The organism is Enterobacter sp. 241F3, from assembly GCF_034106785.1.
GTDB classification, from domain to species: domain Bacteria; phylum Pseudomonadota; class Gammaproteobacteria; order Enterobacterales; family Enterobacteriaceae; genus Enterobacter; species Enterobacter vonholyi.
Map to the genome: position 1 here is coordinate 1 of NZ_JAWNDD010000010.1, position 92,806 is coordinate 92,806.

Annotated in this window: 83 protein-coding genes and 1 riboswitch; of the genes, 44 read left to right on the plus strand and 39 right to left on the minus strand. The window is 54.9% G+C overall.

Annotated features, from left to right (window positions below; genetic code table 11):
- Nucleotides 1-315: 315 nt before the first annotated feature.
- Both murI and btuB read right to left on the minus strand, forming a co-directional pair.
- Nucleotides 316-1,167: a glutamate racemase gene (gene murI / locus UR504_RS19455; protein ID WP_302238137.1), complete on the minus strand. Its 852-nt coding sequence runs from the start codon at nucleotides 1,165-1,167 to the stop codon at nucleotides 316-318.
- Entirely contained in the window at nucleotides 1,112-2,965 is a 1,854-nt protein-coding gene (gene btuB, locus UR504_RS19460) for a TonB-dependent vitamin B12 receptor BtuB (RefSeq protein WP_111963979.1), read from the minus strand. The genes murI and btuB overlap by 56 nt, the downstream gene beginning before the upstream one ends.
- 65 nt (nucleotides 2,966-3,030) lie before the next feature.
- Nucleotides 3,031-3,207: riboswitch (cobalamin riboswitch) on the minus strand.
- 104 nt (nucleotides 3,208-3,311) lie between these two features.
- On the opposite strand from btuB, the gene trmA reads away from it, so the two are divergent.
- On the plus strand, nucleotides 3,312-4,412 hold the full coding sequence (gene trmA, locus UR504_RS19465) for a tRNA (uridine(54)-C5)-methyltransferase TrmA (RefSeq protein ID WP_111963978.1): 1,101 nt from the start codon (nucleotides 3,312-3,314) through the stop codon (nucleotides 4,410-4,412).
- A 52-nt stretch (nucleotides 4,413-4,464) separates the two neighbouring features.
- Here trmA and UR504_RS19470 read toward each other — a convergent pair whose 3' ends face one another.
- Both UR504_RS19470 and fabR read right to left on the minus strand, forming a co-directional pair.
- On the minus strand, nucleotides 4,465-4,824 hold the full coding sequence (locus UR504_RS19470) for a YijD family membrane protein (protein WP_008501783.1): 360 nt from the start codon (nucleotides 4,822-4,824) through the stop codon (nucleotides 4,465-4,467).
- Between the two features lie 9 nt (nucleotides 4,825-4,833).
- Nucleotides 4,834-5,472 (minus strand): HTH-type transcriptional repressor FabR, encoded by a 639-nt coding sequence (gene fabR / locus UR504_RS19475; protein ID WP_008501784.1) that lies wholly within the window; start codon nucleotides 5,470-5,472, stop codon nucleotides 4,834-4,836.
- Nucleotides 5,473-5,668: 196 nt separating this feature from the next.
- On the opposite strand from fabR, the gene sthA reads away from it, so the two are divergent.
- Nucleotides 5,669-7,069: a Si-specific NAD(P)(+) transhydrogenase gene (sthA, locus tag UR504_RS19480; RefSeq protein WP_008501785.1), complete on the plus strand. Its 1,401-nt coding sequence runs from the start codon at nucleotides 5,669-5,671 to the stop codon at nucleotides 7,067-7,069.
- On the opposite strand, the gene oxyR is transcribed toward sthA, so the two are convergent.
- Nucleotides 7,052-7,969, minus strand: coding sequence for a DNA-binding transcriptional regulator OxyR (gene oxyR / locus UR504_RS19485; protein ID WP_023309664.1), 918 nt, complete (start codon nucleotides 7,967-7,969; stop codon nucleotides 7,052-7,054). The two genes, sthA and oxyR, sit on opposite strands and share 18 nt — an antisense overlap.
- Before the next feature lie 487 nt (nucleotides 7,970-8,456).
- Here oxyR and ppc point away from each other — a divergent pair, with 487 nt between their 5' ends.
- From ppc to gldA, 4 genes are all read left to right on the plus strand, one after another.
- Nucleotides 8,457-11,108, plus strand: coding sequence for a phosphoenolpyruvate carboxylase (gene ppc / locus UR504_RS19490; RefSeq protein ID WP_047653049.1), 2,652 nt, complete (start codon nucleotides 8,457-8,459; stop codon nucleotides 11,106-11,108).
- A 94-nt stretch (nucleotides 11,109-11,202) separates the two neighbouring features.
- Nucleotides 11,203-11,958 (plus strand): helix-turn-helix transcriptional regulator, encoded by a 756-nt coding sequence (locus tag UR504_RS19495; RefSeq protein ID WP_115876993.1) that lies wholly within the window; start codon nucleotides 11,203-11,205, stop codon nucleotides 11,956-11,958.
- A gap of 128 nt (nucleotides 11,959-12,086) precedes the next feature.
- Nucleotides 12,087-12,749, plus strand: a complete 663-nt coding sequence (gene fsa / locus UR504_RS19500) for a fructose-6-phosphate aldolase (RefSeq protein WP_320740045.1) — start codon at nucleotides 12,087-12,089, stop codon at nucleotides 12,747-12,749.
- A gap of 12 nt (nucleotides 12,750-12,761) precedes the next feature.
- Nucleotides 12,762-13,865 carry a bifunctional L-1,2-propanediol dehydrogenase/glycerol dehydrogenase gene (gene gldA / locus UR504_RS19505; protein ID WP_320740047.1) on the plus strand — a complete coding sequence of 368 codons (1,104 nt, stop codon included), beginning with the start codon at nucleotides 12,762-12,764 and terminating at the stop codon, nucleotides 13,863-13,865.
- 84 nt (nucleotides 13,866-13,949) lie between these two features.
- Here the strand turns inward: gldA and katG are convergent, their stop codons facing one another.
- From katG to argE, 3 genes are all read right to left on the minus strand, one after another.
- Entirely contained in the window at nucleotides 13,950-16,130 is a 2,181-nt protein-coding gene (gene katG, locus UR504_RS19510; RefSeq protein WP_223580761.1) for a catalase/peroxidase HPI, read from the minus strand.
- A gap of 147 nt (nucleotides 16,131-16,277) precedes the next feature.
- Entirely contained in the window at nucleotides 16,278-17,165 is an 888-nt protein-coding gene (gene metF, locus UR504_RS19515) for a methylenetetrahydrofolate reductase (RefSeq protein ID WP_023309676.1), read from the minus strand.
- Between the two features lie 262 nt (nucleotides 17,166-17,427).
- Entirely contained in the window at nucleotides 17,428-18,579 is a 1,152-nt protein-coding gene (gene argE, locus UR504_RS19520) for an acetylornithine deacetylase (RefSeq protein ID WP_302238122.1), read from the minus strand.
- Nucleotides 18,580-18,667: 88 nt separating this feature from the next.
- On the opposite strand from argE, the gene argC reads away from it, so the two are divergent.
- From argC to argH, 3 genes are all read left to right on the plus strand, one after another.
- The gene (gene argC, locus UR504_RS19525) at nucleotides 18,668-19,672 is read left to right on the plus strand and encodes an N-acetyl-gamma-glutamyl-phosphate reductase (protein WP_111963965.1); all 1,005 of its coding nucleotides are present in this window, start codon (nucleotides 18,668-18,670) and stop codon (nucleotides 19,670-19,672) included.
- A 6-nt stretch (nucleotides 19,673-19,678) separates the two neighbouring features.
- Nucleotides 19,679-20,455: an acetylglutamate kinase gene (gene argB, locus UR504_RS19530; RefSeq protein ID WP_090420882.1), complete on the plus strand. Its 777-nt coding sequence runs from the start codon at nucleotides 19,679-19,681 to the stop codon at nucleotides 20,453-20,455.
- Between the two features lie 77 nt (nucleotides 20,456-20,532).
- A complete protein-coding gene (gene argH / locus UR504_RS19535; RefSeq protein ID WP_039264229.1) occupies nucleotides 20,533-21,906 on the plus strand; it encodes an argininosuccinate lyase in 1,374 nt (457 codons plus the stop codon).
- A 55-nt stretch (nucleotides 21,907-21,961) separates the two neighbouring features.
- On the opposite strand, the gene UR504_RS19540 is transcribed toward argH, so the two are convergent.
- Nucleotides 21,962-24,394, minus strand: coding sequence for a bifunctional aspartate kinase/homoserine dehydrogenase II (locus UR504_RS19540; RefSeq protein WP_115876989.1), 2,433 nt, complete (start codon nucleotides 24,392-24,394; stop codon nucleotides 21,962-21,964).
- A gap of 2 nt (nucleotides 24,395-24,396) precedes the next feature.
- Entirely contained in the window at nucleotides 24,397-25,557 is a 1,161-nt protein-coding gene (gene metB / locus UR504_RS19545; protein WP_045909121.1) for a cystathionine gamma-synthase, read from the minus strand.
- A gap of 276 nt (nucleotides 25,558-25,833) precedes the next feature.
- Between metB and metJ the strand changes: the two genes are divergently transcribed.
- Nucleotides 25,834-26,151, plus strand: a complete 318-nt coding sequence (gene metJ, locus UR504_RS19550; protein WP_015966498.1) for a met regulon transcriptional regulator MetJ — start codon at nucleotides 25,834-25,836, stop codon at nucleotides 26,149-26,151.
- Between the two features lie 48 nt (nucleotides 26,152-26,199).
- Here metJ and rpmE read toward each other — a convergent pair whose 3' ends face one another.
- The gene (gene rpmE, locus UR504_RS19555) at nucleotides 26,200-26,412 is read right to left on the minus strand and encodes a 50S ribosomal protein L31 (RefSeq protein WP_003862040.1); all 213 of its coding nucleotides are present in this window, start codon (nucleotides 26,410-26,412) and stop codon (nucleotides 26,200-26,202) included.
- Nucleotides 26,413-26,612: 200 nt separating this feature from the next.
- Here rpmE and priA point away from each other — a divergent pair, with 200 nt between their 5' ends.
- The 7 genes from priA to rraA all read left to right on the plus strand — a co-directional run bounded on the left by priA (nucleotide 26,613) and on the right by rraA (nucleotide 34,581).
- Nucleotides 26,613-28,808: a primosomal protein N' gene (gene priA, locus UR504_RS19560; RefSeq protein ID WP_302238113.1), complete on the plus strand. Its 2,196-nt coding sequence runs from the start codon at nucleotides 26,613-26,615 to the stop codon at nucleotides 28,806-28,808.
- 119 nt (nucleotides 28,809-28,927) lie between these two features.
- Nucleotides 28,928-29,953, plus strand: coding sequence for a DNA-binding transcriptional regulator CytR (gene cytR, locus UR504_RS19565; protein ID WP_023309683.1), 1,026 nt, complete (start codon nucleotides 28,928-28,930; stop codon nucleotides 29,951-29,953).
- 93 nt (nucleotides 29,954-30,046) lie between these two features.
- Entirely contained in the window at nucleotides 30,047-31,045 is a 999-nt protein-coding gene (gene ftsN / locus UR504_RS19570; protein WP_302238110.1) for a cell division protein FtsN, read from the plus strand.
- Between the two features lie 94 nt (nucleotides 31,046-31,139).
- Nucleotides 31,140-31,670: an ATP-dependent protease subunit HslV gene (gene hslV, locus UR504_RS19575; RefSeq protein ID WP_008501802.1), complete on the plus strand. Its 531-nt coding sequence runs from the start codon at nucleotides 31,140-31,142 to the stop codon at nucleotides 31,668-31,670.
- A 9-nt stretch (nucleotides 31,671-31,679) separates the two neighbouring features.
- The gene (gene hslU, locus UR504_RS19580) at nucleotides 31,680-33,014 is read left to right on the plus strand and encodes an HslU--HslV peptidase ATPase subunit (protein WP_023309685.1); all 1,335 of its coding nucleotides are present in this window, start codon (nucleotides 31,680-31,682) and stop codon (nucleotides 33,012-33,014) included.
- 68 nt (nucleotides 33,015-33,082) lie between these two features.
- Nucleotides 33,083-34,003: a 1,4-dihydroxy-2-naphthoate polyprenyltransferase gene (gene menA / locus UR504_RS19585; protein WP_302238106.1), complete on the plus strand. Its 921-nt coding sequence runs from the start codon at nucleotides 33,083-33,085 to the stop codon at nucleotides 34,001-34,003.
- A gap of 92 nt (nucleotides 34,004-34,095) precedes the next feature.
- Nucleotides 34,096-34,581 carry a ribonuclease E activity regulator RraA gene (gene rraA / locus UR504_RS19590; protein WP_023309687.1) on the plus strand — a complete coding sequence of 162 codons (486 nt, stop codon included), beginning with the start codon at nucleotides 34,096-34,098 and terminating at the stop codon, nucleotides 34,579-34,581.
- A gap of 583 nt (nucleotides 34,582-35,164) precedes the next feature.
- Here rraA and zapB read toward each other — a convergent pair.
- Nucleotides 35,165-35,404 carry a septal ring assembly protein ZapB gene (zapB, locus tag UR504_RS19595; protein ID WP_010436935.1) on the minus strand — a complete coding sequence of 80 codons (240 nt, stop codon included), beginning with the start codon at nucleotides 35,402-35,404 and terminating at the stop codon, nucleotides 35,165-35,167.
- Between the two features lie 410 nt (nucleotides 35,405-35,814).
- On the opposite strand from zapB, the gene UR504_RS19600 reads away from it, so the two are divergent.
- The 4 genes from UR504_RS19600 to fpr all read left to right on the plus strand — a co-directional run bounded on the left by UR504_RS19600 (nucleotide 35,815) and on the right by fpr (nucleotide 40,158).
- The gene (locus UR504_RS19600) at nucleotides 35,815-36,660 is read left to right on the plus strand and encodes an MIP/aquaporin family protein (protein WP_014885705.1); all 846 of its coding nucleotides are present in this window, start codon (nucleotides 35,815-35,817) and stop codon (nucleotides 36,658-36,660) included.
- A gap of 21 nt (nucleotides 36,661-36,681) precedes the next feature.
- Entirely contained in the window at nucleotides 36,682-38,190 is a 1,509-nt protein-coding gene (gene glpK / locus UR504_RS19605; protein ID WP_023309688.1) for a glycerol kinase GlpK, read from the plus strand.
- A gap of 114 nt (nucleotides 38,191-38,304) precedes the next feature.
- The gene (gene glpX / locus UR504_RS19610; RefSeq protein ID WP_032662725.1) at nucleotides 38,305-39,315 is read left to right on the plus strand and encodes a class II fructose-bisphosphatase; all 1,011 of its coding nucleotides are present in this window, start codon (nucleotides 38,305-38,307) and stop codon (nucleotides 39,313-39,315) included.
- A gap of 96 nt (nucleotides 39,316-39,411) precedes the next feature.
- Nucleotides 39,412-40,158 (plus strand): ferredoxin--NADP(+) reductase, encoded by a 747-nt coding sequence (gene fpr / locus UR504_RS19615; protein ID WP_148244647.1) that lies wholly within the window; start codon nucleotides 39,412-39,414, stop codon nucleotides 40,156-40,158.
- Here the strand turns inward: fpr and UR504_RS19620 are convergent, their stop codons facing one another.
- Nucleotides 40,159-40,578, minus strand: a complete 420-nt coding sequence (locus UR504_RS19620) for a DUF805 domain-containing protein (RefSeq protein ID WP_023293600.1) — start codon at nucleotides 40,576-40,578, stop codon at nucleotides 40,159-40,161. It abuts the gene before it with no gap.
- 112 nt (nucleotides 40,579-40,690) lie between these two features.
- Between UR504_RS19620 and UR504_RS19625 the strand changes: the two genes are divergently transcribed.
- Both UR504_RS19625 and tpiA read left to right on the plus strand, forming a co-directional pair.
- A complete protein-coding gene (locus UR504_RS19625; RefSeq protein WP_115876982.1) occupies nucleotides 40,691-41,287 on the plus strand; it encodes a DUF1454 family protein in 597 nt (198 codons plus the stop codon).
- A gap of 111 nt (nucleotides 41,288-41,398) precedes the next feature.
- Entirely contained in the window at nucleotides 41,399-42,166 is a 768-nt protein-coding gene (gene tpiA, locus UR504_RS19630; RefSeq protein ID WP_014172206.1) for a triose-phosphate isomerase, read from the plus strand.
- Nucleotides 42,167-42,247: 81 nt separating this feature from the next.
- Here tpiA and UR504_RS19635 read toward each other — a convergent pair whose 3' ends face one another.
- The 7 genes from UR504_RS19635 to cpxP all read right to left on the minus strand — a co-directional run bounded on the left by UR504_RS19635 (nucleotide 42,248) and on the right by cpxP (nucleotide 48,961).
- Nucleotides 42,248-43,552, minus strand: a complete 1,305-nt coding sequence (locus UR504_RS19635) for an SLC13 family permease (protein ID WP_320740051.1) — start codon at nucleotides 43,550-43,552, stop codon at nucleotides 42,248-42,250.
- A 73-nt stretch (nucleotides 43,553-43,625) separates the two neighbouring features.
- Nucleotides 43,626-44,369 (minus strand): CDP-diacylglycerol diphosphatase, encoded by a 744-nt coding sequence (locus tag UR504_RS19640; protein WP_320740052.1) that lies wholly within the window; start codon nucleotides 44,367-44,369, stop codon nucleotides 43,626-43,628.
- A 107-nt stretch (nucleotides 44,370-44,476) separates the two neighbouring features.
- On the minus strand, nucleotides 44,477-45,466 hold the full coding sequence (locus UR504_RS19645; RefSeq protein ID WP_029741703.1) for a sulfate ABC transporter substrate-binding protein: 990 nt from the start codon (nucleotides 45,464-45,466) through the stop codon (nucleotides 44,477-44,479).
- A 210-nt stretch (nucleotides 45,467-45,676) separates the two neighbouring features.
- The gene (pfkA, locus tag UR504_RS19650; protein ID WP_023309696.1) at nucleotides 45,677-46,639 is read right to left on the minus strand and encodes a 6-phosphofructokinase; all 963 of its coding nucleotides are present in this window, start codon (nucleotides 46,637-46,639) and stop codon (nucleotides 45,677-45,679) included.
- A 174-nt stretch (nucleotides 46,640-46,813) separates the two neighbouring features.
- Entirely contained in the window at nucleotides 46,814-47,707 is an 894-nt protein-coding gene (fieF, locus tag UR504_RS19655; RefSeq protein WP_023309697.1) for a CDF family cation-efflux transporter FieF, read from the minus strand.
- Between the two features lie 255 nt (nucleotides 47,708-47,962).
- Complete coding sequence (locus UR504_RS19660; protein ID WP_115876978.1) at nucleotides 47,963-48,259, minus strand: TM2 domain-containing protein; 297 nt, start codon at nucleotides 48,257-48,259, stop codon at nucleotides 47,963-47,965.
- Nucleotides 48,260-48,454: 195 nt separating this feature from the next.
- Nucleotides 48,455-48,961: a cell-envelope stress modulator CpxP gene (cpxP, locus tag UR504_RS19665; RefSeq protein WP_024909200.1), complete on the minus strand. Its 507-nt coding sequence runs from the start codon at nucleotides 48,959-48,961 to the stop codon at nucleotides 48,455-48,457.
- A gap of 151 nt (nucleotides 48,962-49,112) precedes the next feature.
- Between cpxP and cpxR the strand changes: the two genes are divergently transcribed.
- Nucleotides 49,113-49,811: an envelope stress response regulator transcription factor CpxR gene (gene cpxR / locus UR504_RS19670; protein WP_006179159.1), complete on the plus strand. Its 699-nt coding sequence runs from the start codon at nucleotides 49,113-49,115 to the stop codon at nucleotides 49,809-49,811.
- Nucleotides 49,808-51,181, plus strand: coding sequence for an envelope stress sensor histidine kinase CpxA (cpxA, locus tag UR504_RS19675; RefSeq protein WP_045329509.1), 1,374 nt, complete (start codon nucleotides 49,808-49,810; stop codon nucleotides 51,179-51,181). The genes cpxR and cpxA overlap by 4 nt, the downstream gene beginning before the upstream one ends.
- 52 nt (nucleotides 51,182-51,233) lie before the next feature.
- Here cpxA and yiiM read toward each other — a convergent pair whose 3' ends face one another.
- From yiiM to UR504_RS19705, 6 genes are all read right to left on the minus strand, one after another.
- Entirely contained in the window at nucleotides 51,234-51,908 is a 675-nt protein-coding gene (gene yiiM / locus UR504_RS19680) for a 6-hydroxyaminopurine reductase (RefSeq protein WP_407719103.1), read from the minus strand.
- Between the two features lie 70 nt (nucleotides 51,909-51,978).
- Nucleotides 51,979-52,599, minus strand: a complete 621-nt coding sequence (gene sodA / locus UR504_RS19685; RefSeq protein WP_003861999.1) for a superoxide dismutase [Mn] — start codon at nucleotides 52,597-52,599, stop codon at nucleotides 51,979-51,981.
- Between the two features lie 162 nt (nucleotides 52,600-52,761).
- Nucleotides 52,762-54,027, minus strand: a complete 1,266-nt coding sequence (locus tag UR504_RS19690; protein WP_127732645.1) for an MFS transporter — start codon at nucleotides 54,025-54,027, stop codon at nucleotides 52,762-52,764.
- A 44-nt stretch (nucleotides 54,028-54,071) separates the two neighbouring features.
- Nucleotides 54,072-56,195: an alpha-galactosidase gene (locus tag UR504_RS19695; RefSeq protein WP_271369682.1), complete on the minus strand. Its 2,124-nt coding sequence runs from the start codon at nucleotides 56,193-56,195 to the stop codon at nucleotides 54,072-54,074.
- 104 nt (nucleotides 56,196-56,299) lie between these two features.
- Nucleotides 56,300-57,295: a LacI family DNA-binding transcriptional regulator gene (locus tag UR504_RS19700; RefSeq protein ID WP_127732649.1), complete on the minus strand. Its 996-nt coding sequence runs from the start codon at nucleotides 57,293-57,295 to the stop codon at nucleotides 56,300-56,302.
- A 17-nt stretch (nucleotides 57,296-57,312) separates the two neighbouring features.
- Entirely contained in the window at nucleotides 57,313-57,861 is a 549-nt protein-coding gene (locus tag UR504_RS19705; RefSeq protein WP_023309744.1) for a helix-turn-helix domain-containing protein, read from the minus strand.
- Nucleotides 57,862-57,963: 102 nt separating this feature from the next.
- Between UR504_RS19705 and UR504_RS19710 the strand changes: the two genes are divergently transcribed.
- Both UR504_RS19710 and UR504_RS19715 read left to right on the plus strand, forming a co-directional pair.
- The gene (locus UR504_RS19710) at nucleotides 57,964-58,623 is read left to right on the plus strand and encodes an AzlC family ABC transporter permease (RefSeq protein WP_008501825.1); all 660 of its coding nucleotides are present in this window, start codon (nucleotides 57,964-57,966) and stop codon (nucleotides 58,621-58,623) included.
- The gene (locus UR504_RS19715) at nucleotides 58,623-58,946 is read left to right on the plus strand and encodes an AzlD domain-containing protein (protein WP_111963949.1); all 324 of its coding nucleotides are present in this window, start codon (nucleotides 58,623-58,625) and stop codon (nucleotides 58,944-58,946) included. Before UR504_RS19710 ends, UR504_RS19715 begins: the two co-directional genes overlap by 1 nt.
- 39 nt (nucleotides 58,947-58,985) lie before the next feature.
- Here the strand turns inward: UR504_RS19715 and UR504_RS19720 are convergent, their stop codons facing one another.
- Complete coding sequence (locus tag UR504_RS19720) at nucleotides 58,986-59,198, minus strand: DUF1471 domain-containing protein (protein WP_023309747.1); 213 nt, start codon at nucleotides 59,196-59,198, stop codon at nucleotides 58,986-58,988.
- 114 nt (nucleotides 59,199-59,312) lie between these two features.
- Nucleotides 59,313-60,149, minus strand: coding sequence for a formate dehydrogenase accessory sulfurtransferase FdhD (gene fdhD, locus UR504_RS19725; RefSeq protein ID WP_115876973.1), 837 nt, complete (start codon nucleotides 60,147-60,149; stop codon nucleotides 59,313-59,315).
- Between the two features lie 372 nt (nucleotides 60,150-60,521).
- Between fdhD and fdnG the strand changes: the two genes are divergently transcribed.
- From fdnG to UR504_RS19750, 5 genes are all read left to right on the plus strand, one after another.
- Nucleotides 60,522-63,572 (plus strand): formate dehydrogenase-N subunit alpha, encoded by a 3,051-nt coding sequence (gene fdnG, locus UR504_RS19730; protein WP_164850642.1) that lies wholly within the window; start codon nucleotides 60,522-60,524, stop codon nucleotides 63,570-63,572.
- A gap of 12 nt (nucleotides 63,573-63,584) precedes the next feature.
- Nucleotides 63,585-64,487 (plus strand): formate dehydrogenase subunit beta, encoded by a 903-nt coding sequence (gene fdxH, locus UR504_RS19735; RefSeq protein ID WP_008501831.1) that lies wholly within the window; start codon nucleotides 63,585-63,587, stop codon nucleotides 64,485-64,487.
- Nucleotides 64,484-65,119, plus strand: coding sequence for a formate dehydrogenase cytochrome b556 subunit (gene fdoI, locus UR504_RS19740; protein ID WP_008501832.1), 636 nt, complete (start codon nucleotides 64,484-64,486; stop codon nucleotides 65,117-65,119). Before fdxH ends, fdoI begins: the two co-directional genes overlap by 4 nt.
- Nucleotides 65,116-66,045: a formate dehydrogenase accessory protein FdhE gene (gene fdhE, locus UR504_RS19745; protein ID WP_023309751.1), complete on the plus strand. Its 930-nt coding sequence runs from the start codon at nucleotides 65,116-65,118 to the stop codon at nucleotides 66,043-66,045. The genes fdoI and fdhE overlap by 4 nt, the downstream gene beginning before the upstream one ends.
- A 219-nt stretch (nucleotides 66,046-66,264) precedes the next feature.
- A complete protein-coding gene (locus UR504_RS19750) occupies nucleotides 66,265-67,185 on the plus strand; it encodes an alpha/beta hydrolase (protein ID WP_136196046.1) in 921 nt (306 codons plus the stop codon).
- An 8-nt stretch (nucleotides 67,186-67,193) separates the two neighbouring features.
- Here UR504_RS19750 and fabY read toward each other — a convergent pair whose 3' ends face one another.
- Genes fabY through yihX form a run of 4 tightly spaced genes read right to left on the minus strand, consistent with a single transcriptional unit; the run spans nucleotide 67,194 to nucleotide 70,088 of the window.
- The gene (gene fabY, locus UR504_RS19755; RefSeq protein ID WP_025759561.1) at nucleotides 67,194-68,135 is read right to left on the minus strand and encodes a fatty acid biosynthesis protein FabY; all 942 of its coding nucleotides are present in this window, start codon (nucleotides 68,133-68,135) and stop codon (nucleotides 67,194-67,196) included.
- 44 nt (nucleotides 68,136-68,179) lie between these two features.
- On the minus strand, nucleotides 68,180-68,617 hold the full coding sequence (gene dtd / locus UR504_RS19760; protein WP_008501836.1) for a D-aminoacyl-tRNA deacylase: 438 nt from the start codon (nucleotides 68,615-68,617) through the stop codon (nucleotides 68,180-68,182).
- A complete protein-coding gene (locus UR504_RS19765) occupies nucleotides 68,614-69,495 on the minus strand; it encodes a virulence factor BrkB family protein (RefSeq protein ID WP_115876970.1) in 882 nt (293 codons plus the stop codon). The genes dtd and UR504_RS19765 overlap by 4 nt, the downstream gene beginning before the upstream one ends.
- Complete coding sequence (gene yihX, locus UR504_RS19770; protein ID WP_127732662.1) at nucleotides 69,489-70,088, minus strand: glucose-1-phosphatase; 600 nt, start codon at nucleotides 70,086-70,088, stop codon at nucleotides 69,489-69,491. The genes UR504_RS19765 and yihX overlap by 7 nt, the downstream gene beginning before the upstream one ends.
- A gap of 405 nt (nucleotides 70,089-70,493) precedes the next feature.
- Here yihX and UR504_RS19775 point away from each other — a divergent pair, with 405 nt between their 5' ends.
- From UR504_RS19775 to UR504_RS19790, 4 genes are all read left to right on the plus strand, one after another.
- Nucleotides 70,494-71,270 carry a hypothetical protein gene (locus UR504_RS19775; protein ID WP_058841944.1) on the plus strand — a complete coding sequence of 259 codons (777 nt, stop codon included), beginning with the start codon at nucleotides 70,494-70,496 and terminating at the stop codon, nucleotides 71,268-71,270.
- A 2-nt stretch (nucleotides 71,271-71,272) separates the two neighbouring features.
- Nucleotides 71,273-71,557 (plus strand): hypothetical protein, encoded by a 285-nt coding sequence (locus UR504_RS19780; protein WP_023309759.1) that lies wholly within the window; start codon nucleotides 71,273-71,275, stop codon nucleotides 71,555-71,557.
- Between the two features lie 68 nt (nucleotides 71,558-71,625).
- Nucleotides 71,626-72,900: an HlyD family secretion protein gene (locus UR504_RS19785; RefSeq protein WP_181899777.1), complete on the plus strand. Its 1,275-nt coding sequence runs from the start codon at nucleotides 71,626-71,628 to the stop codon at nucleotides 72,898-72,900.
- A complete protein-coding gene (locus tag UR504_RS19790; RefSeq protein WP_249576777.1) occupies nucleotides 72,893-75,010 on the plus strand; it encodes a peptidase domain-containing ABC transporter in 2,118 nt (705 codons plus the stop codon). The genes UR504_RS19785 and UR504_RS19790 overlap by 8 nt, the downstream gene beginning before the upstream one ends.
- A 156-nt stretch (nucleotides 75,011-75,166) precedes the next feature.
- Here UR504_RS19790 and typA read toward each other — a convergent pair whose 3' ends face one another.
- A complete protein-coding gene (typA, locus tag UR504_RS19795) occupies nucleotides 75,167-76,990 on the minus strand; it encodes a ribosome-dependent GTPase TypA (protein ID WP_008501854.1) in 1,824 nt (607 codons plus the stop codon).
- 376 nt (nucleotides 76,991-77,366) lie between these two features.
- Between typA and glnA the strand changes: the two genes are divergently transcribed.
- From glnA to UR504_RS19815, 4 genes are all read left to right on the plus strand, one after another.
- Nucleotides 77,367-78,776, plus strand: a complete 1,410-nt coding sequence (gene glnA / locus UR504_RS19800) for a glutamate--ammonia ligase (protein WP_008501856.1) — start codon at nucleotides 77,367-77,369, stop codon at nucleotides 78,774-78,776.
- Nucleotides 78,777-78,946: 170 nt separating this feature from the next.
- Nucleotides 78,947-79,996, plus strand: a complete 1,050-nt coding sequence (glnL, locus tag UR504_RS19805) for a nitrogen regulation protein NR(II) (RefSeq protein ID WP_008501857.1) — start codon at nucleotides 78,947-78,949, stop codon at nucleotides 79,994-79,996.
- Nucleotides 79,997-80,007: 11 nt separating this feature from the next.
- A complete protein-coding gene (glnG, locus tag UR504_RS19810) occupies nucleotides 80,008-81,420 on the plus strand; it encodes a nitrogen regulation protein NR(I) (protein ID WP_008501858.1) in 1,413 nt (470 codons plus the stop codon).
- Nucleotides 81,421-81,531: 111 nt separating this feature from the next.
- A complete protein-coding gene (locus UR504_RS19815) occupies nucleotides 81,532-81,642 on the plus strand; it encodes a YshB family small membrane protein (RefSeq protein ID WP_136196048.1) in 111 nt (36 codons plus the stop codon).
- A gap of 100 nt (nucleotides 81,643-81,742) precedes the next feature.
- Here UR504_RS19815 and hemN read toward each other — a convergent pair whose 3' ends face one another.
- Together hemN and yihI are read right to left on the minus strand one after the other, a co-directional pair.
- On the minus strand, nucleotides 81,743-83,116 hold the full coding sequence (gene hemN / locus UR504_RS19820) for an oxygen-independent coproporphyrinogen III oxidase (RefSeq protein ID WP_252093684.1): 1,374 nt from the start codon (nucleotides 83,114-83,116) through the stop codon (nucleotides 81,743-81,745).
- A 188-nt stretch (nucleotides 83,117-83,304) separates the two neighbouring features.
- Complete coding sequence (yihI, locus tag UR504_RS19825) at nucleotides 83,305-83,820, minus strand: Der GTPase-activating protein YihI (protein ID WP_032644299.1); 516 nt, start codon at nucleotides 83,818-83,820, stop codon at nucleotides 83,305-83,307.
- A 577-nt stretch (nucleotides 83,821-84,397) separates the two neighbouring features.
- On the opposite strand from yihI, the gene yihA reads away from it, so the two are divergent.
- Nucleotides 84,398-85,027, plus strand: coding sequence for a ribosome biogenesis GTP-binding protein YihA/YsxC (gene yihA, locus UR504_RS19830; RefSeq protein WP_302238060.1), 630 nt, complete (start codon nucleotides 84,398-84,400; stop codon nucleotides 85,025-85,027).
- 311 nt (nucleotides 85,028-85,338) lie between these two features.
- On the opposite strand, the gene polA is transcribed toward yihA, so the two are convergent.
- Nucleotides 85,339-88,131: a DNA polymerase I gene (gene polA, locus UR504_RS19835; RefSeq protein WP_320740058.1), complete on the minus strand. Its 2,793-nt coding sequence runs from the start codon at nucleotides 88,129-88,131 to the stop codon at nucleotides 85,339-85,341.
- A 440-nt stretch (nucleotides 88,132-88,571) separates the two neighbouring features.
- Here polA and UR504_RS19840 point away from each other — a divergent pair, with 440 nt between their 5' ends.
- Complete coding sequence (locus UR504_RS19840; protein ID WP_133295371.1) at nucleotides 88,572-89,480, plus strand: acyltransferase; 909 nt, start codon at nucleotides 88,572-88,574, stop codon at nucleotides 89,478-89,480.
- Between the two features lie 23 nt (nucleotides 89,481-89,503).
- Here the strand turns inward: UR504_RS19840 and dsbA are convergent, their stop codons facing one another.
- The 3 genes from dsbA to UR504_RS19855 form a co-directional block, all read right to left on the minus strand.
- On the minus strand, nucleotides 89,504-90,127 hold the full coding sequence (gene dsbA / locus UR504_RS19845) for a thiol:disulfide interchange protein DsbA (RefSeq protein WP_045285687.1): 624 nt from the start codon (nucleotides 90,125-90,127) through the stop codon (nucleotides 89,504-89,506).
- A gap of 26 nt (nucleotides 90,128-90,153) precedes the next feature.
- On the minus strand, nucleotides 90,154-91,140 hold the full coding sequence (locus UR504_RS19850) for a serine/threonine protein kinase (protein ID WP_302238050.1): 987 nt from the start codon (nucleotides 91,138-91,140) through the stop codon (nucleotides 90,154-90,156).
- Nucleotides 91,141-91,215: 75 nt separating this feature from the next.
- Entirely contained in the window at nucleotides 91,216-91,485 is a 270-nt protein-coding gene (locus UR504_RS19855; RefSeq protein WP_008501866.1) for a YihD family protein, read from the minus strand.
- Between the two features lie 68 nt (nucleotides 91,486-91,553).
- On the opposite strand from UR504_RS19855, the gene mobA reads away from it, so the two are divergent.
- Complete coding sequence (mobA, locus tag UR504_RS19860) at nucleotides 91,554-92,138, plus strand: molybdenum cofactor guanylyltransferase MobA (RefSeq protein WP_115876963.1); 585 nt, start codon at nucleotides 91,554-91,556, stop codon at nucleotides 92,136-92,138.
- Nucleotides 92,135-92,638, plus strand: a complete 504-nt coding sequence (mobB, locus tag UR504_RS19865; RefSeq protein WP_302238045.1) for a molybdopterin-guanine dinucleotide biosynthesis protein MobB — start codon at nucleotides 92,135-92,137, stop codon at nucleotides 92,636-92,638. The genes mobA and mobB overlap by 4 nt, the downstream gene beginning before the upstream one ends.
- Nucleotides 92,639-92,806: the final 168 nt, after the last annotated feature.

A 92,806-nucleotide genomic window follows, 5' to 3' on the forward strand; every position in this document is an offset into this window, starting at 1 on the left:
ATTTATTGTCCGAAGACATTAAGAATCCATGTCACTTTGAGTGCCCACACAGATTGTCTGATAAATTGTTAAAGAGCAGTGCAACGCGGCTTTCGCTCACCGTTGCGAGGTCCCGTATATTACGTTTTCCTCGTTCAGAGTCAAGTGATTATTTTCGCTTTTCTCTGCTGGCGCTCATCTCTGAACCCCGCTAACCCGGCGGCCTGTGAGCCGTTGTTCCGTGTCAGTGGAGGCGCATTATAGGGAGTTCTCAGACGTTGACAACCCCTCTTTTAAAAAAAACTTTCAACCGTCTCTTTTTTGCTCAAAACCGTGCTATAGCGCCAGTTTTTCGAGCGTTTCAAAGCCATAACGGCGTAAAACGGGTAAAAGTTGCTCAGTCTCTTTCGTGATAGCCATACAAAACGCGATATTCGCATCGGTAGATTTCGCATCCGGCGCTTCGTGTTCCAGCAGCCAGGCAGTACGACGAGCGATAGCCGCACCCGAATCCACCAGGCGCGTCCCCTCCGGTAACACCTCCAATAACTCTTCCTGTAATAGCGGGAAGTGGGTACAGCCCAGCACAACGGTATCCGGAGGTTCGGGCATCCGCAGCCACGGACGAAGAATACGACGCAGCTCGTCGAGTGATACCGCCTTTCCATGCAGCTTCGCTTCGGCCATCTCCACCAGCTCGGCCGAGCCCAGCATCGCAATCTGACATTCGTTAGCAAAACGGTCGATCAACTCGCGGGTATAAGGACGCTTTACCGTGCCTCGCGTTGCCAGCAAACCCACTATGCCGTTCGCCGTCAGACGCGCGGCAGGCTTTATTGCAGGGACAACGCCCACAACCGGGAACTGGAATTTTTCACGCAGGGCGGGAAGAGAAACGGTGCTCGCCGTATTACAGGCGATGACGGCCAGCGCAAGGGGATAGCGTTTTTGTACCGCAGTGACGATTTCAACCACACGCTCAACAATAAAATCTTCGCTCTTTTCCCCATACGGGAAAGCGACGTTATCGAAGGCGTAGATGTAATGGAGTTCCGGCAGGAGATGCCGAATCTCATCATAGACCGAAAGCCCACCGACGCCGGAATCAAACACCAGCACGGTGGGACGCGGATTAGAAGGTGTAGCTGCCAGACAAGGTGTATTCCCGTCCTGCAGTTTGGTAGCCATAAACTGTCTCGTAATCTTTATCGAACAGGTTGGCTATTTTACCACGAACTGTGAGATGTGAGGTGACAGGATACGAAACTGCGACATCCCAAAGGCTGACACCGCCCATTTTCACGCGTTCTGACGAATAGGTGTCAGGATCAATCGCGACATCATAGCGGGTGCCCAGATAACGGTAGGCAAGGTTCCAGTCGAGATCCCATACCTGCCAGTCAAGCTGGTACTTAACCTGCTGCTTAGAACGGCGGGCCAGTACTTCGTTGGTTTTGGCATTACGCGGGTCGACGTAATCATATGAAATCTGATGTCCGACCGGGCCAGTATCGAACTGTGCCGTCGCTTCCACACCTTTAATACGTGCTTCGTCAACGTTGTAGTAACGATACGTATGCGGATCGCTGTTAATAAGATTATCAATGTCATTTCGATAGCCGGTGATACGCCAGTTGACCGGTCCCGTCAGACCTTCAAAGCCCCCTTCCCACTGCTTACTCTCTTCCGGTTTGAGGTCCGGGTTACCATAAGAGGCGCTGTGGATCTGGCTCATGGTTGGTGCTTTAAATGCGGTACCGTAGGAAGCAATCACGCGATAGCCATCCACAAACTCCCACGCCGCACTGGTTTGCCATGTGCCATGGTTACCAAAGTTGGAGTTGTCGTCATTACGCGCCGCCGCTTCCAGCGTCACGCTGCTGAACTGCTGCATTGCCGAAACAAACACGCCGGTATTGCGTTGCTCGTACCCTTTATCCAGGTAGCCCGTTCCGGCCTGCGTCTTCTGCTTTTGCCAGTCCAGACCTGCGCCAATGTTGCCGTGACCGACTTCCACGGTGTTGAGCCATTGGGTGGTATACTGCTTCACGTCATCCATGGTGGCGGAATCAGCGTAACGCCCTTTCTTCGGATCATAGTTCTGATCTTTACTGCGACCGTAACCCGCGACCAGCTGTGACTGGAAAATCCCCTGGTTGTAACGCAGACCGGTATCCCAGTTCTGGCTATAGAGCTGGCGAGTATCAGGTCGTCCATCCACCATAAAGTTGTCGTCGTAGTGATCGTAACCGTCGTACGCGGTGCGGTTGTCATAACCAAAGCCACGGAAGAAGCCGCTCACGCTGTCGGTAATCTGCTGTTCCACGGAGCCGTACAGCGATTTACTCATAAAGCCATCGCGGTCCGGCTGGCGCGGAGCATCTTTGGCATCAATATCAAAACCACGGGTATAGGTGTAGTTACCCGCCATGGTGATTTTGGTTTTATCCAGCACCTGCTGGAAAGCGCCGTCATAGGTCTGATAACCCTTAGAGCCGACGCCCGCTGAGATTTCCGCACCCGGCTTGTCACGTCCGGTGATGATGTTGATCACGCCGCCAATCGCATCGGAGCCATACAGGGCCGAACGCGGACCACGGATGTACTCAATACGCTGAATCAGCGAGGTCGGGATTTGGCTCAGATCGGGAACGTTGCTGATCCCGGCGTTATTCAAAGGAATACCGTCAATCAGCACCAGCACATGGCGAGATTCCGTTCCGCGAATAAAAGTCGAAGAGTTCGAGCCCATTCCACCGCTTTGCGCGATATCCACGCCAGGCAGACGTGACATGATTTCCACCACGCTTCTGGCCTGCCAGCGTTCAATATCTTCGCGCGTCACCACGGACGTCGGTGCCAGAACAGTTTTTGCCGGTTGTTCAAAACGATTTGCCGTCACCACCAACGAGTCTGCGCTATCCTGCGCCCAGCCCGAAAATGCCGTGACGGACAACGCCGTCAACAGCGATACTTTTTTAATCATTGTTAAAGCATCCACAATATAAGAAGGATGCCGCAGGCCTCATCGATAGCACGCGATGATGAAACCAAATGCGACGTGATCCCGGCAGGTCTTCGGGCTAGGTGGCTATATAAGGATGAAGACTTCCCATTTTCACAGTGTCTACAACGCTCATCCCGCCAGTCTTTACCGCTGCGCGTCAGCTCCAGATTTACACTGGATTCCCTTTTCACTCTCAGGAGACCGGAAACAGAATGCTACAATTAGACACGTATGGATGTCCAGACAGCTATTGGCCATTAAATCTGGACATCCCCTGAACAATGCCTACAATCGCCGCGTAATTCTTTATCACTCAGGACGCATCATGACCCCAGAACACCTCCCGACAGAACAGTACGACGCGCAGCTGGCAGAAAAAGTTGTCCGCCTGCAAAGTATGATGACGCCTTTCAACGCGCCCGTTCCCGAGGTGTTCCGCTCTCCTGTCAGCCACTACCGCATGCGTGCCGAATTCCGCATCTGGCACGACGGTGACGACCTGTACCACATCATTTTCGATCAGCAGACGAAGTCCCGTATCCGCGTGGACAGCTTCCCGGCAGCGAGTGAGCTTATCAACCAGCTGATGACGCTGATAATGGACGGCGTGCGCAACAATCCGATGCTGCGTAACAAGCTGTTCCAGATTGACTACCTGACCACGCAAAGCAATCAGGCGATTGTCTCTCTGCTATATCACAAAGCGCTGAACGACGAGTGGCGCGAGCAGGCAGAAGCGCTGCGCGATGCGCTACGGGCGCAGAACATCAACGTTCACCTGATTGGCCGGGCGACAAAAACCAAAATCATGCTGGATCAGGACTACGTCGACGAGCGCCTGCCTGTGGCGGGTAAAGAGATGGTCTATCGTCAGGTGGAAAACAGCTTCACCCAGCCGAATGCCGCGATGAACGTGCAGATGCTGGAGTGGGCGCTGAAGGCGACGGAAGGGTCAACGGGCGATCTGCTTGAGCTCTACTGCGGTAACGGCAATTTCTCGCTGGCGCTGGCGCGTAATTTCGACCGCGTCCTCGCAACGGAAATCGCCAAGCCGTCGGTAGCCGCCGCGCAGTACAATATTGCCGCTAACCATATCGACAACGTGCAGATCATTCGTATGGCCGCGGAAGAATTCACGCAGGCGATGAACGGCGTACGCCAGTTTAACCGCCTGGAAGGGATCGATCTGAAGAGCTACCAGTGTGAGACGATTTTTGTAGACCCGCCGCGCAGTGGCCTGGACAGCGAAACCGAGAAGATGGTGCAGGCGTACCCGCGTATTTTGTACATCTCCTGTAATCCGGAGACCTTGTGCAAGAACCTGGAAACGTTAGGCCAGACGCACAAGGTTGAACGTCTGGCACTGTTCGATCAGTTCCCGTATACGCACCATATGGAGTGCGGCGTACTTCTGACGGCTAAGTAAATATCCGGCATTTTGGCAGGTGGCGCTTCGCTTACCTGCCCTACAAAATTCTCTACTCCGGTAACTGGCTCTTGCGGCTACGCATGCGCGAGCCAATCCAGAACACCAGCGCCACAGACAGTACCGCAGGAAAGAAGTTAGAGCCGATATCCGGATACTCCGCGCGCACCACGGTGCTATACAGCAATACGCCCAGAATAAAGCAGGCAGCGGCCAGCCCCGGTAACCCCACCGGCATGGTGCGGTTCAGGTAACGTTGATGCAGGCAGTAAACCGTCAGCACCAGCGCTATAAGCGGGAAAATCGAAAATGGAACGATTGAGCTAAAAATAGCGGCAAACGTACCATTAATGGATAAGCCAGCGATCAATGCCAGCAACAGCGTCCCTTTATCCTGACCTGACTGTTTCATTACTCACCTTCACTCTTCGGTTTGATGTGCCAGTTTCTCTTGTTCACGGCGATACCAGTAGTACGCGCCTTTGGAGATCATCCTGAGCTGCAATACCAGTCGCTCTTCGAGCTGCTTGCGTTGTTCAATGCTGACGTCCAGCGCTTCGGCACCCGCGCTGAAAACAATCGTCACCATCGCCTCAGCCTGTGCTTCAGTAAAGGCACGCGGCATATGGTTTTCGAGTTCAAGATAGTCGGCAAGTTCCGCGATGAAATGCTGAATTTCACGCGCGACGGCGGCACGAAACGCCGCCGATGTGCCCGAACGCTCGCGCAGAAGCAGACGAAACGCGTTGGGGTTATTGCCGATAAATTCCATAAAGGTCGATACGGAGGTGCGGATCACGCTGCCCCCTTTGGCGATACGCTGACGCGCCTGGCGCATCAGCTGGCGCAGCATCAGACCGCTCTCGTCGACCATAGTCAGGCCCAGTTCATCCACATCACGGAAATGACGATAGAAGGACGTTGGCGCAATCCCGGCCTCGCGTGCGACTTCGCGCAGGCTCAAACTGGCAAAACTCCGCTCAGCACTCAGTTGACTGAATGCGGCTTCCACCAGCGAACGCCGGGTTTTCTCTTTTTGTTGTGCTCTTACGCCCATCACGATAGTTGAATCCTTCCAAAGGCCTGATGGCACTATACCAGAGAATAAAATTAATCTGTTTGTCTGGCTTTGTGAATGATTGTTTACGTGCGGTTTGTGCTCCACTGCCGGAAAAAAGCACAACGATAATTGGGTTACTCCGGCAATGATGTTATGATTCTGTTGCTTTTATGTATAAGAACAGGTAAGCCTTACCATGCCACATTCCTACGATTACGACGCAATAGTTATTGGTTCCGGCCCCGGCGGCGAAGGTGCTGCTATGGGTCTGGTGAAACAGGGAGCCAGAGTAGCGGTCATCGAGCGCTACCATAATGTCGGCGGCGGTTGCACCCACTGGGGCACCATCCCTTCGAAAGCCCTCCGCCACGCCGTTAGCCGCATTATCGAATTTAACCAGAACCCTCTTTACAGCGACCACTCCCGACTTCTTCGTTCCTCTTTTGCTGACATCCTGAATCACGCGGATACCGTTATTAACCAGCAGACACGCATGCGTCAGGGATTTTATGAGCGTAACCACTGTGAAATTTTGCAGGGCAACGCGCATTTTGTGGATGAACACACCCTGGCACTCGAATGCCACGACGGTTCGGTTGAAACCATCACGGCTGAAAAATTTGTGATTGCCTGCGGTTCACGCCCGTACCATCCCGCCGACGTCGATTTCTCGCACCCACGCGTCTACGACAGCGATTCGATTCTGAGCCTGCACCATGAACCCCGCCACGTCATTATTTATGGCGCAGGGGTCATTGGTTGCGAATATGCGTCGATCTTCCGCGGGATGGACGTCAAAGTTGACCTGATCAACACCCGCGACCGCCTGCTGGCTTTCCTCGATCAGGAGATGTCTGACTCCCTCTCCTACCACTTCTGGAACAGCGGCGTGGTGATTCGTCACAACGAAGAGTACGAGAAAATTGAAGGCTGTGACGACGGGGTGATCATGCACCTGAAGTCCGGCAAGAAGCTGAAAGCAGACTGCCTGCTGTACGCCAACGGCCGTACCGGCAACACCGATTCCCTGCAGCTGGAAAATATCGGGCTTGAGACCGACAGCCGTGGTCAGCTCAAGGTCAACAGCATGTATCAGACCGCCCTGCCGCACGTCTACGCGGTTGGTGACGTGATTGGCTACCCGAGCCTGGCCTCTGCTGCCTACGATCAGGGCCGAATTGCCGCTCAGGCGCTGGTGAAGGGTGAAGCAACGGCGCACCTGATTGAAGATATTCCGACGGGCATCTATACCATCCCGGAAATCAGTTCAGTCGGGAAAACCGAGCAGCAGCTAACGTCAATGAAGGTGCCTTACGAGGTGGGTCGTGCGCAGTTTAAACATCTGGCGCGGGCGCAAATCGTGGGGATGAGCGTGGGAACGCTGAAAATTCTGTTCCATCGCGAGACGAAAGAGATCCTCGGGATTCACTGCTTCGGTGAACGCGCCGCGGAAATCATTCATATCGGCCAGGCAATCATGGAGCAGAAAGGCGGTGGTAACACCATTGAGTACTTCGTCAACACCACCTTTAACTACCCGACCATGGCGGAAGCCTATCGGGTAGCCGCGCTGAACGGTTTAAACCGCCTGTTTTAACGCGCTGTCGAAATGGCCATCCATCGAACCACGGATGGCCTCTGCCAGCTGCTCATAGCGGCTGCGCAGCGGTGAACCCGGACGATAAACCAGGCCAATCGTACGACGCGGTTCCGGCTTAATGCACGGCAGATAGACCACGCCATCACGTTTACGCTCGCGCGGCACCGCCAGCGCAGGCAGAAGCGTAATACCGCTTCCCGCCGCCACCATATTACGCAGCGTTTCCAGACTGGTTGCCCGGAAATGGGTATCTTCATCGGCACCCGCTTCGAAGCAGAAGCCCATAGCCTGGTCACGCAGGCAGTGGCCATCTTCCAGCATCAGCAGCTTTTCTCCGGCCAGATCGGCCATCGGCACGCGATCGCGGTTCGCCCACGGGTGATCTTCATAGATCGCCAGCATCATCGGCTCATCGAACAGCGGCACTTCAATAAAGGCTTCACTCTCTTTTACCAGTGCCAGAATGGCGCAGTCGAGCTTGCCGCTGTCCAGCTGCGCCAGCAGCTGATGGGTTTGCGCTTCGTGCAGGTACATTTCGAGTTTCGGGAACGTCTGGTGCAGCATCGGAATGATGTGCGGCAACAGGTACGGGCCAACGGTTGGGATCAGGCCAATATGCAGCGGGCCGGACATGGCCTCCCCCTGCTGGCTTGCCATTTCCTTGAGCACTTTGACCTCGCGCAGCACGGTGCGCGCCTGATCCACCAGCAGAAGACCTGCCTGTGTGAACAGAACCTTACGACTGGTGCGCTCCAGCAGCATCACGCCCAGCTCGTCTTCAAGCTTGCGGATCTGGCCGCTCAGCGTGGGCTGGCTGACGTGGCAGGAATCTGCCGCGCGGCGAAAGTGACGATGCTCGGCTAACGCTACCAGGTATTCAAGATCACGAATATTCATTATTCATCCTCAGTCGCCACGATAGTTCATGGCGATAGATAGCATAGCAACGAACGATTATCCCTATCAAGCATTCTGTTGAATAATACACCACATAGACGAGGCGGCACGTGTTTGACCCTTGACGTCCCCGCACCGTCAACGAGTTTCTCTCAAAACTCGAACAACTAAAGCCAACGTGAACTTTTGCGGACCCCGTGGTCCGCTTTTTTTTTGCGTAAAAAACCGGAGATAAAAGCAAAATGGCAATCGCAGTTGCCATTTTTAGTGATTAATCCCTTTCCCCTGAAGATTTTCATAAGCATCTCTTATCAGGCGCAATGCGAATTAAATTTCGTAAATTGCCCTCATTTATTCGTTTGCTGAACCGTTTTCGCAGCAATTGACGACGGGGGTTTTACGTGGCTTTATAAAGGGAGATGACAAAATAATGTCCAGAAAATTTTCGCCTGGGCATAAACAAAAATGATGGGGTGACTGGGTTTTTATGAACGAACAATATTCCGCGTTGCGTAGTAATGTCAGTATGCTCGGCAAAGTGCTTGGAGATACCATCAAAGACGCGTTGGGGGAGAACATCCTCGACCGCGTTGAAACCATCCGCAAGCTGTCTAAATCTTCCCGTGCCGGTAACGAGGCCAGTCGTCAGGAGCTGCTCACCACCTTGCAGAACCTCTCAAACGATGAGCTGCTGCCCGTTGCGCGCGCATTCAGCCAGTTCCTGAACCTGGCTAACACCGCTGAGCAATACCACAGCATTTCGCCAAATGGCGAAGCGGCAAGCAACCCGGAAGTCATTGCCCGCACCCTTCGTAAACTGAAAGACCAGCCAGACCTCAACGAAGCCACCATCAAAAAAGCGGTGGAGTCACTTTCGCTGGAGCTGGTGCTGACCGCACACCCCACTGAAATTACCCGTCGCACCCTGATCCACAAAATGGTGGAAGTGAACAACTGTCTGAAGCAGTTGGATAACAAAGACATTGCCGACTACGAACGCAACCAGCTGATGCGCCGTCTGCGCCAGCTGATTGCCCAGTCCTGGCACACCGATGAAATTCGTAAGCATCGCCCAAGCCCGGTGGACGAAGCTAAATGGGGCTTTGCGGTAGTAGAAAACAGCCTGTGGGAAGGGGTGCCGAACTACCTGCGCGAGCTGAACGAACAGCTGGAAGAGAACCTTGGCTACCGCCTGCCGGTCGATTTCGTTCCGGTCCGCTTCACCTCCTGGATGGGCGGCGACCGCGACGGCAACCCGAACGTGACCGCGGAAATTACCCGTCACGTCCTGCTGCTGAGCCGCTGGAAAGCGACCGACCTGTTCCTGAAAGACATTCAGGTGCTGATCTCCGAGCTGTCGATGGTTGAAGCGACGCCGGAACTACGCGCGCTGGCAGGTGAAGAGGGTGCCAGCGAACCGTACCGTTTCCTGATGAAAAAACTGCGCGGTCAGCTGATGGCCACTCAGGCGTGGCTGGAAGCGCGTCTGAAAGGTCAGCGCCTGCCAAAACCAGAAGGCCTGCTCAGCCAGAACGAACAGCTCTGGGAGCCGCTGTACGCCTGTTATAAATCACTCCAGGCCTGCGGGATGGGCATCATCGCTAACGGCGAACTGCTCGACACCCTGCGCCGCGTGAAGTGTTTCGGCGTGCCGCTGGTGCGTATCGACGTACGTCAGGAAAGTACCCGCCATACCGAAGCGCTGGGCGAGCTGACCCGCTACCTCGGCATCGGCGACTATGAAAGCTGGTCCGAAGCCGACAAACAGGCCTTCCTGATCCGCGAGCTGAACTCGAAGCGCCCTCTGCTGCCGCGCAACTGGGAGCCAAGCAACGAAACCCGCGAGGTGCTCAACACCTGTAAAGCGATCGTGGACGCACCGAAAGGATCGGTGGCCGCCTATGTGATCTCTATGGCGAAGACCCCTTCCGACGTGCTGGGCGTTCACCTTCTGCTGAAAGAAGCGGGAATCGACTACGCCCTGCCGGTCGCCCCGCTGTTTGAGACCCTCGACGACCTGAATAACGCCAACGACGTCATGACCCAGCTGCTGAATATCGACTGGTACCGCGGCTTTATCCAGGGCAAACAGATGGTGATGATCGGCTATTCCGACTCCGCGAAAGATGCGGGCGTGATGGCGGCATCCTGGGCGCAGTATCAGGCGCAGGATGCCCTGATCAAAACCTGCGAGAAAGCCGGTATTGAGCTGACCCTGTTCCACGGACGCGGTGGCTCGATTGGCCGTGGCGGCGCGCCTGCACACGCAGCCCTTCTGTCACAGCCGCCGGGAAGCCTGAAAGGCGGCCTGCGCGTCACCGAGCAGGGCGAGATGATCCGCTTCAAATACGGTCTGCCGGAAGTGACCATCAGCAGCCTGTCGCTTTATACCAGCGCTATCCTGGAAGCAAACCTGCTGCCGCCGCCGGAGCCGAAAGCATCCTGGTGCCATATCATGGACGAGCTGTCTGATATCTCCTGCGATCTGTACCGCGGCTACGTGCGTGAAAACAAAGATTTCGTTCCTTACTTCCGCTCGGCCACGCCTGAACAGGAGCTGGGTAAACTGCCGCTGGGCTCACGTCCTGCGAAGCGTCGCCCGACCGGTGGCGTAGAGTCTCTGCGCGCGATCCCGTGGATCTTCGCCTGGACGCAAAACCGTTTGATGCTGCCCGCCTGGCTGGGTGCTGGTGCCGCGCTGCAAAAAGTGGTGGAAGACGGTAAACAGAGCGAGCTGGAGACCATGTGTCGCGACTGGCCATTCTTCTCTACCCGTCTGGGCATGCTGGAGATGGTCTTCTCGAAAGCTGACCTGTGGCTGGCGGAATACTACGATCAGCGTCTGGTGAAACCTGAGCTGTGGGCGCTGGGCAAAGAGCTGCGCGAACTGCTGGAAGGCGACATCAAAGTGGTTCTGGACATCGCCAACGACTCACACCTGATGGCGGACCTGCCGTGGATTGCCGAGTCTATTCAACTACGTAACATCTACACCGACCCGCTGAACGTCCTGCAGGCAGAGCTGCTGCACCGTTCGCGTCTGGCGGAAGAAGAAGGGAAAGAGCCGGATCCACGTGTTGAACAGGCGCTGATGGTGACGATTGCGGGCGTTGCGGCGGGTATGCGTAACACCGGCTAATGCTTTACGCCCGGCGGCGCTGCGCTTGCACGGGCCTACGATAAGTAGGCCGGGTAAGCGTCGGCGCCACCCGGCAAAATTCGGTAGTCTCCTTATGCATTCCGATATCACCCAAATTTTGACTGACCTGGTGAACCGCACGTTACCGCTGGGTCAGATTCATTTCTCAGCGCTGGCTGAACAGCACCCCCGGACCTCTCCCTGCCTCGGCATTACCCTTGATACCCCCTGCGAGGCTATGTTTTCTTTTTTTGGACAAATCACGCCTCACGCCCTGAGCATACATTTCGGTAAGCAGCTGCTGACTATCGAGTTACAGCATGACAATACGCTTTTACAGCAGCTCCAGGTTGCCCGACGCGGCCCGCGAACGGGGGCTTTTCTTCTTCAAACGCTTACCGAATTACAGATGCAGCCTGAGGAGCAGGACACAGCAAGGCTGGTGGTTTTAAGCTTGCTCAGCCACTGCCGGGATCTGCTTGGCAGCGAAATTCATACCGACAGCCGTAGCCGGGCACTATTCGAAGCCGTTCGGAGCTATATCGAAGAAAATTATGCCTCTTTGTTAACTCGCGAATCCGTGGCACAGGCGTTCTACATCACACCAAACTACCTTTCCCATCTATTCCAGAAAGTCGGCAGCGTCGGATTCAATGAGTATTTAACAAAAACGCGCCTGGAACATGCGCGCCAGCTGCTGAAAGGCTACGATCTCAAAATTAAAGATATCGCCCCACGCTGCGGATTTACGGACAGCAACTACTTTTGCCGTCTCTTTCGCAAGCACACCGAACGTTCCCCTTCCGAATATCGACGTCAGTACCACAGTCAGCTGATCGCCAAAAAATAGCACTGTGATCGCTCTCGCACTTCGTTAAGGACATTACATTTGTCCAGTATTTAGCAAAATTGGCCTGTATCCGCTCTGCCTGCCCACGCCTTATCCTTTATTCAACCTTTCTGACTTAAGGAAAAATAATGGAACTGTACCTGGATACCGCCAACGTGGCGGAAGTTGAACGCCTGGCGCGCATTTTTCCCATAGCGGGCGTCACCACCAATCCGAGCATCATTGCCGCCAGCCGTGAATCCATTTGGGACGTGCTGCCGCGCCTGCAAAAAGCCATCGGGCCAGAAGGCACGCTGTTTGCTCAAACCATGAGCCGCGATGCAGAAGGCATGGTGGAGGAAGCCAAACGTTTAAGTAACGCCATCCCGGAAATTGTGGTGAAAATCCCGGTGACGGCTCAGGGGCTCATCGCGATTAAAGCATTGAAAAAAGAGGGGATAACCACGCTGGGAACCGCCGTTTACAGCGCGGCGCAGGGCTTGCTTGCCGCACTGGCAGGCGCGAAGTATGTCGCGCCGTACGTAAACCGCGTTGACGCTCAGGGCGGTGATGGCATTCGCATGGTCCAGGAGCTGCAATCCCTACTGGAACTGCACGCGCCGGAAAGCAAAGTGCTGGCCGCCAGCTTCAAAACGCCGCGTCAGGCGCTGGACTGCCTGTTGGCGGGATGCGAGGCAATCACGCTTCCCTTAGACGTAGCGCAACAAATGCTCGGCACGCCAGCGGTAGAGTCAGCCATAGAGAAGTTCGAGCAGGACTGGAAAAACGCGTTTGGTAACCTCAACCTCTAAGGGAGAACTGTTATGGACCGTATCATTCAATCGCCGGGAAAATATATCCAGGGCGCTGATGTGCTCACCCGTCTCGGCGACTATCTGAAACCCCTGGCCAATCGCTGGCTGGTTGTTGGCGATAAATTTGTGCTGGGTTTTGCCGAAGAAACCCTGCGTCAGAGTTTTAAAAAAGCCGAACTGCATGCCGAAATCGCGCCGTTTGGTGGCGAATGTTCACAAAATGAAATCGATAGACTGAAAAAACTGGCCGACAGCGCCGACTGTATGGCGGTGCTGGGCATTGGCGGCGGTAAAACGCTGGATACAGCCAAAGCGCTGGCCCATTTTATGGACGTTCCCGTCGCTATTGCCCCAACCATTGCCTCCACCGATGCGCCGTGCAGCGCCCTTTCCGTTATCTACACCGACAGCGGCGAGTTCGATCGCTACCTGATGCTGCCGCACAACCCGAACATGGTCATTGTGGATACCAAAGTGGTAGCAGGTGCGCCGGCACGTCTGCTGGCCGCCGGGATTGGCGATGCGCTGGCGACCTGGTTTGAAGCACGCGCCTGCTCGCGCAGCGGTGCGACCACCATGGCGGGCGGCAAATGTACGCAAGCTGCACTCGCGCTGGCCGAGCTGTGCTACAACACGCTGATTGAAGAGGGTGAAAAGGCCATGCTTGCAGCGGAACAGCATGTAGTAACACCGGCGCTGGAACGCATTATCGAAGCCAACACCTATCTTAGCGGCGTAGGATTTGAAAGCGGCGGACTGGCGGCGGCACACGCTGTTCATAACGGTATGACGGCGGTACCGGACGCGCACCACTTCTATCACGGCGAAAAAGTGGCGTTTGGTACGCTGACGCAGCTGGTGCTGGAAAACGCGCCGGTAGAAGAAATAGAGACCGTCGCGGCGCTTTGCCACAGCGTTGGGCTGCCGATTACGCTGGCACAGCTAAATATTAAACAAGATATTCCGGCCAAAATGCGGCTGATCGCAGAGGCGTCCTGTGCGGAAGGAGAAACCATCCACAATATGCCTGGCGGCGTGTCGCCGGATCAGGTTTACGCGGCGCTGCTGGTGGCTGACCAGTATGGGCAGCGGTTCCTGCAGGAGTGGGAGTAACTGGCATGAATAAAAATCCCCGCATCGGCGGGGATTTTTTTGCCCGTAGGCCGGGTAAGGCGTAGCCGCCACCCGGCACAAGGGTTACTTCACGTCAAACCGGTCCAGATCCATTACCCTCGCCCATGCTGCAACGAAGTCGCGGACAAACTTCTCGTGTGCATCATCACTGGCATAAACCTCGGCCAGCGCGCGCAGCACGGCGTTTGAACCGAAGACCAGATCGGCGCGGGTGGCGGTATATTTCACTTCACCGCTGGCGCGATCGCTTCCGGCAAACAGCTCATTTGATTCGTCGGTCGCCTTCCACTGGGTATTCATGTCCAGCAGGTTCACGAAGAAATCATTGCTCAGCACGCCTTCGCGGTTGGTGAACACGCCGTTCTTACTGCCATCAAAGTTGGCACCCAGCACGCGCAGACCGCCGATCAGCACCGTCAGCTCCGGTGCGGTCAGCGTCAGCTGTTGGGCTTTATCAATCAGCAGGGATTCCGTCGTGGACACATCCACCTGCGCACGGTAGTTGCGGAAGCCATCAGCAACCGGTTCGAGCAGGTTAAACATCTCGATATCCGTCTGATCCTGGCGCGCATCCACGCGGCCCGGCGTAAACGGAACGTTGACGTAAACGCCTGCCGCTTTTGCGGCCTGCTCAACGCCTACCACGCCCGCCAGCACGATAATATCGGCCAGAGAGGCTTTGTTGGTGGTGCGCTGGATAGCCTCCAGAGCCGGCAGCGCACGAACCGCTGCGGCGTTCACGTCCCAGTCACGCTGAGGAGCAAGCGCCAGACGCGCACCGTTGGCGCCGCCACGCTTATCGCCACCGCGGAAGGTCGATGCCGACGCCCAGGCCACAGAAACCAGCTCGCTCACGGAGAGGCCAGAGGCCGCAATTTCCGCCTTCAGACTTTCAATGTCCTCTTTGGTCGGATTGAATACCGCCTCCGGCAGCGGGTCCTGCCAGATCAGATCTTCTTTCGGCACTTCCGGGCCGAGGTAACGCGATTTTGGTCCCATATCGCGGTGGGTCAGTTTGAACCACGCGCGCGCGAAGGCTTCGTTAAAGGCCTGCGGGTCGTTCAGGAAACGGCGGGAAATCTTTTCGAATTCCGGGTCAAAACGCAGCGTCAGGTCGGTAACCAGCATCGTTGGCTTACGTTTTTTGGACGGGTCGAACGGGTCAGGCATGATTTCCGGCGCATCCACGGCTTCAAACTGAATCGCTCCCGCCGGGCTGCGGGTCTGCACCCATTCGAATTTAAACAGGTTCTCGAAGAAGTAGTTGCTCCACTGGGTCGGAGTTTGTGACCAGATGACTTCCAGACCGGAGGTAATGGCATCAGCGCCCACGCCCGTACCGTGCGTGCTCGCCCAGCCGAGGCCCTGCGCTTCAATCGGAGAGGCTTCCGGGTCAGTACCCACGTGGGTGGCTTCACCCGCGCCGTGGGTTTTGCCGAGGGTATGGCCGCCTGCAATCAGCGCCACGGTCTCTTCGTCGTTCATACCCATGTTGCCAAAGGTGGCGCGAATCGCTGCCGCCGCTGACAGCGGTTCGCCGCTGGCGTTTGGCCCTTCCGGATTGACGTAGATCAGGCCCATTTCGGTGGCAGCCAGCGGACGCTTCGCCAGCGCTTCCGGGTCACGGTGGGTCAGCCAGGCTTTCTCATCACCCCAGTTCACGTCCAGATCCGGTTCCCAGACGTCTTCACGTCCGGCACCAAAACCAAAGGTGCGGAAACCTGAGTTTTCCAGCGCCACGTTACCCGCGAGGATAAACAGGTCAGCCCAGGAAATTTTTTGACCGTATTTTTTCTTGATGGGCCACAGCAGACGGCGCGCCTTATCCAGGCTTACGTTATCCGGCCAGGAGTTCAGCGGCGCAAAGCGCTGTTGACCGCGTCCAGCCCCACCGCGTCCGTCAACGGAGCGATAGGTACCCGCGCCGTGCCAGGCCATACGGATAAACAGGCCCGCATAGCTGCCCCAGTCGGCAGGCCACCACGGTTGAGAGTCGGTTAAGAGTGCTTTGAGGTCGCCTTTAAGGGCGGAGTAATCAAGTTTGCTGAATTCTTTGCGGTAGTCGAAGTCTTCACCCAGCGGGTTCGAACGATTGGAATGTTGGTTAAGAAGATCGATGCGGAGTTGTTTTGGCCACCAGTCGCGGCTGCCTGTACCTGCGCCCGCGCTGTGATCGACGCCGCCCTGGTGGAACGGGCATTTGCCGACTGATGCCGCTTTATTGGTCTCGTCTGACGTGCTCATCGCTATGCTCCCTTTTACAGTGTTACCGTTACGATATACACCACTAGCAATAAGTTATAGTTGAATTAATCCACAGATTCGATAGCTGATACCTTTTAACTTTTTGCCCTATTAAAAAGCCCTCAATTTAAGAGGGCTTTTGGTGTTTTACGCGGGGCGAACGCCCAGAGTGTGGCAGATGGCGTAGCTCATTTCCGCACGGTTTAGCGTGTAGAAGTGGAAATCTTTCACTCCTTCACGGCTTAAAATTTTCACCATGTCCATCGCGATATTAGCCCCCACCAGCTTGCGGGTTTCCGGGTCATCGTCCAGCCCTTCGTACATTTTGGACATCCACAGCGGAATGCGGACATTGGTCATATCAGCGAATTTTTTCGCCTGCTTGAAGTTAGAGACCGGCAGAATACCTGGGATAATTTCAACGTCGATGCCCGCGGAGACGCAGCGGTCACGGAAGCGCAGATAGCTTTCGACATCGAAGAAGAACTGGGTAATGGCGCGATTCGCGCCGGCGTCCACTTTACGCTTGAGGTTAAGCAGATCGGCCTGGGCGCTTTTCGCTTCCGGATGCACCTCAGGATAAGCGGCAACGGAGATATCAAAATCAGCCACGTCTTTCAGCAGCGCGACCAGATCGGCGGCATACATGTCCGGCTTACCGCTGCCCGGCGGCAGATCACCGCGCAGTGCGACAATATGACGGATGCCGTTATTCCAGTAATCCTGGGCGATAGCCCGTAACTCGTCGCGGGTCGCGTCGATACAGGTGAGGTGCGGCGCCGCTTCCAGACCGGTACGATCTTTGATGCCTTTGATAATGCTGTGCGTACGATCGCGCTCGCCGGAGTTAGCGCCGTAAGTCACGGAAACGAACTTCGGCTTCAGGCTGCTGAGACGATCGATAGAGCTCCACAGGGTTTGCTCCATTTCACTGGTGCGCGGCGGGAAAAATTCAAAAGAGACGTTAATCTGACCGTTTACTTCGGCCAGGCTCTGATTCAGTGCTTCCCGCTGGTTGGCGTGAAAAAAGCTCATACCTTACCTCTATCAATCACATTTCGTTGTCTGTTGTCTTGTGAACTTCTATACGTTTAGACGTCCAGATGTAAAAATGACGGAAAAGCAGAGGGACGTCAACATAAATAATCAACAATAACGGTGAGGTTTGCTCAGACAAGATGAAGAAAGTTCATGACGGGGAGTGAGACATCCCCTGCCCAGGACCTTACTGCCCTTTGGGTAAAGGGGAAAAGACCGCACCAGGCAGTCTTCTCCCTATGGGGTGTACGGTGCGGTTTTAATGCCAGCAGAAGTGATGCACAACCTGAGTAATCAGTTCGCGGGTTGGCTTGATGAAGCGGGTTTCCAGATATTCATCCGGCTGGTGCGCCTGGTTGATGGAGCCGGGGCCAAGGACCAGCGTAGGGCAAAGCGTCTGAATAAACGGCGCTTCGGTGCAGTAGTTCACCACGTCGGTTTTCTCACCGAGCAGCTTTTCCACCACCTCAACCAGCTGATGGTCCGGCGGGCATTCGTAACCCGGGATCGGCGGATGCAGTTCGGAGACAGTCAGGCGGCCCGGCCAGCGCTCGCTCACCGGGGCCAGCGCCTCATTCAGCAGGCCGTCGAGATCGCTGAGGGTCATACCCGGCAGCGGGCGGATGTCCATATGCAGTTCGCAGCAGGCGCATATACGGTTCGAGGCATCGCCGCCGTGCAGGCTGCCGAGGTTCAGGGTCGGATACGGCACGGTGAACGCGTCATAGTGATAGCGCTCTTTCAGAGCGTCGCGCAGGGCCATGATGCGCCCGATGGCGTCATGCATCAGCTCAATGGCGTTCACGCCGCGCGCCGGGTCGCTGGAGTGGCCGGACTGGCCGAGCACGCGCACGGCCGTAGAGATATGGCCTTTGTGCGCGCGAATCGGTTGCAACGACGTCGGCTCGCCGATGATCGCGCAATCCGGGCGAATCGACGTGTTTTCAGAGAAGTAGCGCGCGCCAGCCATGCTGGTTTCTTCATCAGCGGTCGCCAGAATGTAGAGCGGTTTTTTCAGCTTCGTCACGTCCACGTCACGCAGCGCGTCGAGGATAAAGGCGAAGAAGCCTTTCATGTCGGCGGTGCCCAAACCGTAGAGCTTGTTGTCGTGCTCGGTCAGGGTGAACGGATCGCGCGTCCAGCGGCCATCGTCAAACGGCACGGTGTCGGTATGACCGGCCAGCAGCAGGCCGCCCGCACCGGTTCCGGTGCTGGCGAGCAGGTTAAATTTGTGGCGGGTTCCGGGAACGGGCTGAACCTCAACGTTAAAACCAAGATCGCTAAACCAACCCGCCAGCAGATTGATTAAAGACTCATTGCTCTGATCCAGCGCTTCTTCCGTTGCGCTGATGGACGGTGTGGCAATCAGGGCGCGGTAGATCTCGATAAATGGCGGTAAGTTCATTTTCATTGTTGACACACCTTAGGTCGTGATAGTATCAATATTCATGCAATAAATGTGAATAAAAATACATTAACGTTGAGCATAAAGGAACCCGATGTTGAATACGCTGATTGTAGGCGCTAGCGGTTATGCGGGCGCAGAGCTTGTAAGCTACGTGAATCGCCATCCACATATGACCATAACCGCTTTGACCGTGTCAGCGCAAAGCAATGATGCAGGAAAGTTAATTTCCGATTTGCATCCGCAGCTTAAGGGCCAGGTCGATCTGCCGCTGCAGCCCATGTCTGACATCAGCGAGTTTACCGACGGCGTCGACGTGGTGTTTTTAGCCACCGCGCACGAGGTCAGCCACGACCTGGCGCCGCAGTTTCTGGCGGCTGGCTGCGTGGTCTTCGACCTCTCCGGCGCGTTCCGCGTTAACGACGGCGCGTTCTACGAAAAATATTACGGTTTCACCCATCAGCATCCGGATCTGCTGGAAAAAGCGGTGTACGGCCTGGCGGAGTGGAGCGCTGACAAACTGAAAGAAGCTGACCTGATTGCCGTTCCGGGCTGCTACCCGACTGCGGCGCAGCTTTCCCTGAAGCCGCTGATCGACGCAGGCCTGCTGGATCTGAGCCAGTGGCCAGTGATCAACGCCACCAGCGGCGTGAGCGGTGCAGGCCGCAAGGCGGCGATCTCCAACAGCTTCTGCGAAGTGAGCCTTCAGCCGTATGGCGTGTTTAATCACCGTCATCACCCTGAAATCACGACGCATCTGGGCGCGGACGTCATTTTCACCCCGCACCTGGGCAGCTTCCCGCGTGGGATCCTCGAAACCATCACCTGCCGCCTGAAACCGGGCGTGACCAAAGAGCAGGTGAACGAGGCCTTCACGCAGGCGTATGCGGACAAACCGCTGGTGCGCCTGTACGACAAAGGCGTGCCGGCGCTGAAAAACGTGGTCGGTCTGCCGTTCTGCGATATCGGCTTTGCCGTTCAGGGTGAGCATCTCATCGTGGTGGCCGCAGAAGATAACTTACTGAAAGGCGCTGCCGCACAGGCAATGCAGTGTGCAAATATTCGTTTCGGTTTCCCGGAAACGCAGGCTCTTATTTAAGGTGTGATGATGAACCCATTAATTATCAAACTCGGTGGTGTACTGCTGGATAGCGAAGAAGCGCTGGAGCGTCTGTTTACCGCGCTGGTGAACTATCGCGAGTCACATCAACGCCCGCTGGTGATTGTACACGGCGGCGGCTGCGTGGTGGATGAGCTGATGAAAGGGCTCAACCTGCCGGTGAAAAAGAAAAACGGGCTGCGCGTAACGCCTGCTGACCAGATTGACATCATTACCGGCGCGCTGGCGGGTACGGCGAACAAAACGCTGCTGGCGTGGGCGAAGAAACACCACATCGCGTCCGTTGGCCTCTATCTGGGCGATGGCGACAGCGTAAAAGTGACCCAGCTCGACGAAGAGCTCGGCCACGTTGGACTGGCGCAGCCTGGTTCGCCTAAGCTGATTAATACGCTGCTGGAAGGGGGTTTCCTGCCGGTGGTGAGCTCAATCGGCGTGACCGAAGAGGGCGAGCTGATGAACGTCAACGCTGACCAGGCAGCAACCGCGCTCGCGGCAACGCTGGGCGCGGATCTGATCCTTCTCTCCGACGTGAGCGGCATTCTGGACGGAAAAGGCCAGCGCATCGCAGAAATGACGGCAGAGAAAGCCGAGCAGCTGATTGCGCAGGGCATCATCACCGACGGCATGATCGTCAAAGTGAACGCCGCGCTGGATGCCGCGCGCACGCTGGGCCGCCCGGTGGATATCGCCTCATGGCGTCACGCGGAACAACTGCCTGCGCTATTTAACGGCACGCCGATTGGCACGCGTATTCTGGCGTAATCGATTTAACGTTTTGTAGGCCCGGTAAGCGCAGCGCCACCGGGCAATGAAATTCAAAGATATTAAGGAAGCATGTTATGGCACTTTGGGGTGGGCGTTTTACACAGGCAGCGGATCAGCGGTTCAAACAGTTCAACGACTCTTTGCGCTTCGACTACCGCCTGGCCGAACAGGATATTGTCGGCTCTGTGGCCTGGTCCAAAGCGCTGGTGACGGTGGGCGTACTGACCGCAGACGAACAATTACAGCTGGAAGAAGCGCTGAATAATCTGCTGGAAGAGGTGCGTCTTAACCCGCAGCAGATCCTCGAAAGCGATGCTGAAGATATTCACAGCTGGGTGGAAGGCAAACTTATCGACAAGGTCGGCCAACTGGGCAAAAAGCTGCACACCGGACGCAGCCGTAACGACCAGGTCGCCACCGATCTGAAGCTATGGTGTAAAGATACCGTTGGCGAACTGCTGGCGGCTAATCGTCAGCTGCAGAGCGCACTTGTGGAGACCGCGCAGAACAACCAGGACGCGGTGATGCCGGGATATACCCACCTGCAGCGCGCGCAGCCGGTGACCTTTGCGCACTGGTGTCTGGCCTACGTCGAGATGCTGGCGCGTGATGAAAGCCGTCTGCAGGACACCCTAAAACGTCTGGACGTCAGCCCGCTGGGCAGCGGCGCGCTGGCCGGAACCGCTTACGAAATCGACCGTGAACAGCTGGCAGGCTGGCTGGGCTTTGCCTCCGCCACCCGTAACAGCCTGGACAGCGTGTCTGACCGCGACCACGTGCTGGAGCTGCTCTCCAATGCCTCGATCGGGATGGTGCACCTGTCGCGCTTTGCCGAGGACCTGATCTTCTTTAACTCTGGCGAAGCGGGCTTCGTCGAGCTGTCCGACCGCGTGACCTCAGGCTCATCCCTGATGCCGCAGAAGAAAAACCCGGACGCGCTGGAGCTAATTCGCGGTAAATGTGGCCGCGTGCAGGGCGCGCTGACCGGCATGATGATGACCCTGAAAGGGCTGCCTCTGGCGTATAACAAAGACATGCAGGAAGACAAAGAAGGACTGTTCGACGCGCTCGACACCTGGCTGGACTGTCTGCATATGGGCGCGCTGGTGCTGGACGGCATTCAGGTGAAACGTCCGCGCTGCCAGGAAGCGGCGCAGCAGGGCTATGCGAACTCTACCGAGCTGGCGGATTATCTGGTGGCGAAAGGCGTACCTTTCCGTGAAGCGCACCATATTGTGGGTGAAGCGGTAGTGGAAGCTATTCGTCAGGGTAAACCGCTGGAAGATCTGGCGCTGGCCGACCTGCAGAAGTTCAGCGCGGTTATCGGGGATGATGTGTATCCGATTCTTGCGCTGCAGTCTTGCCTGGATAAGCGTGCCGCGAAAGGCGGCGTGTCGCCTAAGCAGGTGGCGCAGGCGATAGCGGATGCGAAAAACCGTTTGGTTTAATCTGTCCTGACTGGAGCCCTCTCCCACTGTGCGGGGAGAGGGCCAGGGTGACGGGTTACAGCAGCTTAGCCAGACGGTTGATGTCGGACTGAATGGCTCCAGCGGTAACATCGCGGCCCGCGCCAGGACCGCGGATCACCAGCGGGTTATCGCGGTACCAGCGGCTTTCGATGGCGAAGACGTTATCGCACGGCAGCAGCGCCGCCAGTGGATGCTCAGGACGCACCGCCTCGACACCGACTCGCGCCTTTCCGTTGGCCTCAAAACGCGCCACATAGCGCAGTACCAGCCCCATCTCGTTCGCCGCTTCCAGACGCTGTACCATCTGCTCGTTAAGCTCTTCACCATTTTCAAAGAAATGGTCCACAGAACCTTCTTCACAGCCGGCTGGCACCAGTGATTCGACGCGTACGGAATCCGGTTCGATGTCATAACCAGCTTCACGCGCCAGGATTACCAGCTTACGCATCACGTCTTTACCGGAAAGGTCAACGCGCGGATCGGGTTCCGTTAAGCCCTGCTGCCACGCCTGATCCACCAGGTCGGTGAACGGTACGGTGCCGTCAAACTGCAGGAACAGCCAGGAGAGCGTGCCGGAGAAGATACCGCTCAGCGCCAGAATGCTGTCGCCGCTTTCAATCAGGTCACGCACGGTGTGGTTAACCGGCAGGCCCGCGCCCACGGTGGCGTTATACAGCCAGTGACGGCCAGTTTTTTCAAACGCGTCGTGGATCTGACGGTATTTATCGGTGCTGCTCGCCCCCGCCAGCTTGTTGGCGCTGATGACGTGGAAACCGTGGCTGGCGAAATCAAGGTACTGATCGGCAAGCTGTTCGCTGGCGGTAACGTCCAGCACCACCAGATCGTCATACGGGTGCGCGCGCATCCACAGGAACAGCGACTCTTCATCCTGCTCAACCGCTTCATCGTTAAAGAAGGCAAGCGCGCGGCTGGCGTCCAGCCCTTCGTAGTTCAGCAGGCTGCGGCGACTGTCTACCACGCCCGCAAGAATAAATTCAAACCCGGTACGCGCCGAGAGCGTCACCTGTTCGCGGGCAAACAGCTCAAGCCAGCGGGAACCGATATTACCTTTCCCGAACAGCACCAGGCCGATGCGTTTTTCCGCGCGGAACAGGGAGGTATGCAGACCCTGAATCAGGCTTTCGGTTGGCCCTTTGCGCAGAACGGCAACCAGGCTGATGCCCTCTTCCGACTGCCAGGTGAACTCCACCGGCTGGCCTTTCAGCTGCTGCCAGAAGCGGTGGCAGTGCAGCGGGTTACGGGTGACGCCCGCGCCCACCATCGCCACCAGAGCCAGCCCCTGACGCAGGCGAAGTTCGCCCGGCAGGCCTGCTTCATCCAGAATTTTCAGCGCGCTGTCCGCCACTTCTGCGGTATAGCAGAACTGCAGCAGCTGGCGGTCATTGTGAACACCCACGGCCAGCGGACGCACCTGAGCACGTTTCAGGATCGTGTCGATCTCTTTATGCGCCAGCTTGAAGTCCTGCCCCGCAGGCACCTGGAACTCAATCAGGCAGATGTCGTCATGACTGGTGACAATACGTGCCCCGGTACCGGACGCCAGCACGCGCTCAATGCGCGTGGAGCCTTGATCCGGGGTGTAACTGCAGCGCAGCTGGAGGTCGATATCGCTGCCGGAAACCGGCTGCAGCGTGCGCGCGTGCAGTACCGGCGCCGCCAGACGGGCCAGCTCACTGGCTTCATCCAGGCGCAGCAGCGGCAGCAGGCAGGCATCCTTAACTTTACGCGGGTCCGCGCTGTAAACACCGGCCACGTCGCTCCAGATGGTGACGCGGGACACGCCCGCCAGGGCACCAATCTGCGTTGCCGAGTAGTCCGATCCGTTACGGCCCAGCAGCACGGTTTCGCCCGCGTTGCTGCGGCTGATAAAGCCGGTGACGACAATACGTTTGCCCGGGTGCTGCACCAGCAGCTGTTGCAGCAGCGGGTAGGACAACCCTTCATCCACCTGCGGCTGCGCGGCGCGTTCGGCGCGCAGGAAATCACGCGCGTCGAGCCAGGCCGCTTCCACGCCCAGGTGTTGCAGCACGGCGGCCATCAGGCGTGCGGACCACACTTCACCGTGGCCCACCACTTCGGCATACACCGCATCGGTAATACCGCTGTCCAGCAGGGCAGCCAGACGCTCAAGGTCATGGGTGAAGGCGCCGATCAGCCCGTCCGCCACGTCCGCAGGCAGCAGGCCGGCAATCAGCTCGCTCTGGTAACGACGTAAGGACTGTTGCACCTGATGCGCAGAAAGGCGATCGGTCTGGCTCAGTTTCAGCCAGCTAATCAACTGGTTGGTGGTGCTGCCCGCTGCCGAGACAACCATCATGTCACCCGGCTGTGAATATTCCGTCATGATCCCTGCAACGCGCAGGTAACATTTCACATCAGCAAGACTACTACCACCAAACTTGTGCAGTTGACGACCCTTCGCCCCTGCCTGCGCTATCACACTCATGATTACCCCTTGGCTGCGATCCGGAAGCCATTTTCCAGATCGGCAATTAAATCTTCAGAATCTTCAATGCCGGTTGAGATACGCAGCAGCGTCTCAGAAATCCCGGCGGCGGCACGTGCTTCCGGTGCCATACCTGCGTGCGTCATGGTTGCTGCGTGGGAGATCAAGCTTTCAACCCCACCTAAGGATTCCGCCAGCGTAAACAATGACAGCCCGCTCAGGAAGCGACGCAGCGTTTGCTCGTCACCATCCAGTTCAAAACTTAACATCGCGCCAAACCCTTTCTGCTGGCGCGCGGCAATCTCGTGTCCCTGATTTTCCGGCAGCGACGGGTGATAAAGCTTTTTCACCAGCGGCTGGGTTTTCAGGAAATCGACAATCGCCTGGGCATTGCGCTGCGCCACGTCCATGCGCGGCGAAAGCGTGCGGATGCCGCGCAACAGCAGATAGCTGTCGAAGGCGCCCGCGGTGACGCCAATGTTATTGGCCCACCATGCCAGTTCGGTGACAACATCAGGGTCTTTGGCAATCACCACGCCTGCCACCACGTCAGAATGACCGTTCAGATATTTAGTGCATGAATGCAATACCAGATCGGCACCCAGTGCGAGTGGGTTCTGAAGGGCCGGACTGAGGAACGTATTATCCACTACACTTATCGCTCCCGCATCCCTTGCGAGCTGACAAATTTTCGCAATATCGACAACGCGCAACAATGGATTGCTTGGACTTTCCACCAGAACCAGCTTTGGTTTCTCTGCCAGAGCCTGTTTCAGCGCCTGTTCGTCGTTTTGATCGACAAACAGCACGCGATAGCAGCCGCGTTTTGCCAGGCTATCAAACAGGCGATAGCTGCCGCCGTAGCAATCGTGTGGGGCAACCAGCAGATCGCCCGGTTTCAGGAACACGGTGGTCACCAGGTGAATGGCGGACATCCCGGTATTGGTTAATACTGCCCCTGCGCCCCCTTCCAGTTCTGCAAGCGCGCGCTGGGTCACGTCACGCGTAGGGTTGCCACGACGCGAGTAATCATGCGCGCGGGGTTCATTAAATCCGGTGAAGTTGTAGGTACTGGAAAGATGAATCGGCGGGACAACGCAGCCGTACTGCTCGTCATCATTTAATCCGCTACGCACTGCAATAGTGGCCTGTTTACGCGTCATGGTGAGGGCTTCCTGGCGAATGAGGTGAAAAGTCAGGCACCAGAGTAAACATTGAAAGTATGGACGTCAATACATCTGGACATCTAAACTTCTTTGCGTATAGATTGAGCAATGCGCAAATAGCCGTTAAAATTATATGCTTTAGTGCACGCTGCAGCGGCAATATCCGTGCCACGGTATCGTCTCTACGGTAAACTAGGCAAGATTGCGGTTCAAAACGGGTGGTTACAGGTTTTGCACCTTTAGATAAATGACTGAGAGGATTAAAGGTATCTCATGGCTGAATGGAGCGGCGAATATATCAGCCCATACGCTGAGCACGGTAAGAAGAGTGAGCAAGTAAAGAAAATTACGGTTTCCATTCCTCTGAAGGTGTTGAAGATCCTCACCGATGAACGTACGCGTCGTCAGGTGAACAACCTGCGCCACGCGACCAACAGCGAACTGCTGTGCGAAGCGTTTCTGCATGCGTTTACCGGTCAACCGTTGCCGAACGATGAAGATCTGCGCAAAGAGCGTAGTGATGAAATCCCGGAAGAGGCGAAGGTGATCATGCGTGAACTGGGTATTGACCCGGAGACGTGGGAATACTGAGAAGCGGATACAAAAAAGGCACCTTGCGGTGCCTTTTTTTCGGGAAACTTATTTAGCGCCCGGGATGCTGAAACGCTTGTTGAAGCGGTCAACACGGCCACCGGTTGCAACGTCACGCTGCTTACCAGTGTAGAACGGGTGGCATTTGCCGCACACGTCCAGGTTCAGATCGTGACCCACGGTAGAGCGGATCTGGATAGAGTTACCGCAAGAACAGTTTGCAGTAATCATTTCGTATTTCGGGTGAATATCTTTTTTCATGGGAGAACCTCAGTTAAGGCCGCGTCGCTCTTCCAGCCCTAACGCCAGACACCACGCGATGTTGATTGTAAGTTCTTTGGCGTAAAGTACACCAAAGGCGGCGAATCATACAGAATTTGACCAACGTATGCAAACTGATCCGCACGCCGCTTTTACTAATGTGTATACTAACGCGCCACTTTTCAAGTCAGGAAGATTCGATGCCCGTCGCTCACGTTGCCCTGCCCGTTCCGCTTCCCCGCACCTTTGACTATCTGCTGCCCGACAGCATGAGCGCCAAAGCGGGCTGCCGCGTGACCGTGCCGTTTGGCAAACAGCAGCGCGTGGGGATCGTCGTATCCGTCAGCGATAAAAGCGAGCTACCGCTTAATGAGCTGAAATCAGTCGTTGAGGTGCTGGACAGCGAGCCGGTTTACTCCACCAGCATATGGCGACTGCTGCTGTGGGCGGCGGATTATTATCATCACCCGATCGGCGACGTCCTGTTCCACGCTCTGCCAATTATGCTGCGTCAGGGCAAGAGCGCCAGCCATGCGCCAATGTGGTACTGGTTTGCCACGGAGGAAGGCCAGGCCGTCGACATCAACAATCTGAAGCGCTCGCAGAAGCAGCAGCAGGCGCTGGCGGCGCTGCGTCAGGGAAAAATCTGGCGGCATCAGGTCGACGAGCTTGAGGTCAGCGAAACGGCGCTACAGGCATTAAGAAAGAAAGGGCTAAGCGAACTGGCCAGCGAAGCGCCTGCTCTGAACGACTGGCGGGAGAGTTTCTCCGTTTCAGGGGATCGCCTGCGTCTGAATACCGAACAGGCCACCGCGGTAGGCGCGATTCATAGCGCCTCCGATCGTTTCTCTGCCTGGCTGCTGGCGGGGGTCACCGGTTCCGGCAAGACCGAAGTCTACCTGAGCGTGCTGGAAAACGTGCTCGCTCAGGGGAAACAGGCGCTGGTGATGGTGCCGGAAATTGGCCTGACGCCGCAAACCATCGCCCGATTTCGCGAACGCTTTAACGCGCCGGTCGAGGTGCTGCACTCCGGCCTGAACGACAGCGAACGCCTTAGCGCCTGGCTGAAAGCGAAAAACGGCGAAGCGGCGATTGTGATCGGCACCCGTTCATCGCTGTTTACGCCGTTTAAAAATCTTGGCGTTATCGTGATCGACGAAGAGCACGACAGCTCCTATAAACAGCAGGAAGGCTGGCGCTACCATGCCCGCGATCTGGCGGTCTATCGCGCGCACAGCGAGCAAATTCCCATTATTCTGGGTTCCGCCACGCCGGCGCTCGAAACGCTGCACAACGTGCGCCAGCGTAAATACCACATGCTTCGCCTGACGCGTCGGGCGGGGAATGCTCGTCCGGCCATTCAGCACGTGCTGGATCTGAAAGGTCAGCAGGTTCAGGCCGGGCTTGCGCCTGCACTGATTACCCGCATGCGCCAGCACCTGCAGGCGGGGAATCAGGTCATTCTGTTTCTGAACCGCCGCGGATTCGCCCCCGCCCTCCTGTGCCACGACTGCGGCTGGATTGCCGAATGCCCGCGCTGCGACCACTACTATACCTTCCACCAGGCCCAGCGGCATTTGCGCTGCCACCACTGTGACAGCCAGCGTCCGGTGCCGCGCCAGTGCCCGTCATGTGGTTCAACGCATATCGTGCCGGTCGGTCTGGGAACGGAACAGCTGGAACAGGCGCTTGGGCCCTTCTTCCCGGACGTGCCGATTTCGCGTATCGACCGGGACACCACCAGCCGCAAAGGCGCGCTCGAACAGCAGCTGGCGGAAGTGCATCGCGGCGGCGAGCGCATCCTGATTGGTACCCAGATGCTGGCTAAAGGTCACCATTTTCCGGACGTCACGCTGGTCGCCCTGCTGGACGTGGACGGCGCGCTGTTCTCGGCAGATTTTCGTTCAGCCGAGCGCTTCGCCCAGCTTTATACCCAGGTAGCCGGACGTGCAGGACGCGCCGGTAAACAGGGCGAAGTGGTGTTGCAAACGCACCACCCGGAGCACCCGCTGCTGCAAACCTTGCTGCACAAAGGCTATGACGCCTTTGCCGAGCAGGCGCTGGCCGAGCGCCAGACTATGCAGCTACCGCCGTGGACCAGTCACGTCATCATCCGCGCGGAAGATCATAACAACCAGCAGGCGCCACTTTTCCTGCAGCAGCTGAGAAACCTTCTGCAGGCCAGCCCGCTGGTGGATAATCAGCTGTGGATTTTGGGCCCGGTGCCCGCCCTCGCGCCAAAACGCGGCGGCCGTTTCCGATGGCAGATTTTGCTCCAGCACCCTTCGCGTATTCGTCTTCAGCATATCGTCAGCGGCGCGCTGGTGCTGATTAACACCCTGCCCGAAGCGCGAAAAGTGAAGTGGGTGCTGGACGTCGACCCCATCGAAGGCTGAAGCTGGATCGAAAAATTTAACTCTCCTCACATTTTTTATGAAAATTCTGTAACCGATTCCATTAACAATCTGTAAAAATGGTGATGTCAGAAGTTCGGTGTTCAGGCGAGGAGAAGACGTTGAAGTCCAGGAAAGAGGTTGCACCGGCGACCATGAAAGACGTTGCCCAGAAAGCACAAGTCTCTACGGCAACGGTATCCCGCGCATTAATGAACCCGGATAAAGTCTCCCAGGCGACCCGTAACCGGGTGGAGCAGGCTGCGCTGGAAGTGGGCTATTTCCCACAGGCGATGGGGCGTAACGTTAAACGCAACGAGTCGCGCACCATTCTGGTGATTGTGCCGGACATCTGTGACCCCTTTTTCAGCGAGATTATCCGCGGTATTGAAGTCACCGCGGCGGAACAAGGTTACCTGGTGCTGATTGGTGACTGTGCTCATCAGAATCAGCAGGAAAAAACCTTCATCGACCTCATTATCACCAAGCAGATCGACGGCATGCTTTTGCTTGGCTCTCGTCTGCCGTTTGATGCCAGCATTGAAGAGCAGCGTAATTTACCGCCGATGGTCATGGCCAACGAGTTTGCGCCAGAGCTGGAGCTGCCGACGGTCCATATCGATAACCTCACCGCCGCGTTCAACGCCGTAAATTATCTCCAGGAGCTGGGGCATAAGCGTATCGGCTGCATCGCCGGACCGGAAGAGATGCCGCTGTGTCACTACCGTCTGCAGGGCTATGTTCAGGCGCTGCGCCGTACCGGCGTTACCGTCGATCCGCACTACATTGCGCGCGGCGATTTTACCTTCGCTGCAGGTGGACAGGCGCTGGAGAAACTTCTGGACCTGCCTGAGCCGCCAACCGCCGTATTTTGTCACAGCGACGTGATGGCGCTGGGCGCATTATCGTACGCCAAACGCCGAGGCCTGCGGATACCGAAAGATTTATCGATCATCGGATTCGACAATATTTCGCTTTCAGAATTTTGCGATCCGCCGCTCTCAACGGTCGCTCAGCCGCGCTACCAAATCGGCCGCGAAGCGATGCTTCTTCTGCTGGATCAGCTTCACGGTCAAACAGTTAGCAGCGGCTCGCGGTTGCTGGACTGCGAACTGATCGTCCGCGGCACTACCCAGGCATTGACTTAAAGTAAACGTCTTTCGGATACCCTTATCTGGTCAAAGCCCCGCCGCTTAAGTAACATGGCGGACTGACGAACGAATAAATACAGCGAAACGATAGTGGCACAACGAGATTATGTACGTCGCGGCCAGCCGGCACCTTCGCGACGCAAAAAGAGTAGCTCAAGGAAAAAGCAACGTAACCTGCCTGCTGTCTCGCCAGCAATGGTCGCTATTGCTGCGGCTGTAGTCGTCGCCTTTATTGGTGGCCTGTACTTTATCACGCACCATAAAAAAGAAGAGTCTGAGGCGCTTCAGGCAAGCAAAGTGGCCGGAAATGGCCTTCCTCCGAAGCCTGAAGAGCGCTGGCGCTATATCAAAGAGCTGGAAAGCCGTCAGCCTGGGGTACGTGCACCAACTGAACCTTCTGCGGGTGGTGAAGTGCAGAATGCGAATCAGCTAACGGATGAACAGCGTCAGCTGCTGGCACAAATGCAGGCCGATATGCGCCAGCAGCCTACGCAGCTGAACGAAGTGCCGTGGAATGAGCAGACCCCGGCACAGCGCCAGCAAACGCTGCAGCGACGTCAGGCGCAACAGCAGATCCAGCAGCAGCAACAGCAGCAGCAGTGGGCACAAACCCAGCCGGTGCAGCAGCCTAAGGCACAGCCGCGGGTAACGGAACAGCCGTATCAGCAGCCGACGCGTACGGTGCAGTCTCAGCCTGTCCAGCAGCAGCCGAAAACTCAGCCGCAGAAACAGGCGGCTCAGCCTTATCAGGATCTGCTTCAGACGCCAGCGCATACCACCGCGCAGCAGCCGAAAACTCAGCAGGCTGCGCCGGTGACCAAAGAGACCGAAGCGCCGAAGCAGACGGCTGAGAAAAAAGACGAACGCCGCTGGATGGTGCAGTGCGGTTCGTTCAAAGGCGCGGAGCAGGCGGAAACGGTGCGTGCGCAGCTGGCCTTCGAAGGGTTTGATTCGCGTATTACCACCAATAACGGCTGGAATCGCGTGGTGATTGGGCCGGTGAAAGGCAAGGAAAATGCCGATGGCACCATTTCGCGTTTGAAAATCGCCGGTCACACAAACTGCATTCGACTCGCCTCCGGGGGTTGAAACCCCCAAAATCCCCCCCATCTATCATTTAATTCAGCCCTGAGCACAGGCTCAGGGCTTCTGTTTCCCGATTCTGTAACCAGGGGGTCTGCTCGTGACAACAATAGTAAGTGTACGCCGTAACGGCCATGTGGTAATCGCCGGTGATGGCCAGGCCACGCTGGGTAATACCGTCATGAAAGGCAACGTGAAGAAAGTGCGCCGTCTCTACAACGACAAAGTGATCGCCGGTTTTGCAGGCGGCACGGCGGATGCCTTCACGCTGTTTGAACTTTTTGAACGCAAACTGGAAATGCACCAGGGGCATCTGGTGAAAGCAGCCGTTGAGCTGGCAAAAGACTGGCGTACCGACCGCATGCTGCGCAAGCTCGAAGCGCTGCTGGCCGTGGCCGATGAAACCGCTTCGCTTATCATCACCGGTAACGGTGACGTGATTCAGCCGGAAAATGACCTGATTGCCATCGGCTCTGGCGGCCCGTATGCCCAGGCTGCAGCCCGCGCGCTGTTGGAAAATACCGACATGAACGCGCGTGATATCGCGGTAAAGGCGTTGGATATTGCAGGTGATATCTGCATCTATACCAACCACAATCACACCATCGAAGAATTGACCTCCAAAGCGTAAGGATCTCCCATGTCTGAAATGACCCCACGCGAAATTGTCAGCGAACTGAACAAACACATTATCGGCCAGGATAACGCCAAGCGCTCCGTGGCTATCGCTCTGCGTAACCGCTGGCGTCGTATGCAGCTTGACGAAGAGCTGCGCCACGAAGTCACACCGAAAAATATTCTGATGATCGGCCCGACCGGGGTCGGTAAAACCGAAATCGCCCGTCGACTGGCGAAGCTGGCCAACGCGCCGTTCATCAAAGTTGAAGCCACCAAGTTCACCGAAGTGGGCTACGTGGGTAAAGAAGTGGACTCCATCATCCGCGATCTGACCGACTCGGCGATCAAGATGGTGCGCGTCCAGGCGATCGAGAAAAACCGCTATCGCGCGGAAGAGATGGCCGAAGAGCGCATTCTCGACGTGCTGATCCCACCGGCAAAAAACAACTGGGGCCAGGCAGAACAGCAGGCAGAACCGTCTGCTGCACGTCAGGCGTTCCGCAAAAAACTGCGCGAAGGCCAGCTGGATGACAAAGAGATTGAGATCGATCTCGCTGCCGCGCCAATGGGTGTGGAAATCATGGCACCTCCGGGCATGGAAGAGATGACCAGTCAGCTCCAGTCCATGTTCCAGAACCTGGGCGGACAGAAGCAGAAAGCGCGTAAGCTGAAAATTAAAGACGCGATGAAGCTGCTGATTGAAGAAGAAGCGGCGAAGCTGGTGAACCCGGAAGAGCTGAAGCAGGATGCTATCGACGCGGTTGAGCAGCACGGTATCGTGTTTATCGACGAAATCGACAAAATTTGTAAGCGCGGCGGCAACAGCTCCGGCCCGGATGTGTCCCGCGAAGGCGTTCAGCGCGACCTGCTGCCGCTGGTAGAAGGTTGCACCGTCTCCACCAAGCACGGCATGGTGAAAACGGACCACATCCTGTTTATCGCATCAGGTGCCTTCCAGGTTGCCAGCCCGTCGGATCTGATCCCGGAGCTGCAGGGCCGTCTGCCTATCCGCGTTGAGCTGCAGGCGCTGACCACCGAAGATTTCGAACGTATCCTGACCGAGCCAAACGCCTCTGCTACAGTACAGTACAAAGCGCTGATGGCGACCGAAGGCGTGAACCTCGAGTTCACCGAAGACGGTATCAAACGTATTGCCCAGGCCGCATGGCAGGTGAACGAAACCACCGAAAACATCGGTGCGCGTCGTCTGCATACCGTGCTGGAACGCCTGGTCGAAGATATCTCTTATGACGCGAGCGACCTGAACGGCCAAACCGTTACCATTGACGCAGAATATGTGAGTAAACATCTGGATGCGTTAGTGGCAGATGAAGATCTGAGCCGTTTTATCCTATAATCGCGGTTACTGGATTCTCATCACGTTTAATGGGGGCTAATGCCCCCATTTTTATTGGCTAAATACTTATGACTGACATCAGCCGTACGCAGGCGTGGCTCGAAAGTCTGCGCCCTAAAACACTTCCTCTGGCCTTTGCCGCGATTATCGTCGGCACCGCCCTTGCCTGGTGGCAGGGTTATTTCGATCCGCTGGTTGCCGCGCTGGCACTGATTACCGCCGGCCTGCTGCAAATCCTCTCCAATCTCGCCAACGACTACGGCGACGCGGTAAAGGGCAGCGACAAGCCTGACCGCATAGGGCCACTGCGCGGAATGCAGAAAGGGGTGATTACCCAGGTGCAGATGAAACGCGCGCTGATTATCACCGTGGTGCTGATCTGCGTTTCCGGACTGGCGCTGGTAACGGTGGCGTCTAAAACCGCCAGCGATTTTATTGGTTTCCTGGTGCTGGGTTTATTAGCCATTATCGCGGCCATCACCTACACCGTCGGCACGCGTCCTTACGGCTATATTGGACTCGGGGATATCTCCGTACTGGTGTTCTTCGGCTGGCTGAGCGTGATGGGAAGCTGGTACCTGCAGGCGCATACGGTGATCCCTGCCCTGTTCCTGCCTGCGACCGCTTGCGGTCTGCTGGCGACAGCTGTGCTCAACATCAACAACCTGCGCGACATCGACAGCGATCGCGAGAACGGCAAAAATACCCTGGCGGTTCGTCTGGGGCCGGTTAATGCCCGCCGCTATCACGCCTGTCTGCTCATTGGCGCGCTGGTTTGCCTGGCGCTGTTTAACCTGATTTCCTTGCAAAGCCTGTGGGGCTGGCTGTTTGTGCTTGCCGCGCCGCTGCTGATTAAGCAGGCCCGCTTTGTGATGCGTGAACTCAGCCCGTCCGCCATGCCGCCGATGCTGGAGCGCACGGTAAAAGGTGCGCTGCTGACTAACCTGTTGTTCGTCATCGGGATTGTGTTAAGCCAGACGCTGCGTTAGCTGACAAATATCAATTAACAATTGATGATTTTGCCAACAACGCATTTCGCACGATATACTGAACACATTCGCAGCAACTGAGCGTTAAACCTATGAAATACGATACCTCCGAGCTTTGTGACATCTACCAGGAAGATGTCAACGTCGTTGAACCGCTGTTTTCCAACTTTGGTGGGCGGTCATCATTTGGCGGTCAAATCGTCACGGTGAAATGTTTCGAGGACAACGGGTTGCTGTACGATCTGCTCGAACAGAACGGCCGCGGCCGCGTTCTTGTGGTCGACGGCGGCGGTTCCGTGCGCCGGGCATTAATTGATGCTGAACTGGCCGGCATTGCCGTCCAGAACGAGTGGGAAGGCCTTGTGGTATACGGTTCCGTGCGCCAGGTGGACGATCTGGAAGACCTGGATATCGGGATTCAGGCCATCGCGGCCATACCGGTAGGGGCGGCGGGTGACGGCATCGGCGAAAGCGACGTGCGCGTTAATTTCGGGGGCGTGACCTTCTTCTCCGGGGATCATCTCTACGCCGATAATACCGGCATTATCCTTTCCGAAGATCCTCTGGATATCGAGTAATTAAACCGTCAGCGTGAACCATAAAAAAACCGCCAACAGCAATGTGGCGGTTTTTTTGTCCCTCGGGATTCGCGGTCCGTTGGGGAGTTTTGCAACCTTTAACCAGGATTTTTATCTTACCCTGGTTCAAATCTCAGGTAACCCCATCGACCCTTTATAAATTCCTAATTTCCTTTGAAAACCTTAACTACGCTACTGTTGCTCATTATGATGCATCGTCCCTTTCCGCCATCTCGCACATGGGCATCGGTCCAGGGAAAGGTGTATTAACAACCGTAAAGCAACCTTTAACCGGGCTTGTGTCCACCGACTTATCACCGGTGGTGAACGGTGGAGCGGTTAGCTGCAGGGACCGCATAATGAAACGCTATTTATGTATCGCGTTCATTGTCGCCAGCGTACTCGTTGTAAAGAGTGATGAACCGAATGTGTTCGTTACTTTTGCTATGACAGCGCAGGACAAGTAGCGTTAAGGCCGCCTCTGGCGGCCTTTTTTATGGTTGGATGTCAGTTAGCAAGAACCATAAAAAAGCCGGGTGGCGGCATCGCCTTACCCGGCCTGTTCAGTTCATCCCGGTGGGGATCAGACTTCTTCCATACGTCCCAGCAGCGCCTGCAGGCGATCCTGCCAGCCGTTCTGCTGTTCGCGCAGCTGGTTGTTTTCGCGCTCCAGTTCTTCGCGGCCGTGCTGCGCGTTCTGAACTTCCTGCGCCAGGCTGTTGTTCTTCTCTTTCAGCTCTTCAATTTCCATCTGCAGCAGGGTGATGGTGTCAATCGCCTGCTGTACTTTCGATTCCAGTTTCTCAAACACTTCTAAAGACATGATGCTACCTCTCCTGAATTGCAAGGCGACGCTTTAACATAAACGCGCACGACATATACCGTCGATTGTATGGAGCGCGGCGCTCTGTGTCCAGCGACACACCGCGCAGATCGCGGTTTGCAACACTTTTAGGTCTGGTCCTGGTGTGTTCGCGTCATATACCCCTAAATTGTTAGCTGATTCGTTAATGAAATGATTCAGCTCACATTCCGGCACTGATCCTGTACTGCTGCAAAGATGTGCTTTATGGCGCGAAAACGCTCATTTTATTGACGCAGACCACACATTTCGATTTCGATATTTCTCGTTTTTGCTCGTTAACGATAAATTAACACTATGTCTACAGGGCATCGTGGCTGTCACGGGCGGTCATGCTAACAATAAACATCAATTTCTTCAGGATTCCGATTATGAGTCAGACATCAACCTTAAAAGGCCAGTGCATTGCCGAGTTCCTTGGTACCGGGTTGTTGATATTCTTCGGAGTGGGCTGTGTCGCTGCACTGAAAGTGGCGGGTGCCAGTTTTGGTCAGTGGGAAATCAGTATCATCTGGGGTCTGGGCGTGGCGATGGCCATCTACCTGACAGCAGGGGTTTCTGGTGCACATCTTAACCCGGCGGTGACAATCGCACTGTGGCTGTTCGCGTGCTTCGACGGACGCAAAGTAGTTCCTTTCATTCTTTCTCAGTTTGCCGGCGCGTTTTGCGCAGCGGCGTTAGTTTACGGGCTTTATTACAATCTTTTCATCGACTTCGAACAGACGCATCATATGGTACGCGGCAGCGTCGAAAGTCTGGATCTGGCAGGCATCTTCTCAACCTACCCTAACCCGCACATCAATTTTGTGCAGGCGTTCGCAGTTGAAATGGTGATTACCGCTATTCTGATGGGCGTTATCCTGGCGCTGACCGACGACGGAAACGGCATTCCGCGCGGCCCGCTGGCACCCCTGCTGATTGGTTTGCTGATTGCGGTAATTGGCGCATCCATGGGCCCGCTGACCGGCTTCGCGATGAACCCGGCACGTGATATCGGACCAAAAGCGTTCGCCTTTATCGCAGGCTGGGGCGACGTCGCCTTCACAGGTGGCAAAGACATTCCTTACTTCCTGGTACCGCTGTTTGCGCCGGTTGTCGGGGCTGCGCTGGGTGCGTTTAGCTACCGCAAATTAATTGGTCGCCACTTACCGTGCGACACCTGTGTGGAAGAGGAGAAGGAAACGACTTCTACCGCACAACAAAAAGCTTCGCTGTAATCTGACTACGGGACACATACCATGACCGAAAAAAAATATATCGTTGCGCTCGACCAGGGCACTACCAGCTCCCGCGCTGTCGTAATGGATCATGACGCGAACATCGTCAGCGTGTCACAGCGCGAATTTGAGCAAATTTATCCTCGTCCAGGCTGGGTAGAACACGACCCGATGGAGATTTGGGCGTCACAAAGCTCCACGCTGGTCGAAGTGCTGGCGAAAGCCGATATCAGTTCCGACGAGATTGCCGCGATTGGTATCACTAACCAGCGTGAAACGACGATCGTCTGGGAACGCGAAACCGGTAAGCCGATTTACAACGCCATCGTCTGGCAGTGCCGCCGTACCTCTGAAATCTGCGAACAGCTGAAGCGCGACGGTATGGAAGAGTACGTGCGCAGCGCCACCGGCCTGGTGGTTGACCCGTACTTCTCCGGCACCAAAGTGAAATGGATCCTCGACCACGTGGAAGGTTCACGCGAGCGTGCTAAACGCGGCGAGCTGCTGTTCGGTACCGTTGACACCTGGCTTATCTGGAAGATGACCCAGGGACGCGTCCACGTCACCGATTACACCAACGCCTCGCGTACCATGCTGTTCAACATCAACACCCTGGAGTGGGATGACAAGATGCTGGACGCGCTGGATATCCCACGCGCGATGCTGCCTGAAGTGCGCAAGTCTTCTGAGGTTTACGGCCAGACCAACATCGGCGGTAAAGGTGGCACCCGTATTCCTATCGCCGGTATCGCCGGTGACCAGCAGGCGGCGCTGTTCGGTCAGCTGTGCGTCAAGGAAGGGATGGCGAAGAATACCTACGGCACCGGCTGCTTTATGCTGATGAACACCGGTGAGAAAGCGGTGAAATCAGAAAACGGTCTGCTGACCACCATCGCCTGCGGCCCGCGCGGCGAAGTGAACTATGCCCTGGAAGGTGCGGTGTTCATGGCCGGTGCGTCTATCCAGTGGCTGCGTGACGAGATGAAGCTGATCAGCGATGCATTCGACTCCGAGTACTTCGCCACCAAAGTGAAAGACACCAACGGCGTGTACGTGGTGCCTGCATTCACCGGTCTGGGCGCACCCTACTGGGATCCGTATGCACGCGGCGCGATTTTCGGACTGACGCGTGGCGTGAACTCTAACCACATTATTCGCGCCACTCTGGAATCCATCGCCTACCAGACCCGAGACGTGCTGGAAGCGATGCAGGCGGACTCCGGCATTCGTCTGCACGCCCTGCGCGTGGACGGCGGTGCGGTAGCGAATAACTTCCTGATGCAGTTCCAGTCCGACATTCTGGGCACCCGCGTTGAGCGCCCTGAAGTGCGTGAAGTGACGGCGCTGGGTGCGGCGTACCTTGCAGGTCTGGCGGTAGGCTTCTGGCAGAACCTGGACGAGCTGCAGGAAAAAGCGGTTATCGAACGCGAGTTCCGCCCGGGCATCGAAACCACCGAGCGTAACTTCCGCTACAGCGGCTGGAAGAAAGCGGTGAAACGCGCCCTGGCGTGGGAAGAACACGAGGAGTAAGACAAACTTACTCCTCACCCTAACCCTCTCCCCTTTGGGGAGAGGGGACTTAAAACACCCCTCCCCACACTGTGATAAACTTCGTGCAATTCCTTTTAATTGCACGAGTACCTCATGAAACGTGAACTTGCTATCGAGTTTTCCCGCGTCACCGAAGCAGCCGCCCTTGCAGGCTATAAGTGGCTGGGTCGCGGCGATAAAAATACCGCAGACGGTGCAGCCGTCCATGCCATGCGCATTGTGCTTAACCAGGTCAATATCGACGGCACCATCGTGATCGGCGAAGGCGAGATCGACGAAGCGCCGATGCTCTATATCGGTGAAAAAGTCGGTACCGGTAAAGGCGATGCCGTGGATATCGCGGTTGACCCGATCGAAGGCACCCGCATGACGGCAATGGGTCAGGCCAACGCCCTGGCGGTGCTGGCCGTGGGCGATAAGGGCTGCTTCCTTAACGCGCCGGATATGTACATGGAAAAGCTGATTGTCGGTCCTGGCGCGAAAGGCGCAATCGACCTCAGCCTGCCGCTGGAAGAGAACCTGCACAACATCGCCAAAGCCCTGGGCAAACCCCTTAGCGAACTCACCGTGACGATTCTGGCAAAACCGCGCCACGACGCCACCATCGCGCAGATGCAAAAGCTCGGCGTGCGCGTGTTTGCCATTCCGGACGGTGACGTTGCCGCCTCGATCCTGACCTGCATGCCGGACAGCGAAGTGGACGTGCTGTACGGCATCGGCGGCGCACCGGAAGGCGTAGTCTCTGCGGCCGTGATCCGCGCGCTGGACGGCGATATGCAGGCCCGTCTGCTGCCCCGCCACGAGGTGAAAGGCGACAGCGAAGAGAACCGCCGCATCGGGGAAAACGAGCTGGCGCGCTGCGAAGCGATGGGCATCGAGGCCAATAAAGTGCTCGCGCTGGACGAGATGGCCCGTAGCGATAACGTGGTCTTCTCGGCGACCGGCATCACCAAAGGCGATCTGCTGGACGGCATCACCCGCAAGGGCAATATGGCGACCACCGAAACGCTGCTGATCCGCGGTAAATCACGCACCATTCGTCGCATCCAGTCTATCCACTATCTCGACCGCAAAGACCCGGACGTGCAGACGCACATTCTGTAAAACCGTTTGATCGATAGAGCTTTCCGGCCCTGACGGGCTGGAAATTGTCACCACAAGTACGGAAGATAGAACAGAGAAACAGCACAGGAGAAGATCATGGCGGACTGGGTAACAGGTAAAGTCACAAAGGTACAGTTCTGGACCGATGCGCTATTTAGTCTCACCGTACATGCTCCCGTTCACCCGTTTAAAGCCGGGCAATTTGCGAAGCTGGGACTGGATGTCGACGGCGAGCGCGTGCAGCGCGCCTACTCTTACGTTAACGCGCCTGATAACCCGGATCTCGAATTCTATCTGGTTACCGTTCCTGACGGTAAGCTCAGCCCGCGCCTTGCCGCCCTTAAGCCCGGCGACGACGTGCAAATTGTGAGTGAAGCGGCAGGCTTCTTTGTGCTCGAAGAGATCCCGGATTGTGACACGCTCTGGATGCTGGCAACCGGCACGGCCATCGGTCCTTATCTCTCTATTTTGCAGTACGGCAAAGACCTCGAGCGCTTTAAAAACATCGTGCTGGTGCACGCCGCGCGCTACGCTGCAGATCTGAGCTACCTGCCGCAGATGCAGGCGCTGGAGCAACAGTACGGCGGAAAGTTAAAGATTCAGACGGTGGTCAGCCGTGAAACCATAGCAGGAACGCTGACCGGCCGCGTGCCGGCGCTTATTGAAAGTGGTGCCCTGGAAGAGGCGGTGGGTTTGCCGCTGAACGCTGAAACCAGCCACGTCATGCTGTGCGGCAACCCGCAGATGGTACGGGACACGCAGCAGCTTCTGAAGGATACCCGGCAGATGACGAAACATCTTCGCCGCCGGCCGGGCCATATGACCGCCGAACACTACTGGTGATCAGCGGTATTTCACCTCAACGGTGTCTTTACCGTATTTGTTTTCGCTCTGGGTGCCAATAAACGCACCCAGATCGACAATCATCATCACGAAGATGACCGAAGGCAGCAGCCTGCCCACAACCCACGGCAGGATGGACGGAAGCATCGCCCAGTTCCCCGCCACCAGCATCCACGCCAGAATAATCAGAAATGCCCACGCGCCGGAACGACCGCGATCGTGCAGGCGTTTAACAACAACAGCCGCCGTTGGCCATAGCAGGCAGACCAGCGCGAAGGCCGCCGTTTGCGTGCTCAGCCATGCGTTGTAAGCAACGAAAAACAGAAGCAGCATGGCGACAACCCACGTCACCATCCAGATCCAGAAATCACGGCGTCCAATACGCCCTTTGAATGAAAACAGCCACTGCTGTATGGTCATGTAAGGTTCCTTATTATCGTATAGCGCGCATTTTACCCTGGAGTTGTGACCTTTTGACAAGCCGACCAGATATCGTTTTAATCATGAGCACTTACGGCCAGGGGCAATGTTGATGAAAAGTTCGGCACGTTCTCTTTTCCTGTGTTTAGCGCTGATCAGCGCGGGTTATCCCCTGCACGCCGCCGAAACCACAGCCCCGACCACAGCACCGTATCTGCTGGCGGGCGCGCCGTCGTTCGATCAGTCCATCAGCCAGTTTCGTGAAACCTTCAATCAGACCAACCCCACGCTGCCGCTGGATGAATTTCGCGCCATTGATGGCTCACGCGATACCCCCACACTGACCCGTGCGGCAAGCAAGATAAATGAGAATTTGTATGCTTCCACGGCGCTGGAGCGCGGTACTTTAAAAATCAAAAGCATGCAAATCACCTGGCTGCCGATACAGGGGCCAGAGCAGAAAGCCGCTAAGGCGAAAGCGCTGGAGTACATGAGCGCGGTCCTGCAGGCGTTTACCCCGGCACTGACGAAAAAGCAAAGCCAGCAAAAGCTGCAAAAACTCCTCGCTGCCGGTAAAAACAAGCGTTACTACGCCGATACCGAGGGCGCAATCCGCTATGTTGTGGCGGACAACGGCGAAAAAGGACTGACCTTCGCTGTTGAACCGATTAAGCTGGCACTATCTGACACTCTCGGCGGGGCGAATTAATGACAAAAAGCAAAGCCTTTCGAGGGAAAATCTCTATACTGATTCACAGACCATGCTGCCCGACAGGGTGGCCATATTCCTTAATTCGCTTATTTAGCGTGGAGAATTGAAATGCGACATCCTTTAGTGATGGGTAACTGGAAGCTGAACGGCAGCCGCCACATGGTAAACGAACTGGTTGCGAACCTGCGTAAAGAGCTGGCTGGCGTGACCGGCTGCGCGGTTGCGATCGCTCCGCCGGATATGTATCTGGATCTGGCTAAACACGCCGCTGACGGCAGCCACATCATTCTGGGCGCGCAGAACGTTGACGTTAACCTGTCTGGCGCTTTCACCGGTGAAACCTCCGCTGAAATGCTGAAAGATATCGGCGCGAAATACATCATCATCGGCCACTCCGAGCGTCGCACCTATCACAAAGAATCCGATGAGTTCATCGCGAAGAAATTCGCCGTGCTGAAAGAGCAGGGCCTGATCCCTGTTCTGTGCATCGGTGAAACCGAAGCGGAAAACGAAGCGGGCAAAACCGAAGAAGTGTGCGCACGTCAGATCGACGCAGTGCTGAAAACCCAGGGCGCGGCAGCGTTCGAAGGCGCGGTTATCGCTTACGAGCCAGTCTGGGCGATCGGTACCGGCAAATCAGCAACCCCTGCACAGGCTCAGGCTGTTCACAAATTCATTCGTGACCACATTGCGAAAGCTGACGCCAAAGTCGCTGAGCAAGTGATTATCCAGTACGGCGGTTCCGTTAACGCTTCCAACGCTGCTGAGCTGTTCACCCAGCCAGACATCGATGGCGCGCTGGTTGGCGGTGCATCCCTGAAAGCTGACGCTTTCGCGGTGATCGTTAAAGCGGCAGAAGCGGCTAAACAGGCGTAATTGCCTTTGTGGCGGGTGGCGCTTCGCTAACCCGCCCTACGGTTTTGTAGGCCCGGTAAGCGTCAGCGCCACCGGGCTTTTTTACAGCCGTCCCAGCAGGCTAAACCACAGATAATCCAGCGGCAGCAGCACCAGATACGTTGCAATAGCCAGCGCCAGACAAAGCATCATCCCCGCCCTGGCAGGCACCTTTCCTAACCCCATCGCCACCACAATCGGCGACGCCTGATAGGGCAGCAGCGGCGTGGAATAGCCCAGCACCTGAATCATAATCACCGACAGCAGCGGGAAACCGGTCGCGTCCGAAAAACTCTGCGCCAGAGTGGTATACAGCGCCGGAACGCCGTTGGCGGTCATAATGAAGTTGAGTGCGGTGGTAATACCGGTCAGCGCCAGGAAACTGGTGAACGGTCGGCCTGCATCCAGCGGCATAATGCGGAGCAACGCCTCGCCCACCGCCGTTCCGATACCGGTTTGCGTCACGACGATCGCCAGCCCCAGAATACCGGCAACGTAGATACAGGTGCGCATATTCACCCCCGCAGAAAACTCTTCCCCGGTAATGAAACCAATGCGCGGCAGCATAACGATGATCGACGCCGCCAGCCCCGTCCACGCGGGCCCCACGCCGTGCCAGCTCTCCGTAACCCACATCCCCAGCACCACCGCCAGCAGCCAGGCAAGACGCTTTTCGTCCCGCCCCATAGGCTCAGACGGCGCCTGTTCTTTCGGCGGTTTTGGGCTGCCGGGAAATAGCCAGCAGATGAGGCCAATCAGAATCAGGCCTTTGAGAATGCCCAGCACCGGCGTGTGCAGCAGCAGATAAGGGACATAGTTCAGATGGATGCCGTACGAGCCTTCCGCCGCACCGCTCATCACCAGGTTAGGGACGTTAGCGGGCAGAATCGTCGCCGAAAGCTGGAAAGTCCCAAACCCTACCGCCAGCGCCAGACCAAACCACGCTCGGGAGCCGTCTGCGATACCGGCGCGTTTCGCCATCGCGGCGACAATCGGCATCAGTAGCGCAATACGTCCCATATTCGACGGCATCACAAACGCCAGCGTGTAGCTCAGCAGCACCACGCTCGCCACCATCAACACCCAGGAGTCGGTGAGCCTTGCCGACAGCGCCCTGGCGGCCCTGTCTGCCAGTCCGGTTTTACGGATCGCCACGCCGAGCACGAATCCGCTGAAGACCAGCCAGAAGGCCGATGAAGCAAAACCGCCGAAAATCACCTCCGGCGGGGCGATCTTCGCGGTCATTGCCGCCGTAAAGAACAGCAGCGCGGTGATGAATTCCGGCAATAGCGACGTCGCCCACAGCACGATGGTGACGCCAACGATCAGTGAGGGCAGCAGCAGAGGATACGTTGACCAGAGCGACATACCTGTCTCCTGTAGAATTTTTCAGCAAGTCTACGGTGACAGGCAGCCCGAGTAAACGCGATTTATGGTGGGGTTACTTCAGGATAGCGCATTGATGATCCTGCAGTTCCTCCGCAGACGCGCGGTTAAGCGTGAGCAGGTTACGCTCGGTCGCCAGCAACACAAACGAACCATCAGACTGCTGCGCCATCGCCAGTGCGAAACGCCCCATATGGTCGCGCGCTTCCGGCAGCTCTTCTGCCAGCATCATAAACGGGCTGCGCTGGACCAGCTCATTCTCCGTCACCCGACGAGCAAGATACTCATGCCCTTCCAGCCCGCCGGGAAGAGGCAGCCACTGGGTGCTGATTTCTCCCTGTGCCGCGTTGAGCTTCTCGCGCACGTCCGGGCGAAGGCAGGAGATATGAATATGAAAGTGGTTCTGCGTGCGCCCTGTCGGGGAGTTAATCGTCAGCGAAATGGCGCTGTCAGGCACCTCGGCTCCACGCTTCAGGGTCATAAAGCTGCGCGACTGCCACGCCAGCCAGAAAAAGTTCGGCGTATGCCCTTCGGTCAACAGCGGGCTCTCGGTGCCGTTGATGCGATAGGTCGGCATCAGCAGGTATTGCAGCGGCCCGTTGCGGTCTTTAAATATCACATAGCCTGCATCCGTTTTCACCTGCGCACACGGCGCCGGGTTACGATTCTGGATCTGATTCGGCACACACTGGTCGAGAACGATATGTCTTAACGCATTCGGATTACCCGCCTTCATCCAGTACACGCCGCCAGCGGCAAGGGCGATGACAATGAGGATCAATAAGATAATTTTTTTCACAACGCGTTCCCTGTTTTCGATTGAGGCAAAAGAGTAACGCAAAATGATGACCAAATAAAAAACCCGGCGGATTTCTCACGCCGGGTCACCGTGTCACAGGCTAATGGTTAGCGCTGGCTGATTTGGTCGAAGGTACCGCCATTAGAGAAGTGCTCTTTCTGCGCTTTCGTCCAGCCGCCGAACTCGTCATCGATGGTGAAGAGTTTCAGTTTAGGGAATACGCTTTCGTATTTCTTCGCAACAGCCGGATCGCGTGGACGATAGAAGTTTTTCGCCGCAATTTCCTGGCCTTCTGGCGAATAGAGATACTTCAGGTAAGCTTCCGCCACCGCTTTGGTATCTTTCTTCTCAACCACTTTATCGACCACGGAAACGGTCGGCTCAGCCAGAATCGATTCGCTCGGGGTCACGATCTCGAATTTGTCTTTACCCAGTTCGTTGGTCGCCAGCAGTGCTTCGTTTTCCCATGCAATCAGCACGTCGCCAATCCCGCGCTCGACGAAGGTGTTGGTGGCACCACGCGCGCCGGAGTCCAGCACCTCAACGTTTTTATACAGCGCCTTCACGAACTCCTGCGCTTTGGCCTGGTCGCCGTTGTTGTGATGCAGCGCGTAACCCCATGCGCCGAGGTAGTTCCAGCGAGCGCCGCCGGAGCTTTTCGGGTTCGGGGTAATCACAGAAACGCCCGGTTTGATCAGGTCGTTCCAGTCTTTAATTTGTTTCGGGTTGCCTTTACGCACCAGGAAGACGATGGTCGAGGTGTAGGGTGCGGAGTTATCCGGCAGGCGTTTGATCCAGTTTTTGTCAATGCGACCGCGCTCGGCGATCGCGTCGACATCGTAGGCCAGCGCCAGGGTCACCACGTCGGCTTCAATGCCGTTGATGACGGAGGTCGCCTGCTTGCCAGAACCTCCGTGAGACTGGCGAACCACGACATTGTCGCCGGTTTCCTGCTTCCAGTGTGCCGCAAACGCTTTGTTGTATTGCTCGTACAGTTCACGCGTCGGGTCGTATGACACGTTTAATAACTGAATGTCCTTAGCCAGAACGCTGGTCGATGCCAGCAATAATGTTAAACCCACGCCCCATTTATTCATCGCCCAGCTCTCTTGTGTAGTGTTTTGATGAATGCAGCGTGCCAGAAAGCGAATCGAGGATTAAAGAATAAAAAAAGATTGGCTATAACGTAGTGGAATAAAAAAGCGTCCACGCATAAAAAAGCCGGGTGGCGGCTACGCCTTACCCGGCCTACGAGTCGTGCCTTTGTAGGCCCGGTAAGCGCAGCCGCCACCGGGCAACAGAGCCGATCAGTACAGTTTTTTCGCGCAGTCCAGCCAGTCACCTTTGAACGGACGCTTCATGTTTTCAATCGCGTCGATGATGTCGTGGTGAACCAGTTTTTCGTTCTGAATACCGACGCAGCGGCCGCCGTGGCCCTGCAGCAGCAGATCGATCGCGTACGCGCCCATACGGGACGCCAGAATACGGTCGTAAGGGCCTGGGGAACCGCCACGCTGGATGTGACCCAGTACGGTCGCGCGGGTTTCGCGTTTGGTTTCGGCTTCGATGTACTTCGCCAGCTCGTCAACGTCACAGATGTGCTCGGTGATAGCGACGATCGCGTGTTTTTTACCCTTCGCGATGCCCGCTTTGATTTCAGCCACCAGATCTTCACGGCTAAATTCGACTTCTGGCACGACGATAAATTCGCAACCGCCCGCAATGGCAGCCGCCAGCGTCAGGTCGCCACAGTAACGGCCCATCACTTCAACGATAGAGATACGCTGGTGAGAAGACGAGGTGTCACGCAGGCGGTCAATCGCTTCAACAACGGTACCGAGCGCAGTAAAGAAGCCGATAGTGTAGTCAGTGCCTTTGATGTCGTTGTCGATGGTTCCAGGCAGACCGATGCACGGGAAACCCATTTCGGTCAGACGTTTTGCACCCATGTAGGAACCGTCACCGCCGATAACCACCAGGGCGTCCAGACCACGTTTCTTCATGTTTTCGATAGCCACTTCACGAACGTGTTCGTCGCGGAATTCCGGGAAGCGCGCAGAACCGAGGAAAGTACCGCCACGGTTGATCATGTCAGACACGCTGTAGCGGTCGAGCTGAACCATACGATCTTCATACAGGCCCAGATAACCGTCATAAACGCCAAAAACTTCCAGGCCTTCCGTCAGCGCTGCACGGACAACACCACGAATTGCCGCGTTCATGCCCGGCGCATCACCGCCGCTTGTCAACACACCGATTTTCTTAATCATGACTACCTCTGAACTTAGGAATGCAAAATTGAAATCTGTTGCCGGAAGAAACTTATCGACCAACGAATACTGCAAATAGTATATCAATCCCTTCCAGCTGAATTGATTCAGGTCAGACCAAACGGCGGTAATTTATACACAAAATGCTGGCCTGGCTCACTTTTTTACAACGAATTACGAAAGCCCAACATGACCGGGTACAACCGAGCAGGGATCCTGGTGAATGATGACGTCTGAACCAGGAAAACGCTGCAAAATCGCCTGCTCGACCTGCTCAGCAATAACGTGAGCCTGTACCAGTGGCAGGTTGTCTTCCATTTCAATATGAATCTGTATAAAGCGGGTCGGCCCTGACTGCCGCGTTCGAAGATCGTGTGCACCGCTGACGCCGGGCCAGGAGGTCACGATAGAAAAAATTTCATTACGTTCTGAGTCCGGGAGGGCGCGGTCAAGCAGTGATTGCACCGCTTCATACCCCATCCGCAGAGCGCTATATAAAATATAGATACCAATCCCTAACGCAAACAACGCATCGGCGCGATGCCAGCCATACCAGGCCAGACCGAGCGCAATAAGAATAGCCCCATTCATCATAACATCAGATTGATAATGAAGCATATCCGCCCGTACAGCCTGACTTTGCGTTTTGCGAACAACCCAGCGCTGGAACGTTACCAGAACGAGTGTGCATATAAGCGCGACTATCGTCACAACGACTCCCACGCCGGGATCGTTCATCGGTGTTGGCGAGACGAGATGCTGAATGCCGGTTAAAAACAGGAACAGCGCAGAGCCGGAAATGAACATACTTTGCGCCAGCGCGGCCAGCGACTCCGCTTTGCCGTGCCCAAACGTGTGCTCTTCGTCCGCTGGCTGCAGCGAGTAACGCACCACCAGCAGGTTGGTCAACGAGGCGGCAATATCCATCAGCGAGTCCACCAGCGCCGCCAGAATACTGACCGAGCCGGTATACCACCACGCAAAGATTTTAATCAGTAACAGGCTGGAGGCCATGACGGTCGCCGCAATGGCGGCCCGGCTGACCAGTCTTCCATAGGATTGATTCATAAACGCTCCTGTCATGTTATGCCGCTAGTATAACGGAAGCATTGGGAGTCAAAGGATGAATAAACGGTTAACAAAAGAAATGACGAGCAAAAGACCTGTCGCAGATGAAGAGAAATAGATTATGCAGGATTACAATCATACTATTGATATAAATGGTTTTTATAACGAGATATTCGCCCGTGACGTTCATCAATAAGAAAGCCCCGTTTAAAAGGGGCTTTCCTGATTTGAAACCTGAAAATGCTAAGTCAGCACTTAACCATATTTTCTGGCAAAGTCATCTTCAGAGGTGCACAGATAGATAATAAACTCAATGAAGGCAATGACTGACGGTATGAAGGTCCAGCAAAAGATGAGGTAAAGGAATCCCTGGCCAATCTTACCTAAGTAAAATTTATGTGCGCCCAGGCCTCCTAAGAAGAAAGCGAGCAATGCTGCGGTAAGCTTATTTTTACTTCCTGCTGCAACCTGGCTTGCGCCACAATGCGGACAGGCCTTAGCGGTACTGTGCAACTCCTTGCCACATCCTCGGCAAAAAACCATTCCTGACATGATATCCCCTTTTGTTTCTTATCAGTAGCTTGCATATTTTACAAACAATTCAGAAAAATACTATTTTAAAAAGAATATATCGTCGGAATGAAAATAATGAGCCCTTGATTTAGGGGGGTAGAAGAAGGAATAAAAAAAACCCCCACATCATGTGGGGGAAGACAGGGATGGTGTCTATGGCAAGGAAAACAGGGTTTACTGGTTACTACGGGTACTGCTATTGCTACTGAAAAACGTCGTTTCTGAGCTTCGCTGCATCCGTGCAACCTCTCGCAGCTGGTCCATTCTCTGCTGATGTCTGGTGTTCAAAACCGCTTGCTGCTCGGGCGTTAGCAGATGGAACATCTGGTTGCGGACCTTCGCCATCTCTACCTGGCGGGCAACCTGTTCCTGTGCCATTTTTTCGGCCTGAGCGCGTACAGCGCTTTCGTCAAAATTTTCTGCGGTGACAAGGCGATGCATTGTCTCCATTTCGCTAACATTAACAGGGGGCTGGTCGTGTCTTGCCCTCTGCATCAGATCTCGCATCTGTTGACGCTGATGTTCGGTTAAACTTATGCCGTCAAACATATGGCTTTGGCTGCTGTTCTGCGTTGCGCCCTCTTGTAAGGGACTGTTATCGCTGATGATAGCTTCAGCAGCCTGGCTAAACGCACTGAACGCCAGCGTTGAGGCCATGACGGCAGCGGTAACTTTGCGCATCACTTGCTCCCAAAAATCTTTCGTGTCGCGATTCAACGAGAGACAGTCTACGATTCAGGCTGCAAACATGCGTCAGGGGGTGTAAAACAACGTAAAGTCATGGATTAGACAGCCTTGATGTCGTAATTTCTGCCTCGGAGGTATTTAAACAATGAATAAAATCCTGTTAGTTGATGATGACCGAGAGCTCACATCCCTTTTAAAGGAGTTGCTCGACATGGAAGGTTTCAACGTCCTGGTTGCCCATGATGGCGAGCAGGCGCTGAGTCTCCTTGACGACAGCATCGATTTACTTTTGCTCGACGTGATGATGCCGAAGAAAAACGGTATTGATACGTTGAAAGAACTTCGCCAGACACACCAGACTCCCGTAATCATGCTGACCGCACGCGGCAGCGAACTTGATCGCGTACTCGGCCTTGAGCTTGGCGCGGATGACTATTTACCAAAGCCGTTTAACGACCGTGAACTGGTTGCCCGTATTCGCGCTATCCTGCGTCGTTCCCACTGGAGCGAACAGCAGCAAAATACCGACAACAGCTCACCTACACTAGAAGTCGACTCCCTGAGCCTCAACCCGGGCCGTCAGGAAGCGAGCTTTGATGGCCAGACGCTGGAACTGACCGGCACGGAGTTCACCCTGCTATATCTGCTGGCGCAGCACCTCGGCCAGGTGGTTTCGCGTGAACATCTAAGCCAGGAGGTTCTGGGCAAACGCCTCACCCCGTTTGACCGCGCCATCGACATGCACATCTCTAACCTGCGCCGTAAGCTGCCGGAGCGTAAAGACGGTCACCCATGGTTTAAAACCCTGCGTGGTCGCGGTTATCTGATGGTTTCCGCTTCATGATAGGAAGCTTAACCGCCCGCATCTTCGCCATCTTCTGGCTGACGCTGGCACTGGTTTTAATGCTCGTACTGATGTTGCCAAAACTTGACTCACGCCAGATGACGGAGCTTCTCGACAGCGAGCAACGTCAGGGCGTGATGATCGAGCAGCACGTGGAAGCCGAGCTGGCAAACGATCCGCCAAACGATTTAATGTGGTGGCGCAGGCTGTTTCGCGCTATCGACAAGTGGGCGCCGCCCGGACAACGCCTGCTGCTGGTGACCAGCGAAGGCCGCGTGATTGGGGCCGATCGCAATGAAATGCAGATTATCCGCAACTTCATTGGCCAGGCGGATAACGCCGATCATCCCCAGAAGAAGAAATATGGGCGCGTAGAGATGGTGGGGCCTTTCTCCGTCAGGGACGGAGAGGATAATTATCAGCTCTACCTGATTCGCCCCGCGAGCAGCTCCCAGTCCGACTTCATCAACCTGCTGTTTGACCGCCCTCTCCTGCTGCTGATTGTTACTATGCTGGTCAGCTCGCCGCTGCTGTTATGGCTGGCGTGGAGCCTGGCAAAACCGGCGCGTAAGCTGAAGAATGCCGCCGATGAGGTGGCACAGGGTAACCTGCGACAACACCCTGAACTGGAAGCCGGACCGCAGGAGTTCCTTGCCGCCGGGACCAGTTTTAACCAGATGGTGAGCGCTCTCGATCGCATGATGACCGCACAGCAGCGCCTGCTGTCGGATATCTCGCACGAGCTGCGCACCCCGCTTACGCGCTTACAGCTTGGCACCGCGCTGCTGCGTCGCCGCAGCGGGGAAAGCAAAGAGCTGGAACGTATCGAAACCGAAGCTCACCGCCTGGACAGCATGATCAACGATCTGCTGGTCATGTCCCGCAATCAACAGAAAAACGCGCTGGTTAGCGAAACGGTGAAAGCGAATCACCTCTGGCACGAGGTGCTGGACAACGCGGCATTCGAAGCAGAGCAGATGGGCAAATCCTTCACCGTCAACTTCCCGCCGGGCCCGTGGCCGCTCTACGGTAACCCCAACGCGCTGGAAAGCGCGCTGGAGAATATCGTGCGTAACGCCCTGCGCTACTCGCATACGAAGATTGAGGTGGCGTTCTCGGTGGATAAAGACGGGATCACCGTCATTGTCGACGACGACGGTCCTGGCGTCAGCCCGGAAGATCGCGAGCAGATTTTCCGTCCGTTCTATCGTACCGATGAGGCGCGCGACCGGGAATCCGGCGGCACGGGGCTGGGTCTGGCGATTGTTGAAACCGCCATGCAGCAGCACCGCGGCTGGGTGAAAGCCGACGACAGCCCGCTGGGTGGACTACGGTTAACGCTGTGGCTACCATTGTACAAGCGTTCGTAACCCCCTCACCCTAACCCTCTCCCCGAAGGGGAGAGGGCCGGGATGAAGGGCACTACTTACCCCACAATCTCCGGGAATTATCCTCGATCCTGCTGCTTAAACGTCGCTTCTGCATCGTTCTTGTCCAGCTGGTCGATAGCCCCGCCGCCGAAAGCAGGCGATGATACTGCTCGTCATCAAACGGCATATGCCACGCAATGGCGCAGGCGTCATAAACAGACACCTCACTCAGGCGTGATACCAGCTCGAGCGGCGCATCTGCTGCGACCTGCCCGGCCAGCACCACCCGGTACAGCCAGCCGGTTTTACCCGCGCTTTGCATCTGAGCCGACATGTCATGAATACCGAAATGGAAGTTGAGCTTGAAGCACGGCGAGCGTGGCTGCGTCACCTGAATCAGGGCATCGCCCCAGCGGTAGATATCACCGATAAAAACGTTCTTTTCGGTGAGCCCTTCGGTGGAGAGATTCTCGCCAAACGCGGGGGCGACGAAGAGATCCGCCTGCTCGGGGAACTCGGTTTTCCAGTACTGATAGTGTTCGCGCGGATAGTGGCACAGCGCGCGCTCCGGCCCGCCGTGGATCTTCTTTTCGGCCTGCTCGTCGCCAGCAAGCCCGAGGTCGGTCAACGTCAGCTCACCGTCGACCTGAATTTTGGCGATGGCGCTCGGGCGGCTGCCGTCGTACTCCCTTACCTTGCCTGTAAATACATTCACCGGATAATGCATCGCTGCTCCTTTCTGCAGATACAAAAAAAGCGAGCCATCAGACTCGCTTCTCACAGGCGTCAATGCAACCTTATTTTTTAGCGGCGAAACGCGCTGCTGCTTCGTCCCAGTTCACCACGTCCCAGAACGCTTTAATGTAGTCCGGGCGACGGTTCTGGAATTTCAGGTAGTAAGCGTGTTCCCACACGTCCAGACCCAGGATTGGGAAGCCGGATGCGCCAGAGATCGCTTCACCCATCAGCGGGGAATCCTGGTTAGCAGTAGAAACAACCGCCAGTTTGTCACCTTTCAGTACCAACCACGCCCAGCCGGAGCCGAAGCGGGTTGCAGCGGCTTTCTCGAACTCCGCTTTGAAGTTGTCAACGGAACCGAAGTCGCGCTCGATAGCCGCTTTCAGGTCGCCCTGCAGGGTGGTACCGGTTTTCAGGCCTTTCCAGAACAGGCTGTGGTTTGCGTGGCCGCCCGCGTTGTTACGCAGCACGGTTTTCTTGTCCGCTGGCAGCTGGTCCAGCTTGGTGATCAGCTCTTCAACAGGCAGGTTAGCGAACTCTGGCAGGCTTTCCAGCGCGGCGTTCGCGTTGTTCACGTAGGTCTGGTGATGTTTAGTGTGATGGATTTCCATCGTCTGCTTGTCGAAATGCGGTTCCAGTGCGTCGTAGGCATACGGCAGGGATGGCAGTGTATAACTCATAATCCTCTCCATTATTGTCGGGCGGCACAGCTGTTAATGCCGCGTAAGCAGTTGGTTCATTATAGTTAATTAAATGATATTGAAAATGATTATCAATGCCGTAGTTTTTATAAGGTTATTCATTTTTTGACCAACGCAGGAATAGTGAATGTGTTCAGGGCGTTAATGGACTTCCAGCGCCTTATTGCCTGCCGCAATCTCCTCCCTGCTGCTGAGCGTAAACGCCGACACCACCGTAATCGCCAGCACGAAACAGCCCAGCATCAGGTATGTCTCCTGGAAACCGATCCGGTCATACATATTTCCGGCAAACGCGGAAAGGAAGATCGCTGCCGACTGTTTGGCAAACTGGAAGCCAATCAGGTAGATAGTCGCCGAAAGACGCGTATCAAACACCCCGGTGATGTACTTGAAGGCCCCCACCAGCAGGAACGGCACCTCCAGCGCATGCAGCATCTTCAGGGCAATAACTTCTACAGCGGTGGTGGCAAACGACGAGCCGATAATGCGCGTCGCCATAATCACCCCGGCGATGAGCAGCGTGTTTTTCGCGCCGATGCGGTTAATGATCCACGGTGAACAAAACATGATGATCGCGTTGCAGATTTCCCCGGCAGTGGTCGCAAAACCAAAGGCGCGAGTGCCCTCCTGCGGCGTGGCGAAGAACGTTTTGAAGAAGGTAGCAAACTGCTGGTCAAAGACGTCATAGACGCAGGCCACGCCAATCACGTACAGAATAAACATCCACATCCTGCGCTGACGGAACAGGCTAAAGACCGTTTTCGCGGTGATCTGCGGCTGGTTGGCACCCAGCGCATTCATCACCTGCGCCGTCTGGTTGGGTTTTGGCTTCGCGACCACCAGCAATAGCATCAACAGCAGCGCCGCCGCCGAACCCATCCAGAAAACATACGACGGATCGATGCCGAACAGGATCCCGCCCGTGGAGGCGCATAGCCCCCAGCCGAGGCAGCCAAACATGCGCGCCTTACCGTACTCAAAAAAACTGTTACGGCTCACGCGTTCAATGTAGGCCTCAATGGCCCCTGAGCCCGCCGAAAAGACAAAGCCGATATACATGCCGCCGCTCAGCGCGCCCAGCCAGATGTTGGCTTTTAGTAACGGCGCGAAGACGTAGAGGAAGAAAGGGGCAAACAGGAACAGCAGCACGGAGATGATCCACAGCAGGTGTTTTTTTAGACCCAGTTTATCCGAGATCACCCCAAGCACCGGCTGGAAGGCAATGGCCGAGAGTGAGATGCAGGAAAAGACGATGCCGGTATGGGTTTTGTTCAGGCCGATGATATCCGACAGCCAGATCGGCAGGAACGGAAAGCAGGTGGCCATGATGAAGAAGTAGAGAAAGAAGAACAGCCCGAAAATCCAGAAGTTAGGGTTGTCTTTGTGGGTACAGGGTGTTGTGTTCATTATTTTTATCCTCAACGGAGGGCCGGCAGCGCGGCCCGTCACCTTTACACGCGTTCAACGCCAATCAGAACGGCGGTTTCCGGATCCAGAATCGGCAGCGCAATGCCCGCCTGCATCAGCCACTCGCCGCTCGCCGTTTGCGGTGTTTCCATCCATGCCGGCAGCTTGCGCATGGTATGGCCTCCTTCACCGGTAATGTGAATATCAGGGTGATCGAGCAGCGAAATACGATACTGCGCGCTGGGCTCAAGCCCCGGCATGCGCAGCGGCATCATCAACGTGTAGTCCGGCATGGCGAGCTGGCTGACGATAAACAGCCCCTGCGTTTTATCTTCGCTCACAATACCCTGTGCCAGCGTAGTGGCATCAGGCATATCCACGCGCCATTGTGTGCCCTGATGAATAACCTCGCGCCACTGCCTGTACAGCGCGGCGTAACGGCGATAGCCTTCGCGCTCCTTCTCATCGACGGTGAGGGGATCAAGTTCCAGCCCCATATGGCCAAACAGCGCCGTTAGACCGCGAAATTCAATGCTGTGCTGGCGGAAGGTGGCGTGACATTTATGATGACCGATATGCGCCCCCATCACCTCCGGCGGAAAGAAATAGCTCATGCCGCGCTGGATGGTGTTGCGCTCCAGCGCATCGTTGTTGTCCGAGGCCCAGAAGCGGTGGCAGCGCGTCAGCACCTCATAGTCAATTCGCCCCCCGCCGGATGAGCAGGATTCAAATTCGATGTGCGGAAAACGTTCACCCAGCACGTCCAGCAGGCGATAAAACTGGCGGGTTTGCGCGTCAGCAGCGGCCTTCCCGTCGTGACCCGGCTGTACCAGCTCACGGTTCATGTCCCACTTCACGTAGTCGACTTCATGTTCACCCAGAAGCCAGCTCATGCGTTCCACAAGATAATCAAATGCTTCCGGGATACTCAGATTGAGCACCAGCTGGTGCCGCCCGGTGTGTTGTTTGTAGCCCGGCAGTGCCAGCACCCAGTCAGGGTGCGTGCGGTACAGATCGGAATCCGGGTTGATCATCTCCGGCTCAACCCAGATGCCAAACTCCATACCGAGCCGTTTGACGTGGTCGATCACCGGCGTCAGGCCGTTCGGGTATTTTTTCTCATCCAGATACCAGTCGCCCAGCGCGGCATGGTCGTCATTACGGCCTTTGAACCAGCCGTCGTCAATGATGAAGCGCTCCACGCCCAGGGCGGCAGCCTCGTCGGCCATGCGCATGATGTAGTCCGGATCGTGGTTGAAGTAGATCCCTTCCCAGGTATTGAGGTGCACCGGGCGCGGTTTGTTTTCCGGGAAGCGGATAACGTTGTTGCGCAGGTAGCGATGAAACGGCTGGCTCATGCCGTTCAGGCCATGCGTGGAATAGCTGGCATACAGGCGCGGCGTCCAGAGCGTATCGCCCTCCTCAACCGCCATTTCGCCCGGCAGGTAGAGGGCTTCAGCCTGCAGATAGCGGCGGCCGTCGGTTTTGGCTTCCGCACGCAGGCGGTGGTTGCCGCTCCAGCCCAGATGCACGCCCCAGACGTCGCCGTGCATTTCGCTGAACGACGGCGTCCCGGCAATCAGCGCCGGGAAGTGTTCATGGGAGGTTTTACCCCGGCGGTTTTCAATCACAAAGCTGTCGTGTTCAAGCGTCACGCGGTGCGGCTGAAATTCCCGGATCCAGCGACCGTGGAAGGCCATCACCTCCTGAGCGCGTTCGGCCACCGGCAGCGTGACGGCGAAACGGTCCACCTGCCACGCCTGCGCTTTCAGGTTCGTTAAACCGTGACGAACCACCAGCACGCCGCTGGCATCCAGCGCCAGCTCGCTGGTCAGACGCAGGCCCGCATGTTCATCTTCCGCCGTCACCGTCAGGGTTTGTCCTGACTGCTGTACGTCTGTGGTGGTGAACATGGGTGAACCGTCCAGCCCCTGCCGATGCCCCTCAATGCCGGGAGCACCAAACAGACCGTGCCCCAGCTCGGCCATCAGCGTGACCGGGGAGTCGACGTCAAGCCTGCCGTTGGCAACAGGGCGCGCGATCATAGCAACATCCTGTGGCGAAAAGTGCTGAAGGTGCGGCCCCCAGTAGAGAATTTCGGCGAACGGGTACGTTTTGATCACCACATCTACCGTGTTGCTTTCAAGTCGTAAAACGGAATCTTGCATCAGACATCTCCTGTCATCGGGATGATCTGAGTGTTGATCCGAAACGTTTCGGATACAAACCAAAACGTTTCGGTTTTGTGATCGGGTTTAGAAAATGGAGAGATTCAGGCCGTTTGGCCGGGAGAAAATTCGGGCTGCCAGAGCACCTGAAGCCGTTCAATATCGTCGCCGTTAATCAGCTGACGCACCATATCGGCAATCTGTTTCCCGACGCCCTGGCGGGTGGACTGGATCACTGCCGCCACGTCGGCATCGACGATACTGTCCTGCGGGAGCCCGTCATAAACAACCAGCGCAACGGCGCTCTCGCCGGTCAGACGGCCCAGCTCTGCCAGCGCCATCGCCGCGCCGTCACCGTGAGTGTTGCAGTCGGTAATGATGGCCGTGGGCGGCTGCGACAGCGAGAGAAGCTCTTTCGTGGTGGCATAACCCACGCGGCGCGAAGGGGGCATGGCGCGCAGCCATTCGCTGGAAAGCCCGGCTTCCCGCAACGCGTCCAGATAGCCCTGACGACGCTGGGTGATGAATGCCTGATTGTTGCTTTCGCCCAGTAGGGCAATGCGCTGATGGCCTTTCCCGATTAGCCAGCGTGTAGCATTGTACGTACCGGCATAGTTGTCGAAGTCGAACCACGCGTACGGCTGCGGTAGCTGGCTGCGACCAAGCGCCAGAAAGGGAAATCCGGCGGCCTGCAGCTGCTCAAGTCGCGGATCGCGATCCAACGTGTGGGCCACAATCAGCGCATCCACGCGGCGGCTTTGCACCATGCGCATATAGCTGTGCTTATCCGCCAGATCGTCGTCGGCGATAAGCAATAAGTCGATCTCATGTCGCGCCAGTTCGTGGCTAATTTCGCCGACCATGTCCATAAATACGCTGTTATTGAGCGGAACAGGATGGACCGGGAACACCAGCCCAACGGCATCAATTTTGCCCATCTTCAGGCGGCGGGCGAAAGTGTTAGGCCGATAGCCGCGTCGCTGGGCTTCCGCTTCTACGCGAGCGCGCGTCTCGGCGGAGACGTCGTCATATCCGTTGAGGGCGCGGCTGACGGTGGTGACTGACAGCCCCAGTTCTTTGGCAATGGCTTTAAGCGACATGAGTTTCCGTATCTCTGTTAGTTTTGTTCCGCCACCAGCAGCGCGTAAGTGTCTGGCTCCAGGGCCTTGAAGATGTGCGGCTGGTCGGCGGGATAACAAATGTAATCCCCTGCGCCGAGCTCTTCCGCCGCGTCGAGCAGGCCGACCAGCGCCCGGCCCTGCGTCACAATAATATGTTCAACAGAGCCCGGCGGATGCGGCTGAGAAATACGATCTGCGCCCGGTTGGGTCATCAGAAGATAGACATCGCGGCGCGCGCCGGGAGGGCATGCCGCCAGTAAAATGGCTTCATAATTAGCCTGTCCGGCGACCACTTTTGTCCCTTCACCACGGCGGATCACCTGCGTGGTCGGCAACTGCGGCTCAAGCAGGCGGGCGAAAGGAATATCCAGCGCCACGCACAGCGACCACAGCGTTTCCAGGCTAGGGTTACCGTTGCCGGACTCCAGCTGGGAAAGAGTGGATTTAGCGATCCCGGCACGGCGGGCAATTTCCGCCAGCGAAAGCCCGGTGCGCAGACGTTCCCGCACCAGACTTTTAGCGATCAGGCTGATTGGCTGCGTCATATAACGGCCTCTTGTTCTATAAAACGAACGAATCGTTCGCCTTGAAAATCAGTTTCGTTGCGTTCATTATAATGGATACACGTTCGATATGGCTAAAAATGTATGAAGCATCATCTCTCTTGTCTGAAAGGCGACACCATAAAAGCAATCATCCTGGTCTGCCTCGCGGTGGGCGTGGTGGGAATGTCCTACGGCTCGCTGGCGATGGCCTACGGTTTCCCGGTCTGGGTGCCGTTTGTGCTCTCCATCACCGTACTCGCGGGCGCGTCAGAGTTTATGTTTATCGGCATTGTAGCAAGCGGCGGTAACCCGCTGGCGGCTGCAGCCGCGGGTTTGCTGGTCAACGCGCGCCACGTGCCGTTTGGCGTGACGGTGCGAGAACTGGTCGGTAAGCGCGGTCTGAGCCTGTTGGGCTGCCACATCATGAACGACGAAAGCGTGGTGTTTGGCCTGTCGCAAAAAACCGCCGAGCAGCGTAAAGCCGCCTACTGGCTGTGCGGTTTAGGCGTCGCCATCGTCTGGCCGCTTGGCGCGCTACTGGGTGCCATGGTCGGCAAACTGCTGCCGGACCCGGAAACCATAGGCCTGGATGCGGTATTCCCGGCGATACTGCTGGCATTAGTGGTTCCCGCATTTAAAAACCGCACCACGCTGATACGCGCCTGCAGCGGTGCCGTTCTGTCGCTGGCCGCCGTGCCGTTTGCCCCGGTAGGTCTGCCGGTACTGCTCTCTTTGCTCGGTCTTGCCGCGAGGAAAAAATAATGGAAAACATGACGTTCTTTATTCTCGGCATCGCCATTTTGTCTGCGGGAACCTATTTGATGCGTCTTGGCGGAGCGAAACTGGGCAGCAGGCTGGCATTGTCAGAGCGTTCACAGGCGCTGCTGTCAGATGCGGCAACGGTATTGCTGTTTTCCGTGGCGCTGGCGACCACGTTTTATGAAGGTGACCACTTTGCCGGCATGGCGCGCGTGCTGGGCGTGGCGTTTGCAGTGTTTTTGGCCTGGCGGAAGATGCCGTTAATTGTGGTGATCGTAGCGGCGGCAGTGGTAACCGCGCTGCTGCGCGTGGCGGGCATAAACTAAAAAAGCGCCCCGGGGGCGCTCTTTCGACGGTGTGACAGCTTATTTAGTCAGTTCAGCGGTCATGTGTACGCGGTTACCTGAGAACGCCTGGGTAATTTTGTACGATGACGCGCCGGCTTCCTGAGCCTGAGCCGCGATTTTAGCTTCTGCGCCATCAATGGTAGAGGCGGTTGCGGTTACGGTCTGTGCAGCGAAAGAACCGAAAGAAGTAGCCAGAGCGATTACAGCGACAAAAGTTTTGATGCTTTTCATGATATAAACCCTTTCATTAAGTTGTTTTGGTAAGGCACCGTGCCTTGATGAGATAAATACTAGACCTCATCATGATCAACTAAAAGCGGAAGGATTTGCTATTATCATTCAAAATTACTGATCAACTATCAATCGTTGTGGATGGGTATAAATCGTCGCCCTTCCCGGCTTGCAGAAGCCCACCAGCGTCAGGTTGCAGCGCTCCGCCACCTCCACCGCCAGCGTTGTTGCGGCTGAGACCGCAAACAGAATTTCCACACCGCACATGGCGGACTTTTGCACCATCTCGTAGCTGGCCCGGCTGGAAACGAGTGCTGCCCCCTGCTTCCAGACCTCACTTTCACGTGCCCGGCGACCGAGCAGCTTGTCCAACGCCACGTGGCGGCCAACGTCCTCATGTCCCCCGGCAATATCCCCCGACGGCAACACCCATGCCGCCGCGTGCGTGCAGCCGCTCAGCTGGCCGATGGGCTGTACATCATTCAGGTGCTTAAGCGCATGGTCGAGGTGCGCCAGATTAAAGGTCTGAGTAAACGGCAATGGCGCAACGGGTTTACCAATATCATTGAGCTGCTCAACGCCACACACGCCGCAGCCGGTACGCCCGGCCAGCGCGCGACGGCGCTCTTTCAGCCCCATAAAGCGGCGGCTGGAGAGTTCGATCTGCACTTCAAGACCGTTGCAGGCCTGCACCACGTCCATACCGTAGATCTCCTGCGGATTCTCGATGATGCCTTCCGAGAGGGAAAAACCGATGGCGAACAGCTCAAGATCTTTCGGAGACGCCATCATCACCACATGCGAGATGCCGTTGTAAACGAGCGCAACGGGTACTTCTTCCGCCAGAAAATCCGGCGTGGTATGGGTGATGTGGGGCGGTCGGTGTACCGACAGTTCCACAATACCTGCAGGTAGTGGTGACGAGTGGGGAGCACGGTTTTGTTTAGACACAGCGGTATTCCTGAACAACCACGGAGGTGAGTGTGCTATTGCAGCATAAACCACAGGCTGTACGCATAGTATGGATCAACTTTTCGATAACCATTCTCCTACTCATTTTTCAGGGGTGCAACCTGCCACCGGCTACACCGCATTAACATGCCGAGCCGTTAATGTGATCAATGTCACACTTTATAATCAACATGGTGATAATACGTTCACTTTGTATTAACGCCATTAGAACAGCGGTACCGACAATGTGGTATTCTGATGATATCCCTCGTGGAATTGAGGGATTAACGCAAATTTTTCTCCTTTGCGGTCAATTCTCAACCGCGAAGTCAAAACTACATATGTAAGCAATGTCGAAACAAGGAGTGACCCATGCAGGTCAGCAGAAGGCAGTTCTTTAAGATCTGCGCTGGCGGTATGGCAGGCACCACGGCAGCGGCACTGGGCTTTGCGCCCGGCGTAGCGCTGGCGGAAACGCGGCAGTATAAACTGCTGCGCACCCGTGAAACCCGTAATACCTGTACGTACTGCTCTGTCGGTTGCGGGCTGTTAATGTATAGCCTCGGCGACGGTGCTAAAAACGCCAAAGCGTCTATTTTCCATATCGAAGGCGACCCGGATCATCCGGTTAACCGCGGCGCATTGTGCCCGAAAGGGGCCGGTCTGGTGGACTTTATCCACTCCGAAAGCCGTCTCAAATTCCCTGAATATCGTGCGCCTGGATCCGACAAATGGCAGCAAATCAGCTGGGAAGAGGCGTTTGACCGCATCGCAAAACACATTAAAGAAGACCGCGATGCCAACTTTGTTGAGAAGAATGCCGACGGCGTCACGGTCAACCGCTGGCTCTCCACCGGGATGCTGTGTGCCTCCGCTTCAAGCAACGAAACCGGTTATTTAACCCAGAAATTTACGCGCGCACTCGGTATGCTCGCGGTCGACAACCAGGCGCGTGTCTGACACGGACCAACGGTAGCAAGTCTTGCTCCAACATTTGGTCGCGGTGCGATGACCAACCACTGGGTCGACATCAAGAACGCCAACCTCATTGTGGTGATGGGCGGTAACGCCGCTGAAGCGCACCCTGTCGGGTTCCGCTGGGCGATGGAAGCCAAAATCCACAACGGTGCGAAACTGATTGTGATCGATCCCCGCTTTACGCGTACTGCGTCAGTGGCGGATTTCTACACCCCTATTCGTTCAGGTACTGACATCACTTTCCTGTCAGGCGTATTGCTGTACCTGATGACCAACGAAAAATATAACCGCGAATACACCGAAGCCTATACCAACGCCAGCCTGATCGTGCGTGAGGATTACCACTTCGAAGATGGCCTGTTCAGCGGTTACGACGCCGAAAAACGCAAATACGACAAAACCAGCTGGAACTACGAGCTGGATGAAAAAGGCTTTGCGAAGCGCGACACCACCCTGCAGCACCCGCGCTGCGTGTGGAACCTGCTGAAAGAGCACGTTTCCCGCTACACGCCTGAGGTTGTCGAAAACATCTGCGGTACGCCGAAGGCGGACTTCCTGAAGGTGTGTGAGCTTATCGCCGAAACCAGCGCGAAGGACAAAACCGCGTCGTTCCTGTACGCCCTCGGCTGGACGCAACACTCCATCGGTGCGCAGAACATCCGTACCATGGCGATGGTTCAGCTCCTGCTCGGCAACATGGGTATGGCTGGCGGCGGCGTGAACGCCCTGCGCGGTCACTCCAACATTCAGGGTCTGACTGACCTCGGCCTGCTGTCCCAAAGCCTGCCGGGTTACATGAGCCTGCCAAGCGAGAAACAGACCGACCTGCAAACCTACCTGACGGCCAGCACGCCTAAACCGCTGCTTGAAGGCCAGGTGAACTACTGGGGCAACTATCCGAAGTTCTTCGTCTCGATGATGAAAGCGTTCTTCGGTGATAAAGCGACGGCTGAAAACAGCTGGGGCTTTGACTGGCTGCCGAAGTGGGACAAAGGTTATGACGTTCTGCAGTATTTCGAGATGATGCACCAGGGCAAAGTGAACGGCTATTTGTGCCAGGGCTTTAACCCGGTGGCCTCGTTCCCTAACAAGAACAAGGTTGTTGAGTCGCTGTCGAAACTGAAGTTCCTGGTGACGATTGACCCGCTCAATACCGAGACCTCGACCTTCTGGCAGAATCACGGCGAATCGAACGACGTCGATCCGTCGAAGATTCAGACCGAAGTGTTCCGTCTGCCATCGACCTGCTTCGCGGAAGAGAACGGCTCTATCGTCAACTCCGGACGCTGGCTGCAGTGGCACTGGAAAGGTGCGGACGCCCCGGGCATCGCCATGAACGACGGCGAGATCCTGGCCGGCATCTTCTTACGCCTGCGTAAGATGTATGCGGAAGAAGGCGGCGCGAACCCGGAACCCGTGCTGAACATGACCTGGAACTACTCGACGCCGGAAAATCCTGCGCCAGAAGAAGTGGCGATGGAGAGCAACGGTAAGGCGCTGGCGGACGTTATTGACCCGGCCACCGGCACCGTACTGGCGAAGAAAGGCGATCAGCTCAGCACCTTCGCGCACCTGCGCGATGACGGTACTACCTCCAGCGGCTGCTGGATCTTTGCCGGTAGCTGGACGCCGAAGGGCAACCAGATGGCCAACCGCGATAACGCTGACCCGTCGGGCCTTGGCAATACGCTGGGCTGGGCATGGGCGTGGCCGCTCAACCGCCGTATCCTCTATAACCGCGCATCCGCTGACCCGCAGGGTAACCCGTGGGATCCGAAGCGTCAGCTTCTGAAGTGGGACGGTGCGAAATGGGGCGGCGTGGATATTCCGGACTACAGCACTGCCGCACCGGGCAGCGACGTTGGGCCGTTTATCATGCAGCCTGAAGGGATGGGGCGTCTGTTTGCTATCGATAAGATGGCGGAAGGTCCGTTCCCGGAACACTACGAGCCGTTTGAGACGCCGCTGGGCACCAACCCGCTGCACCCGAACGTGGTCTCAAACCCGGCAGCCCGTATCTTCAAAGGCGACTTTGAAGCGCTGGGTAAAAAGGACAAGTTCCCGTACGTGGGCACCACCTACCGTCTGACCGAGCACTTCCACTACTGGACCAAGCACGCGCTGCTTAACGCGATCGCGCAGCCGGAACAGTTTGTGGAGATCGGTGAGAAGCTGGCGAACAAGCTCGGCATTGCCCATGGCGATACCGTGAAGGTCTCCTCTAACCGTGGCTACATTAAAGCCAAGGCGGTGGTGACTAAGCGTATTCGCACGCTGAACGTTCACGGTCAGCAGGTGGATACCATCGGTATTCCGATTCACTGGGGCTATGAGGGCGTGGCGAAGAAAGGGTTCATTGCGAACACCCTGACGCCGTTCGTCGGTGATGCGAACACGCAGACGCCGGAGTTTAAGGCCTTCCTCGTGAACGTGGAAAAGGTGTAACGGAGACGACTTATGGCTTATCAATCTCAAGACATTATCCGTCGTTCCGCGACTAATGGTTTCACGCCCGCGCCTCAGGCGCGGGACCACCAGCAGGAAGTGGCGAAGCTTATCGACGTGACCACCTGTATCGGCTGTAAAGCCTGTCAGGTGGCCTGCTCTGAGTGGAACGATCTGCGTGACGAAGTGGGTCACAACGTCGGGGTGTACGACAACCCGGCGGACCTGACCGCCAAGTCCTGGACGGTGATGCGTTTCTCGGAAGTTGAGCAGAACGACAAACTGGAATGGCTTATTCGCAAAGACGGCTGTATGCACTGTGCGGATCCGGGCTGCCTGAAGGCATGTCCGTCAGAAGGGGCTATCATTCAGTATGCCAACGGCATCGTCGACTTCCAGTCCGAACAGTGCATCGGCTGCGGCTACTGCATCGCGGGCTGTCCGTTCGACGTACCGCGCCTGAACCCGGAAGACAACCGCGTCTACAAATGCACCCTGTGCGTTGACCGCGTAACCGTCGGCCAGGAGCCTGCGTGCGTGAAGACCTGCCCAACCGGCGCTATCCACTTTGGCTCCAAAGAGGATATGAAAACGCTGGCGGCAGAGCGCGTGGGAGAGCTGAAAACCCGTGGTTACGACAACGCGGGCCTGTACGATCCGGCCGGGGTTGGCGGTACGCACGTGATGTACGTGCTGCACCACGCCGACAAGCCGAATCTGTATCACGGTCTGCCGGAGAACCCGGAAATCAGCGCCACCGTGAAGTTCTGGAAAGGCATCTGGAAACCGCTGGCAGCGGTCGGTTTTGCTGCCACCTTCGCAGCGAGCATCTTCCACTACGTCGGCGTCGGTCCGAACCGCGCGGAAGAGGAAGACGACAACCTGCATGAAGAGAAAGACGAGGTGCGCAAATGAGAAAACGTGACACCATCGTGCGCTACACCGCGCCGGAACGCATCAACCACTGGGTCACCGCCTTCTGCTTCATGCTGGCGGCGATAAGCGGGCTGGGGTTCTTCTTCCCGTCCTTCAACTGGCTGATGCAGATCATGGGGACACCACAGCTGGCGCGCATCCTGCACCCGTTTGTAGGCGTCATCATGTTCGCGTCGTTCATCATCATGTTTTTCCGCTACTGGCACCATAACCTAATCAATCGGGATGATATCTTTTGGGCGAAGAATATTCGTAAGATCGTCGTCAACGAGGAAGTGGGTGACACCGGGCGTTATAACTTCGGCCAGAAATGCGTATTCTGGGCGGCGATTATCTTCCTGGTCCTGTTGCTGGTGAGCGGCGTGATCATCTGGCGTCCGTACTTTGCGCCTGCTTTCTCAATCCCGGTGATCCGATTCGCGCTGATGCTGCATTCATTTGCCGCAGTGGCGTTAATTGTGGTTATCATGGTGCATATCTACGCCGCCCTTTGGGTGAAAGGCACCATTACCGCGATGGTGGAAGGCTGGGTAACCAGTACGTGGGCGAAGAAACATCACCCGCGCTGGTACCGTGAAGTCCGCCAGAAACAGGAAAAGTCATCTGAATGAGTATTCGCATAATCCCGCAAGATGAGCTGGGGTCGAGCGAGAAACGCACGGCGGATTATATTCCGCCGTTGTTATTCCCCAGACTCAAGAACCTCTACAACCGCCGCGCAGAGCGTCTGCGCGAGCTGGCAGAGAACAACCCGCTGGGCGATTTTCTGCGTTTTGCCGCGCTGGTCGCCCATGCGCAGGAAGTGGTGCTGTACGACCACCCGCTGCAAATGGATCTGACCGCGCGTATCAAAGAAGCCAACGCGCAGGGCAAGCCGCCGCTGGACATTCACGTCCTGCCGCGCGACAAGCACTGGCAAAAGCTGCTGCATTCGCTGATTGCCGAGCTGAAGCCGGAGATGAGCGGTACCGCGCTGGCGGTCATTGAGAATCTGGAAAAAGCCTCTGACCTGGAGCTGGAAGAGATGGCGAGCGCGCTGTTTGCCTCCGACTTCGCTCTGGTGAGCAGCGATAAAGCGCCGTTTATCTGGGCTGCGCTGTCGCTTTACTGGGCGCAAATGGCGAGCCTGATCCCCGGCAAAGCTCGCGCCGAATACGGCGAGGCGCGCCAGTTCTGCCCGGTCTGCGGCTCAATGCCGGTTTCCAGCATGGTGCAAATCGGCACCACTCAGGGGCTGCGCTACCTGCACTGCAACCTGTGTGAAACCGAGTGGCACGTGGTTCGCATCAAGTGCAGCAACTGCGAGCAGACCCGCGATCTGAATTACTGGTCGCTGGAAAATGAAGAAGCAGCAGTGAAAGCCGAAAGCTGCGGCGACTGTGGCACTTACCTGAAGATTCTGTATCAGGAAAAAGACCCGAAAGTCGAAGCGGTGGCCGACGATCTTGCCTCGCTGATTCTGGACGCGAAGATGGAGCAGGAGGGATTCGCCCGCAGCTCGATCAACCCGTTCCTGTTCCCGGGTGAAGGGGAATAACTCCCTGTTACAGTGCCGGGCGGCGCGTGCTTGCCCGGCCTGCAGTTCGACAGCATTACCCGCCGTCTTTCATGTCAGATGCTCTCCATTCTCGTTGAGAGACGCGTTATCGCCTTTGCGAGCCGCTTTCCAGATTGTTGCCCTCAACAATATTCTTGTTTTCTTTTGAATCAAACCAGGCTATAAAACTGTTTATCCATACAGTAAAAGGGAATTTTCATGGCGCTGGAACAGGGTATTGCACAGCTGGTTCAGGGATTTATCGCTGCAGGGCGACCCTCGTCACGTCGCCAGAGCGTTGAGGTGCGACGAGCAGGTTATATTGCCAGCACGGGGCTTGCCGGGGAGACCGAAACGCGCGTACAGGTGGAGACGCTCGTTCTTGACGGTCTTACCATTCGGGTGTTTTCACCTCTCAATGCACCTGAAATATTGCCTGCTGCCATTTACTATCATGGCGGATGTTTCATCAGCGGCGGCTTTGATACCCATGACAACCAACTCCGCCAGTTAGCCTGCTACGGCAATTGCCGGGTGATCGCGATTCAGTACAGGCTGGCCCCGGAGCATATTTTCCCCGCAGCACATGACGATGCGGAAAAAGGTGCAGATCTGGTCTGGCAATATGCGGACAAACTGGGCGTGGATAAAAACCGGATCACACTTTGCGGAGACAGCGCAGGAGGCCATCTTGCGCTGGTAACGTCATTGCGGCTCAACGCGAAAGGACGATGGAAACCCGCGCAGCTCATTCTTATCTATCCCATGCTCGACGCCACCGCCAGTTTTGAAAGCTATGCCCTCAATGGCACGGATTACATTATCACCCGCGATACCCTGCTCAGCGGGTATGAAATGTACCTCGCCGACATCGACCGCCAGCATCCCGAAGCGAGCCCGCTGTGGCGCGATGATTTTTACGGACTTCCGCCAGTGCACATCATTACCGCAGAGTACGATCCGCTGTGCGATGAGGGAGAAATGTTATATCAGCATTTGACTGAGCAGGGTGTGAAGTGTACCGCTCAGCGCTGGCTGGGCGTCATCCATGGCTTCTTTCAGCTTGGCGGCGTTAGCCAGTCTGCGCGAGACGTTATGCGGGATATCGCCGGGCGGATTCAGCACGCCCGGATAACGTGAACAGAAGATTACTCCTCCTCGTTCCCGCCCTCTTCATACGCGCCAAAAGGCTTCGCCGGAAGAACAATGTAGGTGCCTTCAAACACCGCGCCCGGTGTTTTATCGCCAAAAAGTTCAACCTGCATTTGTACGCGAGCCTTGCGGCCGCGTGCCAGGCGATCCAGATCGCCGCCCAGCGATCCCAGATCGGCCACCGCGCTCGGTTTACCGCTGATCGGTGCGCTATAGCGGATATGAGCATCAGCAAGAATGATGGTGCCACCCAGATGGCGCTCGCGCAGCATCAGCCAGATAAGTCCCCAGCCGGTAAGCGTGGCCAGTGAGAACAGACTTCCAGCAAAGAGGGTGTGGTGGGGGTTCTGATTGCCAGTTTCCGGCATGGTGGTAATAAATTTTTGTCCGGTGTACTGCTGAATGCGCACGCCCATTTTTTCGCTGAGCGGAATGTGCTGATACCAGGCCTGCTGCAGCTGTCCGCACCAGTCGGCGCGATGCAGAATATCGTCCAGCGTGGCGATGGGTTTGATCATCAAAAAATGACGAATCGGGGTGGTTTGCGGGGTCGTGATCTCCCCCTGATTCACAAAACCGAGTTTAGCGAAGAATTCCACGGCATCTTCGCGGGCGCTACAGGTAACGCGCTTAACGCCTTCCTGACGGGCGACGGATTCCAGGGTCATCGCCATTAGCGTCCCCAGACCTTTGTCCTGCACGGAGGGATGAACCGCCATAAAGCGAATAGACGCTTCGTTATCGGCGTTGATATACAAACGCCCGACGGCCACAAGGTTGCCCTCTTCGTCCATCACCATCTGATGGTGGGCCATCGCGTCCCAGGCGTCGCGCTCAGAGCCTTTTGGCTGATGTAATGGCTTGCGTAGCATTTCCCAGCGGAACTGGTAATAGGCTTCTAACTCTTCTTCCGTTTGCGGTACTCGAAGGTGATACATAGCTGTACTCTCTCTTGTTACCCGCGGCCATGCCGTAAGTATGCTCATACCTGGAGCCAGAATGTGACGGGGCCATCGTTCACCAGCGATACCTGCATATCTGCAGCGAATCGTCCGGTTTGCGTATTCATTTCCTGCTGGCGACAACGCTCTACAAAGTACTCGTAAAGTGCTTCAGCACGATCTGGCGCGGCACCTTTCGAGAAACTCGGGCGCATGCCGCGCTCGGTATCCGCTGCCAGCGTAAACTGGGAAACCACCAGCACGCTGCCGCCCGCCTGCTGGACGTTCAGGTTCATCTTGCCTTCCGCATCGCTGAAAATACGGTAGCCCAGCACGCGCTCACACAAGCGGTTGGCTTTTTGTTCGTCATCATCCTTTTCGACACCTAACAACACCAAAAGTCCTGGGCCAATTTCACCCGTCACCTCTCCCTCCACGGTGACGCTGGCACGGGTTACGCGCTGTATCAATGCAATCATGGTTGGTCTGCTTCTTGTTGTTTTTCAGCTTCTGCTGCTTTTTTAAGTTCGCGGTATACACCGAGAGTGACAGTTATTTCAGCACCAAGCAAGACGATACACCAGGTCCAGTAGACCCAGACAAACAAAATGGGGATCACCGCCAGCACGCCGTAAATCAGCTGATAGGACGGAAACATGGTGATGTAGAGGGCAAACCCTTTCTTACCGAGCTCAAAAAGCAATGCCGCCACCAGCGCCCCCACGACCGCATCGCGGTTGGGCACGCGCGTGGTCGGCACCACGCTATAGAGCAGCCAGAACGAGAGCCACGACAGGATCAACGGAAAGATGCGAAGCACATTATCAATAGCGCCGTTTAAATCACTCGCCCAGCGCAGGGAGAGCAGATAAGAACTGATTGCCAGGCTCGCCCCGGCCAGCAGCGGCCCCAACGTGAGGATCATCCAGTACACGGCAAAGGAATAGACCTTTGGCCGCGCTTTTTTACTCCGCCAGATCGTGTTTAGCGCGTTATCGATGGCGTACATCAACAGCAGCGCGGTGACGATAAGACCGCACGCCCCCACTGCCGTCATCTTGCTGGAATTGGCAACAAACTGCTCAATGTAGTTCTGGATAACATCCCCGGTTGCCGGAATGAAATTCGCGAAGACAAAATGACGAAGCTGCACGCTGACGTCCGCAAACATCGGAAAGGCGGAAAACAGGGCAAAGATAACCGCCACCAGCGGCACTAACGAGAGCAATGACACGTAGGCGAGGTTACCCGCCAGCGTGGTCATATTGTCCTCATCAATCCGGTGCCAGAGCAGTTTCAGCCAGGCCCGCAGCGGGCGAGTATGGTGCGTGGCTTTTTGATGAACGGTTTTTAGCATAGCTGCTTCGCAAAGTAGTCAGGTATCGTCTCTTTTCCGGTCACCAGAATTGACGTAATACCCAACTGGTTAGCTCCCTCTATATTATCGGCGTTGTCGTCGAAAAAGACCGCATCGGCCGCGGTGAATCCTTCTGACTGCAGAACAGCCTGATAAATTCGCGCTTCAGGCTTACGCATGCCCATCTCCTGCGAGAGATAGATTTTATCAGCCGCCGCCTTAACTTCAGGGTACTCTTCAGGCCAGAACGTGGTATGCAGGCGGTTGGTATTTGATAGCACAACGACACGATGCCCCTGATCGCGCAGTTTGTGCATGATGTCGATCACTTCAGGCCGGATGGCGACAAATACCGCCTGCCAACCGTGGGAAAACTGTTCATAGCTTAACGAAAGCCCCATCTCCTGACAGAAACGTTCAGCGAACTCTTCATCGCTGATTTCGCCGCGTTCATGCTGGTGGAAAGTCTCGCCCATCGCGAAATTCTGCTTTAAGGTCGCCAGCGGCACGCGGCTAAAATCGCTCCATGCGCCCAACACGCGATTAAAATCGATATCGACGATGACGTTTCCTAAATCAAAGATATAAAGCATGTTTATCTCCTGCTCGCCGTGGAGAGGTAACTGTAGCGGGAAAGATAAAGTTTGGCTATGCACGAGATTCAGCTTAGAGGGAGCAGTATGAAGAACAAAAATTTAGCCAGGAAGATGATATTGGCTTACTGGCGATAGGCAGGGATGAGTTTTATTTAAGTTCGATTTTGCGAAGATATACGTTTTAGTTCATTCTGCAAAAAATTATAGAAAAACGCTTCCGTAATATTTTTTCTCATCACCATATTCCCCCATTTTTGCCATGGCAATCCCATTTCGCGCGGCTTTGCTCGAAATCGCAACAAGTTCACTTTACTTAAATTTACATTTAGATACAAATACTCTATTTATCTTCTTTTTTATAATGATAAGTTTACATTACTTTACACATGGAGCTGCACTTTCGTGAAGATTAAAAAGGGATACGTCCTCAGTGCCGTTTTAATAGCTTTACTCTGCGCTTTCGCTATTTATTCATACAATGCCTACCGATTTAAAAAAGCCAGCAGAGATATTTTATATCAACTCTCTAGCCAACTGATTGTGAAGCAAGGGCTTGAACCAAAACTTTCAACCCACCTCGTTTTTGATACGTTATATATCGACGGAAACATATCCAAAGATGATGACAAAATCATTGTGGGGCTTATCAGAAAAAACCTTATCCCTGTCAGAACGATATCCATAAACAGTGGTGGCGGCGATGTCGAAACTGCAATAAAAATAGCACAAGTTATTCATGATAAAGAAATTAACATTGAGGTCAGGCGATTATGCCTTTCTTCCTGTGCTAACTATCTTTTCCCAGCGGCAAAAAACAAAATCATCAACTATGGTTCCATTATTGGTTTCCATGGGTCGCCTAATTCTGATGACAATAAGTTAACAACTACGGTTAACGGAGAAATCAATACAGACACAACGATAACAGATCGCATTTTCTCAGAAATAAGAAAAACGGATAAAGCATTCTACAAAGATATAAATGTGTCATGGATGATGCCACTTTGCGGGCAAAAAGAAAATATTGGTGATCCAGACACAGGTCTGTCGACGTACAGCGAAAAGGATTTTACGCGTTTTGGCGTAAAAAACATTTCATTCACGGATGGTGAAATGGTATGGAAAAAGTCTATGGATATTATGGGTATACCTTTTGCTCACTATTGCAAGGAAAATTAATAATGCGTGAACTCAATGAAAGTGAATTAAGTAACGTCAGCGGTGCAGGAATGTGGGGTTCTATCGGTAGTGCGATTGGTGGGATGTTCGGTGGTGGTAGCGCTGGTTGTAATGGCAGCTATTCTCACACCAGCACCACTAACAAAGATGGTTCTCACTCTGAAAGCACATCCTTTAGCGGTGGTTGCTCGGTTAACGTTGGTGGTAAAAGCGGTGGTTCATCAAAAGGTAATGGTGGTTCGAAAAGTGGCGGTGGCCGCCAGGGTAATGATCACGGTAGACATTAATTCCTGAACCATTATAACTCATAGCCGCTGATATTTGGCGGCTATTTCCACCCCGCAAGAGGCCAGAAATGTTTCGCAAGGAAGCTATTGAATATCAGAGTACACGGTGGGAAGGGAAAGCTGTTCTTCTGCCGGGCATCCCTTTTGCTCTTATCATATTGCTCAGCATTTTTTTTATTGCTTCCATTTCTATTTTTATTACCAAAGGTTCCTACACCCGTCGCGTCATCGTTCACGGTGAAATAACCACTTTCCCTGGCTCAGTGAATATCTCTGCATCAATGCAGGGTACAGTCGTGCAGAGTTTTGTTAATGAAGGCGATCGCGTAAAAAAAGGTGATGCTCTCTTTCTCATTCATTCGGGTGTATCGACGCAATCAGGCCTGGTTGATGAGAATAAAAAAAAGGAGATCGCGCTACAGATAAAGAGTATCAGCGTAATGATGGCAAATTTGAACTCTTCGAAAAACCGTACGCTCAACGCGCTGACGACTCAAAAAGATCATTATCAGTCCAGTTTTAATACCTCATCTGGGCTACTGGTGCAGGCTGAGCGGGAACTGCATCAGATTGAGAAGAACGTTAACGATTACCGTGGTTATCAGGAAAAAGGTCTGGTCACCAAAGACCAGATGAGTAGCCAAAACGCACTACTCTACCAACAGCAGAGCAATGTTTCTGACCTGGTCGCCAGAAAATCACAGGACCAGGTTCAGATCGATGCGCTCAATCAGCAAATCCAATCCCAGAGCGCTGATTATGACCAACAGGTTTACCAGCTTGAGCAACAAATATACGAACTGCAAAAAGAAAAGTTAAATACAGAAGCGGAAGGTAATTATGTCATCGTGGCAACAGCCGATGGCTTAATCGACTCCATCAATACGGCGCAAGGTAAGATGATCGGCGCAGGCGATGTACTGGCGCGAGTTCAGCAGAATATCCATTCACCATGCTATCTCGAAACCTGGGTTCCGGATGAAGTTCTTCCTTATCTGGCGATTGGCCAGCGCGTTAATGTTAGTTACGACGCCTTTCCTTATGAAAAATTTGGTCAGTTCAGGGCATCAATATCAGCAATATCCAGGCTTCCGGCATCGAAGCCAGAACTCCTGTCAAAGCAGACCATCGCACATGAATTCTATGACGATAAAAAGTCCTGGTACAAAATCATGATCAAACCTGACCTACAGTCTGTGCAAGTCCATGGAAAACAACTCTCACTGAGCCAGGGAGCCAAAGCGCAGATTTCTCTTTTCCTTGAAAAGAGACATATCTATGAGTGGTTATTATCGCCATTTTACGAAATGAAAATGAGCGTAACGGACGCAGGTAATGAATAATCTTTATACACTTGAGACGCTGCTGCGCAAGTTGGATCTGAAAATATTTAAACGCATCCCAGTTGTCTTTCAAACCGAAGCGTCCGAATGTGGCCTGGCCTGTCTTTCAATGATATGCAGTTTTTATGGTAAGCAGGTGGATCTACTGCAACTCCGGCAACAATTCAATTTGTCATCACGTGGGGTCAACCTCAATGCGATAAAAGCAATTGCCAGTGAACTGGAGATGTCGTCACGCGCATTGTCCGTGGACCTTCAGGAATTACATGACGTGCGTAAGCCCTGCATATTGCATTGGGATTTTAACCATTTTGTCGTACTGATTAAGGTCGATAAGAACAGCGCGGTGATCCACGACCCTGCGTTTGGACGACGGGTGATTAGCATGCCCGAATTGTCCCAACATTTTACTGGTGTTGTGCTTGAGGTATGGCCGGGAACTACTTTCTCAGTTCAAAAGAAGCAAAACAGGTTAAAAGCCACCACGTTATTAAAGAATATCAATGGACTGATGACATCACTGACGAAGATATTTTTCTTATCGCTGGTGATTGAGTTGATCAGCCTGCTATTGCCAGTGGGGACACAATTAGTCACGGATAATGTGATTGCATCCGGAGATTACGGTTTACTTAATATCATCTGTCTTGGGTTGTTTATTCTGATTCTGTTACGTTTGACGGTCAGTGTCATACGCTCCTGGACCACGCTGATACTGGGAACACTCATCGACGTCCAGTGGAGTTTTAGCCTCTTTTCTCACCTTATTAAGCTACCGACCACCTATTTTGAAAGACGCAAACTGGGGGACATTCAGTCTCGCTTCCACTCGCTTGATGTTATACGGGCCACTTTTACCACAGGTTTAACTGGTAGCATTATTGATACGCTAATGCTCATGGGTTTGCTGGTAATGATGTTTTTATACAACCTGCAGCTCAGCATGATAGTGGTCTCTTTTACCGCAATATACACCTTCATTCGGTTTGCTACCTATCGATACTATCGCCAGCTATCAGAAGAAGAGTTAATCAAGGAAGCACGCCTTAACTCTTATTTTATGGAAACCCTGTACGGTATCGCGACGATTAAGATTCAGGGGATGACTGACCTGAGAATCAATAACTGGTTTAATCTTTTTTCAGATAAGGTCAATACAGGCATTCGTTTGACGCGAATGGATCTTTTCTTTGGTGGCGTCGTCTCTTTTATCGCCGCCTGCGACCAAATTGTTATCCTGTGGGTTAGCGGCAGGCTGATGATGGATAGTCATTTAACCATCGGTATGTTTATCGCATTTAACACCTTCAGGAGTCAGTTCTATGACCGAATAAATGCCCTGATCAACTTTATCATTCAGCTGAAGATCATCAACTTACACAATGAACGCGTTGCCGATATTGCGCTGCAGGAAGCATCTTCTTCAACGGCCACCAGCCCGCTGCGTTTACCACACGGAGCCTTAACGCTCGAAACTCAGGATCTGACTTACCGTTATGATAACCATGCGGACCCTATCTTCAGCAAACTGAATCTGACCATTCATGCCGGAGAGAGTATTGCTATTACGGGCGTATCGGGTTCAGGTAAAAGCACCTTGATGAAAGTGTTGTGCGGTTTATTCGAACCGTCGAACGGCTGCGTCCGAATTAATGGCATTGATATTAAGCAACTTGGTTTCGAGCATTATGCTGAACGCATTGCCTGTATCATGCAGGAAGATAAGCTGTTTTCAGGCTCAATCAAAGAGAATATCGCCGGTTTTCGGCCTGACATTGACGAGCAGTGGATGGTGCAATGCGCTATCGCAAGCCATATTCATAATGACATTTTAAAGCTACCAATGGGTTACGAGACACTGATTGGTGAACTTGGGGAAGGGTTGTCCGGCGGTCAAAAACAGCGGATTTATATTGCCCGGGCATTATACCGTAAACCGGGTATTTTATTCATGGACGAGGCGACCAGCCACCTTGATAAAACCAGTGAAAGTCAGGTCAATCAGTCTATACAGGCGATGAACATTACGAGGATTATTATCGCGCATCGCGAAACCACGATTTCATCGGCAGATCGGGTGTTCGTGATAAATGGAGCAGAGTTACCCTAATCCGTGAATTTCGCAGGAAAAAGATAGCGTTGGGACATAACTCCCCCGGCTAATGAAGAATTCTGGCGATCATCCAATAAAAAAGCCGCTGAGGGATCAGCGGCTTTTTACCGGCCGGGTGGTACATGCGCTTACCCGACCTATAGATTGACCGTATTACTCTTCTTTCGCACCGCGCATTGCACGTTTACGATCGTTCTCGGTCAGGTGACGTTTACGGATACGGATAGACAGCGGAGTCACTTCTACCAGTTCGTCGTCATCGATGAATTCCAGAGCCTGCTCCAGGGTCATCTTGATCGGTGGAACCAGAACCGTTGCTTCGTCAGTACCGGACGCACGCATGTTGGTCAGTTTCTTACCGGTCAGGCAGTTTACGGTCAGGTCGTTAGAACGGCTGTGAATACCGATGATCTGGCCTTCGTAAACTTCAGCACCGTGACCCAGGAACAGCTTACCGCGATCCTGCAGACCGAACAGCGCAAACGCAACCGCTTTACCCTGACCGTTGGAGATCAGCACGCCGTTGTTACGCTGGCCCACTTCGCCCGGACGCACGTCGTCGTAGTGGCTGAAGGTGGAGTACAGCAGACCGGTACCGGAGGTCATGGTCATGAACTCAGAACGGAAGCCGATCAGGCCACGGCTTGGGATCACGTAGTCGAGACGTACGCGGCCTTTGCCATCTGGATTCATGTTTTTCAGGTCGCCTTTACGCTCACCCAGCGCCTGCATCACAGAACCCTGGTGCTGCTCTTCAACGTCCAGCGTCACGTTTTCGAACGGCTCTTGTTTACGGCCGTCGATTTCGCGGAAGATAACTTTCGGACGGGAAACCGCCATTTCGAAACCTTCACGACGCATGTTTTCGATCAGAACAGACAGGTGCAGCTCACCACGACCAGAAACGCGGAATGCATCAGCATCTTCGGTTTCTTCAACGCGCAGCGCAACGTTGTGCACCAGCTCTTTGTTCAGGCGGTCAAGGATCTGACGAGAGGTAACGAACTTACCTTCTTTACCACAGAACGGAGAGGTGTTGACGTTGAAGAACATGGTAACGGTTGGTTCATCAACAGACAGGGCTGGCAGCGCTTCCACGTTCTGCGGGTCGCAGATGGTGTCAGAGATGTTCAGCTCGCCCAGACCGGTGATAGCGATGATGTCGCCCGCTTCAGCCAGATCGCTGTCGATACGCTCCAGACCCAGGTGAGTCAGCACTTTGCCAACTTTACCGTTACGGGTTTTGCCTTCGCTATCGATGATAGTAACCTGCTGGTTTGGCTTCACTTTACCGCGTTTGATACGGCCGATACCGATGACGCCAACGTAGTTGTTGTAGTCCAGCTGGGAGATCTGCATCTGCAGTGGACCATCCAGATCAACATCCGGTGCCGGTACGTGATCGACAATCGCCTGATACAGCGGGGTCATGTCTTCCGCCATATCTTCGTGGTCCAGACCCGCGATACCATTCAGCGCCGAAGCGTAAATGATAGGGAAGTCCAGCTGTTCGTCGGTCGCGTCGAGGTTAACGAACAGGTCGAATACCTGATCAACAACCCAGTCAGGACGTGCACCAGGACGGTCAACCTTGTTGATAACAACAATTGGTTTCAGGCCATGGGCAAATGCTTTTTTGGTCACGAAGCGCGTTTGCGGCATTGGGCCGTCAAATGCGTCAACCACCAGCAGCACGGAATCCACCATGGACATCACGCGCTCAACTTCACCACCGAAGTCGGCGTGCCCTGGGGTATCAACGATGTTGATACGGTAGTCATTCCATTTAATCGCGGTGTTTTTCGCGAGGATGGTAATCCCACGCTCTTTCTCCAAATCGTTGGAGTCCATCACACGCTCTTGAGTTTCGGCACGCGCATCAAACGTACCGGATTGCTGCAGCAGCTTATCAACCAGGGTAGTTTTACCATGGTCAACGTGCGCGATGATGGCGATGTTACGCAAATTTTCGATCACAACTTTGCCTCAGGCATTAGAAATAGCGCGTTATTGTACACGGATTAATCGCACTACAAAACAGGATCACAAACATCCTCCGCAAACAAGTATTGCAGAGATGCTTTGTGATCGCTTTCACGGAGCGAAAAAGGGCACTTTAACGTAAATTGCACCAATATGGTGCTCAATGTTCACATTGAAGCACTATACTGGTGCAACAAATCCATCGTGGTGCAGCCCTTTTGCACTATGGTGCGCATGATAACGCCTTTTTGGGGTGATTTAAAAGTTGGCACAGATTTCGCTTTATAAAAATTACATGGCAACAGCCAGTACAAACAGAAACTGAAGACGTCGTTACCACGACGACAATGACCAATCTGGAGAGTTAAGTATGTCCGCTGAACACGTTTTGACGATGCTGAACGAACATGAAGTGAAGTTTGTTGATCTCCGCTTCACCGACACCAAAGGTAAAGAACAGCACGTCACAATCCCTGCTCATCAGGTGAACGCCGAATTCTTTGAAGAAGGCAAAATGTTTGACGGCTCCTCCATTGGTGGCTGGAAAGGCATTAACGAATCCGACATGGTTCTGATGCCAGATGCAACCACTGCGGTCATTGATCCGTTCTTCGAAGAACCAACCCTGATCATCCGTTGCGACATCCTCGAGCCAGGCACGCTGCAGGGCTACGACCGCGACCCACGTTCTATCGCGAAACGCGCTGAAGAGTACCTGCGTTCTACCGGCATCGCAGACACCGTTCTGTTCGGGCCAGAGCCAGAATTCTTCCTGTTCGATGACATCCGTTTCGGTGCTTCTATCTCTGGCTCCCACGTTGCTATCGACGACATCGAAGGTGCATGGAACTCCTCCACAAAATATGAAGGTGGTAACAAAGGTCACCGTCCTGGCGTTAAAGGTGGTTACTTCCCGGTTCCTCCGGTCGATTCTGCACAGGACATTCGTTCCACCATGTGTCTGGTGATGGAAGAGATGGGCCTGGTTGTTGAAGCTCACCACCACGAAGTGGCGACTGCTGGTCAGAACGAAGTGGCAACCCGCTTCAACACCATGACCAAAAAAGCGGACGAAATTCAGATCTACAAATACGTTGTGCACAACGTTGCGCACCGTTTCGGTAAAACCGCGACCTTCATGCCAAAACCAATGTTTGGCGACAACGGTTCCGGTATGCACTGCCACATGTCTCTGTCCAAGAACGGTACCAACCTGTTCTCTGGCGACAAATATGCTGGCCTGTCCGAGCAGGCGCTGTACTACATCGGCGGCGTAATCAAACACGCTAAAGCGATCAACGCCCTGGCGAACCCAACCACCAACTCCTACAAGCGTCTGGTCCCGGGCTACGAAGCGCCAGTGATGCTGGCCTACTCTGCACGTAACCGTTCTGCTTCTATCCGTATCCCGGTAGTAGCGTCTCCTAAAGCGCGTCGTATCGAAGTACGCTTCCCGGATCCAGCGGCTAACCCATACCTGTGCTTCGCAGCACTGCTGATGGCCGGTCTGGACGGTATCAAGAACAAGATCCACCCGGGCGAAGCGATGGACAAAAACCTGTACGACCTGCCGCCAGAAGAAGCGAAAGAGATCCCACAGGTTGCTGGCTCTCTGGAAGAAGCCCTGCAGGCGCTGGACGCAGACCGCGAGTTCCTGACTGCAGGTGGCGTATTCACTGACGACGCTATCGATGCCTACATCGCCCTGCGTACTGAAGAGAACGACCGCGTGCGTATGACTCCGCACCCGGTTGAGTTCGAACTGTACTACAGCGTTTAATTAAGTTGTTTTACCCGGCGTGACAAGCGCCGGGAGTAGTTGCCGTGGAAACTTTTAGCCCATCTCCGGATGGGCTTTTTTCTCCACCAACAATCTGATCTCACGCGCTTTTTACGCCGAAAACGCTATACTGCACTAAATTAGTGCAAACGACTCCAGGAGACTGCTGAATGGCAACTGGCACGCTGCCCGATGCTGGGCAGATCCTCAATTCTTTGATTAACAGCATCTTGCTGGTCGATGACGAGCTGGCCGTTCATTACGCCAACCCGGCGGCACAGCAGCTGCTTGCCCAAAGCGCACGTAAACTATTCGGTACCCCGCTTCCGGAACTCCTGAGCTATTTTTCGCTGAATATTGGCCTGATGCAGGAAAGCTTACAGGCAGGCCAGGGTTTCACCGATAACGAAGTGACGCTGGTGATCGACGGGCGCTCGCACATTCTGTCGCTAACCGCGCAACGTCTTCCCGAAGGCCTGATCCTGCTGGAAATGGCGCCGATGGATAATCAGCGTCGACTGAGCCAGGAGCAGCTTCAGCATGCGCAGCAGATTGCAGCCCGTGACCTCGTGCGCGGTCTGGCGCATGAAATCAAAAACCCGCTGGGTGGGTTACGCGGCGCGGCGCAGCTTCTGACCAAGGCGCTGCCTGACCCTGCGCTGGCGGAATATACCAACGTCATCATTGAGCAGGCGGACCGTCTGCGGAATCTGGTAGACCGTCTTCTCGGTCCGCAGCAGCCGGGAATGCACGTCACTGAAAGCATCCATAAAGTGGCTGAGCGGGTGGTGAAGCTCGTCTCAATGGAGCTGCCGGAGAACGTCACGCTGGTACGTGATTACGACCCAAGCCTGCCGGAACTGGCCCATGACCCGGACCAGATTGAGCAGGTCCTGTTGAATATTGTGCGTAATGCTCTGCAGGCGCTGGGACCTGAAGGCGGCGAGATTATTTTACGCACCCGCACCGCCTTCCAGCTCACGTTACACGGCGTGCGCTACCGGCTGGCCGCCCGAATCGACGTTGAGGATAACGGGCCCGGCATTCCATCGCATCTGCAGGATACCCTGTTCTACCCGATGGTCAGCGGCCGTGAAGGCGGAACCGGCCTGGGCTTATCCATTGCCCGCAGTTTGATCGACCAACACTCTGGAAAAATTGAATTTACCAGTTGGCCGGGACATACCGAGTTTTCGGTTTTCCTGCCGATTAAAAAATAAAGGTGACGTTTATGCAACGAGGGATAGTCTGGGTAGTCGATGACGATAGCTCCATCCGTTGGGTGCTTGAACGCGCGCTCACAGGGGCGGGATTAAGCTGCACGACGTTTGAGAGCGGCAGCGAAGTGCTCGACGCACTCACCACTAAAACGCCCGATGTTCTGCTGTCGGATATCCGTATGCCGGGCATGGACGGGCTGGCGCTGTTAAAGCAGATCAAACAACGCCACCCTATGCTACCGGTCATCATAATGACGGCTCATTCCGATCTGGATGCCGCGGTGAGCGCCTATCAGCAAGGGGCGTTCGATTACCTGCCCAAACCGTTTGATATCGACGAAGCGGTGGCGCTGGTTGAACGCGCGATTAGCCATTATCAGGAGCAGCAACAGCCGCGCCACGCGCCCGATTTTGGGCCAACCACCGACATCATTGGCGAAGCGCCGGCGATGCAGGACGTGTTTCGCATTATTGGCCGTCTGTCCCGCTCGTCCATCAGCGTCTTGATTAACGGCGAATCGGGCACCGGTAAAGAGCTTGTAGCGCATGCACTGCATCGCCATAGCCCGCGGGCAAAAGCCCCGTTCATCGCCCTGAATATGGCGGCGATCCCGAAGGATTTAATTGAGTCCGAACTGTTCGGCCATGAAAAAGGGGCATTTACCGGCGCAAATACCATTCGCCAGGGCCGCTTCGAACAGGCTGACGGCGGCACGCTGTTCCTGGATGAAATCGGTGATATGCCGCTGGATGTCCAGACCCGCCTGCTGCGCGTGCTGGCCGACGGGCAGTTTTATCGCGTGGGCGGCTATGCGCCGGTGAAAGTGGACGTGCGTATTATCGCAGCGACCCACCAGAACCTGGAGCAACGCGTGCAGGAAGGAAAATTCCGTGAGGATTTATTCCACCGTCTGAACGTCATCCGCGTTCATCTGCCGCCGCTGCGTGAACGTCGGGAAGATATTCCCCGCCTGGCGCGTCATTTTCTGCAGGTGGCTGCCCGCGAGCTGGGCGTGGAAGCCAAGCAGCTTCACCCGGAAACCGATGCCGCTCTAACGCGTCTGGCGTGGCCGGGCAACGTGCGTCAGCTGGAAAACACCTGCCGCTGGTTAACCGTGATGGCTGCCGGTCAGGAAGTGCTGATTCAGGATTTACCGGCCGAACTGTTTGAGGCGACCGCACCGGAAAGCAGTAGCGGACACGCGCTGCCGGACAGCTGGGCGACGCTGCTGGCGCAGTGGGCCGACCGCGCGCTGCGTTCCGGTCATCAAAACCTGCTGTCTGAGGCTCAGCCTGAGATGGAGCGTACGCTGTTGACCACCGCGCTTCGTCATACGCAGGGTCACAAGCAGGAAGCCGCTCGCCTGTTGGGATGGGGTCGCAATACCCTGACGCGCAAGCTGAAAGAGCTGGGAATGGAATGATATCACGCCGCTGTGTAAAGGTTATTAATTGAACGCAAATCGTCGTTATTTTGCGCTTTACTGTTCCGATGAGTTTTGTATGATCGTGCCCGGAAATTGGGGGTGAACATCATGCTGGAAACATTCGTGAATATGCTCTCTAGCGGAGCCGCTGAAAGCCACACGCCACAAACAGCCGTTGCGGCTATGTTGTGCGCGGCGCTGGTTGGGCTGTTTAGCTAGCGAGTTGGCGATGAAAAGCCGGGTGACGCTTCGCTTACCCGGCCTACATTTCGCACTTTTGTAGGCCGGGTAAGGCGAAGCCGCCACCCGGCATTACAGTTTAAATCACCCGCGAGAACTGCTGCATTCGCGCTTTCTGACGCAGATACGCGTCAAAGCACATGCAGATATTACGGATCAACAGACGCCCTTTCGGTGTGACCTCTATCGCTCTCTCCGACACATCCACCAGCCCGTCTTTCGCCAGCGGCGCCAGAAGCTTCAGATCTTCCGCGAAATAATCGCTGAAGTTCAGTTCCCACTGCGCTTCCACATCGCTGAAATCGAGACGGAAGTTGCAGATAAGCGCCTTAATCACATCGCGACGGATACAGTCATCACGCGTTAACGCAATGCCGCGCCACAGCGCGTTGCCAGTCTCATCAACCTGCTGGTAATACAGCTTCAGCTCTTTCTGGTTCTGCGCGTAGCAGTCGCCAATCATGCTAATGGCGGAGACACCCATTCCCAGTAAATCGGTATCGCCCTGGGTCGTATATCCCTGGAAGTTACGGTGCAGGACCCCTTCGCGCTGAGCAACGGCCAGCTCGTCATCCGGGCGGGCAAAGTGATCCATGCCGATAAACTGATAGCCGGTTTCGGTCAGCGAGGTGATGGTTTCCTGCAGGATATCCAGCTTCTGCTGGGCAGAAGGAAGATCGGCATCTTTGATTTTGCGCTGGGCGGCAAAGAGCGTTGGCAGATGCGCATAGTTAAAGACGCTCAGGCGGTCCGGGTTAAGTTCAGCCACGCGCTTCAGCGTGAAGGCGAAGCTTTCCGGCGTTTGCTTTGGCAGGCCGTAAATCAGGTCAATATTGGTCGAGGTGAAACCAATCTCACGCGCGTGATTGAGTAAGGCAAAGATAAATTCTTCGTCCTGCTCGCGGTTCACCAGACGCTGAACCTCTTTATTGAAATCCTGTACGCCCATGCTCAGTCGGTTGAATCCTTCTGCGCGTAAATGATCCAGGACATCCAGCTGAATTTCACGCGGATCGACTTCGATCGAGATCTCAGCGTCAGCATTAAAACTGAAATTGCCGCGCAGAAGCGCCATCAGGCGGCTTATTTGCGCTTTGTTCAGATAGGTTGGCGTACCGCCGCCCCAGTGAAGCTGGCTCACGTGACGGCCTTTAAACAGCGGCGCGCGATGCACAATTTCCTGTTCGAGCGCATCAAGATACTGGTCGGCTTTATGCTGCTGGCGGGTCACGATTTTATTGCAGCCGCAGAAGTAGCAAAGCTTGTGGCAGAACGGAATATGGACGTAGAGCGACAGCGGACGCTCAGGATAGCGCGCGACAGCCTGCTGGAAATCACGCTCTCCGAAGGCATCGGAGAACTCCAGCGCGGTGGGGTATGACGTATAACGCGGCCCGGAATAGTTATATTTCTGGATTAGGGCTAAATCCCAGTCGATAGTTGATGCTGACATGCTCACTCCTTCCGTTGGTGTCGCGTTCGTATACGGCGGCCCGTTCTGACCCCATTGCGGGCCATCATTCGGGTGCGCAGCCACTTCTGTCGCCGCGACAACCGCCGTAGTTTAACGAATAACCACACCAGATAACATATAACCGGAAGGGTTATAAGCAGGACTATCGTGCCTGCCGGGTGCAAATGTTAGTTTCCACCCTTCAGAAGACGCATCATATCTTCCTGCTTCTCGTCTTCTTCTTCATCTTCGTCATCGTCGTATGACAGGCCCAGCTTCTGCATCAGTTCATCAATACGATCCAGTTTGGCATCCACCCATGACTGCTCTTCAGCGGTCAGGGTTTCACCCTCTTCAAGACGTTCCAGCAGCGCGTCCAGGCGCTCATCGTTCTCCAGCAAATCCAGCTCAGCCTGCGGTGAAAGCATAGGTTTCTCGCTCTTTGGTTTGTGCTGCTTAGTGACCGGGGTGTCTGTCACGCCCAGTGGAATGGGAGTTTTACTGCCGATACGAGGATCTTTCTGCTGCTTGCCTTTTGCAGAAGCGCCCGCTGCACCACCACCGTTGGCACGGCTACCCGCAGCATGACCGCGATGTTTTTTGTCGCGTTTGCGGTCGCGCGCTTCCTGGTTCAGTTCTTCGCGCGTTTTGCGGCGTGCTTTTGCAGGGCGTTTCGCGCCCGCAGCGGAGGTTGGTTTTTTCATGATGTTTTATCTTTAAGTCGTTTTCTTCAGTATAGAATTGCGGCGAAATCTAGCAGAAAGCAAGCAAAGAAAAAAGGCGACAGAGCAATCTGTCGCCTTTTTTCCTGACTCACAACCCTTAGCGGGTCAGACATTCCATGTTTGCCAACAACAAACCCTGTTTATCCCTTGGCTAATACCGTCCGTGATACGGTTCCATTTCCTTTTAAAACGCCTCCAGGCGCTGGTCGTCCTGACAATCCTGCGTCTTCGCCTCCTGGCGCTCCTGACCCTAATCCTTAAGTCGATTTCCTGTTGGCTTCCTCGCCCTGACGCACACTTTACCTTGTTCCGTTAAACTAACAAGCAACGAAACGGCATAAAAAGAGATTTTCAGACAATTACCCGAAAATAAGCTTATGATTTAAAACAGTTTGCATTTTTTAACGCCTGCGAATTCTCTGAAATCTCCCATAGTCTCACTGGGCGATCTCTCACACCGGTGGGGGCATTCGCCTACACGGCATAGTAATCAGAAAAGCCTTTTGCCTGCATTCGGGTATAATCCCCCTCAGATTACGATTTTGGAGACGACCACGTGACTACCTGGAACTACCAACAGACGCATTTTGTCACCAGTGCGCCCGATATTCGCCACCTGCCTTCTGATACCGGTATTGAAGTGGCCTTTGCTGGCCGCTCCAATGCGGGGAAATCCAGCGCCCTGAATACGCTGACCAATCAGAAGAGCCTGGCGCGTACCTCAAAAACACCTGGCCGTACCCAGCTGATCAACCTGTTTGAAGTCGCAGAGGGCAAACGCCTGGTCGACTTACCGGGCTACGGTTACGCGCAGGTACCAGAAGAGATGAAAATCAAGTGGCAGCGTGCGCTGGGTGAATACCTGGAAAAACGTCTGTGCCTGAAAGGTCTGGTGGTGCTGATGGATATTCGTCACCCGCTAAAAGATCTCGATCAGCAGATGATCGACTGGGCTGTAGCAAGCGATATCGCCGTGCTGGTGCTGCTGACGAAAGCCGATAAGCTGGCGAGCGGCGCGCGTAAAGCGCAGGTGAATATGGTTCGCGAAGCGGTGCTGGCGTTCAACGGCGATGTGCAGGTTGAGCCGTTCTCCTCGCTGAAAAAGCAGGGCGTGGACAAGCTGCGTCAGAAACTCGATACCTGGTTTAGCGAGCTGGAACCCGCGAAGGAAGCGGAACAAGAGTAATACCGGGCGCGGCAATGGCCGCGCTTTTTTTGCCTGAACATTTCTTTGCCGCAATAAAAAACGCCCCAGTCATTACTGACTGGGGCGGCTAAAATATTCAGCCAAATCCGATTACGTGAAGTAAAAGGTCTGAAAGATAGAACATCTTACCTCTGTACCCTACGCCAATAACTCTACCCCTTTTTGTGCTGCAGAAAAAGCACTTTTTGTAGTTTTTTTTCATTCTTTACATAGGGAATTCTAATGATCGTCACAAAACGCGCGTTCTAATGTTGCAAACTTACATAAATAGCGCGTTATGCGAAGAATCGTTAGTGAGCCTGATCCCAGTTTTCACCACTTCCCACTTCCACCAGCAACGGCACATCAAGCGTCATGCTGCTTTCCATCAGTTCGTGGATCTTCTTCGACACGGCGTCGAGGTCGTCCTTGTGCACTTCAAATACCAGTTCATCGTGTACCTGCATGATCATTTTCACGCGAGGTTTCTCTTCTTGCAGCCAGGCATCAACAGCGATCATTGCACGCTTAATAATGTCCGCCGCGGTACCCTGCATCGGGGCGTTGATCGCCGCACGCTCTGCGCCAGCGCGGCGCGCCGCGTTGCTGGATTTGATGTCCGGTAGGTAGAGACGGCGGCCATCCAGGGTTTCGACGTACCCTTTTTCCTTCGCCTGCGCGCGTGTGCGTTCCATATATTCCAGCACGCCCGGATAACGCTCGAAGTAGAGATCCATATACTTCTGCGACCCTTTACGCGGAATGTTGAGCTGGCGTGAAAGGCCGAACGCGCTCATGCCGTAGATCAGACCGAAGTTGATCGCCTTAGCGCTGCGGCGCTGTTCGTTGGTCACGCTGTCCAGCGGCAAGCCGAAGACTTCCGCCGCGGTTGCCCGGTGGATATCCTTCCCTTCGGCAAACGCGGTAAGCAGGCCTTTGTCACGGGACAGATGCGCCATAATGCGCAGTTCGATTTGCGAGTAGTCAGCAGAGACAATCAGATAATCCTCTGGTGCGATGAAAGCCTGGCGAATACGACGGCCCTCTTCGTTACGTACCGGGATGTTCTGCAGGTTGGGATCGGTTGACGAGAGACGACCGGTCGCCGCAACAGCCTGATGATACGACGTGTGCACGCGACCCGTTTTCGGGTTGATCATAAGCGGAAGCTTGTCGGTGTAGGTCGACTTCAGCTTCGCGAGACCACGGTACTGCAGAATCACTTTTGGCAGCGGGTAATCCAGCGCCAGCTCTTCCAGCACCTCTTCAGAGGTTGACGGTGCGCCGCCAGGGGTTTTCTTCAGCGGCTTGATACCCTGCTTTTCAAACAGAATGGTTTGCAACTGCTTCGGTGAAGAGAGGTTAAACGGCTCGCCTGCAAGCTCATGCGCTTTTTGCTCAAGCTCGGTCAGGCGCTGCGCCAGCTCCCCGGAGTGGTTATGCAGCACCGTTGGGTCGATTTTCACGCCGTTGCGTTCAATGCGGGATAGCACGGGCACTAGCGGCATCTCGATATGCTGGAACACGTTCAGCGGACCTTCGTGCTTCTGCAGTTTTGGCCACATCTTCAGATGCAGCTGCAGCGTGACGTCAGCATCTTCCGCCGCGTAGCGACCCGCCTCTTCAAGAGCAATCTGGTTAAAGGTGAGCTGATTTTTCCCTTTTCCGGCAATCTCTTCGAAGGTAATCGTTTTGTGCTTAAGCCAGCGGTCAGATAAGGAATCCATATCATGGCGGCCCGCGACGCTGTCCAGAATGTAGGATTCGAGCATGGTGTCGAAGGCGATCCCACGCAGTTCAATGCCGTAGTTTTGCAGAATGCCGCGGTCGTACTTGAGGTTTTGCCCAACCTTGAGCGCCTTTTCGTCTTCCAGGATCGGCTTCAGCAGCTCAAGCACGCGTTCACGGGAGAGCTGCTCCGGCGCATCCAGGTAATCGTGCGCCACAGGAACGTAGGCTGCAATACCCGGCTCTGTCGCAAATGACAGGCCAACCATATTGGCTGAGATGTTATCGAGACTGTCAGTTTCGGTATCAAAGGCAAAGACCGGCGCCTTTTTCAGTTTCTCGATCCAGGCGATCAGCTGTGACTCTTCAAGAATGGTTTCGTAGTTGTCGAATGAAAGCACCACGGCTTCTTCTTCAGCCTGATCTTCTGCTTCAACAACAATCGTCTCCTTCGGCTTTGCAGCAGGTTTGGCCCCTTTTGCCTGTAGCCATTTACCGGCTTCCACGTCGGTGATCCAGCGCTTGAATTCGTATTTCTTAAACAGGCTCAGCAGATCGTCAGCAGAAGGCTGTTGCACCTCAAGCTGCTCACAGCCCAGCTCCAGTTCGACATCGGTTTTGATTGTAGCCAGCTTATAGGAGAGATAAGCCACCTCTTTGTTCTCTTCCAGTTTTCCGGCCATGGTTTTTGCGCCACGGAAGGAGAGCCCGGCGATTTTGTCTGATTCCGCGTAGAGCGTATCCAGCCCGCCCAGCCCCTGAAGCAGAGCCTGCGCGGTTTTCTCACCAACGCCAGGGACACCCGGGATGTTATCCGAGGAGTCGCCCATCAACGCAAGGAAGTCGATAATCAGCTCAGGCGGCACGCCATACTTAGTGACAACCTCTTCAGGCCCCAGAATGGTATTGGTCATGGTATTAATCAGGGTGATACCTGGCGTCACCAGCTGCGCCATATCTTTATCACCGGTGCTGATCAGTACAGGACGACCCATCTTTTCTGCTTCACGCGCCAGCGTACCGATGACGTCATCGGCTTCAACGCCAGAGACGGCCAGCAGCGGCAGCCCCATCGCTCTTACCATGGTGTGCAGCGGTTCAATCTGCGCACGCAGATCGTCAGGCATTGGCGGACGGTGAGATTTGTAATGCTCAAACAGCTCATCGCGGAACGTTTTGCCTTTCGCATCAAAGACCACAGCCGCATGGGTTGGCTGGTACTGAAGGATCAGGCTGCGCAGCATGTTCAGCACGCCGTACATTGCGCCGGTGGGTTCCCCTGCGCTATTGGTCAGAGGAGGAAACGCATGGTATGCCCGATACAGGTAAGAAGAGCCATCGACGAGAATAAGAGGGTTTTCTGGGATCTGAACCATAATGTCCGTGCCTTTAATCAATTTATGGGTAAAGGATGCCACAGAAGGATGAAAACATCAGTTATTAGCGCCTGATACAGGAAAAGATTTTGCGATCGTGAGGATCGCTCGCAAAATTCAAACTGTGGATAAGTTTGTGCATATTTTCAGTTCATATGAATAACAGACACAAAATACACATATGAGTTATATTTTAGATCTTAATTATCATGCTGTTATGGCATTAGATCTTATCTATATGGCCAACTGATGGCAATTTAGTCTATGTGGATATAAGCCTTGATAAGCGCGGAATCACAGTGAAATCGTCTACGACAGGGTAAAAGCGGTCAAATCATCACATGAAAGCGCCATTAATTTGTCCGTTTTCTGGTAAAATCAGCGCCCAGCGTCGAATAGCTGGCCGCTAACTTAAAGCTAACTACCTGAAAAAGCTCATCATGTCGAGATTGCTCGCTGCAATAACATTACTGTTAAGCATCATTTTAACTATTCTGGTGACTGTCGCATGTTCTGTGCCGATCATCGTAGCCGGGATCATTAAACTGCTGCTGCCTGTCCCCATGGTGTGGCGAGCCGTGTCCGCATTTTGTAATTTCATGATGTACTGCTGGTGCGAAGGGCTGGCGATCCTGCTGTGCCTGAACCCGCATCTGAAGTGGGATATCAAAGGGCTGGAGAGTCTTAACAAGAAAAACTGGTATCTGCTGATCTGCAATCATCACAGCTGGGCGGACATCGTGGTGTTATGCGTGCTTTTTCGCAAACACATCCCGATGAACAAATATTTTCTGAAACAGCAGCTCGCCTGGGTACCTTTTATTGGGCTGGCCTGCTGGGCGCTAGATATGCCGTTTATGAAACGCTATTCGCGCAGCTATTTGATTCGTCATCCCGAGCGTCGCGGCAAAGATGTGGAGACCACGCGCCGTTCCTGCGAAAAGTTTCGCGCGCATCCAACGACTATCGTGAACTTTGTTGAAGGTTCCCGGTTTACGGAAGAGAAGCGCCAGCAAACTCGCTCTCCTTATCAGCATCTGTTGCCGCCAAAGGCAGCGGGGATTGCGATGGCGCTTAACGTGCTGGGAGCACAGTTCGATAAACTTCTTAACGTCACGCTCTGCTATCCGGAAAACGACAGGACGCCATTCTTCGACATGCTCAGCGGCAAACTGACGCGCATTGTCGTGCATGTCGACCTGGTTCCGATTGACGCTGAACTGCACGGTGATTACGTTAACGACAAGAACTTCAAACGTCGTTTCCAGCAGTGGCTTAATACGCTTTGGAAAGAGAAAGACGAACAGATAGGCAAGATTAAATCTTCATACAAAAACGCCGGTCAATGACCGGCGTTTTTACATCAGTGAAATTACTTCTTCTCAACCAAGTATTTCACGGTATCAGCATACTGTTGTACGAAGATATCCATGCTGCTGGTGTCCATGCCCTGCATGTTCAGCTGATATTTGCCGTTAACAAACATCGCCGGAACGCCCTGAAGCTGGAGGTCAGCAGCCGCTTTTTCCTGCTGGGCAACCAGTGATTTCACCACGAAGCTGTTCCACGCGGCATCATACTCTTCACCTTTCACGCCGGCATCAACGAACACTTTACGGATATCCGCAGTGGTCTGAACGGTCTGTGTTTTCTGTACGGCTTCAAACATTGGCGAAGTGATCTTATCTTCCACGCCCAGTGCCATCGCCACCGCCCATGCCTGAGTCAGGTCTTTACCCAATGGGCCCAGGAACTCGACGTGGTACTTGGTCATTTTTGTGCCTTCCGGCAGCTTTTTCTTCACGTTGTCAGAAACATGCAGCACCTGCTCGAACTGATAGCAGTGTGGGCAATAGAACGAGAAGAACTCCAGAACCTGTGGCTCGCCAGCGACCGGCTTGTCCAGCGTGATGTACTGTTTACCGTCGGTAAACTGCGCAGCAGAAGCGCTAAATGCCAGAATCATACCTGCCAGCGCCAGCCAAATTTTTTTCATGATTAACTCTCTCCTGGGTGTGTCCATTAATACATCGGCGTTAATTGCAGAGGGGGCTCCTGAAGAACCTTAACCTGCTCAGTAAATGTAGATATCTGGCTACGCCAGTAATCCTCTCCGGTAAGCCACGGGAAATTGCGAGGAAATGCCGGATCGTCCCAACGCCTGATTAACCATGCGAGATAATAAACAAAACGCATCGCACGTAAAGGCTCAATCAGGGCAATTTCGTCTGAATTAAACGGGCTAAATTCTTCATAAGCTTCAATAATGGTTTCAAGCTGCATGCGCTGCTCGGCTTTATCGCCATTGAGCAGCATCCACAGGTCCTGAACCGCTGCCCCCATGCGCGCATCGTCGAGATCGACAAAGAGCGGGCCGTCACGCCAGAGAATATTCCCGGCGTGACAATCGCCATGCAGGCGCAGGACGGAAATATCATCGCGCCAGCAGGTTTTCACTGCAGCAATAAGCTTATCGGTGGCGTTGAGGAAATCATCCTTTAGCGCTGCGGGGATCATTGCAGACGTTTCGAATACTTGGCGCGGTTCAAGAAGGTATTCCTGAATCCCGATAGTCGGGCGGGCAATAAAGGCTTTTTTGCGTCCCGTCTGGTGTATACGCCCAAGATAGCGGGCAACCCACTCCATCTGATCGATATTATCCGCTTCAAACTGGCGACCACCCAGGCTCGGGAATACAGCGTAGTAAAACCCTTCGTGCGTGAGGAGCGTTTGGTTATTGAATTTCAGCGGTGCGGCAACGGGAACATCGTCATCCAGCAGATCGTGAGCAAACTGATGCTCTTCCTGAATTTGTTCTGCGGACCAGCGTTCAGGACGATAGAACTTTACAACGAATCGCTGACGATCCTCGTCCTGAAATTGATAGACGCGGTTTTCGTAGCTGTTTAACGGTGTTAGCCCGGAATCCACCCGAATACCCTGTTCAAACAGGGCATCCATAATGGTGTCCGGGTGTAATGTCTGGAAAGTAAAAGCCTGGTCGTTCATCCGATCATCCGGAAATTATACGAATGATTCAGGATATCATCTTGTGGCGATTTCGGTGCCGCCGCTTACAAGCTTTTACTCTTTAATTACGCCTCGTGCGCGCAATAATGCGGTCTTAAAATCTTCCTCATAATCTTTCTGAATACCAGGAATAACAGCATCTTTGGCAGAGTCGCGCATTTTAAGGTGGTAGATCAGGATGTCGTCAGAAAGGTCAGCCAGATCGCCGTCAAAACCTGACTCTTTCGCCAGTTTCTGTAAAAATTGCATCAGATTTAGCTCTGGCTCTTTTTGCCAGGCGGGCTGTAGGAGTTCAATAACTTCATTCAGACGTTTACATTTCATGGTGGTGCTCCTTTCATTTAGAGTGACACGTTAGCAGGGTCAATCCCACAATAAAAGAGGCGATATTCGTGAATCTTAGCCAGGAAATCATCGGGGTCGTTCTGGCAGGCGGCAGAGCAACGCGAATGGGCGGAAAAGATAAGGGGCTTCAGCTTCTTAATGGAAAACCCTTATGGCAGCATGTCGCCGATACGCTCTCAGGCCAGGTGTCGACAATGGCCATCAGCGCTAACCGGCATATCGACACTTACCGAAGCAGCGGGTACGCCGTCTACCAGGATATCGTTGAGGATTACCCAGGACCGCTGGCCGGTATGCTTTCGGTCATACAACAGTCTCAAGGAGAGTGGTTTATCTTCTGCCCCTGCGATACCCCGTTTATTCCGTCCTGTCTTGCCGAGCGTTTATTACAGCTTCGCAGTACAGCTCCAGTGGTTTGGGTACATGACGGCGAGCGTGACCATCCTGCTATCGCATTAATGCACAGATCGCTAGCGCCTGCTCTGCAGAGCTATCTGGCTGGGGGAGAGCGCAGGGTAATGGTCTTCATGCGTGAGTCTGGCGGCCATTCCGTTGATTTTAGCGATGTGAAATCAGCGTTTGTGAATGTGAATACGCATGAAGATTTGCAGATGATGCAGGAGAAAAAATGATACCTGTTGTAGCCATATCCGCCTGGAGTGGAACCGGGAAAACCACGCTGCTGAAAAAGCTCATTCCTGCGCTGTGTACCAGAGGTATTCGTCCAGGATTGATTAAGCATACCCACCATAATATGGATGTCGATAAACCGGGAAAAGACAGCTTTGAGCTGCGTAAAGCGGGTGCAGCGCAAACGATGGTGGCAAGTTCTCAACGCTGGGCGTTAATGACAGAAACGCCGGACGAGGCGCCGCAGGATCTCGCTTATCTTGTCAGTCGGATGGATCACTCCACCCTGGATCTGGTGCTGATTGAGGGATTTAAGCATGAGGCCGTGCCTAAGATCCTGCTATTCAGAAGCGATGCCGGGCATGATTTTAGTGAGTTAACGCTGGATGAGCATGTGATTGCGGTGGCAAGTGATGTTGTATTGCCACTTGAAGTTCCGGTACTGGATTTAAATGATGTGGATGGGATTGCGGAGTTTATTATGGAGTGGAGTGCGATCTGACGTCTTGCCGGGTAGCGGCTTCGCCTTATCCGGCCTACCATTTTTTGACTCATAAACGCAAAAAGGCCATCCTTTCGGATGGCCTCTTCACTTGTTTGATGCCTGGCAGTTCCCTACTCTCACATGGGGAGACCCCACACTACCATCGGCGCTACGGCGTTTCACTTC

Coding starts and splice junctions, on each gene's coding strand:
- murI (WP_302238137.1), bottom strand. CDS start 1,167: ATGGCTACCAAACTGCAGGACGGGAATACACCTTGTCTGGCAGCTACA.
- btuB (WP_111963979.1), bottom strand. CDS start 2,965: ATGATTAAAAAAGTATCGCTGTTGACGGCGTTGTCCGTCACGGCATTT.
- trmA (WP_111963978.1), top strand. CDS start 3,312: ATGACCCCAGAACACCTCCCGACAGAACAGTACGACGCGCAGCTGGCA.
- UR504_RS19470 (WP_008501783.1), bottom strand. CDS start 4,824: ATGAAACAGTCAGGTCAGGATAAAGGGACGCTGTTGCTGGCATTGATC.
- sthA (WP_008501785.1), top strand. CDS start 5,669: ATGCCACATTCCTACGATTACGACGCAATAGTTATTGGTTCCGGCCCC.
- oxyR (WP_023309664.1), bottom strand. CDS start 7,969: ATGAATATTCGTGATCTTGAATACCTGGTAGCGTTAGCCGAGCATCGT.
- ppc (WP_047653049.1), top strand. CDS start 8,457: ATGAACGAACAATATTCCGCGTTGCGTAGTAATGTCAGTATGCTCGGC.
- UR504_RS19495 (WP_115876993.1), top strand. CDS start 11,203: ATGCATTCCGATATCACCCAAATTTTGACTGACCTGGTGAACCGCACG.
- fsa (WP_320740045.1), top strand. CDS start 12,087: ATGGAACTGTACCTGGATACCGCCAACGTGGCGGAAGTTGAACGCCTG.
- gldA (WP_320740047.1), top strand. CDS start 12,762: ATGGACCGTATCATTCAATCGCCGGGAAAATATATCCAGGGCGCTGAT.
- katG (WP_223580761.1), bottom strand. CDS start 16,130: ATGAGCACGTCAGACGAGACCAATAAAGCGGCATCAGTCGGCAAATGC.
- metF (WP_023309676.1), bottom strand. CDS start 17,165: ATGAGCTTTTTTCACGCCAACCAGCGGGAAGCACTGAATCAGAGCCTG.
- argE (WP_302238122.1), bottom strand. CDS start 18,579: ATGAAAATGAACTTACCGCCATTTATCGAGATCTACCGCGCCCTGATT.
- argC (WP_111963965.1), top strand. CDS start 18,668: ATGTTGAATACGCTGATTGTAGGCGCTAGCGGTTATGCGGGCGCAGAG.
- argB (WP_090420882.1), top strand. CDS start 19,679: ATGATGAACCCATTAATTATCAAACTCGGTGGTGTACTGCTGGATAGC.
- argH (WP_039264229.1), top strand. CDS start 20,533: ATGGCACTTTGGGGTGGGCGTTTTACACAGGCAGCGGATCAGCGGTTC.
- UR504_RS19540 (WP_115876989.1), bottom strand. CDS start 24,394: ATGAGTGTGATAGCGCAGGCAGGGGCGAAGGGTCGTCAACTGCACAAG.
- metB (WP_045909121.1), bottom strand. CDS start 25,557: ATGACGCGTAAACAGGCCACTATTGCAGTGCGTAGCGGATTAAATGAT.
- metJ (WP_015966498.1), top strand. CDS start 25,834: ATGGCTGAATGGAGCGGCGAATATATCAGCCCATACGCTGAGCACGGT.
- rpmE (WP_003862040.1), bottom strand. CDS start 26,412: ATGAAAAAAGATATTCACCCGAAATACGAAATGATTACTGCAAACTGT.
- priA (WP_302238113.1), top strand. CDS start 26,613: ATGCCCGTCGCTCACGTTGCCCTGCCCGTTCCGCTTCCCCGCACCTTT.
- hslU (WP_023309685.1), top strand. CDS start 31,680: ATGTCTGAAATGACCCCACGCGAAATTGTCAGCGAACTGAACAAACAC.
- menA (WP_302238106.1), top strand. CDS start 33,083: ATGACTGACATCAGCCGTACGCAGGCGTGGCTCGAAAGTCTGCGCCCT.
- rraA (WP_023309687.1), top strand. CDS start 34,096: ATGAAATACGATACCTCCGAGCTTTGTGACATCTACCAGGAAGATGTC.
- zapB (WP_010436935.1), bottom strand. CDS start 35,404: ATGTCTTTAGAAGTGTTTGAGAAACTGGAATCGAAAGTACAGCAGGCG.
- UR504_RS19600 (WP_014885705.1), top strand. CDS start 35,815: ATGAGTCAGACATCAACCTTAAAAGGCCAGTGCATTGCCGAGTTCCTT.
- glpK (WP_023309688.1), top strand. CDS start 36,682: ATGACCGAAAAAAAATATATCGTTGCGCTCGACCAGGGCACTACCAGC.
- glpX (WP_032662725.1), top strand. CDS start 38,305: ATGAAACGTGAACTTGCTATCGAGTTTTCCCGCGTCACCGAAGCAGCC.
- fpr (WP_148244647.1), top strand. CDS start 39,412: ATGGCGGACTGGGTAACAGGTAAAGTCACAAAGGTACAGTTCTGGACC.
- UR504_RS19620 (WP_023293600.1), bottom strand. CDS start 40,578: ATGACCATACAGCAGTGGCTGTTTTCATTCAAAGGGCGTATTGGACGC.
- UR504_RS19625 (WP_115876982.1), top strand. CDS start 40,691: ATGAAAAGTTCGGCACGTTCTCTTTTCCTGTGTTTAGCGCTGATCAGC.
- tpiA (WP_014172206.1), top strand. CDS start 41,399: ATGCGACATCCTTTAGTGATGGGTAACTGGAAGCTGAACGGCAGCCGC.
- UR504_RS19635 (WP_320740051.1), bottom strand. CDS start 43,552: ATGTCGCTCTGGTCAACGTATCCTCTGCTGCTGCCCTCACTGATCGTT.
- UR504_RS19645 (WP_029741703.1), bottom strand. CDS start 45,466: ATGAATAAATGGGGCGTGGGTTTAACATTATTGCTGGCATCGACCAGC.
- pfkA (WP_023309696.1), bottom strand. CDS start 46,639: ATGATTAAGAAAATCGGTGTGTTGACAAGCGGCGGTGATGCGCCGGGC.
- fieF (WP_023309697.1), bottom strand. CDS start 47,707: ATGAATCAATCCTATGGAAGACTGGTCAGCCGGGCCGCCATTGCGGCG.
- UR504_RS19660 (WP_115876978.1), bottom strand. CDS start 48,259: ATGTCAGGAATGGTTTTTTGCCGAGGATGTGGCAAGGAGTTGCACAGT.
- cpxP (WP_024909200.1), bottom strand. CDS start 48,961: ATGCGCAAAGTTACCGCTGCCGTCATGGCCTCAACGCTGGCGTTCAGT.
- cpxR (WP_006179159.1), top strand. CDS start 49,113: ATGAATAAAATCCTGTTAGTTGATGATGACCGAGAGCTCACATCCCTT.
- cpxA (WP_045329509.1), top strand. CDS start 49,808: ATGATAGGAAGCTTAACCGCCCGCATCTTCGCCATCTTCTGGCTGACG.
- yiiM (WP_407719103.1), bottom strand. CDS start 51,908: ATGCATTATCCGGTGAATGTATTTACAGGCAAGGTAAGGGAGTACGAC.
- sodA (WP_003861999.1), bottom strand. CDS start 52,599: ATGAGTTATACACTGCCATCCCTGCCGTATGCCTACGACGCACTGGAA.
- UR504_RS19690 (WP_127732645.1), bottom strand. CDS start 54,027: ATGAACACAACACCCTGTACCCACAAAGACAACCCTAACTTCTGGATT.
- UR504_RS19695 (WP_271369682.1), bottom strand. CDS start 56,195: ATGCAAGATTCCGTTTTACGACTTGAAAGCAACACGGTAGATGTGGTG.
- UR504_RS19700 (WP_127732649.1), bottom strand. CDS start 57,295: ATGTCGCTTAAAGCCATTGCCAAAGAACTGGGGCTGTCAGTCACCACC.
- UR504_RS19705 (WP_023309744.1), bottom strand. CDS start 57,861: ATGACGCAGCCAATCAGCCTGATCGCTAAAAGTCTGGTGCGGGAACGT.
- UR504_RS19710 (WP_008501825.1), top strand. CDS start 57,964: ATGAAGCATCATCTCTCTTGTCTGAAAGGCGACACCATAAAAGCAATC.
- UR504_RS19715 (WP_111963949.1), top strand. CDS start 58,623: ATGGAAAACATGACGTTCTTTATTCTCGGCATCGCCATTTTGTCTGCG.
- UR504_RS19720 (WP_023309747.1), bottom strand. CDS start 59,198: ATGAAAAGCATCAAAACTTTTGTCGCTGTAATCGCTCTGGCTACTTCT.
- fdxH (WP_008501831.1), top strand. CDS start 63,585: ATGGCTTATCAATCTCAAGACATTATCCGTCGTTCCGCGACTAATGGT.
- fdoI (WP_008501832.1), top strand. CDS start 64,484: ATGAGAAAACGTGACACCATCGTGCGCTACACCGCGCCGGAACGCATC.
- fdhE (WP_023309751.1), top strand. CDS start 65,116: ATGAGTATTCGCATAATCCCGCAAGATGAGCTGGGGTCGAGCGAGAAA.
- UR504_RS19750 (WP_136196046.1), top strand. CDS start 66,265: ATGGCGCTGGAACAGGGTATTGCACAGCTGGTTCAGGGATTTATCGCT.
- fabY (WP_025759561.1), bottom strand. CDS start 68,135: ATGTATCACCTTCGAGTACCGCAAACGGAAGAAGAGTTAGAAGCCTAT.
- dtd (WP_008501836.1), bottom strand. CDS start 68,617: ATGATTGCATTGATACAGCGCGTAACCCGTGCCAGCGTCACCGTGGAG.
- UR504_RS19765 (WP_115876970.1), bottom strand. CDS start 69,495: ATGCTAAAAACCGTTCATCAAAAAGCCACGCACCATACTCGCCCGCTG.
- yihX (WP_127732662.1), bottom strand. CDS start 70,088: ATGCTTTATATCTTTGATTTAGGAAACGTCATCGTCGATATCGATTTT.
- UR504_RS19780 (WP_023309759.1), top strand. CDS start 71,273: ATGCGTGAACTCAATGAAAGTGAATTAAGTAACGTCAGCGGTGCAGGA.
- UR504_RS19785 (WP_181899777.1), top strand. CDS start 71,626: ATGTTTCGCAAGGAAGCTATTGAATATCAGAGTACACGGTGGGAAGGG.
- UR504_RS19790 (WP_249576777.1), top strand. CDS start 72,893: ATGAATAATCTTTATACACTTGAGACGCTGCTGCGCAAGTTGGATCTG.
- glnA (WP_008501856.1), top strand. CDS start 77,367: ATGTCCGCTGAACACGTTTTGACGATGCTGAACGAACATGAAGTGAAG.
- glnL (WP_008501857.1), top strand. CDS start 78,947: ATGGCAACTGGCACGCTGCCCGATGCTGGGCAGATCCTCAATTCTTTG.
- glnG (WP_008501858.1), top strand. CDS start 80,008: ATGCAACGAGGGATAGTCTGGGTAGTCGATGACGATAGCTCCATCCGT.
- UR504_RS19815 (WP_136196048.1), top strand. CDS start 81,532: ATGCTGGAAACATTCGTGAATATGCTCTCTAGCGGAGCCGCTGAAAGC.
- hemN (WP_252093684.1), bottom strand. CDS start 83,116: ATGTCAGCATCAACTATCGACTGGGATTTAGCCCTAATCCAGAAATAT.
- yihI (WP_032644299.1), bottom strand. CDS start 83,820: ATGAAAAAACCAACCTCCGCTGCGGGCGCGAAACGCCCTGCAAAAGCA.
- polA (WP_320740058.1), bottom strand. CDS start 88,131: ATGGTTCAGATCCCAGAAAACCCTCTTATTCTCGTCGATGGCTCTTCT.
- UR504_RS19840 (WP_133295371.1), top strand. CDS start 88,572: ATGTCGAGATTGCTCGCTGCAATAACATTACTGTTAAGCATCATTTTA.
- dsbA (WP_045285687.1), bottom strand. CDS start 90,127: ATGAAAAAAATTTGGCTGGCGCTGGCAGGTATGATTCTGGCATTTAGC.
- UR504_RS19850 (WP_302238050.1), bottom strand. CDS start 91,140: ATGAACGACCAGGCTTTTACTTTCCAGACATTACACCCGGACACCATT.
- UR504_RS19855 (WP_008501866.1), bottom strand. CDS start 91,485: ATGAAATGTAAACGTCTGAATGAAGTTATTGAACTCCTACAGCCCGCC.
- mobB (WP_302238045.1), top strand. CDS start 92,135: ATGATACCTGTTGTAGCCATATCCGCCTGGAGTGGAACCGGGAAAACC.